The organism is Streptomyces sp. NPDC021224, assembly GCF_044332905.1.
Lineage (GTDB): Bacteria > Actinomycetota > Actinomycetes > Streptomycetales > Streptomycetaceae > Actinacidiphila.
Map to the genome: position 1 here is coordinate 58266 of NZ_JBIRPW010000014.1, position 113464 is coordinate 171729.

Sequence of the window (113464 nt, forward strand, 5' to 3'; positions counted from 1 at the left end):
GGCGTCGCAGCCGCGGCAGACCACGCAGATCCCGCGCGACCAGGACGCCATGGAGCGCTGGCTGCGCCCCCGCCCGCTGACCGCGCTGCCCGGCGTCGGCCAGGCCACCGCCGCCGCCCTCGGGCGCTACGGCCTGCACACCGTCGGCCAGGTCGCCGACCTCCCCCCGGCGACCCTCCAGCGCATCCTGGGCGCGGGCCCGGCCCGGCTGCTGGCCGAACGCGCCCGCGGCCGCGACCCCCGCCCGGTCACCCCCCGGGCGCCCGCGGCCCAGCTGGCCGCCGACCTCCACTACGCGCGGGACTGCCTGGACCCCGGCCGGCACCACCAGGGCGTCCTCGGGCTCGCCGAACAGCTCGGCCGCCGGCTGCGGGCCGAACACCAGGTCACCGGCGGCCTCACCCTCACCGTCCGCTACGCCGACCGCAGTTCCACCACCCGGACCCGCGCCCTGCCCGAACCCACCGACCACTCGCCCGACCTGGCGGCCGCGGCCCTCGGCATCCTCGCCTCGCTGGGACTGCAACGCGCCCGGGTACGGTCCCTCACCCTGCGCGCCGACCGGCTCGCCCCGCGCGAGGCCGCCCACCGCCAGCTCAGCATGGACCCCGCCGAGGACCGCGCCCGCGCCCTGGAGGCGGCCGCCGACCGCGCCCGCCACCGCTTCGGCCCCACCGCCGTCCTCCCGGCCACACTCGCGGTCCCGGAACCGCCGGGAGCGGGTCCCGTGCCCGCCGGTGAGGGGTAGCAGCCGGGGCCGGGCGGGCTGTGCCAGGATCCCCGGTATGACGCTGGAGATCACCATCGACGCGGCCTCGGCCGTGCCGCCGTACGAGCAGGTGCGCGGGCAGATCGCGGACGAGGCGCGGGCCGGGAGGCTGCCGGTGGGGTACAAGCTGCCCACCGTGCGGGGGCTGGCCGAGCAGTCGGGGCTGGCGGCCAACACGGTCGCCAAGGCCTACCGGGCGCTGGAGGCCGACGGGGTGATCGAGACCCGGGGACGGCACGGCACCTATGTGGCCGCGGCCGACGCCCTGGCCCGCGAGGTCGCCGCCGCGGCCGCCTCGTACGTCGACCGGGCCCGCCGTCTCGGCCTGGACCGCGCGGCCTCGCTCGCCGCCGTGCACGAGGCGCTGCGCGCGGCCTACGGGGACGCCGGGGAGTGACCCGCTACAGGTAGAGCCCGTCGGCGGCCTGCGGGGCCGGGCGCAGTGCCGGGTTGGTGCCGCGGCGCAGCGCGTACAGCTCGGCGAGTGTCGCGCCGTCGCGGCCGATGCCCTCGGAGGTGCCGAGCCAGCCGGTCGCCTCCTCGCGGGAGAGCGGGCCGACCTCGATCCTGGCCAGGCAGCGGCCGGGGCGGACGACCGCGGGGTGCAGGCGTTCCAGGTCCTCGTTGGTGGTGATGCCCACCAGGACGTTGCGGCCCTGGCCGAGCAGCCCGTCGGTGAGGTTGAGCAGCCGGGAGAGGGCCTGGCCCGCGGCGTGCTTGGCCTGGCCGCGGATCAGCTCGTCGCAGTCCTCCAGCAGCAGCAGGCGCCAGCGGCCGCCGGAGGCGCCCTCGTCCTCGCCGATCGCGATGTCCATCAGGTAGCCGATGTCGTTGAACAGCCGCTCGGGGTCCAGCACGCAGTCGACCTGGCACCAGTCGCGCCACGAGCGGGCCAGTGTGCGCAGCGCCGACGTCTTGCCCGTGCCGGGCGGGCCGTGGAGCAGCAGCAGCCGGCCGGTGATGTCGTCGGCGCCGGTCTTCATCAGCCCGTCCATCGCCTCGGCGACCTTCGCGGTGTAGTTGCCGCGCAGCTCCTCCCAGGGCGCGGCGGCGATCTGCCGGGTCGTCCGGTGCGGGCCGCGGCGCTGCGAGACGTACCAGAAGCCCATGGTGACGCTCTCCGGCTCCGGTTCGGGCGTGTCCTCGGCGCCTTCCACGGCCGAGCCGAGGACCTGCTCGGCCAGTTCGTCGGTCACGGCGGTCACTGTGACGTCGGCGCCGCGGCTCCAGCGCGAGACCAGGACCGTCCAGCCGTCCCCCTCGGCGAGGGTGGCGCTGCGGTCCTTGGCGCGGGCCTGCCGCAGCACGGTCGCGTCCGGCGGCAGCAGGGTGCGGTCGGGCTTGACGCTGTCCAGCGCGGCGCCGCGCGCGAACGGCTGCTCACCGGCGGCGAAACGGCCCATGAAGAGGGCGTCGACCACGTCGGAGAGCGAATCGCTGTCGTCGAGGCCCACATGGAGGGGCAGGGCGCGGTGCGGCGCGGTCGGGCCCGCGGGCCGCCCGGACTCCGCCGCCGATGCTGCTGGGGCGGCGGGCGGCACATGCCCCCCAGGCTCGCCGGATGTCACGGACATGGGGCCATGATCTGTCAGAACCACCCGATCGGCCCAGCGCTTTTCGGATCCTCGCGACGGGACCCGCCGCCCTCCGGGCGGGCCGCGCGCGCACCCCCGACCGGCGGGTACCGTGGTGGGCGACGGTGCGCGACGCTGCCGAGAAGGCGTCAACACCCTTGAAGCGGTGGTGAATCGGGCATCATGGTCGGACGGGGGATGCACGGGTGACGCGGCGGGGCGATAGGGTTTAGCCTGCCCGTGCCGGGCAGCCCTCGTCAGGGTGGGGAGAGTCATGGAACAGATAGCGATGCGGAGCAGGCCCAGAGTGCCTGCCATCAACGCGGGGACGGGCGCGTCCAGCGCGCGGCTCGACCGGCATCTGTCGATACTGGCCGGTCCCGCCGTCCCCCAGCGCGAGGCCGAGGAGGCGACCGTGCTCATGCGTGAGCTGACGTCGCGTCCCGTGAGCCACGCCACGGCCAACCGCGGGGCCAGGGTCTCGCTCTTCGCCCCGCTGCGCCGGCTGCGCAGGTCGCTGTTCGGCAACCGCCGCTGACCGCCTCCCGCTGCCACTGAGCAGCCGCCGTTCGCGTACGGTGCCGGTCCGCGGACGCGGCTGCCGTGCGCCGGGCTGCCCCGACTCCCGCTGTTCGCGCCCTGTCGTGCCCGCCTCTCCCCGCGGGCCGTCCGGCGCCCCGGGCCGCGCTCTCCCCGCCTCCCCGCCCGCCCGGCGCGCTCACACCAGCGCGAACTGCCCGTCAGGGCCCTCTTCCCGGTGGTCCAGTACGGACGCGGGGCGGCGCCTGGCCGCCGGTACCGGCAGCACGCCCGCCTCCCGCAGCGCCGCCGTACCCACCCCGTCCCGGCCCCGCCCGACCTCGGCCTGCCCCGGCCGCGGGGCGAGACGGCCGGCCAGCTCGCGGCGTTCGGCGTCCAGTTCGGCGAGCAGCGTCAGCACGCTGATCGTCTCCAGCAGCTCCGAGGTGCTCGACCTGGTCCACGGCGGCGGGCGCAGCGCCTCCAGCGAGCCGGGCGCCCCCGGCGCCGTCCGCCGCTCCCACCAGGCCTGAAGGACCCGCACCCCGCCCGCCGTGCGCTGCCACGCGGCGGGGGAGACGGGCGAGACGCGGCCCGCGCCGATCCGCAGCTCGCGCTGCTCGGGGTCGTACTCCAGCTCGTCGGGCCCGGGGGCCGCGGGCAGCGGCGCGCGGACGTAGGGGCGGCTGCCGCCGGGCAGCCGGGGCCCGCCGGGGTCGCGGCCCGCGGCGGGGTCGGCGAAACGGGCGCCGCGGGTGTGCAGCCACACCAGCCGCGCGCCCAGCGCCACCCCTTCCCGCCACGGCCCGGCATCGGCGGGAAGGGGCACCCGGCAGCCCTCGGGCGCCGCGTACCCGGCGGCGGCGACCCAGGCCAGCACGTCGTACGCCGTCACCTCGGTCCCGTAGGCCGCGGACAGCGCTTGCGTCAGGCCCGGTGCGAGATTCGGGTCCCGGCCGCCCGGCTGCCGGAACAGCGGGCGGATCCGGCCCGGACGGCCCGCGGGTGAGCGGCCGTCGGGCAGCAGCGCGGCGAACGACACCGGCGGCTCGGCCACCTCCGGCAGGAACGCCTGCTCCACCGCGAAGACCTGCTGCCCGTCCAGCACCCGCCACAACTCGGGCCGGGCGGCGTCGATGAGCCGGTGATCGGGTATCAGCCACTGCCGGTCGTAGGCCCCGTGCGCGATCGGCACGGGCTCGGGGCAGGGCCCGTCCTCGCGCGCCAGCGCCGTTGTCGCCGTGCGGTGCCCCGGCAGCTGGCCGACCCTGCTGTGCAGCCCGCGCGCCCGGCTGGGATGCAGCAGCTTCTCGCGCTGCTGCTCGCCCGCGGCGGTGAACAGCGCCCAGCGCGCGCGCAGCGTCGCCGCGTCCGGTGCCAGCGGCCAGCCGCGGCCGATGCGCAGCGGCGCCACGGACCAGGGCATCAGGTCGTGCAGCAGGGGCGCGTTGTCGCTCACCGCACGCATGCTACTGACGCCGCTCAGCGCGCCTCCATCGTCACCGTGAAGGAGAAGCGGTCTCCCCGGTAGTGGATCCGTACCACGTCCACAGCCCGCCCCGACTCGTCGTAGGTGACTCCCGTGTAGTGCAGGATCGGACTGAGCAGCGGCACCCGCAGCAGCCGGGCCGTCTCCGGGTCGGCCAGCCGCGCCTCCACCGTGTCGGTGATCCGGCTGATCCGCACCCCCAGCACGTCCTTGAGCACCTTGGTCATCGGCCAGCGCTCCAGGTCGGCCAGGTCGATCGCCGCGGCCGTCTCCGGACGGAGGAAGTTCTCCGCCCAGTTGGTCGGCTCCCCTCGCTCGTCGCAGCGCAGCCGGCGGAAGGCCACCGCTTCGTCCAGCCCGGGGAAGTGCTCGCGCACCTCGGGCGGCAGCGCCGACGGGCCGTGCTGGAAGACCGCGGTGCGCCCGCCGGACTGCTGCGCCACGATCGCGTCGACCGAGCCCAGCAGCCGCACCGGGGCGCCGCGCAGCGCCGTCGGTTCGATGAACGTGCCCCGCTTGCGGTGCCGGGAGATCAGGCCCTCGTCCTCCAGTTCCTTGAGCGCCTGCCGCATGGTGAGCACGCTCACGCCGTAGTGCCCGGCGAGGGCGTCCTCGGTCGGCAGCCGCAGCGGGTCGTCCTGGCGGCGGCCCAGTATCGACGCGCGCAGCGACTGCGAGACCTGGTACCACAGCGGCAGCTTGCGGTTCAGCACCAGGGAATCGGGAGCGAAGGAGGTCACAGCCGGAAGTTTCTCTCAAGGCCCTCCCACACCGCGTCGTAGTCCGGCTGCCGGTGCCCGGCGGACAGGGCGAAGTCGGTGGGCACGACCGGCCAGCGCGTCTCGAACATGAACGCCAGGCCGTCGTCCACCCGCTGCGGTGCCAGCTCGGCGGTGCTGGCCCGGTCGAAGGTGGTCCGGTCCGGGCCGTGCGCGGACATCATGTTGTGCAGCGAGGCGCCGCCGGGCACGAAACCCTCCGCCTTGGCGTCGTAGGCACCCTCGATCAGGCCCATGAACTCCGACATCACATTGCGGTGGAAGTACGGCGGGCGGAAGGTGTCCTCGCCGACCAGCCAGCGCGGCGCGAAGACCACGAAATCCGCACCGGCCAGGCCCGGGGTGTCGGAGGGCGACGTGAGCACCGTGAAGATCGACGGATCCGGGTGGTCGTAGCTGATCGACCCCAGCACGTTGAAACGGCGCAGGTCGTACAGGTACGGCACATGGCTGCCGTGCCAGGCCACCACGTCGAGCGGCGAGTGGTCGTAGCGCGCCGCCCACAGATTGCCGCCGAACTTGTTGACGACGTCGGTCTCCTCGTCCCCGTCCTCGTACGCGGCGACGGGGGCGAGGAAATCCCGTGCGTTGGCGAGGCCGTTGGCGCCGATCGGGCCCAGCTCGGGCAGCTGGAAGGGGCGGCCGTAGTTCTCGCACACGTAGCCGCGGGCGGTGCCGTCCGGCACATCGACCGCGAAGCGGACACCGCGCGGGATCAGCGCGACCTGGCCCGGCTCGGCCCGCAGCCGGCCGAACTCCGTCCGCAGCAGCAGCGCGCACTGCTGCGGCACGATCAGGAACTCGCCGTCCGCACTGGAGAACACCCGCCCGCTCATCGGGCGGTTGGCGCCGTACCAGTGGATGCCGATGCCCTCGCGGCGCAGCACGTCGCCGTTTCCCCCCACGGTGACCAGGCCCTGCACGAAGTCGGTGGGCTCCTCGGGCAGCGGGAGCGGGCCCCAGCGCAGCCGGTTGGGATCGGGCTCGACGTCCTGGAAGGGGCCGCTGCGCAGCGCGCCGTTGGGCACCCGGTGGAAGGGGGGATGCGCGGCGGAGGGCCGGATCCGGTAGAGCCAGCTGCGCCGGTTGTGCGCACGCGGCTCGGTGAAGGCGGTGCCGCTGAGCTGCTCGGCGTACAGCCCGAAGGGGGCGCGCTGCGGGGCGTTCCGCCCCACCGGGAGTGCGCCGGGCACCGCCTCGCTGCTGTGCTCGTTGCCGAAGCCCGGCGAGTAGTCGAGCCCCTTGCCCGCCTCGCCGTCGCTGCCGCCGCTGAAGGCTTCCCTGCCGAAGTCGTCCATGATGCGCTCCCCGCTCGCGTTGCCGTCCTGATTCCTATGCTGAACCATAGGAATCAGGACGGCAACCCTCGCCCGAGCGCCCTGTGGACAACTCGCGACGCCCCCCGTACGCCCGGGTCACGCCCCGTCAGCCGGTCCGGCGCCGGGCCCCTCCGGCTCTCCGGCGCCGGGCGGTTCAGGCTTTCGGACGTCGGGCCCTTCCGGCTGTCAGGCCGGTGTCAGGCCCGCCCTGTCCCGCGCCCGCGGGACCGCCGCGCCCAGCTCCCGCAGCACCGCCGCCGCGATCACCGCGTGGCCGCGGGCGGAGGCGTGGACGAGGTCGGCGCTGTAGAGGTCGCGGTCGCCCGCCGCGGGATGGCCCTCCATCTCGACCACCAGCGCCCCGTGGCGCCGCGCGGCCCCGCGGACGATGCCGTTGAGCACCGCCAGGCCCTCCTCCAGCGGACCGCCGCGCAGCTCGGGCACGGCGGCGGTCACGTCGAGCAGGGAGAAGGTGAGGACGGTGGTGCCGGGAGCGGCGACCCCGGCGAAGAGCAGGTCCATCTCGGCGGCGACCGCGTCGGGGGAGAAGCCCGGCAGCAGCAGGTCGTTGCCCCCGCAGACGACGGCGACCAGATCGGGCGCGAAGTCGGCCGCCGGACCGGACTGCTGGGCCCGTACCTGGGTCGTCGTCAGTCCGCGGGTCCCGAGGTTGAGATACTCCAGGCCCGGCGCCGCGGCCCGCAGCGCCTCGGCGGTGCGGTCGGCCCAGGACGCCGTGCGGTAGCCGGGCAGCGGGTCGCCCAGGCCCTCGGCGAGGCTGTCGCCCAGCACCGCGAAGCGCCGCCAGGGCGCCCCGCGCAGCAGTTCGCCGCTCTCGCCCGCGCCGAGGCAGTACGGGTCGGCGGCCTCGGTGGGGTGGCCGCCCGCGCCGGAGGATCCGGCGTCGGGGTCGCTCGTGCGGGCCACGTCAGGGCTTCTCCCGGCCATGTCAGGACTCCTTCGGCAGGGTGCGGCCCATGGCCAGGCCCACCACGGCGGCGCCCGCGGCCAGTAGCGCGCAGACGAGGAAGACGTCGCGGTAGGCCTGGGGCCCCGCCAGTCCGTGCGCGGCGATCACCGAGGCGGTCGCGGCCACGCCGAGCGATCCGCCCAGCTGCCGGGCCGTGGTCGTCATGCCGACACCGGAGGCGAACTGCTGCGGCGGCAGGGACCGGGCCGCCGCCGTGGACAGGGCGGTCAGGGCGCCGCCGAAGGCGGCACCGCCGACCAGGCCCATCGGCAGCCACAGGGACAGGAAGCGGGCGTCGGACCCCAGGCCGAGGTACATCCACACGCCGACCGCGGTGAACGCCGCCATCGACACCGCGACCACGGCGGGCAGTTGGTGCGGCCTGGCCCGTTTGCCGACCGCGACGGCGGCGACCGCCGACGTCAGGGCGCCCGGCGTGACGGCGAAACCGGCCTTGAGCACCGAGTAGTGCCACACCGTGGTGAGGAACAGCGGGCTGCTGAGCAGCCAGGCGAAGAGCGCCGCCCCGGTGAAGGCCGCGGCGCCCGACGACACCGCGAAGGCCGGGCTGCGGAAGAGCGAGATCTCCACGGCCGGCGCCTGGTGGCGGGCCGAGCGCAGCAGCGCGAGCGCGATCAGTGCCGCGCCGCCCGCGACGCTCGCCACGGTGGCGGCCTCGCCCCAGCCCCAGTCGCTGCCCTTGGTCAGTCCCAGCACCAGCAGCGCGATGCCCGCGGTCACCGCGGCCGTGCCCAGCGGGTCGGGCAGCCGCCGCTGCGCGCCGGTCCGTTCGGGCAGGCCGCGCAGGCCCGCCAGGACGAGGGCGGCGCCGACGGGGACGTTGATCAGGAAGACCGCGCGCCAGCCGAAGGCGTCGACCAGCACGCCGCCGAGCGCGGGCCCCGCCGCGGTGGCCATGGACCCGGCCGCGCCCCAGGCGCCTATGGCCGCGGGAAGGCGCTGCGGCGGGGTGGTGGCGAGCAGCAGGCCGAGCGCGGCCGGGATCATGCCGGCCGCCGTGGCGCCCTGGAGGGCGCGGGCGGTGATGAGCAGCGGCAGGTTCTGCGCGGCGGCGCACAGCGCGGAGGTGAGGGTGAAGCCGGTGAGCGAGATGAGGAAGAGCTTCCTGCGGCCGAAGGTGTCGGCGATGCGCCCCGCCGGGGTCAGGAGCGCCGCGAAGAGCACGGCGTAGCTGCTGACCACCCACGACAGGTCGGAGACCTTGTCCTGGGGGAAGCTCGCGGCCAGGTCGGGAAAGGCGACGTTGACGACGGTGGTGTCGAGGAACGCGATGAAGGTCGCCCCGGCGCTGAGCAGCAGCACGGTGCCCGGTTTCGCCGGGGAGCCGCCGTCCGGGGGCGTGGTTGCGGCGCCCTCCCGGCCGGCGGAAGCGGCGGTGGCGGGGGCGGAGGGACCTGAGGAACCGGCGGGAGGAGACATGGTCGTCCTTGGTCTCGACAAAGGAAACATACCTGCGGTACGCAACATACATACCGTAGGTATGTGACTGTCAAGCAGTGCCGTTGGCTAGGGTGGGGGGACGGATCAGAGACGGACGGGGGCGGCGTCGCGCCGACACGCGCGGCAAGGCGGGCAGGACAGGAGGACGGCCGTGACGACAGCGCGTACGGCGACCGGACACGGCGCGGGGCAGGCCCGGGTGCGCCCGACGCAGCAGGAGCGCTCGGACGCGACGGTCGAGGACCTGCTGGCCGCGGCCCGCGCGCTCTTCGCGACCGCCGGATACGCCGCCACCTCCCTGGACGCGGTCTGCGACCGCGCCGGGGTGACCAAAGGCGCCCTTTACCACCACTTCTCCGGCAAGAAACAGCTCTTCGCCGCCGTCTACGCCCGAGAGCAGGAACGCCTCAACGAGCGCATCACCGCCGCCTACCGCACCGTCACCGACCCGTGGGGGGCCGTCTTCGAGAGCTGCCGCGCCTACCTGGAGGCCTCGCTCGACCCCGGCGTGCAGCGCATCACCCTCCTCGACGCGCCCGGCGCCCTCGGCTGGGAGTCGATGCGCGAACTCGACGACAACTGCCGCGAGCTGACCCGCCGGGGAGTCGCCCGCGCCGTCCGCAAGGGGGCCCTGCCCGACCGCCCGGCCGACCCGCTCACCTCCCTGCTCTACGGCGGCCTCAGCGAGAGCGCGATGGCCATCGCACGCGCCGCCGACCCGCAGACCGCACTGGACGACGCGCTCACCGACCTGCGCCGGCTCTTCGACGCCCTCGCGGCCGCCGGGAGCTGACCCGATGACGGGCGACGGCGGCCGACCGGGTGCGGACGGCGGCCTGCTGCGCCGCACGCCCGTCCAGCAGCGCAGCACCGAGCGGCTGGAGCGCATCCTCGACGCCTGCGCGCGGCTCCTCGACGAGGGCGGCTACGAGCGGCTCAGCACCAGGGCCGTCGCCGCCCGCGCGGGGGTGCCGATCGGCTCGGTCTACCGCTTCTTCGCCGACAAGCGCGCGATGGCCGACGCCCTCGCGCACCGCAACCTCGACGAGTTCCTGGCCAGGACCGCTGCCCGGCTCGACGCGCCCGGCGCCCCGAGCGGCTGGCGCTCCGCCGTCGAGGTGCTGGTCGACGAGTACACCGCCATGAAGCGCACCGCCCCCGGCTTCGCGCTGCTGGACTTCGGGGTGCCGGGCGAGACCAACCACGACCTCGCCGAACGGCTCCCCGCACTGCTCGGCGACCGCCTCACCGCCGACCCCGCCGACCCGCGGCTGCGGATGGCGCTCACCGTCGCCGTGGAGGCGGCGGACGCCGCACTGCAACTGGCCTTCCGCACCGACCCGGAGGGTGATCCGCAGCTCGTCGCCGAGACGAAGGCGCTGCTGCTGGCCTACCTGGCGACGGTCCTGGACTGACGGGGGGCGGCCCGCTCGCCGCCCGACAGGCGCCCGCCCGCCCGGATCCCGGCGGGAGCCGGAGGAGACCGCCAACGCCCCACCGCCCACCGGCCCGAAACCGTCCGCGACCCCGCGGGGCGGTGCCGTTGTCAGTACCGGTGGGTAGTGTCGAGGACGACACTCGCCGACGTCGCCGAGGAGAGGAAGGGGGCACCGATGTCCCGGACCGCCCTGCGCATCTGCCCGCTCTGCGAGGCCACCTGCGGCCTCGTCCTGACCGTCGAGGACGGCCGGGTCACGCACGCCCGTGGCGACCGTGAGGACGTCTTCAGCGCCGGGTTCGTCTGCCCCAAGGGCGCCTCCTTCGGCGCGCTGGACGCCGACCCCGACCGGCTCACCCGCCCGCTCGTCCGCCGTGACGGCGTGCTGGAACAGGCCACATGGGCGGAGGCCTTCGCGGCGGTCGCCGCCGGGCTCGGCGCCGTCACCGGTCCGCACGGCGGCGAGGCGGTCGGTGTCGTCCTGGGCAACCCCAACGTCCACACGATGGCCGGCGGCCTCTACCCGGCGCAGTTGCCGGCCGCGCTGCGCACCCGCTCCGTCTTCACCGCCAGCACGCTCGACCAGATGCCCAAGCACGTCAGCTGCGGCTACCTCTTCGGCGACTCCAACGCCATCCCGGTGCCGGACCTGGACCGCACGGGGCACCTGCTGCTGATCGGCGCCAATCCGCTGGTCTCCAACGGCAGTCTGGCCACCGCCGCCGACTTCCCCGGCAAGCTCCGGGCGCTGCGGCGGCGCGGCGGACGGCTCACGGTGATCGACCCGCACCGCACCAGAACCGCCCGGATCGCCGACCGGCACATCGCCCCGCGGCCCGGCACGGACGCAGGCCTGCTGTTCGCCCTGGTGCAGGTGATCCTCGCCGAAGGACTCGCCGACCCGGGCGACCTGACACCGTATCTGTCGGGCCTGGACGAACTGCGCGCCCTCGCCGCGGATTTCCCGCCCGAGCAGGTCGCCGCCTACTGCGACGTGCCCGCCGCCGACATCCGCGCCCTCGCCCGGGAGCTGGCCGCGGCGGAGAGGGCCGTGGTGTACGGGCGGCTCGGCAGCACCGCCGTCGAGTTCGGCACCCTCACCAGCTGGCTGGTGGACGTGCTCAACGTCCTGACCGGCAATCTGGACCGGCCCGGCGGTGCGATGTTCCCGCTGTCGGCGACCGCGCGGGCGCCCCGGCCGCCGCGCCCCGGCAAGGGCTTCCGGACCGGCCGCTGGCACAGCCGGGTCGCCGGCCACCCGGAGACCAGGGGCGAGCTGCCCGCCGCGGCCCTGGCCGAGGAGATCGACACACCGGGGGAGGGACGGCTGCGCGCCCTCGTCGTGGTCGCGGCCAACCCCGTGCTGTCCGCGCCCGACGGGCTGCGCCTGGACCGCGCCCTGGCCGGGCTGGACTTCATGGTCAGCGTCGACCCGTATCTCAACGAGACCTCGCGGCACGCCCATGTCGTCCTGCCGCCCCCGCCGCCCGCGCAGAGCGCGCACTACGACTTCGCCTTCAGTACCCTCGCGGTGCGCAACACCGTCCGCTACAGCCGGCCCGCGGTGCCGCTCGCCGAAGGCGCCATGGACGAGCCGGAGATCCTGGCCCGGCTGATCCTCGCCGTCCTCGGCCAGGGCGGGCCGGACGCCGACCCCGCCGCCGTGGACGCCCAGGCGGTCGAGCGCAGGCTGACCGCCGAGACCGCCGACCCGCACTCGCCGGTGCACGGCCGCGCCCCGGCCGAGCTGGCCGCGCGGCTGGAGGGGCGCACCGGCTACGAGCGGCGGCTCGACATGATGCTGCGGCTCGGACCCTACGGCGACGGCTTCGGCGCGGCGCCGGAGGGGCTGACGCTCGCCCGGGTCCTGGACCGCCCGCACGGCATCGACCTCGGGGCGCTGCGGCCCCGGCTGCCCGAGGTGCTGCGCACCGCCTCCGGCACGCTGGAGCTGGTGGCGCCGCCGCTGGCGGCCGACGTGCCGCGGCTGCGCGCCGCCGTGGCACGCGGCGGCGACGCGGCGAGCCTGGTCCTCATCGGGCGCCGCCACCTGCGGTCCAACAACAGCTGGATGCACAACGTGCCGGCGCTGACCGGCGGCAGCAACCGCTGCACCGCGCAGCTCCACCCCGACGACGCCGCCCGGCTCGGTCTCGCCGACGGCGCGCTCGCCCGGATCAAGGGCGACGGCGGCGAGATCACCGCCCGGGTCGAGATCACCGACACGCTGCGACCCGGCGTGCTGAGCCTGCCGCACGGCTGGGGCCACGACCGCACCGGCACCCGGCTGACCGTCGCCTCCCGCGACCCCGGGGCGAACGTCAACCAGCTCCTCGACGGCACCCGCCTCGACCCGCTCTCCGGCACCGCGGTGCTCAACGGCTTCCCGATACGCGTGGAGGCGGCGGACTGACCCGGCCGCCGCCGTCCCCCTCGGCCCCGCGGGCGTACGCCCCCGGGCGCGCAGGGCGGCACGGGCACCCGGTGGGCCCTGGCACCGTAAAACTATCGGCGCTAGTTTGGGCATCGGACACAGAGACCCGGACATCGGCACCTAGGCACCGGCGCACGGACGCAGGCGCACGGACGCAGGCGCACGGACGCAGGCGCACGGACCAGGACGCGCGGACGCGAGCACTCGGAAGGCGGCAGGTGGAGCATGACTGACGGTGGGCGGACGGACGGCGTGGCGGACGGGGCAGGCGCGGGCCGCCCCGCGGCGCAGGGAGCGGGCGGCGGCAGCGGACGGCCCACCGGGGTCTTCCCCGGGCGGGAAGCGCTGTTCGTCGGCGGCGAGTGGCGGCCCGCCGCCGGGGAAGGCCTCATCGAGGTGCTCGACCCGGCCACCGAGCAGGTCGTCGGCCGTGTCCCGGCCGGGGACGGGCAGGACGTGGACGCCGCCGTACGGGCCGCCCGCGCCGCGCTGCCCGGCTGGGCCGCCACCCCGCCCGCCGGGCGGGCGGCCGTCCTCGCGGCCGCCCGCGACCTGCTGGCCGCGCGCCGGGAGGAGATCGCCGCGACCGTCTCCGCCGAACTGGGCGCGCCGCCCGCCTTCGCCGCCGCCGTGCACGCCGACCTGCCCACCGCCGTGATGGCCGGCTACGCCGACCTGGCCGCCGCGCATCCCTTCGAGGAGCGCATCGGCAATTCCCGGGTGCTGCACGAACCGGTCGGCGTCGTGGGCGCGATCACCCCGTGGAACTACCCGCTGCACCAGATCGTCGCCAAGGTCGCCCCCGCGCTCGCCGCGGGCTGCACGGTGGTGCTCAAGCCCGCCGAGGACACCCCGCTCGTGGCGCAGCTCTTCGCGGAGATCCTGGCCGCGGCCGGGCTGCCCGCCGGGGTCTTCAACCTGGTCACCGGCCTCGGCCCGGTCGCGGGCCAGGCGCTCGCCGAGCACCCGGACGTCGACCTGGTGTCCTTCACCGGCTCCACCGCCGTCGGACGGCGGATCGGCGCCGCCGCCGGATCCGCGGTCAAGCGTGTCGCGCTCGAACTCGGCGGCAAGTCCGCCAACGTCATCCTCCCCGGCGCCGACCTGGCCCGGGCGGTGAACGTCGGCCTGGCCAACGTCTTCGCCAACTCCGGTCAGACGTGCAGCGCCTGGACGCGCATGCTGGTGGACGCCGAGCGCTACGACGAGGCCGTGGCGATCGCCGCGGCCGCCACCGCCAAGTACGTGCCCGGCGAGCGCCTCGGCCCCGTGGTCAACGCCAGACAGCGCGAGCGGGTCCGCGGCTACATCCGGCGCGGTGTCGAGGAGGGCGCCCGCGTCGTGGCGGGCGGCCCGGAGGCACCGGAGGGACTGGAGCGCGGCTACTACGTCCGGCCCACCGTCTTCGCGGACGTCGAGCCCGGCATGGCGATCGCGCAGGAGGAGATCTTCGGCCCGGTCGTGGTCCTGATCCGCTACCAGGACGAGGAGGACGCGCTGCGGATCGCCAACGGCACGGTCTACGGCCTCGCCGGGGCGGTGTGGGGCGCCGACGAGGACGCCGCGGTCGCCTTCGCCCGCCGCATGGAGACCGGCCAGGTCGACATCAACGGCGGCCGGTTCAACCCGCAGGCCCCCTTCGGCGGCTACAAGCAGTCCGGTGTGGGCCGCGAGCTGGGCCCGCACGGTCTCGCCGAATACCTCCAGACCAAGTCGCTCCAGTTCTGACGCGGCCCGGGCCGCCGTCCCCGTACCCGGACGGCGGCCCGGCACGTACGCCCCGGCGGGACGGTATGTCGACACATCGACAAGCCGCCCCCGCCGCACACCCCGGTACGCTCACCGTCCGCCCAGCCCCCGTCCCGCCCCGTCCCGTCCCGTCCTCACCGATCAGGAGACAGCCGTGGTCCGCGCCGCCGTCCTGCCCGCCGTCAACGCACCTCTGGTCGTCACCGACATCGACCTGCCCGACCCCGGCCCCGGCCAGGTGCGGGTGCGGCTCGCGGCCGCGGGTGTGTGCCACTCCGACATGTCGCTGTCCAACGGCACGCTGCGCCAGCCCGTCCCGGCGGTGCTCGGCCACGAGGGCGCCGGGACGGTCGTCGCCGTCGGCGAGGGCGTCACCCATGTCGCCCCCGGCGCCCCGGTGGTGCTCAACTGGGCGCCCGCCTGCGGCAGCTGCCACTTCTGCGGGCTCGGCGAGCCGTGGCTGTGCGCCAACGCGGGCGCCGCCGCCGCGAAGCCGTACGCGACGCTCGCCGCCGACGGCAGCCCGCTCCACCCGGGCCTGGGCACCGCCGTGTTCGCCGAGGAGACCGTGGTGTCCGCGGGCGCCGTGCTGCCGCTGCCCCCGGGCGTGCCGCTCACGGACGCCGCGCTGCTCGGCTGCGCGGTACTGACCGGATACGGCGCCGTGCACCACGCGGCGGCCGTCCGGGCGGGCGAGTCGGTCGCCGTCCACGGCATCGGCGGCGTCGGCCTCGCGGTGCTCCAGGCCGCGCGCATCGCGGGCGCCGGGCGGATCGTCGCCGTCGACGTGGCGCCCGGCAAGGAGGAGCTGGCGCGCGCCGCGGGCGCCACCGACTTCCTCCTCGCCGGCGAGGACACCGCCCGCGCCGTCCGCGCCCTGACCGGCGGATACGGCGCCGACGTCGCCGTCGAGTGCGCGGGGCGCGCGGAGACCGTCCGCGCCGCCTGGTCCTGCACGCGGCGCGGCGGGCGGACGATCGTGGTGGGCATCGGCGGCCAGGACCAGAAGGTCACCTTCAGCGCGCTGGAGCTGTTCTACTTCGGCCGGACGCTGTCGGGCTGCGTGTACGGCAACTGCGACCCGGCCGTCGATCTGCCCGTCCTGGCCGAGCACGTACGCGAGGGCCGCTTCGACCTGTCCGGCATGGTCACCGACCGGATCGGCCTGGACGGCATCCCGGCGGCGTTCGAGGCGATGACGGCGGGCCGCGGCGGCCGCGCGCTCGTCGTCTTCTGAACCCGCCGCCCCTCGTACGCCGCCGGGCCCGGTTGCCCGCGTACGCCGCCGGGCCACCCGGTCACGTCACCGGGCCCGCTTCCGTCACACCACCGGGTCCACCATCGCCAGCCACGGCTCGTGCGCGCCGCCGAAGGGGCCCGCACCGCGCGTCACCGCGTCCATCAGCCACTGCGCGGAGGCCTGCGCCGAGGCGATGACGTCGGCCGGGTAGCCGTACCGCACCTGGTGCTCGGCGAACTCGTCCTCGTCGACGAGTATCGGCCCGGCCGCGTCACGCTTGCGCAGCACGTCCAGGTCGAGGTCCACCATCGTCACCTCGTCGCGCGAGGGCCACTGCGGCGGGGTGGTGATGTCGCAGTAGATCTCGGTGCTGCGCGGCGCCGCGTTGAAGACGGCCGTCCACCACGCGTCGCGCGGGAAGAGCAGGACGTGGGCCTCGGCGACGGTGATGCCGGGGTTGTGGCCCTTGCGCATCACGCCGTTCGGCGGCAGCCCGAGCCACACCCCGTGCTCGTCCTCGCCGAGCCGGTGCATCCGCAGATTCCAGTGCAGAGTGCCGTCGTATTTGTGGTAGTTGACCTGGACGAGGCCGTGTGCGCCCGCCGCCGCTGCTGGATCCGGAGTCGACATGGCGCCATCCTGTCAGCCGCCGTGCGCCTGCCGGGGGCCGTTTTCCGGCGGGAGACCCCGGGCGTCCCCCGCGTCCTCCGCGTCCGCCGCCCCGGCCACCTCGGCCGCGTACCGGAGGGCGAGGCCGTCGATGAGTGCCCGCAGGCCGGTGTCGAAGGCGCTCTCGTCGATCCGTTCGCGGTGCCTGGCCAGCAGGTGGGCCTGGCCGAGGTGCGGGTAGTCGGCCGGGTCGTACGCGGTGGCGTCGCCGACGAAGCCGCCCGCGAAGGAGCCGAGCGCGGAGCCCGTCACGAAGTAGCGCATCGCGGCGCCGATCCTGGTGGCCTGGGCGGGCGGCCAGCCCGCCTCGACCATGCCGCCGAAGACGGCGTCGGCCATCCGCAGCCCGGCGGGGCGCAGTCCGGGGCCGACCGCGAGGAAGGGCACGATGTTGGGGTGCGCGCTGAGGGCCGCGCGGTAGGAGCGGCCCCACGCCAGCAGCGCCTGCCGCCAGTCGCTCCCGCCCGCCGGGCCGCCGCCGTCGAACATCGACACGTCGACCTGCCCGATCACGGTGTCGGCGACGGCGTCGAGGATCGCCTCCTTGGTGGCGAAGTGGTTGTAGAGCGAGGGGCCGCTCACGCCCAGTTCGGCCGCGAGCCGCCGGGTGGAGAGCGCGGCCAGGCCCTCGGCGTCGACGAGCGCGAGCGCGGTCGTGACGATGCGGTCGCGGCTCAGCAGAGGCTTGCGGGGACGGGCCATGCGGCACATAGTAGAGGCTGCCGACAGAAAACTAGCGATGGTAGTTTCTGCCTCCAGCCGGACGGGTCCGGCAGGCATCGGACGGGTCCGGCACGCGCCGGACGGATCCGACACCACCGGACGGGGGCGGGCGCCGCACCGGACGGAAGGGCGGGTGGGGAGATGGCCGTGACGTTCGTGCTGTCCGCCGAGCAGGCCGACATGAAGGCCCTGGCCAGGGACTTCGCCGAGCGCGAGATCGTCCCGTACGCGGCCGCGTGGGACCGCGCCGAGGCGGTGGACCGCGCGATCGTCAAGAAGCTCGGGGCGGTCGGCTTCCTGGGCCTGACCATCGGCGAGGAGTACGGCGGCTCGGGCACCGACCACCTGGCGTACTGCCTGGTCACCGAGGAGCTGGGCCGCGCCGACTCCTCCGTGCGCGGCATCGTGTCGGTCTCCCTCGGGCTGGTCGCCAAGTCGGTCGCGCACTGGGGGAGTGAGGCGCAGAAGCGCCACTGGCTGCCCCGGCTCACCTCGGGTGACGCCATCGGCTGCTTCGGCCTCACCGAACCCGGCACCGGCTCCGACGCGGCGAACCTGACCACGCGCGCGGTCCGGGACGGCGACGGCTACGTCATCACCGGCGGCAAGACCTTCATCACCAACGGCACCTGGGCCGACGTCGTCCTGCTCTTCGCCCGCACCGGCACCGCCGCCGACGGCCACCGCGGGGTCAGCGCCTTCCTGGTCCCCGCCGACACCCCCGGGCTGACCCGGCGGGAGATCCACGGCAAGCTCGGGCTGCGCGGCCAGGCGACCGCCGAGCTGACCCTCGACGCCGTCCGCGTCCCCGCGGACGCGCTGCTCGGGCCCGAGGGCAAGGGCTTCTCGGTCGCGATGTCGGCGCTGGCCAAGGGGCGGATGTCGGTCGCGGCGGGCTGCGTCGGCATCGCCCAGGCGTGCCTGGACGCCGCGGTCGGCTACGCGGGGCAGCGCGAGCAGTTCGGCGCGCCGATCGCCGGGCGCCAGCTCGTACAGGAACTGCTCGCCGACATCGCCGTGGACGTGGCGGCGGCCCGCCTGCTCACCTGGCAGGTCGCCGACCTCATCGACCGCGGGCAGCCCTTCGCGACCGAGTCGTCGCTCGCCAAGCTGCACGCGAGCGAGGCCGCGGTGCGCTGCGCGAACAACGCGCTCCAGGTCTTCGGCGGCTACGGCTACATCGACGACTACCCGGTGGGCAAGCTGCTGCGGGACGCCCGCGTCATGACGCTGTACGAGGGCACGAGCCAGATCCACAAGCTGCTGATAGGACGTTCCCTCACCGGGGTGTCCGCCTTCTGAGACCCGCCGCCGCAGCTAAGCGCTTGCTCACCCGCCCAGGTAGGGTGTGACCCTGACAACCGTGCGGCCGGTTCGACCGGTCGGCGGCCCACGGCGACCGGCCGTGCCGACGGGTCCAAGGAGCGTGCGAGCGATGAGTGCGGAGGCGGCAACCGGCGAGGCGTGGGCGGACGTCACCCCCGACGCCGCCAGGCGGCTGGTGATCGCCGCGGTGGAGGCGTTCGCCGAGCGCGGTTACCACGCCACGACCACCCGGGACATCGCCGGGCGGGCCGGGATGAGCCCCGCGGCGCTCTACATCCACTACAAGACCAAGGAAGAGCTGCTCTACCAGATCAGCAGGGTCGGCCATCTGCGCTCGCTGGCGATGCTGGGCGAGGCGCGCGACGGTGGCGGCAGCGCCGCCGACCGGCTGGGCTCGGCGGTGAGCGCCTTCGTGCGCTGGCACGCCGAGCACCACACCACCGGCCGGGTCGTGCAGTACGAGCTGGGCGCGCTCGCCGAGGACCACTACGCCGAGATCGTGGTGCTGCGGCGGCAGAGCGAGGACGCGATCCGTACGATCATCGCCGACGGTGTGGCCGCCGGGGAGTTCGACGTTCCCGAGGTGGCGGGCACCACGCTGGCCGTGCTGTCGCTGTGCATCGACGTGGCCCGCTGGTTCAACCCCGCCGGGCGCCGTACGCCCGACGAGGTCGGCGCGCTGTACGCCGACCTCGTGCTGCGGATGGTGGGGGTGGAGGGCCGGGTCTGACCGGCAGGTGCCGGGCGGCTGCCGGGTACGGCGCCGCTGTCGGGTACGGCGCGGCTGTCGGGTACGGCGCGGCTGTCGGGTACGGCGCGGCTGTCGGGTACGGCGCGGCTGTCGGGTACGGCGCCGCTGTCGGGTACGGCGCGGCTCACAGGTAGAAGCGCGCCACCGTCTCCGCGACGCACACCGGCTTCTCCTCGCCCTCGCGCTCGATCGTCACCGTGGTGACGACCTGGAAGCCGCCCTTCGCCTCCGCCACGTCGGCGACCACCGCCGTCGCGCGCAGCCGCGAGCCGACCGGCACGGGGGCGGGGAAACGCACCTTGTTGACGCCGTAGTTGACGCCCATCCGCACGCCCTCGACCCGGAAGAGCTGCGGCGTCAGCGACGGGATGAGCGACAGCGTCAGGAAGCCGTGCGCGATGGTGCCGCCGAAGGGGCCCTGCGCCGCCCGCTCCGGATCGACATGGATCCACTGGCGGTCGCCGGTCGCCTCCGCGAAGGCGTCGACGCGCTTCTGCTCGATCTCCAGCCAGTCCGTCCAGCCGAGCTGTTCACCGACGGCGGCCCGCAGCTCGTCGGGCGAGGCGAAGACGCGGGGCTGCTGGGACATGGGCGGGGCCTCCGGGCGGTGACGGGTTCGCGGACCGGCGCGCCGGGCCGGTCCCGGGGGTTTCCAAGCGCTTGCTCAGCATGGTTCCGGTGCCCCTGGCTGTCAACGCCGCCCGGCGCCCGGCGCGTCCGGCACGGTCCGGGTGAGCCGCGTGTCCGGCACTGCGCGGCCGAGCAGCGCGTCGAGTGCGGGCCGCAGCGCGACGAGCCGGTCGAGCTGCCCGAGCTGCCCGGCGATGTCCGGCACCGCCATGCGCAGCACCAGATGCCGCGCGCCCTGCGCCACGTAGCGGCCGAGCTTGTCCACGACGGCCTCGGGCGTGCCCGCCGCGAGGGCCTGGATCTTCGCCATCTCCGTGAGCGGCAGCCCGTAGTTGGCCCGCGCGTACGCCTCCAGGGCCGCCTGCCCGCCGTCCGCCGCGTCGGTGAGCAGGACGTTCACGAAGAGGGCGGGGGTGAAGGGCGCCGCCCCGCGCCCCTCCCCGGCCGCGGCGGTACGGATGGCGGCGAGGCCCGTGCCGTAGTCCGCGGGGTCGGGCGGGTAGGGCATCCAGCCGTCGTAGAGGCGCCCGGCGCGGGCCAGCGCGGCGGGGGTGGCGCCGCCCAGCCAGACCGGCGGGCCGCCCGGCCGGAAGCTGCGGATGCCGGGCGCGACGTCGTCGAAGCGCAGCACCTCACCGTGGTAGGTGACCGGGCCCTCACCCGTCCACAGCCGCCGCCACAGCTCCACCGTCTCGTCCAGCCGCCGGAAGCGGCGCGGCCACGGCGTGCCCGCCATCGCGTAGACGGGCTGCCCGAAGCGCCCGGGGAAGCCCGCGCCCACCCCCAGCACCAGCCGCCCGCCGGACAGCAGGTCGACCGAGGCGATCGTCTGCGCGGCCTGCACGGGTGTGCGCAGCGCGGGCAGCAGGGCCCCCGTGCCGAGCGTGACGCGCTCCGTCACGGCGGCGAGCGCGGCGAGCGTGCTGAGGGCTTCGAGCCGCGGGGTGAGCAGCGAGTCGGTGACCCAGAGGGAGTCGAAGCCGGTCCGCTCGGCCCGTACGCCGAAGGCGACGGCCTCTCGCGGATCCGTCCCGGCGTTCCACTGCGCGGCGGTGCTGGGCACGAAGACCCCGAGGCGGACGCGGTCGGTCCCCGCCCAGGGGCCGGATCCGTAGTCCGGGTCCGGGACCGGGGCCGGGACGGTGAGCGCGGTGTGCTGATCGGTGAGTACGCGTGTCATACCGCCGATCGTCGGGAGCCGCGGGCATGCCCTCAATTCCCGGCAGGGAATGGCCGGTGCGACCCGGCCCGGCTAGAAAGGACCCGTGGACGCCCCTCGCAACACCCTTCCCCCGTCTGCCCGGCCCCCCGGTGAGCCGCCGCGCGCCGCCCGCGGAGCCGCTCAAGGCGCCCGCGCCGGGCGGCATCCCTCGGCCCGGACCGGCGGAGGCCCGGCCGCCGCGGGCGCCACCCCAGGGCGCCCCTCCGCCGGCCTGACCTTCTCCGAGGCGCTGCGCGCCAGCCGCACCCGGCGGCGGCTGAGCCAGCTGGAGCTGGCGCTGCGCGCCGGGACCACCCAGCGGCACATCAGCTTCATCGAGAACGGCCGCTCCACCCCCGGCCGCGCCCTCGTCGCGCGCATCGCCGACTCGCTCGCGCTGCCGCTGCGGGAGCGCAACGGGCTGCTGCTGGCGGCCGGTTACGCGCCCGTCCACCCGCAGCGCGACCTCGCCGACCCCGCGCTGGCCCCGGCCCTGGAGGCGCTCGACCACATCCTGACCGGCCATCTGCCCTACCCGGCGATCGTCGTCGACCGTTACGGGGACCTGGTCGGCGCCAACTCCGCCTTCGGTGTGATGACGGAGGGCTCGGACCCCGGACTGCTCGGCCCACGGGCCAACATCCTGCGGCTGGCGCTGCACCCGGCGGGCATGGCCCCGCGTATCCGCAACTTCCCGCAGTGGGCCCGGCACGTCATCGAGGCGCTGCGCGAGGAGCAGCGGCGCAACCCCGACGACCGGCTCGCGGCGCTGTACGACGAGCTGGCGGGGTACGTGCCCGCGCCCGGCGAGGGCGCCGACGCCGCGCTGGGCTTCACCGTGCCCATGGAGCTGGACTCCGTCTCGCGCGGTCCGCTGCGCCTGATGACGACCGTCGCCGTCTTCGCCACCGCGGCCGACGTCACGATCGCGGAGCTGAAACTGGAGGCCTTCCTGCCGGCCGACCGCGCCACCGCCGACGCCTTGCGGCAGGATTCCTGACACAGCCGAGTACCAACCCGAGCAGCAACCTGAGCACGAGCACGAGCACGAGCCCGAAGGCCGAGGAACCGCATGAGCCTGCGCCACCACGAGATCGCCGAGTCCCGGCACCGCATCCTGAACCCCTTCAACGAGGAGAAGCTGATGCTGCTCGGTGACATCTGCGGGCTCGGCAAGGGGCAGCGGCACCTCGATCTGGCCTGCGGCAAGGGCGAGATGCTGGTCCGGTGGGCGGAGCGGTACGGCACGACCGGCACCGGCGTCGACCTCAGCGAGGTCTTCCTGGCCGCGGCGCGCGAGCGGGCCGCGGAACTCGGGGTCGGCGACGCGGTGGAGTTCGTCCGCGGCGACGCGGGCGCGTACGAGGCGGAGCCCGGGGCGTACGACGTCGTGTCGTGCGTCGGCGCGACCTGGATCGGCGGCGGCCTGACCGGCACGATCGAGCTGCTGCGCCCGGCGCTGCGGCCCGGCGGGCTGATGCTGATCGGCGAGCCGTACTGGAACGAGCCCGCGCCCGAGGGCGCCCTGGAGGCGAACGGGGTGGCGGCCGACGACTTCACGTCACTGGTCGGCACGCTGGACCGGTTCGAGGCGGCGGGCACGGAACTGCTGGAGATGGTGCTCGCCGACGGCGACAGCTGGGACCGTTACGCCGCCGGGCAGTGGTTCGCGATCTCCGACTGGCTGCGCGACCACCCGGCCGACCACCGCGACGCCGCCGACATGCGCGCCTTCCTCGCCCACGCCCGCCGTACCCACCTGGAGTGGAACCGCCGCTATCTGGGCTGGGGCGTCTTCGTGCTGCGCGCGGCGGGCTGAGTCCGGCACCGCACGGCCCGCCGCGGCGAGTTGTGGGGATGTCGAAAAGCTGACGCATGTTCATCTTCCGGGCTGGGATAACCGGCGGTAACCTCCGCGCACCGGCTTCCGGAAGGAGCAGACATGCCGCTACGGACCCCACGACGGATCGGCAGAATCGGCGTGCTCAGAACGGCCGCCGCGAGCGCCCTCCTCGCGCTCGCGGCGACCCTTGTGGCCCCCACGTCACCGGCCGCGCACGCCGCCGACACCAACGACTACTGCGCGGGCCAGTGCGCCGACATCCTGCCGCCCGGCGAGAACGGCAACGCCACCCTTGCCGACATCCTCGCCAACAAGGCGCTCGGCACCCGCCCCGCGCACACCGCCGACCAGCTCGGCCCCTACGCCGCGCTCGCCGACGGCTACCCCACCCTCACCGACGCGACGATCACCAAGTTCTTCAACGACGCCTCCTTCGGCGTCCCCGCGGGCCAGGTGGCCTCGGTCAGCAGCCCGCGCTCCGACGTCACCATCACCCGCGACAAGGCCACCGGCGTCCCGCACATCAAGGGCACCACGCGGTCCGGCACCGAGTTCGGCGCCGGATACGCGGCCGCGCAGGACCGGCTGTGGCTCATGGACCTCTTCCGGCACGTCGGACGCGGCGAGCTGTCGTCCTTCGCCGGCGGGGCCGCCGCCAACCGCGGCCTGGAGCAGGAGTTCTGGCGCCAGGCACCGTACACCGAGGCCGACCTCCAGGCGCAGGTCGACTGGCTCGCCAACAACTCCGGCACGCGCGGCCAGCAGGCACTCGCCGACGCGCAGGCCTACGTGGACGGCATCAACGCCTACATCACCGCCTCGAAGAACGGCCGCTACTTCCCCGGTGAGTACGTGCTGACCGGCCACGTCGACGCCATCACCAACGCCGGCACCATCGAGCCCTTCCAGCTCACCGACCTGATCGCGCTCGCCTCCGTGGTCGGCGCGCTGTTCGGCACCGGGGGCGGCGGCGAGGTGCAGTCGGCGCTGTCGCTGCTGGCCGCGCAGCAGAAGTACGGCGTCGCGCAGGGCACGAACGTCTGGGAGTCCTTCCGCGAGCGGGACGACCCCGAGGCGACCTCCACCGTCCACGACGGCACCAGCTTCCCGTACGCGGGCAAGCCCGCCACCGCGCAGGGCGAGGCGCTGCCCGACCCCGGCTCCGTCACCGCCGAACCGCTCGTCTACGACGCGACCGGCGGCGCCACCCTGGCCACCACCAAGAGCCCGGGCGTGCTGCCCGGCAACCTGTTCTCCACCAAGAAGGGCATGTCCAACGCCCTCGTGGTGAGCGGAGCGCACACCGCCAGCGGCCACCCGGTCGCCGTCTTCGGCCCGCAGACCGGCTACTTCGCGCCACAGCTGCTGATGCTCCAGGAGCTCCAGGGCCCCGGCATCAGCGCCCGCGGCGCCTCCTTCGCGGGCCTGGGCATGTACGTCGAGCTGGGCCGCGGCCAGGACTACGCCTGGAGCGCGACCTCGGCGTCCCAGGACGTCACCGACACCTACGCCGTCGAGCTGTGCCAGGACGCCACGCACTACCTCTTCCACGGCCAGTGCACCGCCATGGAGAAGCTGGAGCGCACCAACTCCTGGAAGCCCACGCTCGCCGACTCCACGGCGGCGGGCTCCTACCGTATGCAGATCTGGCGCACCGCCTACGGCCCGGTCGAATACCGCGCCACGGTGGGCGGCAAGGCGGTCGCCTACACCCAGCTGCGCAGCTCCTACCGGCACGAGGCCGACTCGATCATCGGCTTCCAGGAGCTGAACGACCCCGGGTTCGTCCACGACCCGGCGTCCTTCCAGGCCGCCGCGCAGGACATCAACTACACCTTCAACTGGTTCTACGCCGACTCGCAGCACACCGCCTACTACAACAGCGGCACCAACCCGGTACGGGCGGCCGGTGTGGACGCGTCCTTCCCGGTGTGGGCGCAGGCCGCCTACGACTGGCGCGGCTGGGACCCGGCGGTCAACACCGCCTCCTACACCCCGCCCGCCCAGCACCCGCAGTCCGTCGACCAGGACTACTACATCTCCTGGAACAACAAGCAGGCCCCGGGATACACCTCCGCGGGCTTCGGCAACGGCTCGGTGCACCGCGCCGACCTGCTGGCGGACCGCGTCAAGGTGCTCGTCCAGCACGGCGGGGTGACCAGGTCCGCGCTGGCCAAGGCGATGGACGACGCGGCGCTCACCGACCTGCGCGGCGAGGACGTACTGCCCGACCTGCTCCAGGTCGTCAACAGCGCGCCCGTCACCGACCCGCAGGAGGCCGCGGCCGTGCAGCAGCTGACGGCCTGGCAGGCGGCGGGCACCAAGCGGCACGAGACCTCGCCGGGCTCGCACACGTACGCGAACGCGGACGCGATACGGGTCATGGACGCGTGGTGGCCGCTGCTCGTGCAGGGCGAGTTCCAGCCCGGCCTCGGCGGCGACCTGTACACGGCGCTCACCGACGACCTCACCGTCGACGAGTCGCCCTCCGCCGGGCACGGGCCGACGGGCTCGCACGCCGGAAGCTCCTTCCAGTACGGCTGGTGGAGCTATGTCGACAAGGATCTGCGCAAGGTGCTGGGGCAGCCGGTCGCCGGACCGCTGGCGCAGACCTACTGCGGCGGCGGGCAGCTCGCCGCCTGCCGCGACATGCTGCTGAGCACGCTCAAGCAGGCCGCCGCGGTGCCGGCCACCACCGTCTACCCGGGTGACGACGGCGGTTGCTCGGCGGGCGACCAGTGGTGCGCGGACTCCATCGTCCAGCGGCCGCTCGGCGGTGTCACCGACGACCGCATCAGCTGGCAGAACCGCCCGACCTACCAGCAGGTCGTGGAATTCCCCGCACACCGCTGAACCGCGCCTGAACCGGGCCTGATCTGCGCCTGACCCGCGACCGAGTCGCGGTGGAAGCGCGGCTGAACCGGTGGGCCGGCCTTCCGGGGCCGGCCCACCCCGCGTGCCCCGGCTACGCGATGAGCGCGCCCGCCCGCAGTGTCAGACGGGCCAGGTCCGGATGGCAGATGTCGCTGTGGGCGCCCGACGGCGGGCCGCCGTGGCAGACCGTCGCCGAGGCGTCGACGCCCACGCAGCCCGCGGGCGGGAAGCCCGTGCCGAGAGCGGCGGCCAGGGCCAGCGCGGGGGCGGCCGGCAGGCCGTGGAAGCCGTCGTGGCCCAGCGCGCCCCAGCGGTTGTCGCCCAGCAGGGAGCGGTCGTCGCCGGAGAGACGGGAGACCAGCGGGTAGAGGACGCCCAGCGCGGTGTCATGGCGGGAGTACCCGGCCACGACCGGCCCGTGCACCCGGTGCTGCACCCCGTCGAGCGCGCCGCCGGGGGAGAAGGCGGAGTGCGAGAAGGCCCCCTGGAGCAGGGTGACCGACGCGACGTTGTGCGCCGCGGGCGGCAGACCGGCCAGGGCGAAGGAGACCAGCCGGGCGCCGAAGCTGTGCCCGACCAGATGCACCCTCGTCCACGGCGCACGCTCCGCCAACTGGCCCAGGAACGGGCCGAGACCCGCCTTGCCTACCTTTCCCGCGCGGCCCTTCATCGTGAAATACGCCGCCTGGCGCAGCAGTTCGCGCGCCCCCGCCCAGATCCTGCCGCCCAGCCCGCCGAGCAGCGCCTCCGCGTCGCCCGCCGCGTCGTCCGCCCCGCCCACCGTCACGGCCAGCGCGTCGGCCAGTTCGCGGCACACCGCCTCCGGCTTGGCGGTGAGGAACGCGGGCAGCGCGGCCCCCGTCCCCTCCTCCGCGCCCTCGGCGGTGTCCTGCGCCAGGGCGGCGGACGCGGGCCCCGCGCCGGTCAGCTTCCGCACCAGACCGGCGAACTCCTCCAGCGCCTCCGGCCCGTCCGGCCGCTCCCGCAGCAGCTCCGCGATCCGGTCGGCCTCCGCGTCGTGGCCGGGCAGCACCCGTTTGAGGACGGCGATGTCCGCGAGGCCGGTGTCGCCGCCGGGCCCGGCGACCGCTCCGGTGTGCGGGAAGTCGGCGATCGGCTCGTCCGAGAAGCGCATGGACGGCCAGTGCACCCCCACGTACCCCGGGCGTACGGCGGGGAAGGCGGCCAGCAGCCCGGGGAAGGGCGCGTAGAAGCGGTCGTAGAGGCGGCAGGCGCTGGACAGGTCGTTGTTCCAGCCGTGGGAGAAGAGCACCAGGTCGGTGTGCCCGGCGGCCTGCGCGAGGAGCGCGTCGCGCTGCTCCGGGTCGGGATCGCCGTCGGCGTCGAAGGTCAGATCCCAGTACGGCCGCACGCTTTTCACGGTCATGGCTCCCCCTCGCCTGTCCCGGATCAGGGAAAGATCCGAGATTGTCCGCTCTGTTCCCAGCATCCCCACCTCCGGTCACCGCGTCCATCCCTCGGTCGGGTGAAACCTGGTCAATTTGCCGTTCCCGCGCAGGTCGTGGGCCCGCGGCGGTGCCGGATGGGGTACGGCGGCCGGGGCCCGGGCGTCCGCTCCCGCTCTCCCGCCGCCTCCGTCGCCCTCCCGTCCGGCCCTTCCGCATTGGGTGACCGACCGCTTAGTATGCGAACGGGGGAGAGGCCGGACGTCGAGTCGAGGGAGACACGATGGTGGTGGAAGCACTGCGCGGAGCGCGGGTGGTCGTCACGGGCGCGGGCGGCGGCATCGGCGCCGCGCTGGCGCGCGCCTTCGCGGCCGAGGGCGCGCGCGTGGCCGTCAACGACCTCGACGCGGCCGCCGCGCGCAAGGTCGCCGACGAGATCGGCGCCGCCGTCGTCGCCGGGGACGCCTCCGGGATCGTGCCCGCCGCCCGCACCGCGCTCGGCGGCGGCATCGACGTCTTCTGCGCCAACGCCGGTGTCGCGACCGGCGGCGGCCCCGAGGCCGACGACGCCGCCTGGGAGCTGGCCTGGGACGTCAACGTCATGAGCCATGTGCGCGCCGCCCGCGCCCTGCTGCCCGAGTGGCTGGAGCGCGGCGGCGGGCGCTTCGTGTCGACCGTGTCGGCCGCCGGGCTGCTCACGATGGTCGGCGCGGCGCCGTACTCGGTGACCAAGCACGGCGCCCTGGCCTTCGCCGAGTGGCTCTCGCTCACCTACCGCCACCGCGGTGTCCGGGTGCACGCGGTCTGCCCGCAGGGCGTGCGCACCGCGATGCTGGACGCCGCCGGACCGGCCGGCGAGCTGGTGCTCGCGCCCACCGCGATCGAGCCCGAGGACGTGGCCGGGGCGGTGCTGGCCGGGATCGCCGAGGAGCGGTTCCTGATCCTGCCGCACCCCGAGGTCGCCGGCTACTACGCGGCCCGCGCCGCCGAACCGGAACGCTGGCTCGGCGGGATGAACAAGCTCCAGCGCGCCTACGAGCAGGCGGCGGCGGGCCGCACCGGGAAGGGGCAGGACGCATGACCGGATACGCCGACCAGCCGTGGCTGCGGTTCTTCACCGAGGAGCAGCGCGAGGACCGCGACGTCCCGCCCTCCGTGCTGCACGGCTTCCTCGCCCGCGCCGCCGAGCACCCCGAGCGCCGCGCGCTCGCGTACTTCGACGGCGCCCTGACCTACGGCGAGCTGGACGACCTCTCCGACGGCCTGGCCCGCCACCTCGCCGACCGCGGCTTCGCCCCCGGCGACCGGCTCGCCGTCATGCTGCAGAACGTGCCGCAGTTCGTCGTGGCGCTGCTCGCGGTGTGGAAGGCGGGCGGCGCGGCGATCCCCGTCAACCCGATGTACAAGCGCGCGGAACTGGAGCACATCCTCACCGACGCGGGCGCCGCCGCCCTGGTCTGCTCCGAGAGCGCCTGGGCGGAATACGTGCGCGAGACGGTCGCGACGACGTCCGTGCGCATCGCGCTCACCGCGTGCGAGCGCGATCTGCAGACGCGGGACGACCCGCGTGTGATCACCGCGCCGCGGATGCCCGCCGACGACGCCCGGGACGTGCTCGCCGCCGCCCGCGCCGCCACCGGGCCGCGCCCGCACCTGCCCCTTCCGACGGCCGGTGACACCGCCCTGATCAGCTACACCTCGGGCACCAGCGGCCGCCCCAAGGGAGCGCTCAACACCCACGGCAACATCTCCTTCAACGCCCACCGCCAGGTGCGCGTCCAGGCGTTGCCCGCCGATTCCGCGGTCTTCGCCCTGGCGCCGCTCTTCCACATCACCGGCATGGTGTGCGAGCTGTCCGCGGCGCTGACCGGCGGCCACACCCTGGTGCTGGCCCACCGCTTCGAGCCCGGGGTCGTCCTCGACGCCTTCCGCGAGCACCGCCCGGCCTACACCGTCGGCCCCGCGACCGCCTACATGGCGCTGCTGGCCCGCCCCGACGCCACCCCCGAGGACTTCGCGTCCTTCCGGCTCATCTCCTCCGGCGGCGCCCCGCTGCCGCCCGCCGTCGTCGAGGCCTTCCGCGCGCGGGCCGGCGGCCTGTACCTGGCCAACGGCTACGGCCTGACCGAGTGCGCCGCGCCCTGCGCCAGCGTCCCGCCCGGCTACGAGGCGCCGGTGGACGCCGCGTCCGGCACCCTCGCGGTCGGCGTGCCCGGACCCGGCACCATGGTGCGGATCATCGACGACGAGGGCGCCGAGGTGCCCTTCGGCGAGACGGGCGAGATCGTGGTCAGCGGCCCCATGGTCGTCCCCGGCTACTGGAACCGGCCGGAGGCCTCGCGCGCCGCCCTCCCCGGCGGCGAACTGCGCACCGGAGACATCGGCTTCATGGACGCCGAGGGCTGGCTCTACGTCGTGGACCGCAAGAAGGACATGATCAACGCCTCCGGCTTCAAGGTGTGGCCGCGCGAGGTCGAGGACGTCCTCTACACGCACCCGGCGGTGCGCGAGGCCGCGGTCGTCGGCGTCCCCGACTCCTACCGCGGGGAGAGCGTGAAGGCGTATGTGAGCCTGCGCCCCGGCACCACGGCCGAGCCGTCCGACCTCGTGGCCTACTGCCGCGAGCGGCTGGCCGCGTACAAGTACCCGCGCGAGGTGGAAGTGCTGCCCGAACTGCCCAAGACCGCCACCGGCAAGATCCTGCGCCGCGAGCTGAAGGCCGCGGCCGGATGACGCGCTGACGGCCGGATAAGGTCCATAGCGGCCGCAACGGCTGAACGGGGAGCACGAGGAAGGGGCAGGCGGATGGCACGCGGGACGACGGGGGAAGGCGGCGGCACGGGGCGCACCGAGGGCGGCGGCCAGGCCGCGGCGGTGCCCGAGCGGCTGCTCGCCGAGGCCACCCGGCTCTTCGCCGAACGCGGCTACGACCGCACCTCCGTGCAGGAGATCGTCGAGGCCGCGGGCGTCACCAAGGGCGCGCTTTACCACTACTTCGGCTCCAAGGACGACCTGCTGCACGAGATCTACGCCCGCGTGCTGCGGCTCCAGACCGAGCGGCTCGACGCCATCGCCTCCCGCGGCACCCCGGTGCCCGAGCGGCTCGCGGAGGCCGCGGCCGACGTCGTCGTCACCAGCATCCAGAACCTGGACGACACCAAGATCTTCTTCCGGTCGATGCACCAGCTCAGCCCGGAGAAGCAGAAGGCGGTACGCGCCGAGCGCCGCCGCTACCACGAACGTTTCCGCTCGCTCGTCGAAGAGGGCCAGCGCGACGGCCACTTCCGGCCCGACCTGCGGCCGGACCTCGTCGTCGACTTCTTCTTCGGCTCCGTGCACCACCTCGGCACCTGGTACCACGCGGACGGACCGCTGTCCGCGCAGCAGGTGGCCGGCGAATTCTCCGACCTGCTGCTGCACTCGGTGCGGCGGTCCTGACCCTGACGGGAGCACCCGCGTGAAGGCATGGCGCGTCCACAGCAACGGCGAACCGCGCGAGGTGATGCGCCTCGACGACGTCCCGGAGCCCGAGCCCGGCCCCGGCGAGGTGCTGCTGCGGGTGCGCGCCGCAGGGGTCAACTTCCCCGACGCGCTGCTGTGCCGGGGCGAGTACCAGATCCGCCCGCCGCTGCCCTTCACCCCCGGCGTCGAGCTGTGCGGCGAGATCGCCGCGCTCGGCCCCGGCGTCACGGGTCTCGCCGAGGGCGACCGCGTCATCAGCACCGCCGCCCTGCCCGGCGGCGCCTTCGCCGCATACGCCGTCGTGCCCGCCGCGGGCGTGCTGCCCGCACCGGAGGCGCTGGACGACCCGGCCGCCGCGGTGCTGCACATCGGCTACCAGACCGGCTGGTTCGGCCTGCACCGCCGCGCCGCCCTGCGCCCCGGCGAGACCCTGCTCGTGCACGCCGCGGCCGGCGGCGTCGGCAGCGCCGCCGTCCAGCTCGGCAAGGCCGCGGGCGCGTACGTCATCGGCGTCGTCGGCGGCGAGGAGAAGGCGGCGGCCGCCCGCGCGATCGGCGCCGACCTGGTGGTCGACCGGCACACCGAGGACTTCGTCGCCGCCGTCAAGGAAGCCACCGGCGGCCGCGGCGCCGACGTCGTCTACGACCCGGTCGGCGGCGACGCCTACACCCGCTCCACCAAATGCGTCGCCTTCGAGGGCCGCATCGTGGTGGTCGGCTTCGCCGGCGGCACCGTCCAGACCCCCGCACTCAGCCACGCCCTGGTCAAGAACTACTCGATCCTGGGCCTCCACTGGGGCCTCTACGCCACCCGCGACCCGGAGTCCGTCCGCGCCGCCCACACCGAACTGACCGCCCTGGCCGCAGCCGGCACGGTCCGGCCCCTCGTCGCCTCCCGCCCGCTGTCCGACGCCCCGTCCGCCGTCCAGTCGGTCGCGGACGGCCGCACGGTGGGCCGGCTGGCCCTGGTGCCGTAGCCGCGCGTGCGGGCCCCGGTGTCGGCCGGGGCCCGCACGGACCGCGTCAGGAGCTGTGGCGGGCCAGTTCGCGACGCGCGAGGGAGCGGCGGTGGACCTCGTCGGGCCCGTCGGCGAGGCGGAGGCTGCGGGCGCCGGACCAGAGACGGGCGAGCGGGGAGTCCTGGGAGACCCCGGCGGCGCCGTGGGCCTGGATCGCGCGGTCGACGATGCGCTGGACGGTGGCGGGGGTGGCGATCTTGATGGCCTGGATCTCGGTGTGGGCGCCCTTGTTGCCGACGGTGTCCATCAGCCAGGCGGTCTTGAGGACCAGCAGCCGGAGCTGCTCGATCTCCACGCGCGAGTCGGCGATCCACTCCTGCACCACGCCCTGCGCGGCCAGCGGCTTGCCGAAGGCGACCCGCGCGGCGGCGCGGCGGCACATCAGCTCCAGCGCGCGCTCGGCCATGCCGATCAGCCGCATGCAGTGGTGGATGCGGCCGGGGCCCAGACGGGCCTGGGCGATGGCGAAGCCGCCGCCCTCCTCGCCGACGAGGTTCGCGGCGGGCACCCGTACGTCGTGGAAGACGACCTCGGCGTGGCCGCCGTGGTCGGCGTCGTCGTAGCCGAACAGCCGCATGCCGCGGCGTACCTCCACGCCGGGGGTGTCGCGCGGGACGAGGATCTGGCTCTGCTGGCGGTGCCGTTCGGCGGCCGGGTCGGTCTTGCCCATGACGATGAGGACGGCGCAGTCCGGGTTCATCGCCCCGGAGATGTACCACTTGCGGCCGTTGATGACGTAGCTGTCGCCGTCCCGTTCGATGCGGGTCTCGATGTTGGTCGCGTCGGACGAGGCGACGTCCGGCTCGGTCATGGCGAAGGCGGAGCGGATGTCGCCGGACAGCAGCGGCTCCAGCCACTCCTTGCGCTGCTCGGGAGTGCCGAACTCGGCGAGCACCTCCATGTTGCCGGTGTCCGGCGCGGCGCAGTTGAGGGCGGCGGGCGCCAGGAAGGGGCTGCGGCCGGTGAGTTCGGCCAGCGGCGCGTACTGCAGGTTGGTCAGGCCCGCGCCCAGCTCGCCGGGCAGGAAGAGATTCCACAGCCCCTGCCGTCTGGCCTCGGCCTTCAGCTCCGCCACGACCGGCGGCACGGTCCAGTGCGCGTCCGCCCCGGCCTGCTCGTGCTGGGCGGCGAAGACGGCCTCGGCCGGGTACACGTGCTCGTCGAGAAAGGCGCCGAGCTTCGCGCGCAGCTCCTCGGTGCGGGCGTCGAAGGCGAAGTCCATCGTGCTCAGTCCTCCTGGTGCGGGGCGGTGGTCTGCGTCGCGGCGCGGGGGCGGCGGCGGACGGTGCGCAGCCCCCGGTCGATGAAGAGCGGGACGACGGCGCCTATGCGGTCGAATCCGGCGCCGAGGGTCTGGCCGAGGGTCCAGCGGTAGTGGATGCCTTCGAGGATCACGGCGAGCTTGAAGTACGCGAACGCGGTGTACCAGTCGACGTCCGCTACGTCCCGTCCGGAGCGGCGGGCGTAGCGCTCCACGACCTCGGCGGCGTCCGGGTGGCCCGGGGCGCCGGAGGCGGTGGGGACGGGGAAGCCGGGGATGTCGTGCTGCTCGCCGTACATCACCAGCAGCCCGAGGTCGGTGAGCGGGTCGCCGAGGGTGGACATCTCCCAGTCCAGGACGGCGGTGAGGCGGTCGTCGGCGTCGAACAGCACGTTGTCGAGGCGGTAGTCGCCGTGCACGACGGCGGGCGCGGGGGAGGCGGGCAGGGCCCGGCCGAGCGCGGCGTGCAGCTCGTCGATGCCGGCTAGCTCGCGGCTGCGCGAGGCGTCCAGCTGCTTGCCCCAGCGGCGCAGCTGCCTGTCGAGGAAGCCCTCGGGCCGCCCGAAGCCGGCCAGGCCCACCGCGCCGGGCTCCACCGCGTGCAGATCGACCAGGGTGTCGACGAGGGTGAGGGCGACGGCCCTGGTGCGCTCGGGGCCGAGCGCGGTGAGCTGGTCCTCGGTGCGGTAGGGGGTGCCGGGGACGAAGTCCATGACGTAGAAGGGCGCGCCGACGACCTCGGTGTCCTCGCACAGCAGCACCGTGCCGGGCACCGGGACCGGGGTCGGGGCGAGCGCGCTGATCACCCGGTGCTCGCGGGCCATGTCGTGCGCCGTGGCCAGGACATGGCCGAGCGGCGGGCGCCGGACGACCCAGGTGCCGGCGCCGTCGGTGACCCGGTAGGTGAGGTTGGAGCGGCCGCCCTGCACCAGCTCGGCCCGCAGCTCCCCGGTCACGAGGCCGGGGCGGTGCTCGTCGAGGTGGCGGCGCAGCCGTTCGAGGTCCAGTCCCGGGGGGTGCTCGGTGTCGGTCATACGGGTCATGGGCTGATCGTACCGACTGGTCGGTATGGGGTCCAGTTCCCCGCGGCGACGGGCACGCGGCCGGTCCGCGGTAAGGACTCGCGTCCGGCCCGTACGCTGCGTTGACGACCTGCGCGGGCCCGCATAAGCTCCGGACCTATGGGTGAACGTGATTCATATATACAGACAGCTGGCCTCACCGGCCCCTCCACCGCGTTCACGATCGCCGAGGTGCGCCTGACCCCCATCCTCATCGCCGATCCGCCGCTGCTCAACACCCACGGCGTCCACCAGCCCCACACGCCCCGGCTCGTCGTCGAGATCGTCACCGCCGACGGTACGTCCGGCGTCGGCGAGACCTACGGCGACACCCGCTACCTGGACCTCGCCGCCCGGCTCGCCGCCGCCCTCCCGGGTCACCGGATCACCGATCTGAACGGCCTGTTCACGCTCGCCGAGCGGGTCTGCGGCCACGTCACCGGCACCTCCGACTCCGTCGCCGCGGGCGGTCTGCGCGGCGTCCAGACCGCCGACAAACTGCGCCTGTCGGTCATCTCCGGCTTCGAGGTCGCCTGCCTCGACGCGCTCGGCAAGACCCTCGGCCTGCCCGTGCACGCCCTGCTCGGCGGCAAGGTCCGCGACACCGTCGACTACAGCGCCTACCTCTTCTACAAGCTCGACGGCCACCCCCAGGGCCAGGGCGAGCCCGACGACTGGGGCGCCGCCCTCGACCCGGCCGGAGTCGTCGCCCAGGCCCGCCGCTTCGCCGACACCCACGGCTTCGGCTCCTTCAAGCTCAAGGGCGGCGTCTTCCCGCCCGAGCAGGAGATCGCCGCGATCCGCGCCCTGGCCGAGGCCTTCCCCGGCAAGCCGCTGCGGCTCGACCCCAACGGCGCCTGGTCGGCCGAGACCTCGCTGCACGTCGCCCGCGAACTGGCCGACGTACTGGAGTACCTGGAGGACCCGGCCGGCAGCACCGCCGAGATGGCCGAGGTCGCGGCGGGCACGGACGTGCCGCTCGCCACCAACATGTGCGTGACGACCTTCCCGGAGATCAAGGAGGCCTTCGCGCGCGACGCCGTCCAGGTGGTGCTGTCCGACCACCACTACTGGGGCGGCCTGCGCAACACCCAGCAGCTCGCCGCGGTCTGCCGCACCTTCGGCGTCGGCCTGTCCATGCACTCCAACACCCACCTGGGCATCAGCCTCGCCGCCATGACGCACGTCGCGGCCACCGTGCCCAACCTCGACTACGCGTGCGACTCGCACTACCCGTGGCAGACCGAGGACGTCATCACCGAGCGCCATGTCTTCACCGGCGGCGCCCTGACCGTCTCCGACCGGCCCGGCCTCGGCGTCGAACTGGACCGCGACGCCCTCAAGACGCTGCACCAGCGGTGGCTGGACGACGACGGCACGATGCGCGACCGCGACGACGTCGCCGCGATGCGCAAGGCCGACCCCGCGTGGCGCGCCCCGAGCGTGCCGCGCTGGTGACGCCGCAGCCCGCCGCCGTACGCCGTAAACGCTGCCGGGCTGCCGGGCTGCCGGGCTGCCGGACGGCGGGCTGCGCGGGTCAGCGCGGCAGCACGGCCAGCGCGCGCTCGGCGATCTCCGCGGGCCCGCCGTCCAGCGGTACGGCAGCCCCGGGCTCGTCCGCGTCCAGCGGCTCCAGCGCCTCGAACTGCGAGCCGAGCAGCCCCGCGGGCATGAAGTGCTCCGTGCGCGCCGCCAGCCGGGCACCGATCAGCTCCGGCGTACCGTCCAGGTGCAGGAAGAAGACCCCGGCCCCGGCGCCCCGCAGCCGGTCCCGGTAGCGGCGCCGCAGCGCCGAGCAGCTCACGACGCCGCCGCGCTCGCCGCGCCCGGCGATCCACCCGGCTATCGCGTCCAGCCACGGCGCCCGGTCGGTGTCGTCCAGCGGCTGCCCGGCCGCCATCTTGGCGATGTTCCCCGCCGGGTGGAAGTCGTCGGCCTCCGCGTACTCCACGCCCAGCCGCTCCGCGAGCAGCCCCCCGACGGTCGACTTCCCGGAGCCCGACACGCCCATCACCACGACCACCGCGCGCGCCGCCGGTCCAGCCGTCATCGCCCGTGCCTCCCTCGGTCACCGATCCGCCCGCGCAGCCGTACCGTCCGCGCGGCCCCTGCCCGGCGGCGTACTGCCCGCCCGGCCAATCACGGATACTACGCACCCTCCCGGGCAGGGCTCACCACACCACCGCGGCGCCGAAGACGGCGAGGGCGAGCATGCAGACCGCGACCGCGAGGGCGGCGGTGTGCGGGAGCAGACGCGGGCGGGGGGCGCCCAGCTGCTGGATGCGGTGGTGGGCGAGCCACAGGAAGGCCAGGAAGACCAGGGCCGCCAGCCCGACGGCGAGGGTGACGTACGCCGCGTCGCCGTGCAGCGCCTGGCGCCCGGCCAGGACCGCGACGACCGCGCAGCTCAGCGTGGTGCGCCGCCACGCCAGGCGGGTGCGCTCCGGCTGGAGCCCGGGGTCGCGGTCGGTCTCGACCGGCAGCCGCCGGGACGTCATCCGGCCCAGCCCGCGACCACCACACCGACCATGACCAGCGCGATCACCCCTATCAGCACCGCCAGCGCGGCGGGGAAGCGAGAGACCGGCAGGTTGGCGCCGCGCCGCATGGCCCGCTCGCACCGCACCCAGTGGTTGACCGCCCGCAGCGTACAGGCGACACCCCCGGCGAGCAGTGCGAGGGCGAAGGTCACCCGGGCCCAGTGCGTCAGGTGGTCGGTGAGGAACTGGTCGACGGCGAAACCGCCGCCGATGAGCGCGAGCGCGGTGCGGATCCAGGCCAGGAAGGTCCGCTCGTTGGCGAGCGAGAAACGGTAGTCCGGGGTCTCGCCCTCCTCCTGGACCCGGGCCGGCGCGAACCACAGCCGGACCGCGTCACGTGCGCCGCCCAGCCGGTCGAATACGCTCACCCGTCCACACTAAGCGGTGCCGCCCCGGCCCACCCGCGGGCCCCGCCCCCGGCCGCCCGCCACCGCTTTCACCTGCGACGACGCTGTATCGCCGCGTACACCAGCACGATCAGGGCGACGACCAGGACGACGGAGACCACGACGACGGCGGTGTGGTCGCCGCCGCCCGAATCCCGGCGCGGGGCGATGTCGGCGAGCAGGACGGCGGCGGTGCTGGTCGTGGTCATGGGGTGCCTCCGGCGGCAGCGGTGGTCGGGGTCGTCGGGGTCGTCGGGGCGGGGGCGGTGGGGGCGGCTTTCGGGCCCATGCCGAGGACGAGCATCAGCAGGACGGGGAATTCCAGGTAGGCGTGATAGCTGGCGAGCGCCGCGTAGACCGAGGTGCCCTGGTCGTAGTCGCTCACGAACAGCGCGGCGAGCGCGGCGCCCGCGCCCAGGCCCAGCGCCCACGCCCGGCGGGCGTTCAGCACCGGCACCCGCCGTTCGAAGGCCGCGGTCGCGTCGGGCGCGTAGCGCGGCATGAACCACACCCACACCAGGTAGTGCATGAGCGCCATGAACGCGAAGACGGTGACGAAGCGCAGTTCGGCGCCGCCGTGCAGCCACGCGGGCGGGGTGTACGTCGCCGACAACCGCCGGGTCCAGCCCGAACCCGCGCCCATCAGCGGATCGAACGCGCCCGCCAGGATCAGCACCGGGATCACCAGCACCCAGCAGGCCTGCACCGCCCGGAAGAGCCGGCGGCCCCGGCCCATGCCGCGCGACCACTCCCACAGGAAGAGCAGCGGCACCACGTTGTGCAGATGCGTGAGCACCACGAAGTGGTAGGCGGGGAAACTCAGCGAGGCCGTCGTCGCCGCCGCGATCACCGCGCCCGCCGCCGCCAGCACCCACGGGCGGTGCCGCAGCGCGTGCCCGCACGCCACCGCGAGCAGCCCGTACGCCAGCAGGATCTCGCCGTCGCGGGTCGCCGCCGAGGCGGGCAGCACCCGGCACAGCACGATGCCGGTGATCAGCGCGGCCAGCAGCCGCAGGAAGGCGCCGTGCAGCACCTGCTCGAAACGGCCCGCCATGTAGCGCAGCTCCAGCACGTTGTGCAGGATGCCCAGGCTCGCCAGCCCCACCACCGCGGTGCCCGCGGGCATCCGCAGCGACACCGCCAGCACCGCCACCGTCAGCAGCGCGAACCCGGCGACCGGCCCGACGCCCACCGCGCCCGCGCCCCGCGCCCCGCCGCCGCGGACCAGACTCCGGGCGTGCGGACCGCCCGCCGCGACCCCCGCTCCGACCGCACTGGCCATGGCTTCCCTCCCCGTGACACGATCCCGCCGTGTCCTATCCCGCGGCCCTCGCGCTCACCGTGGCGACCGAGGTGCCCGTCTGGACGGCCGCACTGACCGCCGCGTCCCGGACCCCGACAGGACGTACGGCGGCCGCCGCCGTGATCGTCAACTGTGTGACGCACCCGCTCCTGTGGTGGTTCCTCCGCCAGGTGCCGCTCGCCGCCTACTGGCCCGCCCTCGCCGCCGCCGAGGCCGCGGTGGTGCTGGCCGAGGGGTGGATGACGGCACGTCTGCTGCGGCTGCGCGGCCCCGCACCGTACGCGGCCTCGACCGCGGCCAACGCGGTGTCGGTGCTCGCGGGCCTGCTGCTGCTCTGAGGGCCCCCGGGGGATCAGCCCTGCTCTTGCTGCTCCGCGCGCCAGGCCAGCAGCCGGCGGTAGGCCTCCAGGCCGTCCGGCACCCACGGCCACTCGGTCAGCCGCCGGTCCAGCTCCTCCTGCGTCAGGAAGCCGTGCCAGGCGACCTCTTCCGGCTGCGGCGCCACCGGCAGGGCGCAGCGCACCTGGTAGACGGCCGACCACCAGCGGTGGTCGCCCTCCTCGTACAGGAACCGGAAGAGCGGCTCGGGCCGCGGCAGCCCGCTGACCCCCAGCTCCTCCTCGGCCTCGCGGAGTGCGGCCTCGTCGTAGGACTCGCCCGTGCCCAGCACACCGCCCACGAACAGGTCGTACATCGACGGGAAGACGAGCTTGCCCGCGGTACGCCGGTGGACGAAGACCCGCCCTTCGGCGTCCGTCACGAGCACGAACGCGGCGCGGTGGCGCAGACCGCGGGCGTACGCGTCGGCGCGCCGCGCCCGGCCCACGACCACGTCGTGCTCGTCGACGATGTCGATGACCTCGTCCGCGGAGAGCCCGCCCGCCGCCCCGTCCCCCTGAATGCCTTCGCTCATACGGCGATTCAACCACCCGCTCGCGCGCCCCGGCGGGCGGCCCGGTGCATGATCGACACATGAGCAACCTCGATGCGAAGCCCGCCGCCACCGTCTGCGGCGGCCGCCAGGACGTCTCCGCCGCCCCCGTCCACGAACTGCTCACCGCTCGCACCGTGCCGCTCGGCGAGAGCACGCAGGTGCGCAGGCTGCTGCCGAACCTCGGCCGGCGCATGGTCGGCGCCTGGTGCTTCGTCGACCACTACGGCCCCGACGACATCGCCCAGGAACCCGGCATGCAGGTGCCGCCGCACCCGCACACCGGCCTCCAGACCGTCAGCTGGCTGCACGAGGGCGAGGTGCTGCACCGCGACAGCCTCGGCAGCAAGCAGACGGTACGCCCGCGCGAGCTGGGCCTGATGACCTCCGGCCGCGGCATCTCGCACTCCGAGGAGTCCCCCCGCGACCACGCCCGCTACCTGCACGGGGTGCAGCTGTGGGTCGCCCTGCCCGGCACCGCGCTGGACATCCCGCCCGCCTTCGAGCACCACCCGCAGCTGCCCACCGTCACCGGCGGCGGCCTGCACGCCACCGTCATCCTCGGCGACCTCGACGGCACCGCCTCACCCGGCACCACCCACACCCCCCTGGTCGGCGCCGACCTCACCCTCCCCGAGGGCACCCGCGCCCGCCTCCCCCTCCAGCCCGACTTCGAGTACGCGGTCCTGGCGATGTCCGGCTCCGCCGATGTCGACGGCGTCCGCGTCACCCCCGGCTCGATGCTCTACCTCGGCGCCGGCCGCACCGAACTCCCGCTCCACGCCGACACCGACAGCTCCCTGATGCTGCTGGGCGGCGAGCCCTTCGCCGAACGCATCGTCATGTTCTGGAACTTCGTCGGCAGGTCAGGTGAGGACATCGTAGAGGCCCGCGAGGCCTGGCGCACCGGCACCCGCTTCGGCGAGGTCCACGGCTACGCGGGCCCCCGCCTGGAGGCCCCGGCCCTGCCCCCGACCCGGCTGAAGCCGCGGGGGCGGGTGCGGTGAGCTGGGGTTTTCGGGCTGTCGGCGCGATCCCCGACGTGCTCCGCCGCGGCGGGCACCGCGGCCCCGGGAGGGTACGCCGAAGCCGTGGCGGGGCCGTCGCGGACCCTGTCCGGAGGACCTTGGCGATTCCCTTGTGGGACCGGCTTTGACCTGGCATTCCAGGACTGATGCTGACCCGATGCTGAGTTTACTGACGTGTCATCAGATGACTCTGAGCTGTGGATGGGCGCCCAAATCTCGTCTTCGGCCGGACCGGCGTCCGGAACGACCATGAGTTCACGCGAACGGGCGAAGCTCCGCCCTGGGCGGGCCCTGTCGAGGGGGCGCTGGTCGGGTGCCCGGCTCGTCGCAGCAGGAGCGCGCCGCCCCGGCGCCGCTCGGGGAGGCTTCGCCGGGCGACCACCTCTGTCGACGCGGAAGACGACAGTGGGCGCTCACTTCCGGTGGCCTAGCTGTTCGCCGTCTTCGGCGCGCCGTGCCGGCCGTGGTCGGCGCAGCCGGATCGGTGTTCGGTCCCCTCTGGAGGGGTTGCTTGCCTGCCCTGAGGTAAGTTCGCGCCATCGTCACGTTTGGACTGCATGATCGCGGTGAAGTTTCGTGCCGAGCCGAGAGGGCCGACGGTCTGTTGGTTCGGAACCTCAAGTGCACACGCGACACGTGGTTCGCACCGAAGAATAATGTCGGATATTGACCCACTTGACCCCCGCGTGCTCCTGTCAGCAAGACCCCATCGGGCAGGACTACGCTGGTCAAGTACCGTGGCCGTCGCCCTCCGGACGGCGGAGGATCGCAACGGCGACGCGGCGAAGCGGCTGGCGCACCCCGGCGTGGTGGCCGTCGTCCTCCGGGACGACGGAGGATCGCAACAGACCCTCCTCGGAGATTTGGGCTGCGTCCCACTCGGTGGCCGTCGCCCTTCGGGACGACGGAGGATCGCAACCACGCCCACATCACCCCGGGGGAGTGGCACAAGTAGTGGGCCCCCGTCCTCCGGGGCGGCGGAGGACCGCCAGGAACAGCCGGCAACTCCTTTCGGTGCAAGCCGCTCTGCTGGAGCGTTGCCCGGGGTCCGGATGGTCACGCAGGGGGCTCGATGCCCCGTTGGGGGTGGTAGGGACCGACCCACTGGTGCAGGTCACCGGTGATGTGGATTGCGTGGTCGGCGTCGATGGCCAGTTCCAGTTCCCGCTGGGGGATGGATGCCATGTGTTGCTGCAGGGTGCGGTAGGTCCCTGGTGCTGGAAGGCCGTGGAGGAGTTGGTCCACCGCCTTCTCGGCGGCCTGTCGGATTTCTGCTTTGAGATGGGGGCGAATGACGATCACCGCCACGGAGTGTTCGTTGTCAATGATCCGCATTCTTCGCGCGACCTCCGGGTAGTCCAGTTTTGCTCGCACTGCTTCGATGGCTTCTCCGGTGGCTCCGTTGGGGTCTTTGGAGTGTTGTCCTGCCTGAAGGCGGTAGCGGTGCTTGTAGTACGAGCGGAGGGTGTCCAGGTGGTCGGGAGCGGCCAGCCCATCGCCGAAGCGGCGGGAGGCTGCTGCGAGGGCGCAGGGGTTGTAAATCACTTCCGGGTTGAGGCCGTCTCGGGGGTCGAAGATGGTCATGACGCTGTCCTTCGTGGCGTGCTTGCCCTCGCGGTTGATCCGTCCTGCGGCCTGTTGTTCGGACTCGGGCGTTGATCTGGCGCGGTATCCGCGTGGGAAGTCGAGATTGACGCCGGCTTCGATGAGCGAGGTGGACACGAGGAGGGTGCCCAGGCCGTTCTCCAGGCGTTCCTTGGCCGCTTGGATGGTCTCTCGACGGTGGCCGCCGGTCATGCGGGTCGACAGGTGCAGGACGCTTGGGTCCTCTTCGCGAGTCGTGCCGAGCCAATTGCGGTGAATCTGATTGGCATCTTTGGTCCCGTTGACTACGACGAGGGCCTGCTCGTGCTCGGCCGCTTCGGCGGCGATACTTGCGAGGGTCACGTCCGGGCCGGTTCGCCACTTGTACGTGACGCGGCGCAGTCGCTCGAAGAGCGGAGCGGGATTCGCGATGATGTCACGTTGCGGGAGACCGGAGCGCCAGGGGTTCAGCGCGGCGAGTTCCGGCTGGGTTGCCGACGAGAGGACGAGGGTGACTCCGTAATGCTCAACGAGTTCGCGTAGGCTCGAGAGGATCGGGGTCAGGAGCCTGTCGGGGAGAGCCTGCACCTCGTCGAGGACGATCACGGAGTTGGCGAGCCGGTGGAGTCGGCGGGTGGCCCAGGGCGTGTTTCCGAAGATCGTTTCGATCAGGCGGACGGTGGTGGTCACGATGAAGGGGGAGTCCCAGTTCTCGGTGGCCAGTTTCGCCCACCGGTTGGGTCGGTCGCGTTGTCCGTCGCGGCGCACGTTCGTCGGGCTGCCGGCGGAGCGCGGCGGGCGTTGCTGGGGAACTTCGACGTTCACGGCCGAGTGGTGTTCCAGCACCACGGGCGGTCCTTGCTCCGGGTCCAGGAGGCCTCGGTACTCCGCTGCGTTCTGCTCGGTGATCGAGATGAAGGGGACTGCGACGATCACGCGTCGCAGCCCGTGCAGTGCGGCGTGGCGCAGGGCGAAGCCTCCGCCGGTGAAGGTCTTTCCAGCGCCGGTCGGAAGATGGAGCCGGTACACGCCCGGATTGCCGGCGGCGGCTGCGAGTGCCTCCTGGTAGACCTCCTCGCGGAGTTCGTCCAACCAGGAGGTGCCCTTGGAGCGCTGGCGTTCCGCGAGGGACTCCTGGCGACGGGCCTCGTACCGCTCCCATAGTTCCGCCATGTCGACGTGCGGCCGGATGTGTGTGCCAGGTCTGAAGTGGGCGGCCGTGTCGAGACGGTCGGCGTCGACCACGGCCGAATAGGTCATGCGGACCAGCATCTCCACTGCGATCTTGTCTCGGGGGTCGAGCCACTCCGGGGCGGCCGGGCATGAACCGTCCAGGATTTCCGGCACGACCGCGGCGACCCGGTGGATGGCTTCGTCCACCTCGCCGGAATCGGCCATCAGGGCCTTCAGCCGGAGGCGGACTTCCGACCACGCGGACAGACCAGTGTGGTGTCCCTCGATCACGCCGGCGCAGGGCAGCAAGGCAGGGAAGGGTTCGGCTGCCCGGGCGAACAGGAGGGTTCCGGCGTCGTTGTGCGGTGGCCGTCTGGTCTTGCGACCGGTGGTGGCCTCCTCGATTAGCCCCTCCTGCCATGCACAGGCTCCTTTACCCGTGTCGTGGTCACGCCCAAGCCGGTAGGCGAGGTCACCGGCCCCCCATGACTGCGCGAACAGACGGGCCAGCTCACCCGTACCGCGGGCGTGGTCTTGGTACCAGTGCCAGGTCCCTTGGTAGCCCGGCGAGTGGGCAACGAGCTTGCCCTCCGGAACCGGCGTAATCCCATCTACTCGATCAACTGGTCTGTTTACAGGAAGAATTGACTTTTCGTCAGTAACGCGCTGAGATGCCATCAGACCACCACATTTCGCTACCGGTCCGACCCGAGACATATGAGTCGCGGATCGGGCAGCTCCTGCCCGGGGCGCCGCTGCGACGTTTGGGTGGCTGCAGATGAACCGGGCCGATCGCCAGTGTCGCGACAGTAGCGGTCGGCACTGACAACCGGCCGAGCCGCATATGGAGGGGGAAGTTTGTATGGCCAGAGAGCAGATCCGGCGGCGCGGTGAGCGCCCGGATCGGCCGCTGCACGTCGAGGTTGAGGCCTGGGGACTGTTGGCCTGCTTCACGCGTCCGGAGCTCAAAGTCGAGCGCGTCTCGTACCCGACCATGACCCCCTCGGCGGCGAGGGGACTGCTTGAGGCCATCTTCTGGAAGCCGGAGATGACCTACCGGATCGAGCGGATCGAACAGCTCAAGCCCGTGAGGTGGACCCGCTTCCGACGCAACGAGGTCAACAACTCGATCATCACCAAGAACGCCTACGAGAGCCTGCGAGCCAACAGTGGCTACCGCTACGACGTGGCTGAAGACCGCGGTCAGCGGGTTACCGTGGCCCTGCGCGACGTCGCTTACCGCATCCATGCGACCATCCGCGCCACCGACCGGTGCACCGCGCCCCTGCCGAAGTACCGCGACCAGTTCGACCGCCGACTCGCACGAGGCGCCTGCTACGAGCAGCCCCACCTCGGCTGCCGCGAGTTCGCGGCCTTCTTCGGGCCCCGCGGGTCTGCGGAGGAGGCCGGCGAGGTCACCGCCGCCGACAAGGCGGGCATTCCGCCCATCGACGAGCTTGGGCTGATGCTCCACCACATCGAATACCTCCCGAAGGGCAAGGAGCGTTACCACTGGTTCCGGGCCAGCCTGGAGTACGGCGTTCTTCAAGTGCCCGACCGCCCGCTCGCCCTTTCCCTGGCCGGCGGGATGCCTGGAGCCGAGGGACGCGCCTCTGCGGAGGAGGTGGACTGACGTGCTGCTGCAGAGCCTCGTCCAGCAAGCCGACCGCTTACAGGGCGACGCCCCCGACTATTACCTCGCTCGCCGCGTCATGTGGCAGATCGATCTCTCCTGTACGGCTACGGGACACGCTGAACCGCTGATCATCGACCTCCGACAGGAACAGCGGACGATCACTGCTCCATACACCGGACGCTCCGGGTCGAAGCCGGCGCCGATCCTGTTCGCCGACACCGCGCAGTTCGCACTCGCCCATCCCGGCCTGGTGAAAGGACCGGATGGCGAGAAGGCCCTCTCGGCCAACTCCGCGGACGTCACCAAGGCGAGGACCCGGCATGCTGCCTACCGCGCGTTGGTCACTTCCTGGTGCAACGAGCATTCCCACCTTGCTCAGGCACAGGCAGTGTCCGCCTGGCTGAACAGTCAACCGATCGCCTGGCCCGTGGAGATGGACAAGGACCACCTCGTCGCCATCAGTGTGGAGGGGGAGTGGATTCACGACCTGCCGGAAGCTAGGAGCTGGTGGGCCGGCAAGGTCAAGGAAGCGAAGAGCGGGAAGGCGGCCAAGGGGAACCAGGGCCACTGCCTTGTCTGCGGACAGCTCATGCCCTTGCTGTCCACGCTCCCCGTGCCGATCAAGGGCATCCCCAACTCCGGCATGAACACCCAGCTGGTCAGCCTCAACCAGCCCGCCCATTACCGGGCCGGCACCAAGCAACTGGGTGCCACCCCGATCTGCGTCGATTGCGGCACCAAGTCCGCCACCGCCTTGAACGCGCTGCTCGCCGACCCCGAGCACCGTGCCTACGCCGATGACTCCGCCATCGTCTGGTGGACCCGCGACCCGGACACCGACACGGCCATGTGGACCCTGCGCGACCCCCAGCCCGAGGAGGTGGCCCAACTCGTCGCCGGACTCCGCCATCCCCGGCAGGGACGAGACGCGCTGGCCGTCCTCGACGAGGACGCCTTCCACGCGCTCACTCTGCGGGTGAACGTCAACAGGGTCATCGTCGCTGACTGGATCACCATCCCTGTCCCCGAACTGAAACGCAGACTCGGGACCTGGTTCGCCGACCAGCAGACCTGGGACGGCTGGAACAACACCTACAGCTACTGGTCGGTCTGGCGACTCGCCCTCGCCTGCGCCCGTTGGGACAAACGCAAGAGCAAATACGTGGACACCACCGTCCCCAAGCACCTGCAGGCCGACCTCACCAAGGCCGCCCTCCACGGCGCCGCGCCTCCGGCCCATCTCCTGCCGGTCCTCCTGCAGCGCATCCGCGCCGATCACCGTCTTGACCGCCCCCGCATCGCTCTGCTGCGGCTCGCTCTGATCCGTACGACCACCCGCCACAAGGAGCTGTGTGTGCCCCAGTTGAACCCTCAGTCGACCGAGCCCGGCTACGTGTGCGGCCGGATCATGGCGATGCTCGAATCGATCCAGCGCAAAGCCATGCCCAAGGTCAACACCACCATCACCGACAAGTACCTGAGCACCGCTGTCGTCTCACCCCGAGCCGTCCTCACCCGCCTCCGTATCGGAGCGCGACCCCACCTGCGCACCATCGCCCGCACCCACGAGCCGGCAGCCAAGGCCATGGACAACAGACTGCGAGACACCTTCGACCTGCTCGACACCATCCCGGCCCATCTGAACACCGAGCAGCAGGCACTGTTCATCCTTGGCTACGACCACCAGCGAGCCCACTCCGCACGTGCTGCTGCGGAAGCCATCAAGGCACGGGAAGCCGGCAAGGAACTCGCCGCGGGGCAAGAAGCGGACGCCCTTCCCGAAGCCCCCGACGGGGACGCCGACTCCTCGGACTACACCATCGGGTAACAACCCCGCCACCAGGTCACCACGACGCCACAGCCTCGGAAGGACACCGAGCTCCACCATGACCGACGCACACCTGGACCCCACTCACAAGCACGACTACGTCTTCCTCGTCGACGTCAAGGACGGCAACCCCAACGGTGACCCCGACGCCGGCGGCATGCCCCGAACCGACCCCATCACCAGCCAGGGCCTGATCACCGACGTCGCCCTGAAGCGCAAGATCCGCAACGCCATCACTCTCGTCCACCAGGGCCAGCCCGGCTTCGAGATGTACGTCGAAGAGGGCGTCGCTCTCAATCCGCAGATCCAGCGCGCCTATCTCGAAGGAGGTGCCAAGGAAGGCGAGACCGCCACCGCGCAGGAGTGGATGATCCGCAATTTTTGGGACGTGCGCCTGTTCGGAGCCGTGATGTCTGTGGGCGACCAGAAAAAACACGCGGGCAAGGCCCGCGGGCCCATGCAGCTCACCTTTTCCCGCTCCATCGACCCTGTCACCCCGCTTGAAGCCGGCATCACCCGTGTCGCCCCAAACAAGCCCGAGGACCTGGCCAAGGGGAAGGTCACCGAGATGGGCAACAAGCACTACATTCCCTACGGGCTCTACCGAGGCCACGGCTTCTACTCCGGAGCCCTCGGCACCAAGGCCGGAGTCACCCCGGAAGACCTCGCCGCCTACTGGCAGGCCTTGACCATGATGTTCGACCACGACCGAGCATCCGCGCGTGGCGAAATGGCCATCCGCGGCCTGTACGTCTTCTCCCACGCCGACGCCTACGGACGAGCCCCCGCACACAAGCTCTTCGACCTCATCCGCATCAAGCCGCTCGGGCACAGTGAGGCCCGTTCCTGGGACGACTACGCCGACCGGATCACCATCGACGAGGACAAGGTCCCTGTCGGGGTGACATTGACCCGGCTCATCGACTGAGCCCGCCCTTCGGGACGTCGAGGATCGCAACACCACGGCGTAGGCCCGGTCACGGTCCAGCGGCAGGCGAGTGGCCGCCGTCCTTCAGGACGGCGGGGGATCGCAACAGCGCGTCCTGGAGCGGGACGACGTTCACCAGGTCCGTCGCCGCTGCCCTTCGGGGCGGGGGAGGATCGCAACAGCACGAAGCGGGTGCTCGGCGAGATGCTGGGGCCGCGTGGCCAACCGCCCTCCGGGACGGCGGATCGCAACTTGAGGAGGATCGCCTTCCGGTCCGGGCTCAGCAGCGTGGCCGCCACCCGCCAGAGGGAGGGATCGCATCACCGGTTCAACGGCAGGGCCCCGGCGAGTGCCTGGCTCGTCCGGGTTGATCATGTGATGCCGTAGAAGGTGAGGATGCGGGGCGGTCGGTGTGGGCTCGTCGTCCGGCGGCGGTGTTGACGTAGCCGGCGAGCTTGAGCGCGCTGCGGATCAGGTCGCGGAGGGCAGCGAGTACGGCGGGCGCATTGTGGGTCCTGACCTGGGACTTGTCCTCGTTGAAGGTGACATCTCGGCACCAGTGGACGGTGTTCTCCACGGTCCAGTGGCCGCGAGCCCAGGATGCGATCTCGGCTGCGTTCGCTTCCTCGGCGGGCAGGTCGGTGACGGCGTAGACGGTCTCGCTGGATCATTTCTTCGCCCCGTAGAGACGACGACGGCGCTGGATGCGCAGGACCTGGGCCGCGTGCGGGAAGAGCAGGCCGTCGACGGTGACGACCTGTACGAGCCGCTGCTCGTGGCGGCCGTGTCCCCGGGCGTCGTCGCGGTGGATCACGGGGATGGCCTTCCAGGGCAGGGCGTGGAGTTGACGGGCCTGGCCGCGCTGGTTGTTCTTGATGGTCAGCAGGTAGTGGGCGCCGCGTTCGCGCAGGTAGGTGGCGTGGCCGTGTTGGGCGTGGAGGGCGTCGGCGGTGACGACCGCCCCCGCGAGATCCGCGTCGTCGATCTGGTCGAGCAGGGGTGCGAACTCGGGGATCTCGTTGGTCTTCGCGCCGATCTAGCGGGAGGCGGGCGTGACACCGTCGCCGTGCCGGACGGCGGACAGGACGAAGACGCGGCTGCCGTCGGGGCGTCTGGCGCCGCGCAGGCACTTACCGTCCACCGCGATCGCCCGCCGCCGGGGGCGTACCGGCTCGGCGCGGGCGGCCGCCCGGTGGGCCCGACGCTGTTCACGCTCGGTGCCGCCGTCGGGCATCACTGGCTCCGGACGGCGGGACCGTGCGGACAGCAGGGGCCGCAGGTAGTCGTGCCCGGCCGCGCTGATCTCGCCGGGATCGAGCCGCCCCAGGACGCTGCGCAGGGTTTTCTCACTCGGGATCCGGTAGCGGCCAAGGAGCGGGTGGTAGGGCAGGCCGCCAGGACAGAGGAGAGCCGGTAGCGCACTCCGCGGGCCCCTCGCGGATCGGTGACCGACTCGAACTCGGCAACCAGGCCACGGACTTGGTCCTTCGCCACACCCTCGCGGAGAGCTTCCAGGCAGGGCGCATGAGGCGCACGGGCAGCGACAGGAGATGATGGAGGAACGAACACGGCACCTTCGTGGATCTTGCAGCGTAGAGAACTGCATGATCCACAGGTGCCGTGTTCATCTGCTTCTGGGGCTCGCCATCGAGATCAATCACCCCAGGGTGGGGCGATCCAGGTACTCGCCGGGGCCATGCCCGGAGCCCCGGGCCCATCCGGTGTCCGTCAGAGCCCGACGGGCTCGCCGTCGATCCACTGGACGCGCCTATTGCGGCACAGGCAGAAGGGGTGGCCGACCAGGTCGGTGTAGACGCGCCAGCCGTAGCCCTCCTCGCCGACGAAGGCCTTGCGGAGGGTGGCGCCGAGGGCGGTGAGGCGCTGTTCCTCGGGTTCGAACTCATCGACTTCGAAGTCGAGGTGGAACTGCTTGGGGTGCTCGTCGTCGGGCCAGTTCGGGGCGCGGAAGTAGTCGACGCGCTGGAACGCGAGCTCGATCTTGCCGAACTTGATGCCGGCCCAGTTGTCGTCGCTGTCGGGCTTGACGGGTTCGCCGGTGACCTCGGCGTAGAACGCCGCGAGCTTCATGGGCTCGGGGCAGTCGATGATGAAATCGGTGAGCTTCAGCATCCGGCGATCTTGCCACGCGGACCGCGAGGGTGGCAGGGGTGAAGCCAGGCCCCCGCCGGGGCCCTGGCTTCAACGGCGGGACCCGCTACTCCACCAGGGTGGCAAACCGATCACGCACATGCCACCGGTCCCCTGTTCTCGATAGCGTTCCGGTAATCGATGCTTGGGAGGGCTCCCCACACGGACCCGCATCCAACCGCATGTCACGAGTAGTCGCGGAAACGAGAGAGAACGTCGGATTCATGCACGACAGTCAGGTGCGCGAATCGCATGAACGGCACATCAACCGTCTGGGTCTGCCCTACCGGTTCACGACTCGTGAACTCTGCGACGCCATCGCGATGCAGCGCGGAAAGCCCATCACCGTGAGGCCGCTGGACACGAGAGGAAAGGCCAACGTTCCCTGCGGGGTCCGTGTAGAGACTCCCACCGGTGACCTTGTCTTCTATGAGAAGAGCGCATCTGTCCACCACCAGCGCCACATCCTCACACATGAGTTGATGCACGTGTACATGGATCACCCGGGGAGCTTGGAAGTGGACACGGCTACTGCCCGTCTCATCGGTGTGAATCCGATTCTCGTCCTGCGGATGTCGGGCCGCACGAGCTACTCCTCGGAGGAAGAAAGGGAAGCTGAGATGTTCGCCAGCCTGGTCCGGCACAGGATGTATCGGGAACGGGAAGCACCAGCGAGGGATCCTGCGAGAGGTTCCGAGAGCTGGGAAGCACTGTTCGCACAGCCCTCCATGAGGAGCCGTCGCCGTTGCTTGTAAACGCCTTGTTCTTCGGGATGGCCTTCCTGCTGGCCGCTGTCGCCGCGTACTGGCTGGCCGGCCGTGAAGGGTCGCGGCCGGCGGGCAGCTTTGCCATCGGCTCGCTCCTGGCCTCCTGCGCGTTTGCCTTCCTCGCTTACACGCCCGTGGTCATCAGTGCGACAGGCAGCGTCGTCCCGCACTTGTCCCGCCTGATGAGCAACTCCGCGTCCGTCGGAGCCGCCACCTCGGTCGTGGCCGTCTCGTTCCAGATGAACCTGGCTCCCGACGAGGCGAGCCGGCGTATCCGGCGGCGACTGGTCTTTGCCGTCGTTCTGCTCGCTGGAATGGCAGGGCTCTTCCTGTCAGAAGGACTCATCGCCCCCTCAGGGAAGCGATACGCCCTGTACCTGGGGCTTTTCATCTCCTACTTGAGTCTGGCCCTCGTCGATTTCATGAGGCAGGCCTTGCGCCAGTCGCGGTCGACGCGCCGGGGCAGCGTCCGCATCGGTCTGCGCCTGGCGGTGGCGGGGTGCGCCTTCGGGCTGGTCTATGCCGGCTACAAGACGTCTGTACTGGCTTCACTCGCCCTGGGGCTGCGCCTCGTCAGCAGGGACGAGCCGAAGTGCTCCTCTCTGATCGCTCCGCCGTGCCTGTTCAGCGTGAGCGCCCCGGCGCTCGCCGTGCTGCTCATCGGTGTCGGCTTGACGCTGCCAGCCCTCGTCTACCCGATCAGCCAATCCAAGCGTCGGCGTTGGGAAATTCGTTCGTTCGTCGCACTTGAACCTCTGTGGAGGGACCTGGCGGACGCCATGCCGCACATCGTGCTCCGGGCGCCCGAGGATGATGGCGATATGGACCACGACCCGGGCTTTCTCCTTCAGCGGCGCGTCGTCGAGATCAGCGACGGTTTGCTGGAGCTGCGACCGTACCGTCCGCGAAAGGTCCTGGAGGCCGCTCGGCGGCGCGTCGACACAGAGACACGGCCCGGTGCCGCGTTCGCGGAAGCGGCACTCGCGAAGGCAGCGCTTGCCGGGCTGCAATCGGGTCGGCAGCCGGTCGATGTGGTCAGTGCGGAGATCTTCCCGCGCGGCGGCGACCTGCGAGCCGAGGCTGACTGGCTGGTTGCCGTCGCGGATGCCTACGCGCGAGGTGACACGTTCGGGCTTGATCTCGCCGGCGATGAAACGCCTCGAGCATTCCGGGACGTGACGGCGTGACCCCGACTTCCCCGGCTTCCCAAGGACCAGGCAACCCTGTCCTCGCCGTAGCGGCCGAGCCGCCCCGCCCTGTGCGGGAGATGGTGGTAGGAGCGGGCGGGAACCCCAGCTTCCTGGTCAGCGGGTACGCCGAGGCCCGCCAGGCGCTGGCCGACCCCCGCCTGTCGAAGGACACGGCGGCCTTCTTCGCCGACAAGGCGTCGAAGCGCCGACTGCACCCGGCTGTCGCGCACACCATGCTGGCCTGCGACCCGCCTCAGCACACACGCCTGCGTGCCCTGGTCACCAAGGCGTTCACCACCGGGCCCGTTGCCAAGTTGCAGGGCTTCATCGCCCGCACCGCGGACGCGCTGCTGGACAAGTGGCCCGCCGACGGGGAAATCGACGCCATTGCGGAGCTGGCCGTACCGCTGCCGGTCATCGTCATCTGCGAGCTGCTCGGCGTCCCCGAGGCCGAGCGGGCGCAGGTGAGGCTGTGGTCGGCCGACCTGTTCGCCGACGGCCGGCCGGACCGTATCGACGCGGCCTCGCACGACCTGGCCGGATACATGGCCGACCTGATTGCCCGCCGACGGCAGCACCCCGGCGACGCCCTCCTGGACCGCCTCATCCACGCGCGCGACGGGGATGATCAGCTCACCGAGGCCGAACTGGTGTCCCTCGCCTGCCTCCTGCTCGTCGCCGGCCACGAGACGACCGCTAACTTCATCGGCACCGCCCTGCTGACCCTCCTCCGGCACCCTGCGGAGCTGACACGACTACGCGCCCACCCCGGCGATATCCCCGCGGTGCTGGACGAATTGCTGCGGTACGACTCCCCGGTGAGCACCGCCACCTTCCGGTACGCCACACAGCCCCTCACCCTCGGCGGTACGCACATCCCGGCGGGCGCACCGGTCCAGGTGGCAATCGGCGACGCCAACCGCGACCCGGCCCGTTTCCCGGAGCCTCAAAACCTGGAGGCAGGGCGCGACGCGGCCGGCCATCTGGCGTTCGGCCACGGCATCCACCGCTGCCTCGGCGCCCCCTTGGCCAAGGCCGAGGCCGGCATCGCCCTCAGCGCCGTCCTGACCCGGTTCCCCCACCTCCGTCTTGCCGTTCGACCGGACGAACTCGTCTGGCGCCGCACCCGGCTGGTACACGGCCTCGCCGCACTCCCTGTCCTGCCCCGGTGAAAGGGCCCGCCGAAGCCGAGGGGAGGCGCGCTTGCGGCGCGGTTGCCGCCCGCGCGAACTTCTGCGGCCGAGCGCCTTCCCCGACCACGAAGCTCACGTTTCAGACAGCGCCGGACGGGGAGCTCGGGAAACGCAGCCCGAGCCCCCGAAACCCCTCGGCACGGGAAGGGGCGTCCGACCGCAGCCGGGGCCCTACTCGCGTGGCTTGCGTTTGGCCCGGGCGATGGCATCGCCGGCCCGGTTCGGGTCGTCCGGCGCGGGCGGCGGATGTCCGTCAGCGCCGTAGCAGGATCCGCACCTTCCGCAGGTCCAGTCGTCGCCGTCTCGACGCATCGGTGTCCGGCAGCAGAACGGCAGGTCGAGCGGGCTTCTCGGTGCCGGGATGACTGGGATGACGCGGTCGTTCGCGTCGTCGCCCCACATCAGCGGTCACCTTCGGCGTCCTGCCGGGGAAGCGGCCCGGTGACCGCAGCCATGCCGCGGAAGCCGCGGGACGGGTGTCGGAGGCGGGCGCACAGCGGGCACGACCGCGGGTCGTGCCCAGCGCCCTTCGCCGGGCCCGCGCCCCTCACCGCGCCCGCCGGGCAGGTACGAAGCGGACACCGGCCTCGCTCACAGTGGCGGTGATGGTGCGCCCGTCGGCAGTACGGCGTACCGATCCGACCGCCAGGACGCGCCGTGCGGGCATCTGAGGAAGCGGAATGGGAGGATTCGTCATTGGTCAGACTCCTGTCGTGAGCAGGGACTGGCTGGCCCGGCCCGGTGTGTCAGCACAGGCCGGGGTTGTCCGGGCCCGGTGTGTCACCGCCGGGCCCGGTTACTGGCAACAACCCCGACCAGGCGTCAGGCCTGCGGATCAGGGCTGCTATTGGCAATTGCGGACATTTGCCACCGTATGGGCACCCATACACGTAGGCAAGTCGACCCGCCCGCGGACGAGGAACGGGATGGTTGAGGACGAGGAAGCCGACATCGCGGTGCGGCGAGCGCTCAGCGCTCTGGATGCCGTCGAGGCCATTCCGGACCCGATCGCCCAGGTCCGCGCCATCGGTCAGCTGCTGAAGGACCAAACCGAGCGCAACAGGCGCTTTTACGACAGGCGAAGAGAGCTCGTCCTCGCGCTGCGCGCGGAGAACGTGTCGTACCGGAAGATCGCCACCGAGCTCGGCGTGTCCCTCGGGACCGTCCAGGACATCGAGCGGGGAGCCGGTCGGTGGGTGGATCGGGAGAAGAGGCAGCCGGGCCGTTCGTAAGGCGGGTGTGCGGGGCGACGCTTCCTCGGCTCGGCACGGGTGGCTTGCCCGGATAGGCGAGACCGGTCGGCGCTACTCGTCGTCCAGCAGTGCGGCGTCGGGTTCGTCGCCCGGGAGTCCCTCAAGGCGCCGCGCCTGCTCGATGACCGTGCTGAGCATCTGCAGGCTCGAAGGGCTCAATCCGTTGGCGCGCAGTGCGACGCGCCGCACCTTCTGGTCGCGCATGGCCGCCACGAGCTGGATCTCGGCGCGCGTGCGTTCGGCCACGCCCTCGTCGAAGAAGTAGCCGGCGGGCACGCCGAAGAAGCCTGCGAGGGCCCTGATCGTCTGGAGTTTGGGATTCGCCTTCGTGCCGGTTCTCAGCTGCTGGATGGCGCTCGGGGAGATGGTGACGCCCGCTGTGTTCCGGATGCCGTGCGCGACCTCGGCGTAGGTGTAGGGACCGCGGCCGGGTGGGTGTACCTCCTGGAAGAGGTAGTCGAGTAGTTCGGCGAACGCTCGTTCTCGGTTCGCGGCCATCACCAGTCCTTCGTCGTCCACGGGATTCTATCCACTTTGGTGGTGATTTCGTGTCTTACGTGGCTGAATGACGACACTGCGGTTAACGTGATCAACGAGACTGCGGTGCGTGCACCACTCTTTGTCATCGCCACTGGAGTGTTCCGCTCCTGGTGAGGCCGGTTGAAGGTGGAGCCGCTCGCGTCGATGTCGCAGGTGCTCACCCCCGCAGTGGGATGACCCGGCGTTGCTCGCCCCGAGAAGGGAGAGGCAGTGCGTCAGCGCGGACCGTAGAGAAGCCGCCGGTGCAAGAGAACGGCGCCCGGGAGTTCCAGCTCCCAGGCGCCGAGGTCGGCACCACGAAGGCGCCCAATCACGTCATGCGAGCGGCAGGACCTTTGGACGAGCACCCGCCGCGCGCCGTACTCACCATGGAGTTTCGCATGTCCGCAACGTGCAGCGGAAGTCCGGCATGCCCGGACAAGAGCCGACAGCGTCGCCTCGTCGCCCGATTGGCGGCGGCCGTCCCCGGCGCCGCCACGATCCAGGTGAGCCTCACCGACCCGAAAGCCGTCTGGCCGCACCCCCACGCGGTCGCCCGGGGAGCGACCGGTCAGCCCGTCGAGCTGACCCGTACCGGCAGTACCGTCATGGCCCGCTGGATCCTGCGGGCTTGGCCAGACGTCGACTGGTCCCGCCCGCACACTCTCGACCTGGGTTCCGCGCGCATCTGCGCCGACCCCAGCACGCATCGAGGCGAGGGGCGTTGATATGCCGCGGATCCGCACCATCAAACCCGAGGCCTTCGTCTCCGAGTCCCTCGCCGAGGTCACCGTCGAGGCCGAGCGGACCTTCGTCGGCCTGCTCACTCAGGCCGACGACCATGGTCGGCACCGCGACAACGCGGCGATCATCGCCGGGCTGCTGTGGCCGCTCAGGGCGGAGCACACCTCCGTCCACGTCGAGGACGACCTCACGCAGCTCGCGCAGGCCGGTCTGATCTGCCGGTACACCGGATGCGACGGCCGTCGTTATCTGCACGTCGTCGCCTGGTACGACCACCAGAAGATCGACCGGCCGAGCCAGTCCCGGATGCCGGCCTGCCCTCACCACCACGCCGACGGGCGGTGCGGGAACTGTAAGGGGGTCTGCACCCGCGTGGCCGGCACCTCGGTGGATGGTCGGGTTCGGTTCGTCGAGGGATCGGCAAGCGAGCCTCGCGACCGGGTTCAGGACGCTCGTACAGCTGACGCCGACTCCCACAGCCCGCTGCCGCATACCGCCCCGGAACCGTCCCACAAGCCCGGGAGGAGCGAGCCAACCCCGGCGCCCGATGACGCGGGTGCGGCTCGGACCAGCCTCGACGAGTCCTCGTCGAATGTTCGTCGAGCGTTCGGCGAGGACTCGGCGTCCGGATCCAGGATCTTGGATCCTGGATCATCTGTTCCTTCGGGTCGCGACGCGCCCGACGTACCGCCCCAGGCTGGTCGGCTCGTCGCGGAGTACGTCTCGGCGTGCGGTCGTCGACCGCCCAACGATGTCGTCGCCCACGTCGGCCGGGTGGTCAAGAAGCTGCTCGGCGAGGGCATCGGGCAGGATCACGTACGAGCGGGGCTGCAGCGGTACGCCGAGATCCAGGGGCATCCTTCTCGCTTGGCGAGCCTGGTCAACGACGTGATGAACGTGCCCGGGAGCCGCGCAGCCCCTGGCAACCGGCTTGGCGCGCCCGCTCACCACGCGTGGACGAATCCCGCTGACCCAGCCGCCTACGCCGAGGAGCTGTGATGCGCACGCGTGAGCCGCAACCCCTCGGCCAGGGCGGGGCGTTGGAACGGATCTCCCGCATTCTGGCCGCCCGAGGGATCGCCCCGGGCTCCGCTCCGTCGTTTGCGCCGGACGATTCGGGGCCGCACGCAGCGCTGGCTGCTCTGTCCGCCGGCCTGCCGCCGCGTTACCGCGACGCCGAGGCCTCCCAAGCCCAAGTGCTGGAATGGGTTCAGGAGGTCGTCCGACTGGCCTCACCGCCAGGCCCCGGGGCGCGCCCGCAGGTGACTACCGGCCCGAGTCTCCTGCTGGCGGGCGTCACAGGGTCGGGCAAGACCTACGAGGCGTACGGAGCGATCCGTGCCCTGGCCCGCGCGGGGCTCGGAGTTCGATGGCGAGCGATGACCGCGGCCGACATGTACGCGAGTCTGCGTCCCCGCGCGGGCGCCGACAGCGAGGCCGAACTGGCCGGCCTCGCGCGCTCCCCGTTGTTGCTCCTCGACGACCTCGGCGCTGCGAAGACCAGCGAATGGGTCGAGGAGATCACGTACCGGCTGGTCAACCGCCGCTACAACCTGATGCTCCCCACACTCGTCACCACGAACCTGCCCATCGCCGACCTTCGTGCCCACCTCGGCGACCGGGTTACCTCGCGCCTGGCCCAGATGACCACCCGCATCTCCTTCGCGCCCGTCGACCGCCGACGTGCGCGGGCCTGAGCCGGAAGCCTTCTCCTCCGTGTGCCCGCTGCCGTCGGCCGCGGTCCGCCCGACCTTCTCCGACCCGCGCGAGCGGCTGCCGGAGAGCAACCGGAGCCTGTACATGACCACAGTTCAAACACCAGGGGTGACCGTCCGCTACCGCCTCCGCGGAGACCACAGCTGGCAGAACGATGCCGTGTGCCGCGCCACCGACTACAACCCGATCGATCCGGAGTGGTTCTTCCCCGGGCCGGAGGAAACCGAGAAGATCCGCGCCGCGAGAGCGCTGTGCGCGCAATGCCCGGTGCGACGGCTCTGCCTGGAGGTCGCCCTTGAGACCGGCGACACCTACGGCATCCGGGGCGGCATGACCGAAGAAGAGCGCGAACCGCTCCACGCCGAAGCCGCCCGTCGGCTCGACGAGGGGAGGGTCACCGCCGTCCTGGCCGGGCATGATGTCCACCTCAACAGGGCCGAACGCCGCGCGGTGGTCGCGATCGCCTACGAGCAAGGCGTGAGCGAGGAGCATCTCTCCCGGCTGCTGAAGGTCAGCGAAGAGCATGTCCAGAAGCTGTATCGCAAAGCCCGCCGTGCTTCGCGGAGCCGGGCGGCGAAGGTGGTCACGGAGGTGGCGCGACTCGCCTACGAGCCTTCCGACCGTCGCGACTTCGGGCCCGTCGCATGAGTCGCATCCTGCCCTCCCCGCACGTCACGGGGTGGGACCGCGCTGCCGTCGTCGCCCTGGGCTCAGCCGGGTGCTCGTTGTCCTACAGCGCTTTGCAGCAGACCGCCATCGCCGTCCACGTGCGCCCGGGACTGCGCTGGCTCTTCCCGCTCGCGATCGACGGCTTCATTGCCTACTGGGTACGCGCCCTGCTCGTCCTGCGCACAGCTCCCATGAGGGCACGCCTTTACGTCTGGACGCTCTTCGGCACAGCTACCGGCGTCAGCGTCTGGGCCAATGCTCTCCACGCCGTCCGGCTCAACCGGACCGACTCTTCGGCCGGCGCACTTCGCCTTGGCGATCAGGCGGTCGCCGCACTGTCCACGGTCGCCCCGCTCGCCCTGGCCGGAGCGGTCCATCTGTACATCCTCGTCGCCCGGAGTTCGGGCCGCCCGGAGGCCGCGCACGACGCGGCTTCTCACGGTGACGCCTCCGGACCGCGGCAAGCTCCTGTAACCGTCCAGGACACGTTGCCCGCGGAACTGCGGACAGCGGTCGGACCGTCCAGGACAGCCGGTGAGGTCGGTGACCCGGAGCGGACGCCTCCTCCGTCCAGGCGTCCGGCAAGGGCACTGTCCGGCGACGGAGAAGCCGGGAGACCAGCTGACCGGTTCCACCGGCCTGACACCGACGGGCTTCTCGCCGTCGCTCGCAAGGCCGCCCTGGCCGAGGGGAAGCTGACCCGGAAAGTGATCGCTCAGGCGATCCGCGGTCAGGGCATCCCGCTGTCCAACGACGCGCTCACCAGGGTCATGGCTCATCTGCGGCAGGAGGCCGGGCACCAGGGCCGGGAGGCCGTGGACGCCCCATCGCCACCCGTGTAGCGACCGTGGTCAGAAGCATCCGTGTGCCCGCCCGACACTCCATCCGCCGGAGAAGCTCATGCGTACGCGCCCCGCAACCGCCACCGAAGTGGAAACCTGGCTGGCCGTCCTGTGCGGCCACGGCTATCTCCACCGGGCCGAGACAGCTCCTGATGCCTGCTGGGTCGTGCAGCACCGACCGCAGGACCGGCCCTGGACGCTGCACCATCCCGTGTTGGCCATGGACTGGATCGAGAATTTCCTCCGCACCATCCGCCGGAACGACGGACGGAGTGGCTGATGCCCCACGGAGGCCCGGACGCCGCTCACCCCGCAATCGTGCCCGAACCGACCACGGCCCCAGGCGGAGCAAGTTGTCGCCTACGACGGTCCTACGGCCCGTCGCACGCTTCAGAAGACCCGACCGGTTCCCGAGCGAGGGCGCTCGGGAACCGGTCGGACGCCCGCAGCCAGGGGGCCGCGGACACCGGGGGAGTGGCCGACGACCAGCCGCACGAACGAACGCCCCCTTTCCCCGACCGCAAGCCCCGCCGCCGCGCCCGCAACCCGACCGAGCGCGCCTACAAGCTGACGGTCCGCCTGTCCGACACTGAGCGCACCGAGATCGCCGCCGCCGCGCGGCTGCACGCCCTCACCCCGGCCGGCTTCCTCGCCACCGCCGGGATGGCAGCCGCCCGCGGCCAGGTCTCCGTCCGGCCTGACCGGCAGCTGGCCGCGGCGGTCGACGAGCTTGCCGCACTGCGGACCGCGATCTCCCGGGTGGGCAACAACGTCAACCAGATCGCCCACGTTCACAACGCCGTCGGGCAGCCTCTGCCCGTACGGCTGGACCGCGCTCTGCGCACTCTGCTCGACGTCCTCGCCCGGATCGACGCCGCAGCTGACGCGCTGGTCAGCAGGCGCTCGTAGTGGTGCCGAAGATCCGCCGTGGCTCCCGCACGTACGGGCTGCTCGCTTATTTGTACGGGCCCGGCCGCCGCGACGAGCACGCCGATCCCCACCTCGTCGGCTCCTGGGACGGTTTCGCACCTGACCCCGGCCGTACTGCTGACGCCAAGGCAGCGATGTCCCGGCTTGCGGCCGCTCTGGACCTGCGGGTGAAGCAGGCCGGTGCCGCCGCACCCGCCCAGCACGTCTGGCACTGCTCCGTCCGCACCGACCCCGGCGACCGGGGCCTGAGCGACGCCGAGTGGAATGACGTGGCCTGCCGCCTGGTCACTGCCGTCGGCCTCACACCGGAAGGAGACCCGGACGGTTGCCGCTGGGTCGCCGTACGCCACGCTGAGGACCACATCCACATCCTCGCCACCATGGTCCGCGGTGACCTGCGCCGGCCCCGGGTGAACTACGACTTCAAGAAGGCCCAGGCCGAGTGCCGCCGCATCGAGTCGGAGCTGGGGCTGCGGCAGCTCAAGCCGGGCGACGGCACCGCGGCGAAGAACCCCACCAGCGCCGAACGCTTCAAGGCCGAGCGGATCGGCCGCGTTGCCACTCCGCGCGAGATGCTGCGCGAAGCCGTGCGCAACGCCGTGGCCGGCACGGCGACGGAGGAGGAGTTCTTCACCCGGCTGCGCGAGGCGGGACTGCGCACCAAGCTGCGCCGGGCGCCCTCCGGGGACGTCCTCGGCTACAGCGTCGCCGTCCCCGGCGACCGCAACGGTCAGGGCACGCCCGTATGGTTCGCGGGTTCGACCCTGGCCCCGGACTTGTCGCTGCCCAAGATCCGCCGCCGACTTGACCAGACCGCTCTTGCCGATGGCGGCGTGGAGTCGGCAGTGGCGGGCCCCTACGGTTCGGGTCCCGCGGGTCAGCGGCGCGGAGCTGTCGCTGTTGCCGAACAAGCCGTCGCCGAGCTGGAGGGCTGTGATGACGAAGCAGCCGCACATCTTTCCGGCATCAGCGAACTCCTCGACGCCGCCGCCCAGACTTCTGCGGCCCCTACCCGTACCGAGCTGCGCGAAGCTGCCCGGGCCTTCGAACGCGCTACCCGGAGCCACGTGCGAGCCGAGCAGGCTGACACCCACGCCCTGCGGGCCGCGGCACGGGGCATCGTGCAGGCCGGGGGTGCGCTCGGTCGAGGTGAAGACGGCGCGGCCACGGCGATGCTGCTGTCCACCCTGGTCCTGGCCACGATCGCCACGGCACGCTGGCACGACGCCCGCGGCCACGCCCAGCAAGCGGAAGCCGCTCGCCAGGCTGCCACCCGACTACGCGCCGCCTACCATCAGGCCGCCGCCGCGCCCCTCGACCTTCTCCGACACCAGGCCCGCTCCCTCCCGGCAGCCCAACGCCAGAGGTACGAAGCCGCCGTCCGGGACGCCTTGCCCGCCGCCGTGCACCCCGAGGCCGACCACTCGGTGCTGGCTGCCACGCTTGCCCAGGCCGAACAGGCTGGCTACGACCCCGGCATGCTTCTGCGCCAAGCGGTGGGGCTTCGTGAACTGGACACCGCCGAGGACATCAACGACGTCCTGGTGTGGCGTCTCCGCCGGCTGGCCGACCTCCCCGCGCACCCCGGGACCGGCCAGGATCCACTGGCTTCACCGCGACAGACCTCCGGTTACGCAGCTATCGCCGTGACCCAGCACGCCCAGGACCGGCGCCCACCACGACGCTGAGCGACAGATCGCCGAAGCCGTGGCCCCACCTCGACGGCGACCGCAGGTGTCTGTTACAGATGGAAAAGTCAGCCTTTCGAGGAGGAGGGATATCGTGCCCAGCACGACCAGCTATCCCGCGGAACCGGTCCTCGCACCCCCGTCCACCCTCCCGGCGGCGAAGCGCCAGCCCGAAGCGCCCACGGATCCGCTCGCCGTTCGAGGGCTCAGTCACCCTCGCGAGCTGACCCTGCGGGGCATCCCCGTGATGTGCTCCGCCTGCGGCGCCCGCCGTGACTGGCTGCTGATCAACCAGGCCCGCGACGTCTGGATCCGCTGCCGCTGCGCTCACCAGTGGCTGGAACCCGAGATCACCCGTGCCGACTACGAGGCCCTCATCTCCGTCCCCGCAGGCACCAGCTATCCGACGACGAAGGTGGCCATGCTCGCCCTCGGATTCGACGGCTCCTTCTACGGCGCCTACCTGGCGTAGGGCTTTGAAGGGGCGAGGCCAGGCGTCAGCTACTCCGCAGCTCCGCCGCTCTGCGACCCCGGAGGCAGCAGCAGCCGGTGGTTCGGCCGGCGGGCATCAGTGGTGCAGGCGGCAAACGGTCCGTCAGGGGCGCGGAGCTGGAGCATGGCGATGTCGAGGTGGTCACGGTGCCAAACGCTCGGTCCGGTCAGCCCCGCGGCCGCGCCGGTGAGTTCCCTCCAGGCCAGCCACAGCGCGTGCAGCCGGGCGACCGCCTCCGGGTGCTCATGCCACTGCTCACACCAGGGCCGCGCGGTGCTGACCTCACGGCCGTAGTTCGGCAGGAGCACACCATGCACCCAGTTGCGTAGAGCCGCCAATTCGGCCTCGTAGGCCTCGTCTGCCACGGTGAGAATGAACACCGAGTGCGGTGCGCTGCCTTGCGGTCGCGGTTCACCGCCTTCCTGGGCGGACCGCAGGCGGTCGAGAACGACACCGTGCCGACGGACCTCTGCCACGGTCGCGGCCAGAGCGCTGGCGAGATCCCCGAGATCCTCGTCGGCTACGCAGCCGGGGTCCATGTCGGCGGCGTCATGGACGGGCGCTGTGGCGTCTGTCATCGCGACTCCAAGTAAGAGAAGGGGACCGGGGGGCCAGCGACTTCGACGAGGAGCAACAGATTTCTGGTGCCTGCAATATTGATGGTGCCGCAGTCCGTGAAGCTGCGGACAGCGCCGCGGTTGCTGTCACCGGGGGTGCGATGGTTGGGGCTGCGATGCTGCCGCAGCCGGTGAAACCGCGGTGACAGCAACCGAACTATTCGGGCGGCAGGGTCGAGGTCGTCCAGCCGCAGCATGGCTGTGTAACTTCGACCGGATGTCACTCCGAGGCGGTTTCGGGAGCCGCTCAGGGCGCTCGTCCATGATCGATGTCAGTGGGAAGTGATGTCAGTTGTCGGCCGTGCTGAGACGAGATCTGTGCCCGGCGGATCGCCGACGTCAGCTCTGGCCGCAGCGCTGGAGCATCAACCGGTAGTCATCGGGGTTTGCCAGGATGATTTCCTTGGCCCGTTGATGATCGCTCTGAAGGGCGTCGGGGTAGGTGGAGGTCTTCAGCGAGATCCACAGCGATAGATCTTGACGTGTCTCAAGGTCTTCGCAGGCCAAGAAGGCAGCCAAGACCGCGTTCCTGTAGTCGGCCCGGAGGTCGGAGAGCGCGTCCAGGACGGCTTTGCTCTCGGGAGTGGGCGTCTGGTTCGCCAAGTCCTCCCTGGATGCGTATTTGAGCCCTGGGCGGGAGAAGTACCAGGCCATGGTCGCTCCGACCTTTTGTGCGTTCGTGCCAGAGCGGAGGTATTCGATGATCTGTTCCTGCGTCCAACGGTGACCTAGAGACTCGACCAGGGGGCGGATCAGTTGGTTGATCCCGCTTCGGCACTGATCATGCATGGCCGCGTCGATCAATCGATCGGCGTACTGGCGGGTGAGGTCAGGGTCTTCCTCAGCTGCCCGCCCGACTTCCCAGCGTTTGACCGCGCAGCGGTGATGCGGATGCTGGTCCGCCATCCGCTCGGGAAGAACCCAGGCCGGGCTGAAGACTTCCAATAGGCCGTCAAGGAGCGGCTCGAACGCGGCTTCCCGCCCAGGACGATCCGGGATCATCTCAAGAGCCATGCCCACCTCCTGGCCAACGCTCGCTGACGCCGACCGGCAGCGAATCAGGGTAACCCTTCGCGGCGGCTGGGACGCCCGGGGCGTCCCAGCACGCGGCCGCGGCGGTCTGTCAGCTGGCGCGTTCCGCTTGTGCTCGGGTGTGGGCGAGGCGGTAGGACTCGGTGACGGTCCGGATGATCGCGCCGTTGAAGGTGAGGCGAGGTCGACGATGGCCGCGCAGAGGCGGGGGCCGGTGAAGGACTTGGTCCAGCCGCTGAAGGATTCGTTGCTCGCGATGGCCACACTGTTCTTTTCCTCGCGCTCCGTCAGAACCTGGAACAGGACGGAGTCGACGGGGACCACCTTCACCTTCCGGGCCGGGGCCGACTCCGAGCCCCTTCTGGACAGTGCCTGCCACTGGATCAGCACCCACGAGTGCGCCCCCCGGAAGCCGACGACCGGACGATGGCTTCGGTGCGTAATCGCAATCCAGCCGGCACAACCGACAAGCAGCCGCCTGCTGACTGGAGCACGCGCGTCTGTACCCACCGGAGCACTCAGAGGAGTACGCCGACAGGGCTCTCAGCGAGACACCAACGGAGGTGGACACGCACTTCGCCGCGTTAACCCAGTGGTCGGCCACTGACCGCGGCTAATCGGCCAACGGCACCGTCGCAGGCCAGCGGCTGGCGGTCACTGGGGGTGCACTGTCCGCGGCCGTTCGGCCGGCGGCACCATCGCAGGAGGTCGGGGCGCGGGGTGTGATTGGCCTGCCCCCCCGAGAAGTGATGTGCCCCGAGCCGGGGTGCAGCGTGCTGGACGATGTGAACGTGTCGTTGCCCGTACTCGCAGGCATGGACACGACCTGTCGCCGATGAACGACCATGTCAAACGTCTGAGTCGCTCTCTCCGACAGCGCCAGTTGAACCTGTTCAGAGGGTGTTCTCGCAGGCATCCGGAGCGACCTCGGTATTGGCCTTCTGGGCGATCGACGAGGTTGTCGCTCGGGACGCGAGGCTGACGAGCTTGGCGGCGGCGGGGTCTTTGTACCAGGGGGTGAGGTCAAGGAGGGCTGGGCGGATGCCCGTGGGGAGCAGCAGCGCCGTGCCCTTCGGGAGGGCGCGGATGGCGTCCGGAGGGAGTACGCGTTGGGTGCGGGTGCTGGTTGAGGTGGAACGGCCGGTTGGTGAGGTGGTGACGGAGGTGGTCTCCACGTCGTGGTCGCCGACGAGGCGGGAGAGGCGGTCGGCGAAGTCGGCGTCGTCGATTCCGGAGCCGATGAGTTTGATGGTCGCAGCGGACCAGAGGGCATCCATGCCGGCTTCGCCCCAGCAGCGCTGGCCCTGGCGATAGGACTGCAGGATCGTGACGGGGATGACGCCGCGGCTGCCCAGGTGGGAGTAGAGGTCGGGCAGGTCGGCGATGCGGCAGACGTTGGCGGCTTCGTCGAGGACGCAAAGAGCGGGCGGGTCGAGGCGTCCGCCGGTGCGTTCGGCGACTGCCACCGCAGCGCGCATGACGGCGTCGGCTGCGGCGGCGACGATCGCCTTCGCGGCGGCCCCGCCGTCCTTGCTGAGCAGGTAGAGGGTGTCGCGTGAGGTGGCGAACGCTGCGGGGCGGAACTCGGGCAGCGTGTTGTCGGGGGTGACCCAGGCTGCGATCCCGGAGTCGAGCAGGCAGGTGGCGTACTGGCGGGCAGTCTCGTAAATGCCGTCCCGCGTCTCGGTTGCGCCGGAAACGGTGCCTCGGAGTTGGGCCGCGACCGCGTGGTGGCCCGCATCGGCCAGGACGTCGAGCGGGGTGCGGTCGGCGGGGGAGGCGAGCCAGGCCAGGATGTCGGTCACCGGGCGGTGGTGGGAGGCGGCGGCCAGGAACAGCGCCGCGAGGGTGTTGGTGGCGGCGGTGGACCAGAAGTCGGAGCCCTTGGCGTCTTCAACGCCGGCGGACGCGAAGTGGCCGGCCAAGCGTTTGGCTCCGGCGAGGTCGCGGGCGTCGGCGAGGATGTCCCACCACATCTGCCGGGGCCGGTGGGCGATGTGCTGCGGGTCGAGGGTCCATACGCGGCCCAGCTTCGCGCGGGCGTCGACGGTCACGGCGAAGGCGTCGTTGGCCGCCTTGTTCGAGGTGAGCAGGACGGGCCCGGGGGCGGCCAGGATCATGGGGATCGCGAGGGCGGACGTCTTGCCGGAGCGCGGGGCCATGATGGCGAGGAGGACGTCCTCCCAGGAAGCGCGGACTTCCTGCTGCCCAGGGGACCGTTTGCCGAGCCGCAGTCCTCGGTCATTCGGGGAGATGTCCTTGCGGCGGCGTCCGGCCAGACTGGGGCGAAGGGCCTGCGCTCGCGCGCTGCATCCCTTGGCGAGCAGTGGGGCCAGATCGGATCGACGGGCCAGGCCGTTCGCCGGACTGCGTAGGCGGAGCCACGCGGCGACGGCGGCCGCGGTGAGGGCCAAGCAGACGACGCCGGGGATCAGTCGCGCGCCGACCAGCAGGAGGACCGGCCCCAGCCGCGGCCACAGTGCGTGAGGCCGAAGAAGCGCGTCTCCGATGCGGAACGGTGTCCATGAGCCCTGGCCGGCACACGCGTTGGTGAAGTTACCGAAGAGCCAGGCCAGGGAACCGAAGGTGACGGAAGCACCGAAAGTGACGCCGAGGAGGCAGAGGAACGCGTCGGTCCCTCTGCTTGAGCGAGGTGAGGTCGTCCATTTCACCATTGCAAGTGATCGATTTCGACGAAGGAAGCAGGAGGAGCCGCGCTCGGGCGTGGGGCTAGAAGAAGCGGAAGCGGGTCGGGTCGGTGAGTTCGGGGAGGATTTGGCGCATCCAGGTGGTGCGGGCGGCGGGGAGCCGGACGAGGGTGCGGCGGAAGGTGTGCCAGTCGATCCACAGGGGGTGGTTGGGGGGCGGTGGGAGCGGGTCCTCGTCGGCCAGGAGGTGGCGGGTGCGCGGTCCGATGCGGTGGCGGGTGGGTTCGGGCGGGGGGAAGGCCAGCCAGTGCCACACGCCGAAGGGCAGGGGCGCGAGGTGCGCGGCGCCGGGCGGTGTCCAGGTCCGTCCGGTCTGGGGGTGGGTCGGGACGAGGAAGATGCCGGCGTCGGTGCCGGGCAGACCGGGGCCCGCCAAGCGGGCGCGGCGTGGCGATGGGCCCGGTGGGAGCAGGGTGTCGAGGGCGCGCTGGAACATCTCGGTGGCCAGGCCGCCGGGGACGGTCACGGGCCGGCCGTGGGAGGCGGCCAGCAGGTGTGCGAGGGCGTGGCCGGCCGCTGCTTCCCAGCGGGGGCTCCAGGACCACTGGCAGTGCGGTCCGGGGCGTGAGCCCCATCTGATGAGAGGTTCGTACGGGGGTGTGCCCGCGCCCTGCGTCAGCAGCTGGCCCCAGGACAGTGGTTCGGGGTCGTCGCCGTCGACGGCGAGGTGGCGGACTGTGGCGGGGTCGAGCCACACCGCCTCCCACAGGGAGCAGTCGTCGATTCGTGTGGCGACGGGCAGGCCGCAGGTCTCGCAGGTCATGTTGGGGCCGTCGCCCCCGGCAAGGCCGCAGCAGGCGCCGCCCCGCCGGTCGGGGTTCAGGACCGTCGCTCGGACGTCCCCCGGCGCGACGGCCACCGCTCCGGCCGGGCCGTAGGACAGGGAGCGGACGGGTGCGTAGATGCCGCGAGTCGCCGCCTCGTCCGGATCGATCTCTTCCCACGTGCGGTAGGGCGGGCCGTACGGCTCCGGATCGACGGCGAAGGTGCCCGGTTCCATGAGCACCGGGAGCTGGAGCCCGTTCCCGAAGGACTGGTGGGCGTGGACCGGCAGGGCGACCTGCGAGAGCGGCGCGGTCAGCTCTTCGCCGCATCCCGCGCACAGGAAAACGTACAAGCATCCTCCGTACGGGAGATCGGCACATCGTCACATCCCGCGCGCGGCCGGCCAACGGGATATTCGGCCGCCGAGCAGCCTGGAGCAGCGTGGATGATCAAGGCGAGGCATCCGCAGCGCGGTTCCGAGGGAACGGGCAGGCAGCCACTGCCGGACGCCCCGACCGGAAGACGGATCGGTCGCTTCCCGCCGTCATCCGGGCGTCCGTGTCGAACAGTTGCCGCTCGACCGGGTGCAGGAGGTGCTGGGTGACGAAGGAGCGGCCCGCCACCTTCCACAGCCCGCGGCCCTTGGTGAGCGCGGCGACGGCCTGGGCCTCGACGCCGGTCATGCCGAGGAGCGAGGCGGCCGTGGCGAGCTGGTCGGATTCCTGGCGGTAGATGATGCGGGTGGAGCAGTCGGCCAGCAGGCCCTCTGCCAGGGCTCGGCCGCGGGAGCCGGCGTCGCCCGCCGAGAGCAGGTCGGAGAGGCGGTGGATCACCATGAGGTTGGCGATCCCGAGGCCACGGGAGAGCTTCCACTGGGACTGCATGCGTTCGAGCAGGCCGAGGTGACGCATCAGGCGCCAGGCCTCGTCGTAGATCACCCAGCGGCGACCGCCGTCCGGGTCGGCGAGGGCGGACTCCATCCAGGCGCTCGCGCAGGTCATGGCGAGGACCAGGGCGGTGTCGTCGCCCGTGCCGCCGAGGCGTGAGAGGTCGATGGACAGGATCGGCGCGCGGGGGTCGAAGACGACGGTGGAGGGGGCGTCGAACATTCCGCTGAGGTCGCCGTGCACGAGGCGTCGCAGGGCGTGGGCGAGTTCCTCCGCTGCCGGGGCGAGGCGTCCGGCACTGCCGCTGAACGCGGAGTCGAGGTGGGACGGGGAGCTGAGGACGTGGGCGATTTTTCCCAGCAGCGGCACCGAGCCCGACGCGGCGCAGTCAGCGGCGACGAGGTCCAGTGCAAGGTCGAGGGCCGTGTGTTCGACGGGAAGCAGGTCCCGTTTCAGCACGGTGCGGGCAAGGCCGGCGAGGAGGAGCAGGCGGCGTTTGCGTACCTCGGCCGTCCAGTCCGCCGCGGGTACGGACGCGGGCCGCGCGGGCGCGTCGAGCGGATTGAGCCGTCCGGGAAGGCCCGGGCCGAGCGCGATGGCCGCACCGCCGAGTGCCTCGGCGACGGGCGTCCACTCGCCCTTCGGGTCGCAGGGGACGTAGACGCGATAGCCGTGGGCGATCGACCGGGTGGCGAGGGATTTCGCCAGGGCGGACTTGCCCATGCCGATGATTCCGGCGAGGACGGCGTTCGGGTTGGTGAAGCCGTCCACGCGTCCGCTGGCGTAGAGGGTGAACGGGTCGTAGCAGAAGGCGCCTTCCGCATGAACGTCGCGGCCGACGAAGATGCCCTCCGCGCCCAGGCCGCCCTCGGCGAGGAAGGGGTACGCGCCGGAGGCTGTCGCCGTGGTCATGCGGTGGGTCGGCAGCGCGAGCGCTCCGCCGCGTGCTGAGGCGGGACCGGGGCGCCCGGCGGCAGGGTAGGCGGGGCGTTCCTCGATGCCGGTGCGGGCGCGAGGGTGTGCTGCCGGTGCGGTCGCCGCGCGGGCCTGACGCCTGGCCTCGGCGTAGCCGGTGCGTGCGGCCCGTTGCCCGGTGCGGGAGGGCCGGTGGGGAACGAACAGCGTGGTGACGGTGGCGCGCGGTCGGGCGCTTGTCATGGGAGGCGGCTCCTGGGTGTGGTGTTCAGGGGCGGGCGACGTCGGTGGGCGTCATACGGCGACGGGCGAGGCGGATGGCGCGCTGGTGCCGTTGGCAGATACTCAGCAGAGGAGCGCCGTCCGGCAGGCCGCGCCTGCGTGCGGCATCGGCACGGACGCCGTCTCGCGAAGCGGCGTGGTACGCCGCGTGCAGGACGTCTGCGGCCTGCCAGATGCGGTGGGCGGCGGTGACGAGGTCGGGACGGGCCGGGGGCAGTGCGCTCGTGCGCCGGGCGTGAGCGTCCAGCAGGGCGTGCAGCGACACGAGGTGAGCGTGCAGTGCGTCGAGTTCGCCGCGGGTCGAGGGAGGAAGGTCGGCGAAGGAACCGGAGGAGAGGTTCAGTTCGCGGTGGAGATCGAGGGCGGCGGTGGCATAGGGCACGAAGTCCTGCGCCGGTGGGATAGGTGAACGGGGCACGGGCGCCCTTTCGGGAGATGCGGTACGGCGACGTCAGAGGGCGAGTGGGAGGGCAGCGGCCGTGAAGGCTTCCGCCTGCTGCCACGTCAGCAGGCGCAGGTCGAGCTGAGCACCGACGGCCGCCGTTTCGACCACCGCGCACGCGGCGCGCAGCTCCGCCTCCGAATCGGCGGTGACTGTCAGCAGCCCGGTGAGGGCGATGTCTGCGTGGCCGGCGATGAGCTGGCGCTCGCGGATCTTGATGTCGGCGTACTCGACCGCGTCCGCCTCGGACTCCACCTGGCCGCGGCGGGCGCGTTCGGAGGCGTCGGCGACTACGGAGGCCTTCTTGCGCTGGACGTCGCGCAGGGCGGCGTCCAGCCCCCTGGGCTCGTAGGACAACGAGAGTGTGCGGCGTACGCCGGCGGAGAAGAGCAGCTGGTGCAGGAAGCCTGCCGAGACCTCGACCCGCGGCCAGTTCTCGATCCAGTAGGTCGAGTGCACGGCGGAGTCGGTGGTGATGTGGTCGGCCTTCTCGACGACGACGACAGGGCCCGCGGCGGCCGGATCCGCCTGCGGTGGCCCGGTTGAGGACCACGCGTCCAGTGCGGGCAGCGACCTCGGGTCGTACGCGGTACGGACGACGGCCGCGATCTCCGTGGCGCCGAGCCAGCCGCCGAGCGTGAGCCCGGCTGCGCGGGCCGCGTGCTCGAAGGTCGACACGAGCTGGGTCAGGACGCCGAAGCACCCGGTGAGCCCGCCGCCGGCCTGATGGATCAGGCGCCGGGCTGCTTTCTGATCGAGTGCGAGGGCGACGTACGCCTCGTGCGGCGCCGCGGCCGGGCCCGCGGAGGCGATCAGCTCCTCGTAGATCCGTCCGGCCAGTGGGGCGTTCCGGTTGCCGTGCTCGGCCCAGTGGCGGCGCAGCGCGTCGCCGGAGTGCGGGACCGTACGTTCCAGCACCTGGATTCTGGCCACATGGTTCGTACGGGCGAGAGCCGCGAGGACCCGGCCCCATCCGGCGACGTTCGCCTGCTGCGTGGCCGGATCGAGCAGGGCGTATGCGCGGGCCGACACCCGGACCACTGCGGTGAGCGTGCCGGCGTGGGGGTTGTGCACGGCCCCGTAACGGTCTCCGGGCGCCGTGACGACGCGCAGGGAGGCCGCCGTGCCGGGAAGGTGCAACAGCCCCTCGCGCGCGGGTCGCCCGGATGGGCGGGCCAGCCACAGGAGCTGACCGCGCAGAGCGCGAAGGGCGTACCGGACGACGATCGGGGTCCAGTCGGCCAGGGAGCGGCCGCGGTGGCGCACGAGGACGACCAGCGCGAAGAGGGCCCAAAGGGGCAGCAGTTCCAGGGCGCCGGGGATGCCGCGGGCGATGACGACGGCCAGGAGGAGCAGCCCGCCGACCGCGCACGCGAGCAACTGCGACGCGGTCAGGCCCAGGAGCAGGCCTCGCCGTGAGCGGTGGGGGAATTTGACGGTGGCTTCCGCCGGTGATGTGTCTGACACGAGACGTCCAGTGAGGTGACGGCCGTCGGCGTACGCGACGGCTCTGCTGGCAACGGATGGGCGCGTCAGGCCGGAGGCTGCTCCGGCGGACCGCTGGGGGGAGGAGCGGAAGCGGGCGGAGGGAGCGGCTGGTCACCGTCCGGCGCCGGGCTGGTGGGTAGAGCGGCTCCCGAGTAGAGGAAGGGGGCATCAGGTGCGGGCGCGTCCGCCGTACGACGGTCGCTCGCGCTGTCCGGAGTCGTCGTGCCCGGACGGGTGATCAGCGGCGGAAGTCCCGGCCTGCGGATGAGCGGGAGGCCGCGGTCGCCGGGCGCGGTGGGGTCCTCGCCGTAGCGGAAGCGGATCTGCCGTGCCGGCGTGCCGTCGATGCCCTCCTTGCTCAGGTGGCCGCCGGAGGGATCGATGCCGGTGACGACGCTGTCGGGGCCCACGCCGGGCAACTGGCCGGAGCCCTGTGGTGCAGGAGCACCTGCGCGAGCCTGGAGCGCGAGCGTGGCCGTTGTCCTGGCCGTACCGGCTGCCGCGGCGAACCCAGCAGTGCCGGCCCGGTGGACGTCGTCGTTGCCGCCGCCGTCTCCGGCCCAGCGGACGAACCGGTACAGCGCGTACGGGCACAGCAGGACCAGCACCAGGATGACGAGACCCGCGAGGGCATCGGACAGCGCCGACAGGCCGTCGCGGGTGTCGGACTTGCCCATCGCCGACACGCCGATCATGAAGACGACCGTCATCAGCAGCTTCGAGGCCACGAGGGTCGTGGTCGCCTCGATCCAGCCGCGCCGCCAGCGCTTGGCCGCGTCCCAGCCGCCTCCGGCGCCGGCGAACACCGCGAGCGCCACCAGGAGCAGCACGCCCACCTTCCGGGCGAGCATCACACCCCAGTAGACGAACGAGCCGACCGCCATTCCGAGCGCGACGAGGGCCGGGACCCCCCACCCCAGGCCGAAGAGCGCTCCGAGCTGCCTGACCTCCACCACCCGCCGGATCGTTGCGCTCACGGAGCTGCCGCTGACCTGGAACAAGCCGTCGGAGAGGGCGTCGACGACGGTGATCGCCACGGACGTGAAGGCGACCGCGCAGAAGGAGAAGAGGACGCCCGTCATGGTGCCGACCGCGGCGCGAGCGAGTGCGCGTTCGTCCCGCCGCCAAGCGGCCAGGAGCAGTTGCAGGCAGAAGGTGCCCACCGTCACGGTCAGGCCGATCGGCAGCAGCAGCTCGTAGTTGTGACGGAACCACGGGGCGCTGAGGTCGATGGCGGTGGTCTCGTCGACCGCTTTGGCGGCGAGATCGGCCGCACTCGCCGCGAGGTCGCCGGCCGACTTGGCCAGCCAGGCCCCGATGCCGTCGGTCACGGCCTTGCCGGTACCGGACACGACGCCGCCGACGGCGTCGCAGACCTTGTCCATCAAGGGCAGATCGCAGGTTCCCATCAGTGCTTACCTCCTTTTCGGCACGGTGGTGGTCACGGGGCGACGTTCGGCAGGGCTCCGACGAGCCCGCAGCGGCCTTCCGGCCGGCACTGGACGGCGAGGGTGACGGACCGGGGTTCGGCGCCTCCGCGGGGCACGCCTTTCCAGCCGATGGACTGCTCGCCGGTGACGGTGACCGCGTAGACGTACGCGTCGGCGAGAGCCCCTGGGTCTTCCTGCAACGCCTGCGTGAAGGAGGCGGGGAAGTGTCCTTCGGCGACCGTGGCCGTGGCGTACTGCTGGTCCTCCGCCATCTCCCGCCACAGCACGGGCGACGGCACGAGGCCTTCCACGGAGGGGGCATCCGCGTACCGCTTCTCGCCGGTCAGCCAGCTCCGGAGCGCGGCCAGCCACTCGTCCCGGGAGCCGGTCCGCGTGTCGTAGGACCACAGAGCCGCGGCCGCGGCCTTGGCGAAGGAGATCGGGTCACTGGTGGAGGGAGGGTGGAACCGTGCGGCGGGTGGTGGGGTCGTGGCCCGGCGCGGTGTCGGGGTGGCGGGGGTGTGTGTCGGGGGCTGGGTTGCTGGGCGATCCGGTCGGTCGTCCCGAGCGACGAGGGCGACCACGGCGGCGACGCCGAGCAGGACGAGGAGCACCCCTGTGCCCAGCACTGCGCGACGGATGCGGGGACTTCGCCAAGGCATGGGCGGCAGGGGCATCACTTGACCTGCGTTCCCAGCGTCGAGAAGAAGGCGACGATGCCGTTGGCGCCGCCCAGCAGGATGGCGGCACCCGCGCAGACGAGGACCCCCTTCTTGCCGCTGGCCTCGGCTTGGTGCCCGCCGGAGTGGTGGCCCCACGCCCACACGCCCGCGCTCACGGCGAGAGCACCGACGACGGCGATGATGCCGAAGAGGTTGACGGAGCCCATGACCTGCTTGAGGACCGCAAGGCCCGGCAGACCACCGTCGTTGGGAGTGATGCCGGGGTCGTAGGAGAGGAGGGCGAACTGGCGCATCAGACTCATGGCGCACTTCCTTGTGAAGGGGATTGCGGGTCAGAGGACGCGGCGGGCCGCGAGGAGCCGGGGCGCCCAGGAGGCGAGGGCATCGACGCAGACGGTGGCGCCGGTGTGCGGGGCGTGGACGACCAGCCCGGAGCCGACGTACATCCCGACGTGCTCCGGTCTGTTGGCGCTGCCCTCGGTGAAGAGCAGGTCGCCGGGGCTCAGCCCCCGCAGTGACGCCGGACTGCCGCTGCCGACCTGCTCGTACGTCGTGCGCGGCAGCGCGATACCCGCTCGGCCGTAGGCCTGCTGGACGAGGCTCGAGCAGTCGCAGCGCCCCATCGGATCCGGCCCGTGCGGGTCGGTGCAGTGCCCGCCCCACTGGTACGGCGTGCCGAGCTGGTTCAGCGCCCAGCGAATCGCGGCCTGTGCCTGTGCGGGGGCGTCGACTGGAACGACGTATCCGGCGGGCAGGCCCCCGCCTGGTGCCGGACCGGGGGAGCCCTTGGTGCAGGTGCTGCCGGCCCCGGTCAGCGAGGCGGTGCCGCCGCCCGACCCGGCTGGAATCTTGCCGCCAGTTGCCAGCAGCGGCTCGACGGCCCTTTGCAGGGCCGTCGCCAGCGGCTCCCACTTCGCGTACGAGTCCGGATATGCGGACCTCTGCACTTCCTGAGCGGCCTGGGCGACGGACAGCGACTCCCAGCCGGGCACCTGCCTCAACGCGGCGTAGAACTTCGCCGACGCATGTACGGGGTCCAGGATCTCCGCCGCCGTGCCCCAGCCCTCCGACGGCCGCTGCTGGAAGAGACCCAGCGAATCGCGGTCTCCGTGGGCGAGGTTCCGCAGCCCGCTTTCCTGCAACGCGGTCGCCAGCGCCACCACCTGCCCGCGCGCCGGGACGTGCAGGGCGAGTCCGGTGGCCGTGACGACCTTCGCGTTGGGCATTTGCTCTGCCGGATTCTCCAACCCGGCCACCTTTACCGTGGCGGCTGCATCGCCGCTGAGCGCCGCCCTGGCCTGCTTGACGACGGCGCCCGTGTCGTCGGCCGCGAAGTTTCCGGAACAGGCCGCCGAGGCCGTCGCCGCGGTGATGCCGAGCAGCGGCACGAGGGGGAGCAGCACGACGGTTGCCAGAGTGCAGAAGATGCCAACGATCTTTTTCACTGGTCACGCCGACGAGCAGCGCGGACTTGTACGTTTGGCCGTGCCGGGTACGGCCGGTTGACTCTGCGCTGCAACGAGCATCTCCTTGCGGTACGTCGCGAGTGGTGTCGTGTCGGCTCATCGTGGGGCGATACGTCACTGGGCAAGCGAGCTGGCGGGCGATCTTGAGGGCTCACGGGGGTGTTCCTTCGGCTTGCGGCTCGATGTCGAGGACTCAGTCCGTTCGCGGCCAGGGAGATCCGTGCGCGAACAGCGCAGGTCAGGGGGCGGGGAATCCTGCGTCCCGAGGCCGTGGCCAGACGGTAGAGGTGGGTTCCGGCCTCACCAAGCGACCATCACCTGGATGCCTGCACGGAGGTGGGGGTTCAGCGGTATTTGCGGAGGGGTCGTCAGGCTGGTCGACATGCGCTGCTTGCGGCGGGGAGCGCCGCTAAAGTCGAGCAGGTGCCGTTTGGGCGGCGGTCACGGGCGGGTGCCTTCGCGAAGGACGCCAGCGCTGCTCCGGCGGCCGTCAGTTCCCGCGATGGTGGGTTGCCGCCGGGTGCTGGTTCAGCCGCCGCAGCAGCGTGTTTTACCCCGGCCGGCGCCCGCGATTCGCCGCAGCGGTGAGATGGAGAATTTGGTGCTTCGGAACCTCAAGTGCGCACACGACACGCGGGTCGCACCGAAGCAAAATTCCCGTTGTGTGCCGAATTGGTCGCCTCGCTCTTCCGTAGATGCCCGTTGGCAGGGCAAGCTTGTGCTGGTCAAGTACCGTGGCCGCCGCCCTCCGGGACGGCGGAGGATCGCAACGCGCTGTACTCGTCCACGGGGAACGGGCCGAGACCCACGTGGCCGCCGCCCTCCGGGACGGCGGAGGATCGCAACGCGCGGGCGAGGTCGGTGGCGCGGATCGGGAGTGGCCGCCGCCCTCCGGGACGGCGGAGGATCGCAACTCCAGGTCGAACCGGCTGGGGATGATGTCGATGCGGGTGGCCGCCGCCCTCCGGGACGGCGGAGGATCGCAACTTCTCGCCCGCGCTGGTGACGGTGAGCCAGTCGCGGTGGTGGCCGCCGCTCTCCGGGACGGCGGAGGATCGCAACATCCCCGTGCCCGGGCTGGAGGAACTCGTCGCCGAGTGTGGCCGCCGCCCTCCGGGACGGCGGAGGATCGCAACTGCCGGAGATCGTGTCGACGATCACTCACCTCACGTGGCCGCCGCCCTCCGGGACGGCGGAGGATCGCAACGTCAGAGGAACGACTCTGTCAACGAGCGTGCCGAAGTGGCCGCCGCCCTCCGGGACGGCGGAGGATCGCAACCCGTTCGATGTGCGGATCGCGGGCGAGGTCGTCACCGGTGGCCGCCGCCCTCCGGGACGGCGGAGGATCGCAACGCCCGGATCCCGGACGACGACCTGTCGCCGATCATGTGGCCGCCGCCCTCCGGGACGGCGGAGGATCGCAACTCGACGTCGACCGCGGCGCGCACCGCGAGGCGCCCGGTGGTCGCCGCCCTCCGGGACGGCGGAGGATCGCAACCGGGTGGAGTCCCCGCCCGGCGAGGACGGCCTGAGGGTGGCCGCCGGCCTCCGGGACGGCGGGGGGTCGCAACGCCGTCAGCGTTTTCGACGAGTGCTGGTGGCTCACGGGGGCCGTCGTCCTCCGGGAGGGCGGAGGATCGCAACTCGTTCTGCACCTCGCGGATCACCGGCGTCAACCAGTGGCCGTCGTCATCCGGGACGGCGGAGGATCGCAACCTCGGCGGCGACAAGCGGGTGTAGATCACCCACGACCGATGGAGTTACGGGATAGCCGCCGCCCGTCGGCGGCGGCTATCAACGCTGGCCCCTGCTGGGTGGGAAGCTTTCGACCGTGAAGTCTCAGACCGTCAACCGCGCCCCAGGAGGCCCCACGTGTCGTAGGCGTCGTAGGTGTGCGCGCCGGGGTGGCCGGCGAATTCGCAGCAGGGCTGGGAGCCGCGTTCCGGCGGGCTGACCGCCTGGCAGTCGCCGCGCACTTCCACGCGCGCCGGAGGGCTATCCGTCCAGCTCGTCCAGACGGCCCCACCCTCCGGGCCGTCGAGCTGCAGCACGAAGGCGTGGTGCTCACCGCCCACGTGAGTCTGGAGAGCGCAGCGGAGGTCGATTTCCACGTCCTCCAACCCGGCGTCAGGGTGATCGGCGAGGGAGAGAGCTGAGGTCAGGAGGGCCTGCGGGAGTGCGGTTGTCCGACCGCAGACGGGGACGCGGCGGGGTGTGTCGGTGTCGGCACTACGGGGGTGGTGAGGCTGCGGCATGTCGGTGGGGAATTCCTTTGTCTGATGGTCATATGTTGTGCGTACGGGCCGCCTCGGCTCGCCGCGAAGGTGCGCGGAGCTGATGTGCCCCTTCGGCGGAAAGAGCGAGTGCGGCCACGATTCGGTGCGGCGGCACGAGGGCGAAACGGGTTGCCGGGCTGGGACGTGACGAGCGTTGGGTCCGAGGTCAGGAACGGCGGCGGTGTCTCCCCCGGGGCGGGCCGTGCGTGCCACCGCCGAGCCAGATGTCATCGAGCCCGTCGGTGATGTCTCCCGCCATGTGCGTGGCGACGATCTGGTCAGCCAGTACCTGGACGCAGCGCTTGCACGCGTAGACGCCGGCCGTCACGCCGTTCACCGAGGCGGGTCCGATCTGCAGCACAGGGGTCGACTCTCGGCTGCACCAAAGCCAGCACCGGCCGGTCGTCCAGGCATTGCCGTCGCCCTGCTCAGCAGCACCGGAGGCCCGTTTCACGAGCGGCATCCCGGCGCGGACAATGAAGATCAACCTGCCCCTCGGCGGGCGGCTCATCCGCTTCGCCTGCTGCTCGCCCAGCGCGGGCATGCTCGTCGTACTCACGACGACGCTTCCAGCTCCGCCCACACGGCCTTGCCGCCATGCAGCAAATGGACACCCCACTTGCATGACATCGCCTCGATGAGCAGTAGACCGCGTCCACGCTCCCGCTCGACGTCGAAGGGCCGAGGCTGCGGGCGGGTACGGTCTGCGTCGATCACGCTGACACGCACCCGCCGGGCGTCCACGCGTACGACACTGACCCGCATGTCGGCTCCGGAAGCGTGAGCGACGGCGTTCGACACCAGCTCCGTCACGATCAGCACCGCATCGTCGGTGAGATGTCGGAGATCCCAGGACGCCAGTGTGTCGGTTACCAGGGTCCGCGCGGTGAGGGCCGACTCCGGGATCCGCTTCAGGGATCTGGCGCACGGCAACGCGTCCCCGTGCGGTACCTGTTCTGCCGTACGCGTCGGTGACGGCTCGTCCGACGTGGTCGCGAGCCGGCATGCGGCAGCCAGCGCTTGCTCGCGCCTGGCGACAGTGGGCTCGGCTGTCATGGCGTCTCCAGCGATAGGAAATGAGGGCCTTAACAGTCCCTCTTTCGCACGTGTTTCGTCACGGGCGGTGATGACCAGGAAATCTGGACGGACAACGCACCCTGTGACCTGCGAAAACGCCTTCCCTCGCGGCAGGTTTTGGACAGCGGTGAACCCCGAAACATGGACATTTCCCAAGCCGGTCAGCTGACCGAGCGCTACCGTGAAAACACATCACCACGTCTGGGGGATCTCATGGCCCAGTCTCCGAAGTCCGGTAGCAAGGCCCAGCGTGACAATTTGCGCAGGGAAATGCTTGCGGTCGGCTGTTCGGCATCGGACATTGTGAACGAAATGCGGGCCCGCTGGGGTTTTCGCCCTCGTGAGGCGTGGCGGCACGCGCACGGTCTGAGCTTGCAGGAGGCCGCTGACCGCATCAACGAGGAGGGTGTCACCCGTGGTGACGCCACGGCAGCCGACGCCAGCCTTCTGGGCAAGTGGGAGAAGTGGCCGCTGACCGACCGCCGGCCGTCGCAGGCCGTTCTCGACCTCATGGCCGAGGTGTACGGCTGCGAGGCGGAGCAACTGCTCGACATCGAGGACCGGCGAGCCATGCCTCGCGTGGAGGCGCCCGCACCGCGCCAGACGGTGCGTGTACGGGAGACGCCCGACCCGTTTCGTACGCCCGACGAGCCCCCGCCGACGCTCGCCGCCGAGGTGCGGCAGGCGGCGGAGGAGTCGGTCGCGTGGGCTGCATGGGCCGAGACCAGCACGATCGGCGACATCGCGTTGGAGCAGATCCAGTCCGACGTCCGCCGCCTCGCCAAGGACTACCTCGGCGGAGACGCCGTCGAGATCTTCACCCGCACTCGGCGCCTGCGCGACACCACCTTCCGCCTCCTGGAGGGGCACACCTCACCGCGGCAAGCGTCGGACCTGTACGTCGCCGCCGGTTACCTGTGCGCTCTTCTGGCCTGGATGAGCAGCGATCTGGGCCACCTGGACGACGCCGAGGCCCACGGCCGTACCGCCTGGCTGTGCGGCAAGAAGGCCGAACACCAGGGGCTGCTCGCCTGGACCGCGAGCACCCGCAGCAAGGTCGCCTTCTGGGACGGACGGCTCAGGGACGCGGTCCAGCACGCTCGCCGCGGAGCGATGTACGCGGCGGGCGGCACCGTCGGAGCGCTGCTGGCCTGCCAGGAAGCGGACGCTTGGTCGAAGCTCGGCGCCGCCGAGGAGACCCAGGAGGCTCTGCGCCGCGCCCAGGTCGCGCGTGACCAGAGCACCGGGGACGACGAGATCGGCGGCTTGTTCTCCTGCAGCACCGGCAGGCAGGAGCAGTACGCCGCGAGCTCCCATCTGCGCGTCGCGGCCTACGGCGAAGCTCTGGAGGAAGCCGAGTCGGCGCTCGCCCACCTCCAGGCGCAGCCGGTACGCGCGTACGGCACCGAGGCGCAGACCTCGATCAGCCGCGCCATGGGGTACGTCGGCGTCGGTCAGCCGGACGCCGTGATGGAGGTACTGCTGCCGGTCCTCCAGCTTCGGCCGGAGCAGCGCTACGGCACGGTCGTCGGCCGGATGCGCGACCTGACCACGCAGATGACGCAAGCACCGGGCGCGCGGGGCGCCGCAAGTGTCCAGGCGCGGGCTGCGCTGCTCGACTGGTGCCAGGACTCGGCCCCGCGGAGGCTCGCCCTCTCGCCAGGTGCAGGCACGAGCTGACAGGATCGGTGGTTATGACCCCTCAGGCCATGCGCAACCACTGGTGGTGGCGACCCGGTTGGGACGTGGGCCGCCGCTTCTACACCTGGCATCTCACCTGGGAGGGGCAGCCCGACGTCCACCGATTCGCCGCTGGTTACCGCCGGGCGCTGGCGGGCCTTCCGGGGCTGGACCTGATCCCCGACCGCTGGCTGCACCTGACGATGCAGGGTGTCGGATTCACCGACGACGTCTCCGAGGCGACGGCTACGGCAATCGCCGCTGCGGCCCGCTCCCGGCTGGCGGCCCTGCACTCGTTCGACGTCTCGCTGGCGGCTCCGATCGTCGATCCGGAAGCGATCCTTGTGCCTGTGGTCCCGGCGGAGCCCATCCGCCGGCTCCGACAGGAACTGCGCTCAGCGATTGCCGACGTGCTGCCGGAGGTGCCCGAACCCGCAGGCGGCTTCAACCCGCACGTCAGCATCGGGTACAGCAGTGCCGAGGGCCCGGCCGAGCCCTACGCCGGGGCGATCGAGGCCGCGGCCGTACCTCCGGCGAAGGCTGTGGTCACGCACGCAGACCTCATCGTGATCCACCGCGACCACCAGATGTACGAATGGACCACGCTCGCCGAGGTCCCTCTCGGGTAACTTACGAGCTGCTTCGTCAGCGGTGGCCGGACGGGGCGCCGGATGACGTCGGGTCCCGCGGCGCGGCAGTCCGCGACCGCTAACGGGCTCATTCGATGCCAGCCCGGCAGGCGACGAGTCGGAGGGCCGGTTGCTTCGGAACCTCAAGCATGCACGCGACACGCGGGTCGCACCGAAGCAGAATGCCCGTTGTGTAGTCAATTGACTGCCCTGCCCTTCCGTAGATGCCCGTCGGTAGGCCAAGCTTGTGCTGGTCAAGTACCGTGGCCGCCGCCCTTCGGGACGGCGGAGGATCGCAACCGGAGGAGACCCGTGACCGTAGCCACTCCACGTCACAGTGGCCGCCGCCCTTCGGGACGGCGGAGGATCGCAACGACAGCATGCCCGAGACGAATCCGCCGATCAGAGCCGTGGCCGCCGCCCTCTGGGACGGCGGAGGATCGCAACACCGACAGCCAGTCGGCGGTGTACCGGCACGTGGCGTGGCCGCCGCCCTCCGGGACGGTGGAGGATCGCAACGCCGGCTGGTACATGGACACCGAGATCGGAGCCCGGGCGGCCGCCGCCCTTCGGGACGGCGGAGGATCGCAACTCGGAACCGGTCGGCGTCGTGCTCCACAACCTGACCGTGGCCGCCGCCCTCCGGGACGGTGGAGGATCGCAACTTGCAGCACATGAGAGGAGCCCCCATGCTCGCCGAAGTGGCCGCCGTCCTCCGGGACGGTGGAGGATCGCAACACGCCCTCCCGCGACAGGTAGGGCACGCCCGTGTCCCGGGTGGCCGCCGCCCTTCGATACGGCGGAGGATCGCAACAACCGCACCCCGCCGGTAATGGTGGAACGGTCACAGTTGTGGCCCCCGCTTCCCAGGACAGCAGAGGACCACAGCACTGCCTGACCTCGGCGCTACGTAACTAGCCCGGAGAGCGGCTGTCGCTCTCCGGGCCGGTGAGGGTTGTGCTGAGCCCCGGGCCGAGCTCCCGGAGTGCAGCAGAAAGCCGCATGGCACCGTAGTTTCGCCTGGGCCCGCTGGCCAGCCTTCGCCTCACTTCGCTGAACTCAGCGGACCCCGACCCGCTCGGCCAGGGCGACCACCTGCTTGCGATACGTCGGGCGTGCCCGTTTCCGGAGGGCCGTCACCATCTGGATGGCCATCGGGTTGCGGGTGAAGTCCTCCGGCGCCACGGCTGCCAGGTCGGTCAGATGGACCAGGACCGCCGCGTCCTCGCGCAGCAGGTCCCAGCAGCGGGCGACGTCGAGCTGGAACGTGAATCGGCGCTCCAGGGGGAGACGCGACGTGTCGATCCGGTCCGCGAGGGCCAGGGCAGCCCGTGAGTTGCCGGCCTCCGTGTCGAGGGAGACGGCGTGGAGTTGGACGTTCGTGGGGCCGAAGACGGTGTGGTGGGCGTTGCCGTCGCCGACGGCTGTCGCCAGCGGGGTGGCCGACTTGGCGAGTCGCTCGCGCGCTGCCCAGTACCTTTTCCTGCGTCCGTCGGCGACCACCGCCACGAGCTGCAGCGCGCCCGCCATGGCCGCTGCCTCGCCCTGCGGATCCGCGCCCAGTTGTTCGACGGCCCGCACGGCGACGTCCGCGGCGGCGTCCGGATCGCCGGTACCGAGGAGGATGTGGCCGAGATTCCACCGGGCTGCCGCGATGCGGATCGGGTCGTCCGCTTCCTCGGCCGCCCACAGGCCGCGGTCGGCCACCATCATCGACAGGTCGGCTCTGCCGGTTCTGCGGCAGTAGGAGCGGAGCATGAAGTACATGTCCGCTGCGCACCGCTGGATCTCCCGGCGCGCGTGGGTGTCCGCGTCGGAGCGATGACGGCGCAGCGCGGCGTTCACGTCGTGGATCAGACCGGGAAGGGCATCGGCCGCCGCGGAGAAGCGTTCGGGGTAGGTCTCCCATGTGCGCCAGGTGCTGTCGACGGCCGCGCGCAGCTCCGCCGGCGAGCACGGGGGTCGGCCCGGATCCTCCACGTGGCCGAGGAGAGCGTTGGCGACACGTCGGTCGGCGCACGCCTTCTCGGTGCGAGGGCGCGGGTCGGACGGTTCGTCCAGCAGCACGGCCACGGGGATCCGTAACTCGCGTGCGATGCTCATCAGGACGGGCAGCGTGGGCGTCTTCTTGCCGCGCTCGATACGGGAGAGGTAGTCCTCCGTGATCCGGCAGAGGCCGGCGACGACCGCCTGGCTCTTGCCCTGCCGCTCGCGATGCTCGCGAATACGCTGGCCGACAGGGAGTTCCGGCTCCATCGTGGCGGCCCCCATGGTCGGTGGTTCCAGCGGCAATTGACGAAAAAGGACGTGGCGCATGGCACGGCGGCAGGTCGTCCTGTGGGACATCGACCATACGCTGGTGGACACCCGGGGTGTGGGAAGGGAGCTGTCGACCCAGGCCTTCCGGGCGGTCACCGGGCAGGAGATGCTCCGTCAGGCGACGGTGGACGGTATCACCGAGGCGGTCATCTTCCGGGAGACGGCGAAGCTGCACGGGCTGGAAACGGACAGGGCCGACTTCGAGCGGTTCGCGGCGGCGCTCGCCGACGCCCACGTGGCCGCCGCGGCGGAGCTGCGCGCCCGGGGCCGGGCCCTTGCCGGGGCGGAAGCCGTCCTGGACAGGCTGGCTACGACTCCCGGAATCGTCCAGACGGTGGTGACGGGGAACGTCCGGCGCGTCGCCGAGATCAAGTTGGGCACCTTCGGGCTGGACCGTCACATCGCCTGGGACCTCGGTGCCTACGGAGAGGACGCGGACGAGCGCGCCGACCTGGTGCGGACCGCCCTGCGAAGGGCTGCGGCGCACCTCGGTATCCCGCTGACGCCACGCGATGCCGTGGTCGTCGGCGACACGTCCGCCGACGTCGGGGCCGGCCGATCCGCAGGGGTTCCGGTCATCGCTGTCGCCACCGGCCGGACGTCCGAGGCCGATCTGCGTGCCGCGGGGGCCGCGTACGTGGTTCCCGACCTCACCGACCATGAGCAGCTCGCGCACATGGTCGCGTCCCTCTCGGCGAACGACGCGACCTGAAGTCGTCTCGGGGACCCGGACGGCTGGGCTACCCGGACCGAGAGTCCGGGTAGCCCAGCCGAATCTCTCGTAGCGTCAGCAACCACCGTGCGAGGGAAGGAACCCGTCTTCATGAGCAACACGGCCGTCGAGCCCGACGAGGCCAGCCGCTTGAGGAACAGCGTCGTGGACACCCTTCGGAAGGCGGGGTGGATCAGCTCGCCCGAGGTCGAAGCCGTCATGCGCGCGGTGCCCCGTCACGAGTTCGCGCCGGGGGCCACGCTGGAGGAGGCCTACCAGCCGTACGCCGCTGTGATCACGAAGACCGACGAGCACGGGATCCAGCTCAGCTCGGTGTCGGCCCCGCAGATCCAGGCCCTCATGCTGGAGCAGGCCCGGGTCGGCCGGGGTATGCGGGTGCTGGAGATCGGGTCGGGCGGGCTGAACGCTGCCTACCTCGCCGAACTCGTCGGCCCTGGAGGCCACGTCACCACGGTGGACATCGACCCGAGCGTGACGGACAGGGCCAGGCGTCTGCTGGACGACCACGGATACGGCCGGGTCACGGTGGTGACGGCGGACGCCGCCGAGCCGATTCCCGGCCTCGGACAGGTCGACGTCGTCATGGTGACCGCCGGGGCTTGGGACATCCCGCCGGCCTGGACCGACCAGCTCGTTCCCGGCGGGCGGCTGGTGCTGCCGCTCCGGATGCGCGGGCTGACGCGCTCGATCGCCTTCGTCCGCGTGGACGACCGTCTGGAGAGCGAGTCCGCGAAGATCTGCGGCTTCGTCCCGATGCAGGGAGCCGCCGCCCACCGGGAGGATCTGCTCCTGGTCGCCGGCACGGCCGAGATCGGGCTGCGCTTCGACGACGGTCTGCCCTCGGACCCGGGCCTGCTCGACAACGCCGTCGCCTTCCCCCGGGTCGAGATCTGGACCGGAGTGGCCATCGGCGTCAGCGAGCCGCTGGACACCCTGCAGATGCACCTCGCCATCACGCTGCCCGGCTTCTGCACCATGGCCGTGGACCCGGACCTGGACTCCGGGATCGTCGCCCCCGCCAACAAGGGCTTCTCCCTGGCCGCCGTGGACGAAGGCGGGCGTAGCTTCGCCTACCTCACCCACCGCCGTACGGAGGACAACGGGCACGTCGAGTTCGGCGTCCACTCCCTCGGCCCGGACGCCGCCGCCTTCGCGGAGGCCGTCGCCGACCACGTACGCGGTTGGGCCCTCGCCCACCGCGGCGGTCCCGGCCCGATCATCCGGGCCTACCCGGCCGGTACCCCCGACGACCGGATCTCCGGCGACCGGGTCATCGACAAGGTCCACAGCCGGATCGCACTCTCCTGGCCCGCCACCGCGTAATCGTCGGCCAGGCTTCCGCACCACCCACAACGGAAGGAAGGGCACCACCATGAGCATCTCCGCCCTCGCCCCGGCCCCCGTGCCGACGGCCACCGACGACGAGGACTTCGCCCCGCTGGATGTCCGGGTCGTCCTCGCCGCCCACCCCCACGGCAAGCTCCAGTGCTCGACCGGCGACGGCTGCGGCTCCACCTGTTCCAACGGTGCTTCCGCCTGCGCGTCCTCGGTGGACGACCCCGCCTGATCCCCGGCCCGCAGAGCCGTCGGGCCGGGCCCGGCCGGGGTCCGGCCCGACGGTCACCTCGCACCCCGTACGGGAAGGGAGCAGCCCATGACGCGATCCGCCCTCCGCTACAGCTGGCAGGGCCCGGCGATCGTGCGGGCCACCACCAGGTCCGGCGTCGCGGACGTGCCGACCACGCTCGACCTGGAAGACCCGGCGGTGGTCCGGCCCTGGCTACGTCGGAACTGGGAACAGCCGATCTTCCGGAACGCCCTGAGCGCAGCCGCCCCCGGGCTGGCCGACGCAGTGGAGGGGATCCTCGACGGACGCGAGGAGCGTCCCCGCCAGGTCCGGCGTGTGGCGCTGTCCGTCGCGTCCTATTTGCTGCGGTGGCAGAACCGTGCCACTCCCTTCGGGCTGTTCGCCGGGACGGCGGCCGTGACGGTCGGGACCACCGCGGGCGCCCACTGGCGCGAGAAGCACCGGGTGCTGCTGCGGGCGGACGCCGAATGGGTCACCGATCTCGTCCTGCGCCTTCAGGAGAATCCGGAGCTGCTGAGAAGACTCCCCGTCGTGGCCAACAACACCGCACGCCCGCGCGGAGACCGACTGGTCGTCATGGGACCACCGTCGGACGCCCGCGCCCAGCTCATGGCGCCGATCGAGGTCTCCGTACGCAACGCGCGCCCCGTCGCCGCCGCCGTCGAAGCCGCCCGCGAACCGATCAACTACGCCGACCTGCACACCCATCTGCAGGCACTCATCCCACAGGTGGCAGCCGACCGCATCGACGCGCTGCTCACCGGCCTGATCGGCCAGCAGATCCTGCTCACCAGCCTCTGGGCGCCGACGACCACGGTGGACGCCTTCGGCCACCTCTGCGCCGAACTCGAACGGGTGTCGGCGGACGCGATCCCCTCCCTCCGTGACCTGGTCACCACGCTGTACGACATCCGCGACGAGATCGCCGTCCAACCCCCGTCCGTCGCACCGGACGCGGCCCAGCGGGTCACGGCGAAGATGCGCGCCCTCTCCGATGCCACGCCGACGCCCCTGGCGGCCGACACCGCCCTGGACTGCGAGGTGCGGATACCCAGCGCGGTGATGGAGGAGGCGCAGGCCGCGGTCACCGCGCTCTACCGGACCACCCCGCAGCCGTACGGCCACCCGCACTGGCGGGACTACCACCGCCGCTTCCGTGCCCGGTACGGCGTCGGCGCGCGCGTGCCGGTGCTGGAGCTGGTCGCGGACAGCGGCCTCGGGCTACCGGCCGGATACCTCGGCGCGGAACGCATCCGGCCGCCCGGATTCCGTACGGCGCGGGACGAGCTGCTGCTCGCACTGCTGCAACCCGTGCTGACGGGCGCGGCCCGCGAACTGGTCCTCACCGACCAGCTGGTCGCCGACCTCTCCGATGCCGCCGGCACCGAGCCGCACTTCCTTCCGCGCGTCGAGACCGCCTTCGAGATCCACGCCCCCACGGCCGACGCGGTCACACGAGGAGCCTTCGGCCTCGTCCTCACCGCCGCTCCACGGGCGGCCAGCAGCATGGCAGGCAGGTTCGCGCACATCCTGCCCCCCGACCAGCAGGAGGCGCTGGCGGCCGGCTACCGCACCGATTCCGACACGCTCACGGTGCAGCTGAGCTTTCCCCCTCGCAAGCGGCGCAACGAGAATGTCGTCCGCACCCTGCCGCTGCTGCCGAAGGTCCTCGCCGTGGGCGAGACCCCGGCAGGCGATGACCGGGCGGTCCGGCTCGACGACGTGGCGATCACCGCCGACGCCCGGCACTTCTTCGTCGTCCAGCAGTCCACCGGCCGCCGCCTCGACATCCGGGTCCTGCACGCCCTCGAAGCAGGGACCCAGACGCCCGCCCTGGCCCGTTTCCTCGGCGAGGTGGCAGGCGCGCGCCATGCCGTCTACCGGGACTTCGACTTCGGTGTCGCCGCCCACCTGCCGTACCTGCCGCGTATCCGCTACCGCCGCACCGTGCTCGCCCCCGCCCGTTGGCTGGTCGCAGCCGACGAACTCCCCGGACACGACGCACCCCGGACGGCATGGGACGCGGCCTTCGAAGCGTGGCGTACCCGGCTTCGCGTGCCGGACGACGTCAGCCTGGTCGAGCACGACCAACGCCTCCCCGTCAGCCTCGGACATCCGGTGCACCGCCGCCTGCTGCGCTCCGAACTCGACAAGCACCGGAGGCTGGAGCTACGCGAAGCACCCGGCGCCGACGCCTACGGCTGGATCGGACGCGCGCACGAGATCTGGGTCTCCTTCCGCCGCGCCGGCACCACGCCTCCGTCCGACGGACTCACCGCCCCGGTCGCCGCACCTGAACCTGCGCCGCTCCACCTTCCGGGGGCGGGAAACGTGCTGTACGCACGGCTGCACGCTCACCCCGCCCGCTACGACGAGATCCTGACCCGCCACCTCCCCGCGCTGCTCACGGCATGCGAAGACCGCCTCTCCTCGTGGTGGTTCACCCGGCACCGCGAGACCGCCCGCCCGGACGCCGACCAGTACCTGGACCTCGTGCTTCACCTCACGCCGGGCTCCTACGCGAGGGCTGCCGAGGCCCTGCACGACTGGGCCGGTGCTCTCCACCGCTATGGGCTCGCGGCCGGGCTGACCCTGACCGGCTATCGCCCGCAGACCGGCCGGTTCGGACACGGTGAGGCCATGGAGGCCGCGCACCGCGTGTTCGCCGCCGACTCCGCCGCCGCACTTGCGCAGATCCGCCTCGCCGAGCAGCCCGGTTCTCCCGGAGGGCAGGCCCTTGCCGCGGCTGCCGTCCTGGACCTCGCCCAGCACCTCGCGCCCTCCCGTGTCGAGGGGCGGGAGTGGGTCGTCCAGCAGTTGCCGCGAGCGACGGGGCGTCTCGACCGCCGATTACGGGACGAGGCGCTCGACCTCGCCTCCCCGGCCGGCAGGGGCGCCCTGGCCGGGCAGGCCGGGGGAGACGCGGTGTTCCGAGCGTGGTCGGACCGAGCGGCGGCCCTGGCGGCGTACCGGGCCTGCCTCGGGGACGCAGATCCGCTGCGCGCCGCCCGTTCCCTGGCACACCAGCACCACGTCCGGGCGCTCGGCGCCGATCCCGCTGCCGAGGCGGTCACCCTGCGGCTGGCTCGTGCGGCGGCGCTGTCCCGGCGAGGGGCGACACGATGAGCGCTGCCGCCGTCGACGCCCTGGACGGCCTGCTGCGGACCGCTCGCCGCCTGGACCGGCCCGCGCCCGCGGACCAGCCCTGGGCCGAGCAGTCCCTCGCCGACGGCGCCGCCGGAACAGCCCTCCTCCACGTGGAGGCCACCCGTTGCCACGCGCGGCCGTGGCACGCGGCCCACCGCTGGATCACCGCCGCGGCCGCGGGACAGATCAGCGCCGCGGACACCGCCGGGCTCTTCGTCGGCGCACCCGCCGTCGCCTACCTCCTCGGCACCGTCCCACCCGAGTTCGACCATCTCTACGCCCGAGCGCGCCGCACCCTCGACCAGCACGTCCTGGCGCTCGCCCAGCGCCGTACCGACGCCGCCCTCGCCCGCATCCGACGCGGAGACCTGGCGACCTTCGCGGAGTACGACCTCTTCTACGGCCTGACCGGCATAGGCGCGTACCTCCTGCGAGGCGCTCCCGGCAGCGGGGCGCTCGACCGCATCCTCCGCTACCTCGTCCTCCTCACCCGCCCCCTCACCTCCGAAGGCCTGGAACTCCCAGGTTGGTGGGTCGGGCACGATCCGCAACGCGGCCACTCCCCGCACTTTCCCGGCGGGCACGCCAACCTGGGCGCAGCACACGGCATCACCGGTCCACTCCTCCTGCTCGCCCAGGCGCTGCGGCGGGGCGTCGAGGTCGAGGGGCACCGTGAGGCCGTACGCACGATCTGCGCCCACCTCGACGCCTGGCGGCAGGAGAGCGAAGCCGGTCCCTGGTGGCCCGAGCACCTCTCCCGCCAAGGCTTTGAACGCGGGGTGCCGCACCGGCACCGGAGCGCCCGCCCGAGCTGGTGCTACGGGACCACGGGCATCGCCCGCGCCGGGCAGCTCGCCGGCATGGCCCTGCACGTCGCCGGACTCCAGCGCAGCTACGAGGACGCCCTCTACCGGGCTCTGAGCGATCCCGCCCAACTGGCCAACGTCACCGACGCCGGGCTCTGCCACGGCTGGGCCGGCATCTACCAGACCGCGACCCGCGCCGCGGCGGATGCGCTCGACGAGCGCCTGCGCGGGTTGCTGTCGCCGCTCGGGGACGCACTTCTCGCCCATGCGGGGCGGGGAGCGGCCGGTCCGGGGCTGCTCAACGGAGTTGCCGGGACCGCGCTCGCCCTGTCCACCCTGGCCACCCACCAACCCCCGAGCACCGGATGGGACGCATGTCTGCTGATCGACTGACCGGCATCGAGCGCGGTCCGGACGTGGAGGACGGCGTCGCGGTCGCGTCCGGTCCGCTTGTCCAAGGCTCCGCAGCCGCTGGCGACGGGAGTCGAACCGAGTGGCACCAGGTCTACCTGCACTTCACCGACTGGACGGCAGCCGACAGCACCTTCACCGAACACGTCCTCCCGCTCCTGCGTGCCGCGGAGGCCGAGGACGCGATCGGCGGCTGGTGGTACACGCGGAAACATCCCTGCTGGCGGCTGCGCTTCCGTGAACGGCGTCAGTTCGCCTCGCAGCTGTACGTCCGCGCGGGCCTCGACCGCTTGGTCGACGAAGGCCATCTGCACCGCTGGTGGCCGGGGATCTACGAGCCGGAGACGACCGCGTTCGGTGGCTCCACCGGCATGGCAGCGGCCCATACCCTGTTCGTGGCCGACAGCCGCGAGATCCAACGTCCACCGCGGGGCGGCACGCTGGCGCTCGGCCGCCGCGAACTGTCCGTTCTGCTGTGCACGATCCTGATGCGGTCGGCCGGCCTCGAATGGTACGAGCAGGGCGACGTCTGGCACCGCGTCATCACCGTCGACCACCGTTCCAGCCTCGCTGACGTCCCGCAGGAAGTGCTCGACGCGCGCGCTTCCGAGATCCGCAGCTTGCTCCTGGCGGACACCGCTGCTCTGTTTGCTCGCGGTGGCCCCCTCCATTCGACGGCGGGGTGGGCGGCAGCATTCCGCGACACGGGCCGAGTTCTCGCCGAGTCCGTCCAACGGGGGACCCTGGAACGCGGCCTGCGCGAGGTGCTCAGCTACCACGTGCTCTTCCACTGGAACCGCCTCGGCTTGTCGCTCCGGGCTCAAAGCGCACTCGCATGGTCTGCCCGAGCTGCCATCCTGGGCCCGATAGCCTCCTGAGTATGGGCGTCGCGCCGGTGTCGCCATCCATCGCGGACGGGGGCGATGCGCTGCTGTGCGTGGACTACCCGCTCGTGTCGGTGCGAGACGTCGTTCGGTGAGACCCTGGTCCCTCCGAGGCATCTACGGTTGCGGGGGCCAACAGCTTGCTTCGGAACCTCAAGCATGCACGCGACACGCGGATCGCACCTAAGCAGAATGTTCGGTATCAGTCGAATTGACCACCCCGCCCTTCCGTAGAAGCCCGCCGACAGGGCAAGCTTGTGCTGGTCAAGTACCGTGGCTGCCGCCCTCCGGGGCGGCAGAGGATCGCAACATCAAGGCAGCGGCCGCGTACTACGACACGCTGCCCGGTGGCTGCCGCCCTCCGGGGCGGCAGAGGATCGCAACACCGGGTACGTGCGCGGGTATGTGCGGCCCGCGGACGTGGCTGCCGCCCTCCGGGGCGGCAGAGGATCGCAACGACGACGGCCACGGTGCCTGCGCCGACGGACAGCAGGTGGCTGCCGCCCTCCGGGGCGGCAGAGGATCGCAACACCGACCGGAGCGCCACGAGGGCCACAAGGCAGCGGTGGCTGCCGCCCTGCGGGGCGGCAGAGGATCGCAACGCCGGGTACGCGACGTTCCGCCGCACGAAGGCGCTCGTGGCTGCCGCCCTCCGGGGCGGCAGAGGATCGCAACTTGGCCTGCCCGTACCGCTGGAGCAGGCCGGTGGCGGGTGGCTGCCGTCCTCCGGGGCGGCAGTGGATCGCAACGGGTTGAGCGGGCGCACGACGTCGGCGAGCGGCTCGGGTGGCTGCCGCCCTCCGGGACGGCAAAGGATCGCAACCATCGCGCTCCGGACATCCCGCCGCGCCGGACTCACGGTGGCTGCCGCCCTCCGGGACGGCAGAGGATCGCAACGCCGCGCTGTACCGCGCACCGGGCCGCGCCGACCAGCAGTGGCTGCCGCCCTCCGGGACGGCGGAGGATCGCAACGACGGTGTCTACTCCGACCGCGTCGTCAAGCAGGTCGTGGCCGCCGTCCTCCGGTACGGCGGAGGATCGCAACATGCAGGCCGCGTGCGGCCTGATCTGGGGCGTGATGTGGCCGCCGCTCTCCGGGACGGCGAAGGATTGCAACCTCGACGACAAGCCCGGCGAGCCCCTGCGGATCCTCGTGGCTGCCGCCCTCCGGGACGGCGGAGGATCGCAACTCCGTGGAACTGGAGCAGTCCTGGAACGCGACGCGGTGGCCGCCGCCCGTCGGGACGGCGGGAGATCACAACAGCTTCACCTGCGGGGGCGTCCGGTGAGCGCCCAGCAGTGGCCGCCACCCTCCGGGATGGCGGAGGATCGCAACATCACCGACCACGGTCTCAAGGCAGGCAGCGAGGACGTGGCCGCCGCCCTCCAGGACGGCGGAGGATCGCAACATCCCCGAGGTCTGAACCGCACAGCTCTTCCAGGAGCGTCCGTTGCCTTCGGCCCCTGCTTCAACGGGGGCACGGATTCGCCGGCCGCACGACAGCCCCTTGTGCGGCCCCTTATCAAAAAGAACCAGCGCCACCAAGCCGCCGAAAGCGGACACGCTGCCCAATCGGGACCTCTTTCGAGGTAATGCAATCACCGCACCGGGGTGACGATGGCGGCTCAGTTCATGGACGTCAAGGAAACGGCCGAGTACCTGAATATGTCCGTGCAGTGGGTGTACCGCGAGGCGCCGAGGGCCGGGCTGGTGCCGTACAAGTTCGGGAGGGGGGTGAACGCGAAGATCCAGTTCAGGATTGCCGACGTCCAGAATTGGGTGAGGCAGCGGCGGATGGTCGGCTGACCATCCGGTTCGGCGTGCGCTGCTACCACGGAGCAGAGGCGGCAGCGCACGTCAACGTCAGACCGCCAGGCCGACGTCGAGGATTTTGGCGGCCTTGCTGATGGAGCCCGGCATCAGGTGGCGGTAGATCCGGAAGGTGATGTCGAGGCTCTTGTGGCCCATCCATTCGGCGACGTCGGTGATGGGGATGCCGTGGGAGAGGCAGTTCGAGGCGAAGAAGTGGCGGAAGCCGTAGACGGTCATGCCGTCGGGGATGTCGACGGTGTCGGACTTCTTGATGCGTTGCCACTGGTTGGAGAGGCAGTAGTAGGGATAGGGCTGTTCGGCGTTCCGGGGGTTGCGGAGGAGGTAGCCGTCCACGGTGCCGTGCGTCTTCGCGTAGGACTCGATGGCCTCGCGGGTCCGCGTCGGCAGGGGGACGTCCCGGTACTCGCCCGGCTTGCGGTGCTTGAGGCGGGCGTAGGCGTTGGTGGTCTGGTTGACCTGTTCGTGGACGCGGTAGGTGTCGCTCGCGACGATGTTGTCGAGGTTGACCGCTGCCGCCTCGCCGTTGCGCAGGCCGCAGCCGCTCATCAGCTCGGCGACGAGGCGGAAGGCGTCGTCGCCCGCGGAGCGGAGGAGGCTCAGCTGGGTGGGGGAGGGGATGACGGTGCGCGCGGGGTCGTACTGCGGTGGCTTGACGCCGTCCAGGGGGTTGTCCTCGTAGAGGCCGAGGCGGTGGGCGTCCAGGAGGATCGCCTTCAGCTTGTCGTAGACGTTGGACTGCGTGGCCAGGCCGACGCCGTTGCGCTCCATGGACTGGATGAAGGTGTCCACGACCTTGTGGTCGAAGCTGCTCATCCGGCGGCTCTCGAAGGCGGGGAGCAGGTGGTGCGCGAGGAGGGAGTCGAGGTGCCGGCGGGAGGAGTCGGCCAGGTGGCGCTGGCCCGCGCGCCATTCGGCCGTGAAGGTGCCGAACGGCATGGCGCCGTACTTGCGGATGCGGTCGGCCCTGCTCTTGCTGTGTGCCTTGGACTTCTTGTCGCGGTAGACGTCGGTGAGCCGCTCCATGGCGGCGTCCTGGCTGGTGAAGCCGGACTCCTCGGTCTGCCGCCCCGCGCTGTCGCGGTACCTGATCGTGTAGGCGTGCGGGCACTTGGTCCACCTGGCGGGCGGATGTTCGCATGTCTTGAAGAAGGTGCCCATCCCACGGGGCAGGGTTCTGGCGGCCATGGTCCGGCGGCCTCCTCGGCGTCCGGTGCTGGGGTTTTGCTGACCTCCGAGGGTGGATCATGCCCTTGAGCTGCTGAAACACCGTTTGTGCGTGCTATGTTCTGGAACTTCGTCGGCAGGTCAGCCGAGGACATCGTAGAGGCCCGCGAGGCCTGGCGCACCGGCACCCGCTTCGGCGAGGTCCACGGCTACGCGGGCCCCCGACTGGAGGCCCCCGCCCTGCCCCCGACGCCGCTGAAGCCACGGGGGCGGGTGCGGTGAGCTGGGGTTTTCCCCGAGGTGCTCCGCCGCGGCGGGCACCGCGGCCCCGGGAGGGTACGCCGAAGCCGTGCGGGTGCGCGCGCAGATGTCGTCTGCGGCCGGACCGGCGTATGGCCTCAGCTGCTCCGGGGAATCCGGTGCACCCTCGGCCGGGCTACACGGTTGTCCCGCCTGAGACGTCCAGGCGGTGGCCGGTCATGTAGCGGCTGTCGTCGGAGGCCAGGAACGCCACCGTGCCGGCGACGTCTGCCGGGGTGCCCAACCGGCCCAGTGGCGACAGGGATTCCAGCCACGTCAGGGCCTGACCGATCAGTCGTCCCTGGTGCATGTCGGTGTCGATCACCCCCGGTGCCACGGTGTTGACCGTGATGCCGCGCGGGCCCAGCTGCTTGGCGAGCGTCGAGGTGAGCACATCGAGGGCCGCTTTGGACATGGCGTAGTCGATCGCCTGGGCCATGGCCGGGCCGCGGGTCAGCATGGTGCCCACCGTGATGATCCGGCCACCGTCGCGAAGCCGTGGCAGGGCGAGTTGGGTGATGAAGAACGGGGCTGTGGTGTTGACGGCGAACAGACGCTCGAAGCCGTCCCTCGTCACACCGGCGATCTCGCCCTGGTCGCCGAGGATCCCGGCGTTGTTGACCAGGATGTCCAGGCCGTCGGCTTGGGCGTCGAATGCGGCCCACAGCGTTTCGGCGTCTCCTGGTGCGCCCAGTTCGGCGTGGACGGCGAAGGCGTGCCCGCCCGCCGCCTCGATGGCCGCCACGGTGTCCTCAGCGGCGGTGTGATGGGTGCCGTAGTGCACGGCGACCCGGGCCCCTTCCTGTGCGAGCCGGGTGGCGATGGCTCGGCCGATGCCCCTGCTCGCACCGGTCACCAGTGCCGTTCTGCCGGTCAGTGACGTCATGTTCATTCTTTCTGTCAGGCGGTGTAGGGGGTGGTGGACTTCGCGTCGCGGAGCGCGACGGCCCACCAGGCGAGCTGGTCGAGCACGGTTTTGGCCGCGCCGCCGCATTCGTCCGGGTCGTGGGGGTGGCCGTCGGCGTCGAAGCGGGTCCAGGCTCCGTGGAAGCTGACGGTGTCGCGGACGGTGACGGCGTGCAGTTCGGCGAAGACCTGCCGCAGTTGCTGGACCGCGTGCAGGCCGCCGGCAATGCCGCCGTAGGAGACGAACCCGACCGGCTTGGCGTGCCACTGCTGGTTGTGCCAGTCGATCAGGTTCTTCAGCGACGCGGGGAAGCTGCGGTTGTACTCCGGTGTCACCACGGCGAACGCGTCGGCGTCCGCCAGGCGTGTGCTCACTGCCGCGAGCGCCTCGGCGTCTTTGGGCGCGAGGCTGCCGCCGAAGGCGGGCAACACCACGGGCAGCGGGTGCTCGGCCAGATCGATGACGTCGACGTCCATGTCGTCGCGTTGCCGGGCCTGGCCGGTGAACCAGTTCGCGACGACGGGTGCGAACCGGCCCTCGCGCGTGCTTCCCACGATGACGGCGAGTTTGATGGGAGGAGTGGACATGGCGGATCCTTCTCTCGAGGTGGTCGGCGGGGCCTGACGGGCTCCCGCGGACGAGGTCAGCCGGCTGAGCCGGGGACTGGGACGGTGGCCGGCTCCGGGGACTGTTCGGGTTCCGGTGTCTGGCGCGTGCGCAGCGGGACCTCGCGGATCGCCCAGGCCGCGGCGAACGCGAACACGGCCAGGAGCGCACTCACGGCGGCGACGTCGTGCACGCCAGCGGTGACGGCGGCCTTGAAGGCGTCACGCTGCGGAGCGGGCAGCTCGTGGAGGAGCGCCGGGGTCAGGTGGCCGCCGCCGGAGGCGATCTTGTGTCCGGTCCCGGCGCCGAGACGGCCGGCGAGAGTGTCGTTGACGCGCCCTGCGTAGAGCGCGCCGAGCAGGGCCACGCCGAGCGACCCACCGATCGTGCGGAACAGCGTCACCGATCCGCTGGCCGCGCCCATGTCGCGCAGGTCCGCGCTGTTCATCGTGATGAGCACGGTGCTCTGCATCAGCAGGCCGGTGCCTACGCCCGCCGCGAGCGTGAGCGCGGAAGCGGTGGCGGTGGCGGTGCCGACCTGGAGCCGCAGCAGTGACAGCATCCCGATCGTGAACACCGCACCGCCCAGGATCGGATAGATCCGGTACCGGCCGTTGCGGTTGATGAGCCGTCCCGTCGTGAGCTGCGCGGTGAGCATCCCGAACATGAACGGCAGCAGCAGCATGCCGCTGACCGTCGGTGTGGCGCCGCGAACGTACTGCATGTACAGCGGAAGGAAGCTCATCACACCGAACATCGCGGCGCCGACGAGCAGGCTCAGGATCTGGACGACGGTGAAGTTGCGGTCGCGGAACAGGCGCGGTGGAAGGATGGGCTCCGGCACCCGGCCCTCGACATACCCGAACCCGGCGAGGCTGAGGAGCCCGACCACCGCGAGCGCGAGGATCGGCGCGGAGGCCCAGCCGTACCGCGTACCGCCCCAGGTCGCCAGCAGTGTCAGCGCCAGGACGCCTATCGTGAGCAGCACCGCCCCGGCGAAGTCGATCCGCGCCTTGACCGGCTTCCTCCGCACCCTGATGTTCGTGCCGATGACCAGGAGGGCGACCGCTCCGACCGGCAGGTTGACGTAGAACGCCCAGCGCCAGCTCAGGTGGTCGGTGAGGAAGCCGCCCAGCAGGGGGCCGCCGACGAAGGCGACCGGCATCATCGCCCCGATCATGCCCTGCACCCTGCCGCTCTCACGCGGCGGTACCAGTTCGCCGACGAGTGCGAGGGCGCCGACCATCAGGCCGCCCGCCCCGAGTCCCTGGAGTGCGCGGAACCCGATGAGCTGCGTCATGTCGCGCGACAGCCCCGCCAGCACCGACCCTGCCAGGAAGACCCCGATCGAGGTCATGAACGTGCCCTTGCGGCCGTACAGGTCACCGAGCTTTCCCCAGATCGGTGTCGCCGCAGCGGTGGCGAGCGTGTACGCGGTGACCACCCACGCCAGGTGGCTGAGTCCGCCCAGGTCACCGACGATCGTCGGCAGCGCGGTGCCGACGATCAGGTTGTCGAGCATGGCCAGGAACATGCCGAGCATCAGCCCGAACAGACCGAGGTAGGTCGAGCGCGGCCGTCGTGCCCCGGGCGCCGGGGCTGTGCCGTCGTTCATGATCCCCCCAATTGGGTACACCGTACTCGATTGATGTCCGCATGCAGCCTAAGCATCTGAGTACGATGTACGCAACTAGTCCGGAGAGAGGTGGGACCGATGCCCGGCGACGAGTACGTGAGCATCTGGATGCGGCCCGAACGCCCCCAGCGGTCGACCCCGGGGCCCCGCCCCGCCTACAGCCGCGCACAGATCACCGCGACCGCCGTCGCCATCGCGGACGCGGAAGGACTTGACGCCGCATCGATGCGCCGGATCGCGGCCGACCTCGGCACGGGTGCGATGTCGCTCTACCGGTACACACCCCGCCGGGAGGACCTGATCGAGCTGATGGTCGACGCTGTCGCCGGCGAGATGAACCTGCCCGACCGCCCGACCGGCGACTGGCGCGCCGACCTGTCCCTGCTGGCCCACGAAAGACGGGCGCTGTGGCGACGCCACCCGTGGCTGGCATCGCTGACCGAGGGCCACCCGGTCTGGGGGCCCAACTCCTTGCGGGTGCTGGAGTTCACCTACGGGGCACTCGACGGGTTCGGACTGGCCATCGACGAGGTCACCAGCCTCGTCGGCCTGATCAGCGGATACGTCGCCGGCGTCGTACGCACCGAGGTCGGCTGGGAGGAGGAGGCGCGCCGCACGAACGTGGACATGCGGCAGTGGATGAGCGACATCGGCCCGTACGTGCAAAGACTCATGGCCAGCGGGAAATATCCGATGTTCGCCCGAGTCATCCGTGAGACGCAGACCCCGTGGATGGAACCCGACGCGCGCTTCCGGTACGGCCTCGACCGCGTCCTGGACAGCATCGCCGCCACCCTGCCGGGCAAAGCCGGACCGGCGCGGCGATCGAGCGCGACGGACGAGCCGAAACCGCCGTCCTGTCAGCCGGCCGCTCCCGATCAAGTCGACCCCGGGCTGGCCTGACGGCCGGTTCTGCCGTGCGGCCGGGCCTTCCACGACATGAAGGCGGGTGCGGGCCACGGGTCAGAGGAAGCGGTAGCGGTCCGGGTCGGTGAGTTCGGGGACGAGGGCGCGCATCCAGGGGGTGCGGGCTGCGGGGAGCCGGACGAGGGTGTGGCGGAAGGTGTGCCAGTCGATCCACAGAGGGTGGTTGGGGGGTGGCGGGGGCGGGTCCTCGGTGTCGAGGAGGTGGCGGGTGCGCGGTCCGATGCGGTGGTGGGCGGGTTCGGGCGGGGGGTGGGCCAGGTGGTGCCACACGCCGAAGGGCAGTGGGACGGGAGTGGCCGGGCCGGGTGGGGTCCAGGTGCGGCCGGTGTGCGGGTGGGTCGGGACGAGGAGGACGTCGGCGTCGGGCACGGGAAGGCCGGGTCCGGCGAGGCGGGCGCGCAGCGGCGCCGGTCCGGGGGGCAGGAGCTTGCCGAGCGGGCCTTGGAACATCTCCGCGGCCAGGCCGTCGGGGACGGTCACGGGCTGGCCGTGGGAGGCGGCCAGCAGGTGTGCGAGGGCGTGGCCGGCCGCTGCTTCCCAGCGGGGGCTCCAGGACCACTGGCAGTGCGGTCCGGGGCGTGAGCCCCATCTGATGAGAGGTTCGTACGGGGGTGTGCCCGCGCCCTGCGTCAGCAGCTGGCCCCAGGACGGCGGTTCGGGGTCGTCGCCGTCGAGCGCGTGGCGGTGGACTGTGGCGGGGTCGAGCCATACCGCCTCCCACCGGGAGCAGTCGTCGATGCGCGTGGCGACGGGCAGGCCGCAGGTCTCGCAGGTCATGTTGGGGCCGTCGCCCCCGGCGAGGCCGCAGCAGGCGCCGCCGCGCCGGTCGGGGTTCAGGATCGTCGCGCGGACGTCGCCCGGCGCGACGACCACCGCTCCGGCCGGGCCGTACGACAGCGAGCGGACCGGCGCGTAGATGCCGCGGGCCGCCGCCTCGTCCGGATCGACCTCGTCCCCACTGCGGTAGGGCGGTCCGGAGGGCTCCGGGTCGACGGCGAATGTGCCCGGCTCCATGAGCACCGGGAGCTGGAGCCCGTTCCCGAAGGACTGGTGGGCGTGGACCGGCAGGGCGACCTGCGAGAGCGGCGCGGTCAGCTCTTCGCCGCATCCCGCGCACAGGAAAACGTACAAGCATCCTCCGTACGGGATATCGGCACATCCTCACATCCCGCGCGTGGCCGGCCAACGGGATATTCGTCCGCCGAGCAGTCGGAGCAATGCCGACGGTCAAGGGCGGGAGGCCGGAGGCCTGCGGCACGGCGCTGCGGGGCTCAGCGCGGCCGTCACCCGTCCGGCCGCTCCCGGGGCGGGAACGGCCGGACGGGGCTGGGGCCGCCGCGCGGGCGAAATCGCGTCAGCGGGGTGCCGGCCCGGTGCTCAGTGCACGGCGTGCGCGCCGGGTGCGCGGCCGACAGCCGCCGGGACGGTCGCGTTCGCGGTGCCCGGCGCGGCGCCGCACTGCTTGCCGTTGAGGGTGAAGGTCTGCGGGGCCGGGTTGGCGCCGCTGTAGGAGCCGTTGAAGCCGATGGTGGTGGACGCGCCGGTGGCCAGTGCCGCGTTCCAGCCGGCGTCCTTGACGGTGACTGCGGCGCCGGACTGGGACCAGGTGCCGTTCCAGCCCTGGGTGACCTTCTGGTTGCCGGCGAAGGAGAAGCCGAGCTGCCAGCCGTTGAGCGGGGCGGCCTTGTTCGTCAGGGTGACGCTGCCGCCGAAGCCGCTTCCCCAGTCGGTCGTGACGGAGTAGGCGACGGTGCAGGTGGCGGCCGGGCCCGCGGCGGTGGTGACGGTCAGCGGGGGCGAGGGCGGGGAGCTGCGGCCCGCGGTGTCCTCGGCGACGACCCGGAAGGTGTAGGCGGTGGACGGGCTCAGCCCGGTGATCGTCGTACTCGTGGTCGCCGCGTCGACGGTCGCGACCGCGGGGGTGGTCGCGGGGTCGCCGGAGTAGACCCGGTAGGAGGCCACCGGTGCGGAGCCGGCGGCGGCCGGGGCCCAGGTCAGGGTCGCCCGGTCGGAGCCGACCGCGGAGGCGGCCGGGGTGCCGGGCGCGGACGGCGGGGTGGCGGTGGTGGATCCGGCCGGGATGACGTATTCGGTGATCGAGTACGCGGGGAAGGTCGCGCTGAAATGCCCGCCGGACAGCGGCTGGTCGGCGGGGTGCTGGATGGCGGTGGGGTCGTCCTGGCCGTAGCGGTAGACCTGCGCGGCGGCGGGCAGCGCGCTGCCGGAGGTCAGCGAGACCGGGGCGGTCAGGTCGCCGGTGGTCTTGTTGATCACGACGACGGTCGTCGCGTGGTCGCTGCCGCGCTCGGCGGCGTAGACCGACAGCTGGTCCTGGTCGGCGCTGCCGGAGGTGACGGCGGTGTCGCCGAAGGCACCGCCGGCGCCGTCGTAGTCGCGGAACATCCGGAAGGCGTACGCACCGGGGTCGGTGGCCTTCGGCGGCGACCACAGCGTGGCCAGGTCGAGGCCCTCGCGGCCGAAGATCCCGAGGACGTCCGCCTCGGCCAGGGCGCCGTCGACGTGGTCGAGCGCACCCCAGTTGTACTCGGATATGGCGACCTTCGTGCCGGGGTAGTTCTGGTCGACCAGCGAGCGCATCCGCGGGATGAACTGGATGGGCTGGTTGATCCAGCTCTCGTCGACGTACGACGGATCCCACAACTGCCGGGTGGAGCGCAGCCGCAGCGCCTGGGTGGCCGCGTCGTCGGTGCTGCCCAGCGCCACGCCCGTCTGCTGCGGGTAGATGTGCTCGTCGAAGTAGTCGAGGATGCGGGTGCCGTGGGCCTGCTGGTAGGCCTGCATCTGCTGGAGGTACCAGGTCGCGAAGGGCACCCCGCCGTGCGCCGCCTGGTCGGGCGGGTTGGACCAGCAGCTGCCGCCCTCCCGGTTGCAGACGTCCTGGTCGAGGCCGGAGTAGGTGAGGGAGTTGAAGCCCCAGCCGACCGGGCCGAGGGTCTGCGCGCCGGGGTCGGCGGCCTTGACGGCGGCCGCGGTGGCGTAGGTGCTGTCGCGCAGCTCGTCGTCGCTCGCCCCGGTGGGATGGACGTCCCGGTGGGTGGTGTGCCACAGGTCGGGTTCGTTGTCGAGGTCGTAGAAGCGCACCCCGCCCTGCCCGGCCGCGCCGTACGCGCTGTCCAGGTACTGCACCCAGCCCTTGGTGAAGTCGGCGCCGATGGGGACGCTGGTGTCGGCGGGGTCGTTGCCGGTGACCGGTGTGCCGTCGGTCCTGGTCCCGTTGCCGCAGTCGGGGCGCCACTGGGAGTCGCTGCCCTGCTGAGGGCCGTACGCGGCGATGCTGAAGCCGCAGGAACTGTCGCGTGCCGCGGGGGTCCAGCCGATCATCGGCACGGTCAGCAGGGTGTCGCTGCCGGTGCGCAGGTTCTGGTCGACGAACTGGTCCGCCTCGGAGCCGTCCGGCAGCGCGGCGGGGTCGTTGCCGGAGGCGACGTTCTCGAAGTACCAGTCGGAGCCGGTGTTGTGGGTGTCGAGTTTGTAGTTGTAGCGCGTGGTGGCGTTGCCGCCCCAGCGGTTCACCGGCAGCCGCAGCTCCTTGGCCAGGGCTTCGTCGGCGAAGTTCATGCCGTAGATGTGGGGGTCGATGGCGTGCCGGCCCGTGGTGGTGTCGATGCTGATCGCCGGGCCGGCTGCCGCGGCCGGTGCCGAACGCGGCGCGGCCGCCGCGCGGGCGGCGGGACCGGCGGGCACGGTGGCGACCACGGTGAGGACCAGCGCCGCGAGGGCGCTCTTGGATGCCGTACGCATTGTCTCCTTCTCCTGGCGTGGGGGGAACCGGCGCGCGTGGGGGAGCGCGGCCGGGTGAGCAGGGGCTGAAGGGACCGGTTTTTCGGGCCAGAGTATATGGGAGCGCTCCCATCACTGAAAGGGCGTCAGGCGGTCGCGGATGTCCGCCGTTCGGATGGTGGCGCGCCGCCCGGGGCGGGCGGCGCCGGGGGCGTACGGCCGCGGAGCGTGAGGATGGCCGCATGGAGATCGGCTACAAGCTCGCCGCGGAGGCCTTCGGCCCGCAGGAACTCGTCCGGCAGGCGGTGCGCGCGGAGGCCGCCGGGTTCGACTTCGTCGAGATGAGCGACCACTTCCACCCGTGGCTCGACGCGCAGGGGCACTCGCCCTTCGCCTGGACGGTGCTCGGGACGATCGCGGCCAGGACCGAGCGGATCGGGCTCGCGACCGGCGTGACCTGCCCGACCGTGCGCTACCACCCGGCGGTGATCGCGCAGGCCGCCGCCACGCTCGCGCTGCTGTGCGACGGCCGCTTCGTCCTCGGTGTCGGCGCGGGCGAGCGGCTCAACGAGCACGTCGTCGGGCCGGGTTTCCCCGAGTCGACGCAGGAGCGGCACGAGCGGCTGCGGGAGGCCCTGGAGATCATCCGGCTGCTCTGGCAGGGCGGCTACCGCTCCTACCAGGGGGCCCATCTGCGGCTGGAGGACGCGCGGATCTTCGACCTGCCGGAACGGCCGCCGCTCATCGCCGTGGCCGCCGGGGGCCCGCAGGCGGCGCGGCTCGCCGCCGAACTGGGCGACGGGCTGTTCGCCACCGACGAGGACCCCTCGCTCGTCGAGCACTACCGCGCCGCGGGCGGGTCCGGGCCCCGCTACGCCGAGGTGCCCGTCGCCTGGGCGCCGGACGAGCAGACCGCCGCGGAGGCGGCCCACGCGTCGTCCCGGTGGGCGCTGGCCGGATGGAAGGTGATGAGCGAACTGCCCAACCCGGTCAACTTCGAGGCCGCCACCACGACCGTGCGCACCGACGACATCCGCCGCACGTTCACCTGCGGCACCGACCCCGAACGCTACGCCGGGGCCGTCCGGCGCCACCTCGACGCCGGCTTCGACCGGATCGTCCTCCAGAACGCCGGACCCGACCCGGACGGCTTCCTCGACTTCTACGCCCGCGAACTCGACGGCCCGCTGCGCCGGTTGCGCCCGAACGGCTGAGCCCGTGCGCCTGCTGCTCATGTCCGACACGCACGTGCCCGCCCGGGCCCGGCGGCTCCCGGACGGACTCCTGGCCGCGGTCGACACCGCGGACGTCGTCCTGCACGCCGGGGACTGGGTGGACGAGGCCACCCTCGACGTCCTGGCGGACCGGGCCCGGCGGCTGGTGGCGGTGTACGGCAACAACGACGGACCCGGCCTGCGGGCGCGGCTGCCCGAGGTGGCCCGCGCGGACGTGGGCGGGGTGCGGTTCGCCGTGGTCCACGAGACGGGGGCCGCGCGGGGCCGCGAGGAGCGCTGCGCCCGCCGCTTCCCCGACACCGACGTGCTGGTCTTCGGCCACAGCCACATCCCCTGGGACACCACCGCGCCGGGCGGCCTGCGGCTGCTCAACCCGGGTTCCCCGACCGACCGCCGCCGCCAGCCCCACCGTACGTACCTGACCGCCCTCGCGACGGACGGCGAGCTGTCGGAGGTGACCCTCCACCGCCTGTGAAGGCGGCCCCGGACCGCCGCCCGCGCGGCGGCCGACGGTGGCCGGCCGCCGTGCGGGCCGGGCTCAGCCGTCGACCTCGTACTGGCCGACCGTGCGGAACTGGCGCAGGGCCTCGGGGCTGCCGTCGTCGAGGACCGCCTGGATCGCGGCGACCATGGCGTCGCTGATGTTCGGGTCGTTGAGCATGCGGACGATGTACAGCGCGTCGTCCTGGGCCTGGGCGAGACGGTAACCCGTCCAGCGGAAGTCGCTCAGGGCCTCGGCGGTGCCGGCGTCGAGGGCGTCGTCGGCGGCCTGCGCCACGTGCTTGTCGCCGTTCTGCCGGGCCACGGAAAGGATGCGGGCGATGGTGAAGGAGTCGTCCTCGGCCTGGGCGGTGCGGCAGCCCGTCAGGAAGAAGGCGCGCATGCCGTCCGCGGTGCCACCCAGGGCCGCACCGGCCTCGCGCAGGACGGCCCGGCCCGCGTTCGGGTCCGCGAGGACGTCCTGGAGTGCCGCCCGGAGCTGGTCCTCCGTCAGCTGGTCGACGGGCGTGCCGTCGGCGGAGGGATCGGCGGGGCAGGCCGTCGCGGGTGTGGGGGTGATGGGGGTGATCGGGGTGGCGGACGTGGCGAGCGGGGCCGGTGCGGGGGTGCCGGCGGCGAACGCCGGGGCGGTGAGGAGGAGAGCGGGCGTCAGTGCGGTCGCGGCGACCAGCAGCGCGGCGCGGGTCGGTCTCATGATGTGCCTCCGGTATTCCGTGGGTCCATCGGTGCGGTGGGTCCCCGAACCCGCCGCCTGCACCAGTGGCGGACGCACGTGCACCGGGTGGCGGTTCCTCACTTGTGCCCATCCCCGCAAGGGGACGCCACCCGTCCGGATCAGGGCGGACGCGGGGTGCGGGCCCGTCTCCGGCCCGAGGTCACTCCGGCCACGGGTTGTCGCGGATCAGGTCGACGAAGTCCGTGCGGTGGAAGGACGGGTCGAAGTGGGCCAGGACGTCGGCGTTCATCGTGCCGAAGGTGGTGTCGGGGCGCGCGGACATGCCGTCGTGGAAGGCCTTCAGGATGCGGTTCTTGAAATCGGGGCGCGGGTGGGCGGCGACGACCTCGGCGCGCTGCCGCTCGGTGATCTCCGCGAGGTCGAGGCCGAGGACGTCCGTCTCGACGCCGAGGGTCACGACGGCGACCTCGGGGGAGAGGTGGAGGGGGACCTCCGGGGTGGTGTGCAGGGCGATGGCCAGCCAGACGTCGCGGGCCTCGCGCGCGGAGCGGCCGTGGTCGAGCAGGAAGGCGCGGGCGGCCTCGGCGCCGTCGAGTTCGAAGCGGCGGTCCGTCGTGGCGTACGACGGGGTCAGGCCGAGATCGTGGAAGAGGCCGCCGACGTAAGCGAGTTCGGGATCGACCTCCAGGCCGCGCGCGGCCGCCTTGAGCGAGCCGAAGAGGTAGACGCGGCGCGAGTGGTGGAAGAGTGTCTCGTCGGCGGCCTCCCGGACGAGGGCGGTGGCCTCGCGGACCAGCTCGGTGTCGGGGACGGTGATCCCCGCGATCGTCTCCGTCGTCGATGGCATGAGCGCTCTCCCGGGTCGGTGCGGTGTGGACTGCCTCCAGCATTCCCGCAGGCCGGCGTGCCGGGCCCCGCCCGAACCGCCGTGCACCCCACAGATCCGGACCTCGCCCGTACCCGGTGTCAGGGCGCCTCGCCCGCGCCCCCGCCGCCCCGGGCGGTGGCGAACCGGGAGCGGTAGCCGCTCGGCGGGACACCCAGACGGGCGACGAAGACCCGGCGCATCGTCTCCGCGCTGCCGAAGCCCGCGGCGCGCGCGGCCTCCGCGACCCCGCGGCCCGCGTCGAGCAGCGCCTTCGCGTGGTCGAGACGCACCTGCTCGACGAACTTCGCCGGGGTCGTGTCCAGCTCCGCGGCGAACATCCGCGCCAGATGCCGCGTACTGACCCCGGCGCGGGCGGCCAGCGACGCCGCGGTGTGCTCCAGGCCGGGCTCCGCCGCGACGAGATCGACGACGGAGCGCAGCGCCGGTGTGCGCGGCGGGCGCACCTCCAGCGGCGCCGAGAACTGCGACTGGCCGCCGGGCCGCTGCATGAACACCACCAGGCCGCGGGCGACGCCCCGCGCCACGTCGGCGCCGTGGTCCTGCTCCACCAGCGCCAGGGCGAGGTCGATCCCGGCGGAGACACCCGCCGAGGTGACGACGCCGCCGTCCTCGACGAACAGCGCGTCGGGGCGGACCTCGACCCCGGGGTACGCGCGGGCGAGCAGCGCCGCGTGCCGCCAGTGGGTGGTGGCCCGCCGCCCGTCCAGGACACCGGCGGCCGCGAGGGCGAACGAGCCGGTGCAGATGGACACCAGGCGCCGGGCGCGGGGGTGCAGCGCGCGGATCGCCGCGGTCAGCCCCTCGGGCACGGGCCGGGTGACCAGCGCGTCGCCGCCCGCGACGACGACGGTGTCCGCCTCCGCGACGTCCGCCGCCGCTCCGTCGACGGGCAGGCGCAGCCCGACGGACGTCGTGACCGCCGCCCCGGACGGCGACGCGTAGCCGAGCGTGTAGCGGGCGCCGGACAGGTTGGCCTCGGCGAACACCTCGGCGGGGCCCGCCACGTCGAGCATCTTGACGCCGTCGAAGACGACGAACACGATGTGCCGCCTGCGTTCCATGACCCCGCTCGTCCTCTCCCGCACCCCGCACCCCGCACCCCGCGCTCGCCCGCCCGCGGCACCGGGCAAGCCTCCCACCCTCAGCGCCCCGCGGCCGTCACCGTGGCGCCGGTGTCCGCGGGGGCGGTCCCCGGTACGGGGCGGGGCTCCGGCAGCCGGGTCAGCAGGGCGACGGCGAGCAGGACGGGGAGCAGCGCGGCCAGGGTGCGGGTCAGACCGCCCAGTTCGGCGGCCCAGCCCACGGCCGCCGGGCCGAGCAGGACGCCCGCGTAGGTGAAGGTCGTGAAGCGGGAGACGGCGGTCGCCGCGCTCACCCCCTCCGTCCGGCCCACCGCGCTGAACGCCAGCGGCAGCAGCACCGACATCCCCGCGCCCATCACCGCGAACCCGGCGACGGCGGTGACGGGCTCGGCGGTCAGCACGGCGACGCCGAGCCCCGCGACGGCGACCAGCCCGCCGGTGCGGAAGACCGGCGCGGCGCCGTAGCGGGTGGCCAGCCGGTCGCCGACCACGCGGACGGCGGTCTGCCCCGCGGCGTACGCGGTGACGGCCGTCGCGGCGAGGCCGACCGGGACACCGCGGGCGTCGTGCAGGAAGATCGGCCCCCACCCGAGCGCGGCGCCCTCGCAGACCATCAGGGCCGTTCCGGTCAGCCCGAGCACGACGAATGCCGCGCTCCACCGCCCCGCGCGGCCCGCGTCCGGCCGGGCGACGTCCCCGCCCGGCCGGGCACGGTCGGCCGCGGCGGGCAGCAGCAGCCGGCCGAGCACGAGCCCGGCGGCGGCCAGTACCGCCGCCGCGCCCACGAAGTGCGCGGTCAGGCTCACCCCGGCCCGGGACAGCCCCGCCGTCGCCAGCGAGGCCACGACCGCGCTGACACTCCACGCGGCATGGCAGCCGCTCAGGATCCGCCGCCCGGTGCGCTGCTCCACGGCGGCGGCGTGCGCGTTCATGGCCGCGTCCGTCGTACCGTGCACGGCGCCGAGCGCGGTGTTCGCGGCCGCGAGCGCACCGAAGCCGCCCGACAGGCCGACCAGGGCCAGCAGCAGCGGCATGACGACGAGCGACACGCGCAGCACCGGCCTGCTCCCCACCCGGGCGACCAGCGGCCCGACGAACTGCATGGCCACGATCGCCGCCACCGCGAACAGCAGCCCCAGCACCCCCACCTGGCCGTCGCTCAGGTGGCGCTCGCTCTTCAGCGAGGCCTGCCGCGCGATCGACGTCGACAGCGTCAGCCCGTTGAGGAGGAACACGGCCGTCGCCGGCCACCTCCCGCTCCCGCCCGTCCCTGCCCCCTGCACGCGCCCCGCCATCCCGCGACCTCCGTCCGTCCCGCACCGACGACCCGGAAACCCGGGCCCGCAGCAACGACGAACGGGACGGCCGCACATCGACACCCGCGGGCGACGGGATGCCCCGGGCGGGGCCTCGCCCGCCGCCCGTCAGCCGGACGGCCGGGGACCGCCGGGCCGGTCCGGGGACGGGGGCGGAAGCGGGAGGCGGTGGAGGGCGAAGCGGGCGCCGGCCTGGAAGCGGGTGCGGGCGCCGAGGGTGTCCAGCAGGGCGGCGACCCGGCGCTGCACGGTGCGCTGGCTCACGCCGAGCTGCCGGGCGCTCGCCTTGTCCGTCAGACCCGCGAGCAGCAGTGACAGCAGCCTGGCGTCCTCCGCGACCGAGGCGGCGGGCGACGGTGTCCCGGGGGTCTCGCGTGGTTCGCCGGCCGCGAGAGGCAGCGGCAGGGCGCGGTCCCAGAGGCTCTCGAACAGCCCCGACAACGCGTCCAGCAGCATCGAGGGGTGCACGATGACGACGGCGTCCAGACCGCCGGGGCCCCCGCCGCTCTCCGGGTGGTGCAGCGGCACCACCGCGACCTGCGTGTCCACCAGGTACAGCCGCATCGGTACGGCGGGCAGCACGCGGATCCGCTGCCCCGCGGCGGCCAGCCGCTCGACGCCGCTCAGGGCGTCGGCCCGCTCCATCGCCGAACTCCCGTAGATCGCCCGGGAGACGACGCCGGGGCCGAGCAGCCGCAGATCCTCGGAGAGGGGGCCGGGGGGCCGCGGCGCGTCGTCCAGACAGCGGATCTGCTCGGCCGCCCGCCACTGCACCTGGGCCGTCCGCTGGAACACGGCGTCGCGCCCCGTGACGACCTCGACCACCACGTCGGGATCCGGTGCGACGGCCTGCTGCCGGTGGTAGCGGTCCGTCAGCTCGGCCAGGTGGTCGCGCGCCGCGCGCAACCGCGCCTCGTGCTCGGCGACGAGCCCGCCCAGGGCGAGCGCCGGGGGCACGGGCCGGTGGCGGGGGGAGGGCCCGGGGAGCCGGGTGGCCAGGCCCAGCGGCTCCAGCGCCACCAGCGTCGCGCCGAGGTCCTCGGGGCGGTCCCAGAAGGCGGTGAGCTCGGCGGCGGAGGCGGCCGGGTGGACGAGCAGCAGTTCGTACGCCGCCTCCTCGGCCGCACCGACACCCAGCGCCCGCAGTTGTCCTCCGGCCCCGTCGCCGGTGCCGCCGTCACCGGGGGAGGGGCGGCCGCCGGACCCGTAGCGGTCGTCAGCGGCCGGCACGGGCGGCACCTCCGGGAGTGGCGCCGTGCGGGCGGACGCCGGCGGCGCCGCGCGGTCCGCCGGGAGCGGTCGCGGGCGCGCCGAGGGCGGCGGCTTCCGCGGACGGGTGCGCCTCGTCGTCCGGTCGCAGCCAGCCGCGGCGCACCGCCTGGTAGCCGGCCTGGAAGCGCGAGGTCGCGTCCAGGCGGCGCATCAGGTCGGTCAGGTGGCGGCGCACCGTCTGCTTGTGCCAGCCGAGGTGCTCGGCGATGGCGTCCTCGGTGTGGCCGGCCGTGAGCAGTGTCAGCAGGGCGCGGTCCAGGAGGGAGGGCCCGTCGCGCGGCCCGTCCCCGCGGCCGGAGGCGAAGCGGAGCGGGAGCGCGCGCTCCCAGTAGGTCTCGAACAGCGCGGAGAGCCCGTCGTAGAGCACGGAGCCGTGCACGATCAGCCAGGCACCGCGCGCCGCCGCCTCACGCAGCGGCAGCATCGCCAGCGGCTCGTCGCTCAGCACCAGCTTGATGGGCACGTCGTCGACGACCCGGGCGATCTCGCCCGCGGCGGTGAAGTCGTCGAGGAAGGCGACCCCGCCGGGCAGGCCGAGGGCGCGCCGGTCGTAGATCGCGCGGTAGCGGATGCCGCGCCGCAGCTGCTCCAGCTCCAGTGGGTTGGCGTGGTGGTCGTTGATGTACGGCGGCGAGTCGAAGGCCCTGATCTCCTTGCGCGCGCCGCGCTGGAGACGGTCGTGCCAGCGGGTCACCGCCTCCGGGCCGTGGGCGATCTCGACCAGGTCGAGCGGGTCGGTGACGGTCGGGGGGCGGGCGGCCCGCGCGGTGAGCTCGGCCACCCGGCGCCGGGCGGCGGCCAGTTCGCGGTCCCGCGCGATGAGCGCCTCGTCCAGGGCCTCGCCCGGCGGGGCCACGACGTAGCGCGGCGGGTCCTCGGGGAGCCGGGCGAGCAGGCCCAGTTGTTCCAGCCGCCGCAGCCTGGCCCGTACGGCGGTGCCCGGTGCGGAACCGGCCCAGGGCGCCGCACCCGGCGCGGCGCCCGTGCCCGGGTCCTCCGTCCGCGCTGCCGTAGCCCCTTGCGTACCGGCGCCCGTGCCGGGGCCCGCCTGCGCCCGCGCGGCTTCCAGCAGCGGTCCCAGCTCGGCCTCGGTGACCGAGGGGCGGGCCAACAGCAGCTCGTAAAGAGCCTGTTCGGCGTCGGTCAGGCCGAGGACGGTGAGCATCCGCCGAGTCTGGCAGCAAATCCCGCTGTCGCAATAGCACTTTACGACAGTGGCGTAGAGCGCTCTTGACCTGCGTGATCACCGGCGAGAAGCATCGCTGCCGCGAGTCGACTCCGACTGCCCGGTTTCACACACCACAAGGATCCGACCGGCGGCGACCCCGGCCGCCCCGACCACATTGGTGGCAAGGTGCGCATTCCCTCCCCCTTCCGCGGCACGGCCGGTCCACCCGGCGGACGGCCCCGCCGGCGCCGCGCCGCAGGCGCCCTCGGCGTCCTCCTCGCGGCCGCACTCGCCGCGGCCGGCGCCGGCCCCCTCGGCACAGCCGAGGCCGTGGCGCAGCGGCCGGCGACCGCCGCGGGGACAGCCCCGGCGACGCCCCCCGCCCCCGACAGCGCGGGCAGGCCCTCCGGCACGACCGTCCACTCGTCCGCCGCCCCCGGTTCGCGTGCCCCCCGGCCCACCGGCGCGGTCACGTCCTCCTGCGCTGCCCCCCGGACGGCGGGTGTTGCCCGCTGCTTCGCCAAGCGCGTCGCCGGCACCGCCGCGGGCACGGGCGTCAAGGCGGCGGCCGCCGCCCCGAACGGCTACGGCCCCGCCGATCTGCTCAGCGCCTACGATCTCCCGGCGGGCGGCGGGCGCGGCGCGACCGTCGCGATCGTGGACGCCTTCGACGCCCCCACCGCGGAGGCCGATCTCGCCGTCTACCGGGCGCAGTTCGGTCTGCCCGCGCTCCAGCCGGGCCAGTTCACCAAGGTGGACCAGCGCGGTTCGCGCAACCACTACCCGGCCCCCGACGCGGGCTGGGCCACCGAGATCGCGCTCGACCTGGACATGGTGTCGGCGATCGCCCCCGAGGCGGACATCCTCCTGGTCGAGGCCGACTCCGCCGCCTTCGGGGACCTGGCCGCGGCCGTGGACGAGGCGGCGGCGCTCGGCGCCACGTACATCTCCAACAGCTACGGCGGCCCGGAGAACTCCACCGAGGCCGACCTCGCCACGGCCCACTACGACCACCCGGGCGTAGCCGTCGTCGCCAGCACCGGCGACGACGGCTACGGCGTGCAGTTCCCGGCAGCGGCACCCGCGGTCACCGCGGTGGGCGGCACCGCGCTCATCCGGGACGCCGGCTCCGCGCGCGGCTGGTCGGAGAAGGCCTGGTCGGGCGCGGGCTCCGGCTGCTCCGCGTACGTGCCCAAGCCGTCCTTCCAGACGGACGGCGGCTGCCCCCGGCGGGCCGTCGCGGACATCTCCGCCGTCGCCGACCCGCACACCGGCGTGGCGGTCTACGACACGTACGGCAGCAGCGGTGACGGCTGGGCGCAGTACGGCGGCACCAGCGTGGCGGCGCCCGTCGTCGCGGCCGTCTACGCGCTGGCCGGGCCGATAGCCAGCAACGCCCGGCCCAACACCTTCCCCTACGCGCGGACCGGCGACCTCAACGACGTCGTCTCCGGCTCCAACGGCTCGTGCACCACCGCCTACCTGTGCACGGCGGGCCCCGGCTACGACGGCCCCACCGGCCTCGGCACCCCGAACGGCACCGGCGCGCTCACCGGGAGCGCCTTCGGCACACTCGCGGGTACGGTCACCGACGCGGCTGGCACCCCGCTCGGCGGCGTGCGGGTGTCCGCGGCCGGCGCGGGCGCCGGCCGCACCACCACCCGGGGCGACGGGACGTACAGCCTCCCGCTGCCGGCCGGCGACTACACCGTCACCGCGACCGACTTCGGATGGACGTCCGCCTCGTACACCGCCACCGTGACCGAGGGAGTGACCACGACCGGCGACTTCACGCTCGCCCGCCGGACGATGGTCACGCTCCACGGCAAGGTCACGGACGCCTCGGGGCACGGCTGGCCGCTCGGCTCCACCATCGCCCTGGACGACGGGTCCGAGACGGCGCCCTTCGCCGGTGACTTCTACACCGGCGCCTACTCCGTGCGGGTCCCGGCGGACGGCAGCTACACACTGCACGTCAGCGCGGCGCTTCCCGGCTACGCCCCGCGCGACGTGCGGGTGGACGTCGGCTCCGGCGACACGGTGCGCGACATCGGACTCGACGCGCAGCTGCTCGCCTCCGACGGCTCCGCGCCCGGTTACACGCAGCGGACCCTGACCACCGCAACGGAGAAGTTCACCACCGACAGCGCCCCGGCCGGATGGAGCACCACCGGCGCACAGGGCGGGCCCTGGACCTTCCACCCGGCCGGCGGCCCGTCCACCTGGACGAACGACCCCACGCTCGGCTTCGCGTCCGCGATCTCCCGCGGCGACCGCGACGCCGTACTGCTGACCCCCGTGACCACGCAACCCGCGGACCGGGCCGTGCTGCTGTCCTTCCGCACCAACCAGGCGGGCGGCCGCGCGACCGTCGACTGGACCGCCGACGGCGGCGCGACCTGGCAGACCGTCTGGTCGGACGACGGGGAGGCCGCCGGGGAGCAGCACACCGTGATTCCCGCCGCCGGGCACGAGCGGCCGGTACAGATCCGATTCCGCTACACCAACACCGTCGTGGGCTGGTGGGACGTCGCCGACGTCTCCTTCGCCCAGGCGTGGCTGCGCCTCGACAAGGGCGGGCTGGTCGCCGGTGACGTGACCGGACAGCGGACCGGGCAGCCGCTCGCCGGGGTGGCCGTCGCCGTAGAAGGCACCACCGCGGGTGCGACCGCGGCCACCGGGACGCCCGCCGCGAGCGGCTCCAGCGCCTCCTACTGGCTGTTCTCCCCGGCCACCGGCCGCCGCACCGTCACCGGCTCGCTCACCTACTACGACCCGGCGCGCGTCACGGTGAAGCTCGCGCAGGACACGGTCACCCGGGTCGATCTCGCCCTGGCCAACGGCGACATCACCGTCCGCGGCGACCTGGACGCGACCGTGGGCCCGCACGGCACGGCCACCCGCAAGCTCACCCTCAGCAACACCGGGGACGGCCCCGCGACCGTCCGCATCGGCCAGTTCGCGGCGGACGGCCCCGCCGCGACCGCCGTGGCCGCCACCCGCGCCACCGGCGGGGCGGTGCCGCTGCGGCAGGGCACGGCGCAACTGCCCGCCCTGACCCTCGCGGCGGCGGTGAAGGCCGGCCACGGTGTCGGTACCACGCCGGTCGCCGCGCCCTACGGCAGCCGGGTGAGCCGGACGGCCACGCCCACCGCGACAGCGGCCACCGCACCGGCCTGGACCGGCGTGCCCGACCTCCCGGGCCCGTCCGTGCTGGGCGTCGCGGGCGCGTACCGGGGCGTCGTCTACGCGGGCCTCGGAGCCGGAGCGGAGGACGTCACCAACACCTTCTACGCCTACGACCCGGCCGCGGGCGCGTGGCAGCGGAAGGCCGACGCACCCCACCCCGTCGCCGAGGCGGGTTCGGGCTTCGTCGGCGGGAAGCTCTACGTCACCGGCGGCGTCGGACCGCTGCTCACCATCCAGCCCGCGACCCAGGTCTACGACCCGGCCACCGACACCTGGACGGAGGCGGCCCCCAGCCCGTACACCATCCTGGGCGCCACGGCGGTGCTGGGCAGCAGGATCTACACCGTGGGCGGCCTCACCACCGACGGACTCCATACGGCGACCGTCGCCGTCTACGACCCGGCGACCGACACCTGGAGCAAGGCCGCCGACTACCCCGAACCCGTCGTGGGCGTCCAGTGCGGCGCCGTCGGCGACCGGTTGTACTGCGCGGGCGGCGTCACCGCGGACTCCGCCACCACCGACGCCTTCGCCTACGACCCGGCGGCGAACCGCTGGCACCGGATCGCCGCGCTCCCCGTCGACGCCCAGGCCGCGGCGGTGGCCACGGCCAACGGAGAACTGGTCGTCGCCGGCGGCGTCGTCGACAACGGCCAGGACGCCGGCACCCGCGTCTTCGCCTACAACCCGGCCGCCGACTGGTGGGCCCAGCTGCCCGACCTGCCCTCGGCGCAGTACTACGCCGCCGGTGCCACCGGCTTCTACACGGTCGGCGGGGTCAGCGGGGACGGCTCCCCAGGCGGCTCCTCCCGTCTGACCGGCTACGACCGGCCCGCCCCCGTCCACCTGCCGTGGCTCGGGCTGAGCCGCAGCACCGTCACCGTCCCGGCGGGCCGCTCCGTCACGGTGACCGTCCGGCTCACCGGCGAGCGCCCCGGCACCTACGCGGGGTCGCTCGGCTTCGAGACCGACGCGCTCCACGGCGTCGCACCGCTGCCCGTCGCACTGACGGTCCGGGCTCCGCACGCCGGACACCCGGCCGGCCGCTGAGAAAACGGCCCGAGAACGTCTGCGGCCCGCTCCCGTACCCGGGGGCGGGCCGCAGCCGTACGCGCTCAGCTGTACGTCAGGCCGCTGACGGAGCAGTAGCGGACGAACGGGCCCGGGTACACGTACTCGTCCAGGCAGTAGCCGTTCGCGCTGATGGTGGAGGTGCCCGGGGTGATGGTGTAGCGGTTGCCCTCCCACATCGGGGTCTGCGGGTCGGTCTCGCAGAAACCGGTGTTGATCGCGAGGGAGCT

Annotated in this window: 98 protein-coding genes, 3 pseudogenes and 2 CRISPR repeat arrays (2 of these 103 only partly in view); of the genes and pseudogenes, 49 read left to right on the forward strand and 52 right to left on the reverse strand. The window is 72.5% G+C overall.

The window, feature by feature from the left end; all coding sequences use genetic code 11:
* Positions 1-748 carry the 3' portion of a DNA polymerase thumb domain-containing protein gene (locus ACH4PY_RS28140; RefSeq protein ID WP_398189116.1) on the forward strand. Its footprint begins 257 nt before the window's first position, so only the last 748 of its 1005 coding nucleotides appear in the window; the start codon falls outside the window, past its left edge; the stop codon is at positions 746-748.
* A 37-nt stretch (positions 749-785) separates the two neighbouring features.
* Entirely contained in the window at positions 786-1166 is a 381-nt protein-coding gene (locus ACH4PY_RS28145; protein ID WP_398188763.1) for a GntR family transcriptional regulator, read from the forward strand.
* A gap of 4 nt (positions 1167-1170) precedes the next feature.
* On the opposite strand, the gene ACH4PY_RS28150 is transcribed toward ACH4PY_RS28145, so the two are convergent.
* Entirely contained in the window at positions 1171-2343 is a 1173-nt protein-coding gene (locus ACH4PY_RS28150; RefSeq protein WP_398188766.1) for a DUF5925 domain-containing protein, read from the reverse strand.
* 274 nt (positions 2344-2617) lie between these two features.
* On the opposite strand from ACH4PY_RS28150, the gene ACH4PY_RS28155 reads away from it, so the two are divergent.
* Positions 2618-2881 (forward strand): hypothetical protein, encoded by a 264-nt coding sequence (locus ACH4PY_RS28155; RefSeq protein ID WP_398188769.1) that lies wholly within the window; start codon positions 2618-2620, stop codon positions 2879-2881.
* Positions 2882-3061: 180 nt separating this feature from the next.
* Here ACH4PY_RS28155 and ACH4PY_RS28160 read toward each other — a convergent pair whose 3' ends face one another.
* The 5 genes from ACH4PY_RS28160 to ACH4PY_RS28180 all read right to left on the reverse strand — a co-directional run bounded on the left by ACH4PY_RS28160 (position 3062) and on the right by ACH4PY_RS28180 (position 8859).
* Positions 3062-4330 (reverse strand): type ISP restriction/modification enzyme, encoded by a 1269-nt coding sequence (locus ACH4PY_RS28160; protein ID WP_398188772.1) that lies wholly within the window; start codon positions 4328-4330, stop codon positions 3062-3064.
* 14 nt (positions 4331-4344) lie between these two features.
* On the reverse strand, positions 4345-5091 hold the full coding sequence (locus ACH4PY_RS28165) for a GntR family transcriptional regulator (protein WP_398188774.1): 747 nt from the start codon (positions 5089-5091) through the stop codon (positions 4345-4347).
* Positions 5088-6428 (reverse strand): homogentisate 1,2-dioxygenase, encoded by a 1341-nt coding sequence (gene hmgA / locus ACH4PY_RS28170; protein ID WP_398188777.1) that lies wholly within the window; start codon positions 6426-6428, stop codon positions 5088-5090. Before hmgA ends, ACH4PY_RS28165 begins: the two co-directional genes overlap by 4 nt.
* Positions 6429-6635: 207 nt before the next feature.
* Entirely contained in the window at positions 6636-7397 is a 762-nt protein-coding gene (locus ACH4PY_RS28175; protein ID WP_398188780.1) for an SGNH/GDSL hydrolase family protein, read from the reverse strand.
* A 1-nt stretch (position 7398) separates the two neighbouring features.
* The gene (locus ACH4PY_RS28180) at positions 7399-8859 is read right to left on the reverse strand and encodes a DHA2 family efflux MFS transporter permease subunit (RefSeq protein WP_398188784.1); all 1461 of its coding nucleotides are present in this window, start codon (positions 8857-8859) and stop codon (positions 7399-7401) included.
* A gap of 172 nt (positions 8860-9031) precedes the next feature.
* Between ACH4PY_RS28180 and ACH4PY_RS28185 the strand changes: the two genes are divergently transcribed.
* The 5 genes from ACH4PY_RS28185 (at position 9032) to ACH4PY_RS28205 (ending at position 15738) form a co-directional block, all read left to right on the forward strand.
* The gene (locus tag ACH4PY_RS28185; protein WP_398188788.1) at positions 9032-9673 is read left to right on the forward strand and encodes a TetR/AcrR family transcriptional regulator; all 642 of its coding nucleotides are present in this window, start codon (positions 9032-9034) and stop codon (positions 9671-9673) included.
* 4 nt (positions 9674-9677) lie between these two features.
* Positions 9678-10295, forward strand: coding sequence for a TetR/AcrR family transcriptional regulator (locus tag ACH4PY_RS28190; RefSeq protein WP_398188791.1), 618 nt, complete (start codon positions 9678-9680; stop codon positions 10293-10295).
* A gap of 198 nt (positions 10296-10493) precedes the next feature.
* Entirely contained in the window at positions 10494-12731 is a 2238-nt protein-coding gene (locus tag ACH4PY_RS28195) for a molybdopterin-dependent oxidoreductase (RefSeq protein WP_398188793.1), read from the forward strand.
* Positions 12732-12977: 246 nt separating this feature from the next.
* Complete coding sequence (locus tag ACH4PY_RS28200) at positions 12978-14480, forward strand: aldehyde dehydrogenase family protein (RefSeq protein ID WP_398188796.1); 1503 nt, start codon at positions 12978-12980, stop codon at positions 14478-14480.
* A 175-nt stretch (positions 14481-14655) separates the two neighbouring features.
* Positions 14656-15738, forward strand: coding sequence for a Zn-dependent alcohol dehydrogenase (locus ACH4PY_RS28205; protein ID WP_398188799.1), 1083 nt, complete (start codon positions 14656-14658; stop codon positions 15736-15738).
* Positions 15739-15822: 84 nt separating this feature from the next.
* Here ACH4PY_RS28205 and ACH4PY_RS28210 read toward each other — a convergent pair whose 3' ends face one another.
* Positions 15823-16371 (reverse strand): DUF402 domain-containing protein, encoded by a 549-nt coding sequence (locus ACH4PY_RS28210; RefSeq protein WP_398188802.1) that lies wholly within the window; start codon positions 16369-16371, stop codon positions 15823-15825.
* Positions 16372-16383: 12 nt separating this feature from the next.
* Entirely contained in the window at positions 16384-17112 is a 729-nt protein-coding gene (locus ACH4PY_RS28215) for a TetR/AcrR family transcriptional regulator (protein ID WP_398188804.1), read from the reverse strand.
* A gap of 162 nt (positions 17113-17274) precedes the next feature.
* Between ACH4PY_RS28215 and ACH4PY_RS28220 the strand changes: the two genes are divergently transcribed.
* Together ACH4PY_RS28220 and ACH4PY_RS28225 are read left to right on the forward strand one after the other, a co-directional pair.
* Positions 17275-18435 carry an acyl-CoA dehydrogenase family protein gene (locus tag ACH4PY_RS28220; protein ID WP_398188807.1) on the forward strand — a complete coding sequence of 387 codons (1161 nt, stop codon included), beginning with the start codon at positions 17275-17277 and terminating at the stop codon, positions 18433-18435.
* A 133-nt stretch (positions 18436-18568) separates the two neighbouring features.
* Positions 18569-19189, forward strand: a complete 621-nt coding sequence (locus tag ACH4PY_RS28225; RefSeq protein WP_398188809.1) for a TetR/AcrR family transcriptional regulator — start codon at positions 18569-18571, stop codon at positions 19187-19189.
* A 145-nt stretch (positions 19190-19334) separates the two neighbouring features.
* Here the strand turns inward: ACH4PY_RS28225 and ACH4PY_RS28230 are convergent, their stop codons facing one another.
* The gene (locus ACH4PY_RS28230; protein WP_398188812.1) at positions 19335-19799 is read right to left on the reverse strand and encodes a MaoC family dehydratase; all 465 of its coding nucleotides are present in this window, start codon (positions 19797-19799) and stop codon (positions 19335-19337) included.
* Between the two features lie 102 nt (positions 19800-19901).
* Positions 19902-21020 carry an LLM class flavin-dependent oxidoreductase gene (locus ACH4PY_RS28235; protein WP_398188815.1) on the reverse strand — a complete coding sequence of 373 codons (1119 nt, stop codon included), beginning with the start codon at positions 21018-21020 and terminating at the stop codon, positions 19902-19904.
* Between the two features lie 253 nt (positions 21021-21273).
* Between ACH4PY_RS28235 and ACH4PY_RS28240 the strand changes: the two genes are divergently transcribed.
* From ACH4PY_RS28240 to ACH4PY_RS28250, 3 genes are all read left to right on the forward strand, one after another.
* Positions 21274-22041 carry a helix-turn-helix domain-containing protein gene (locus ACH4PY_RS28240; protein ID WP_398189119.1) on the forward strand — a complete coding sequence of 256 codons (768 nt, stop codon included), beginning with the start codon at positions 21274-21276 and terminating at the stop codon, positions 22039-22041.
* 72 nt (positions 22042-22113) lie between these two features.
* A complete protein-coding gene (locus ACH4PY_RS28245; RefSeq protein ID WP_398188818.1) occupies positions 22114-22860 on the forward strand; it encodes an SAM-dependent methyltransferase in 747 nt (248 codons plus the stop codon).
* Positions 22861-22983: 123 nt separating this feature from the next.
* Entirely contained in the window at positions 22984-25737 is a 2754-nt protein-coding gene (locus ACH4PY_RS28250) for a penicillin acylase family protein (RefSeq protein ID WP_398188822.1), read from the forward strand.
* A gap of 112 nt (positions 25738-25849) precedes the next feature.
* On the opposite strand, the gene ACH4PY_RS28255 is transcribed toward ACH4PY_RS28250, so the two are convergent.
* Positions 25850-27145, reverse strand: coding sequence for a serine-threonine protein kinase (locus ACH4PY_RS28255; RefSeq protein ID WP_398188825.1), 1296 nt, complete (start codon positions 27143-27145; stop codon positions 25850-25852).
* Positions 27146-27447: 302 nt separating this feature from the next.
* On the opposite strand from ACH4PY_RS28255, the gene ACH4PY_RS28260 reads away from it, so the two are divergent.
* From ACH4PY_RS28260 to ACH4PY_RS28275, 4 genes are all read left to right on the forward strand, one after another.
* Positions 27448-28245, forward strand: a complete 798-nt coding sequence (locus ACH4PY_RS28260) for an SDR family oxidoreductase (protein ID WP_398188829.1) — start codon at positions 27448-27450, stop codon at positions 28243-28245.
* Complete coding sequence (locus ACH4PY_RS28265; protein ID WP_398188832.1) at positions 28242-29897, forward strand: AMP-binding protein; 1656 nt, start codon at positions 28242-28244, stop codon at positions 29895-29897. The genes ACH4PY_RS28260 and ACH4PY_RS28265 overlap by 4 nt, the downstream gene beginning before the upstream one ends.
* A 72-nt stretch (positions 29898-29969) precedes the next feature.
* On the forward strand, positions 29970-30602 hold the full coding sequence (locus tag ACH4PY_RS28270) for a TetR/AcrR family transcriptional regulator (protein WP_398188834.1): 633 nt from the start codon (positions 29970-29972) through the stop codon (positions 30600-30602).
* A 19-nt stretch (positions 30603-30621) separates the two neighbouring features.
* On the forward strand, positions 30622-31602 hold the full coding sequence (locus ACH4PY_RS28275) for an NADPH:quinone oxidoreductase family protein (RefSeq protein WP_398188837.1): 981 nt from the start codon (positions 30622-30624) through the stop codon (positions 31600-31602).
* Positions 31603-31648: 46 nt separating this feature from the next.
* On the opposite strand, the gene ACH4PY_RS28280 is transcribed toward ACH4PY_RS28275, so the two are convergent.
* Positions 31649-32866, reverse strand: a complete 1218-nt coding sequence (locus tag ACH4PY_RS28280) for an acyl-CoA dehydrogenase family protein (RefSeq protein WP_398188840.1) — start codon at positions 32864-32866, stop codon at positions 31649-31651.
* Positions 32867-32871: 5 nt separating this feature from the next.
* The gene (locus ACH4PY_RS28285) at positions 32872-33939 is read right to left on the reverse strand and encodes a phosphotransferase family protein (protein ID WP_398189122.1); all 1068 of its coding nucleotides are present in this window, start codon (positions 33937-33939) and stop codon (positions 32872-32874) included.
* A gap of 147 nt (positions 33940-34086) precedes the next feature.
* Here ACH4PY_RS28285 and ACH4PY_RS28290 point away from each other — a divergent pair, with 147 nt between their 5' ends.
* A complete protein-coding gene (locus ACH4PY_RS28290; protein ID WP_398188843.1) occupies positions 34087-35424 on the forward strand; it encodes a glucarate dehydratase family protein in 1338 nt (445 codons plus the stop codon).
* 79 nt (positions 35425-35503) lie between these two features.
* On the opposite strand, the gene ACH4PY_RS28295 is transcribed toward ACH4PY_RS28290, so the two are convergent.
* The 5 genes from ACH4PY_RS28295 to ACH4PY_RS28315 all read right to left on the reverse strand — a co-directional run bounded on the left by ACH4PY_RS28295 (position 35504) and on the right by ACH4PY_RS28315 (position 38174).
* Positions 35504-36016, reverse strand: a complete 513-nt coding sequence (locus ACH4PY_RS28295) for a gluconokinase (RefSeq protein WP_398188845.1) — start codon at positions 36014-36016, stop codon at positions 35504-35506.
* A 121-nt stretch (positions 36017-36137) separates the two neighbouring features.
* Positions 36138-36464: a DUF202 domain-containing protein gene (locus ACH4PY_RS28300; RefSeq protein WP_398188848.1), complete on the reverse strand. Its 327-nt coding sequence runs from the start codon at positions 36462-36464 to the stop codon at positions 36138-36140.
* Positions 36461-36856 carry a YidH family protein gene (locus tag ACH4PY_RS28305; RefSeq protein ID WP_398189125.1) on the reverse strand — a complete coding sequence of 132 codons (396 nt, stop codon included), beginning with the start codon at positions 36854-36856 and terminating at the stop codon, positions 36461-36463. Before ACH4PY_RS28305 ends, ACH4PY_RS28300 begins: the two co-directional genes overlap by 4 nt.
* Positions 36857-36942: 86 nt before the next feature.
* Complete coding sequence (locus tag ACH4PY_RS28310) at positions 36943-37101, reverse strand: hypothetical protein (RefSeq protein WP_398188853.1); 159 nt, start codon at positions 37099-37101, stop codon at positions 36943-36945.
* Positions 37098-38174 carry a hypothetical protein gene (locus tag ACH4PY_RS28315; RefSeq protein ID WP_398188855.1) on the reverse strand — a complete coding sequence of 359 codons (1077 nt, stop codon included), beginning with the start codon at positions 38172-38174 and terminating at the stop codon, positions 37098-37100. Before ACH4PY_RS28315 ends, ACH4PY_RS28310 begins: the two co-directional genes overlap by 4 nt.
* A gap of 29 nt (positions 38175-38203) precedes the next feature.
* Between ACH4PY_RS28315 and ACH4PY_RS28320 the strand changes: the two genes are divergently transcribed.
* Entirely contained in the window at positions 38204-38533 is a 330-nt protein-coding gene (locus tag ACH4PY_RS28320) for a hypothetical protein (RefSeq protein WP_398188858.1), read from the forward strand.
* Positions 38534-38547: 14 nt separating this feature from the next.
* Here ACH4PY_RS28320 and ACH4PY_RS28325 read toward each other — a convergent pair whose 3' ends face one another.
* Entirely contained in the window at positions 38548-39108 is a 561-nt protein-coding gene (locus tag ACH4PY_RS28325) for an NUDIX domain-containing protein (RefSeq protein WP_398188861.1), read from the reverse strand.
* Between the two features lie 59 nt (positions 39109-39167).
* Here ACH4PY_RS28325 and ACH4PY_RS28330 point away from each other — a divergent pair, with 59 nt between their 5' ends.
* Positions 39168-40133: a pirin family protein gene (locus ACH4PY_RS28330; protein WP_398188864.1), complete on the forward strand. Its 966-nt coding sequence runs from the start codon at positions 39168-39170 to the stop codon at positions 40131-40133.
* A gap of 1077 nt (positions 40134-41210) precedes the next feature.
* Here ACH4PY_RS28330 and ACH4PY_RS28335 read toward each other — a convergent pair.
* Positions 41211-43589 (reverse strand): CRISPR-associated endonuclease Cas3'', encoded by a 2379-nt coding sequence (locus ACH4PY_RS28335; RefSeq protein ID WP_398188867.1) that lies wholly within the window; start codon positions 43587-43589, stop codon positions 41211-41213.
* Between the two features lie 184 nt (positions 43590-43773).
* Here ACH4PY_RS28335 and cas5c point away from each other — a divergent pair, with 184 nt between their 5' ends.
* The 3 genes from cas5c to cas7c are packed head-to-tail and all read left to right on the forward strand — an operon-like array spanning position 43774 to position 47303.
* A complete protein-coding gene (gene cas5c / locus ACH4PY_RS28340) occupies positions 43774-44544 on the forward strand; it encodes a type I-C CRISPR-associated protein Cas5c (RefSeq protein WP_398188871.1) in 771 nt (256 codons plus the stop codon).
* Position 44545: 1 nt separating this feature from the next.
* The gene (gene cas8c / locus ACH4PY_RS28345) at positions 44546-46375 is read left to right on the forward strand and encodes a type I-C CRISPR-associated protein Cas8c/Csd1 (RefSeq protein WP_398188874.1); all 1830 of its coding nucleotides are present in this window, start codon (positions 44546-44548) and stop codon (positions 46373-46375) included.
* Between the two features lie 58 nt (positions 46376-46433).
* Complete coding sequence (gene cas7c, locus ACH4PY_RS28350; protein ID WP_398188877.1) at positions 46434-47303, forward strand: type I-C CRISPR-associated protein Cas7/Csd2; 870 nt, start codon at positions 46434-46436, stop codon at positions 47301-47303.
* A 371-nt stretch (positions 47304-47674) separates the two neighbouring features.
* Here the strand turns inward: cas7c and ACH4PY_RS28355 are convergent.
* Both ACH4PY_RS28355 and ACH4PY_RS28360 read right to left on the reverse strand, forming a co-directional pair.
* Positions 47675-48872 (reverse strand): annotated as a pseudogene (locus ACH4PY_RS28355) (ISAs1 family transposase).
* A 159-nt stretch (positions 48873-49031) separates the two neighbouring features.
* Positions 49032-49433, reverse strand: coding sequence for a VOC family protein (locus ACH4PY_RS28360; RefSeq protein WP_398188880.1), 402 nt, complete (start codon positions 49431-49433; stop codon positions 49032-49034).
* A 242-nt stretch (positions 49434-49675) separates the two neighbouring features.
* On the opposite strand from ACH4PY_RS28360, the gene ACH4PY_RS28365 reads away from it, so the two are divergent.
* From ACH4PY_RS28365 to ACH4PY_RS28380, 4 genes are all read left to right on the forward strand, one after another.
* On the forward strand, positions 49676-50206 hold the full coding sequence (locus tag ACH4PY_RS28365; protein WP_398188883.1) for a regulator component: 531 nt from the start codon (positions 49676-49678) through the stop codon (positions 50204-50206).
* Complete coding sequence (locus ACH4PY_RS28370) at positions 50197-51405, forward strand: MAB_1171c family putative transporter (RefSeq protein ID WP_398188886.1); 1209 nt, start codon at positions 50197-50199, stop codon at positions 51403-51405. The genes ACH4PY_RS28365 and ACH4PY_RS28370 overlap by 10 nt, the downstream gene beginning before the upstream one ends.
* A gap of 80 nt (positions 51406-51485) precedes the next feature.
* Positions 51486-52580, forward strand: a complete 1095-nt coding sequence (locus ACH4PY_RS28375; protein ID WP_398188888.1) for a cytochrome P450 — start codon at positions 51486-51488, stop codon at positions 52578-52580.
* Between the two features lie 947 nt (positions 52581-53527).
* Positions 53528-53833 carry a helix-turn-helix domain-containing protein gene (locus tag ACH4PY_RS28380; RefSeq protein ID WP_398188891.1) on the forward strand — a complete coding sequence of 102 codons (306 nt, stop codon included), beginning with the start codon at positions 53528-53530 and terminating at the stop codon, positions 53831-53833.
* Between the two features lie 72 nt (positions 53834-53905).
* Here the strand turns inward: ACH4PY_RS28380 and ACH4PY_RS28385 are convergent, their stop codons facing one another.
* Complete coding sequence (locus ACH4PY_RS28385) at positions 53906-54352, reverse strand: Secondary metabolite protein (RefSeq protein WP_398189127.1); 447 nt, start codon at positions 54350-54352, stop codon at positions 53906-53908.
* Between the two features lie 422 nt (positions 54353-54774).
* Between ACH4PY_RS28385 and ACH4PY_RS28390 the strand changes: the two genes are divergently transcribed.
* From ACH4PY_RS28390 to ACH4PY_RS28425, 8 genes are all read left to right on the forward strand, one after another.
* A complete protein-coding gene (locus tag ACH4PY_RS28390) occupies positions 54775-55101 on the forward strand; it encodes a transcriptional regulator (protein ID WP_398188894.1) in 327 nt (108 codons plus the stop codon).
* A 1-nt stretch (position 55102) separates the two neighbouring features.
* The gene (locus ACH4PY_RS28395) at positions 55103-56116 is read left to right on the forward strand and encodes a hypothetical protein (protein ID WP_398188897.1); all 1014 of its coding nucleotides are present in this window, start codon (positions 55103-55105) and stop codon (positions 56114-56116) included.
* Positions 56116-56814, forward strand: coding sequence for an ATP-binding protein (locus ACH4PY_RS28400; RefSeq protein WP_398188900.1), 699 nt, complete (start codon positions 56116-56118; stop codon positions 56812-56814). The genes ACH4PY_RS28395 and ACH4PY_RS28400 overlap by 1 nt, the downstream gene beginning before the upstream one ends.
* Positions 56815-56917: 103 nt before the next feature.
* A complete protein-coding gene (locus tag ACH4PY_RS28405; protein ID WP_398189131.1) occupies positions 56918-57481 on the forward strand; it encodes a WhiB family transcriptional regulator in 564 nt (187 codons plus the stop codon).
* A gap of 92 nt (positions 57482-57573) precedes the next feature.
* Positions 57574-58344, forward strand: coding sequence for a hypothetical protein (locus tag ACH4PY_RS28410; protein ID WP_398188903.1), 771 nt, complete (start codon positions 57574-57576; stop codon positions 58342-58344).
* A 474-nt stretch (positions 58345-58818) separates the two neighbouring features.
* The gene (locus tag ACH4PY_RS28415; protein WP_398188906.1) at positions 58819-59253 is read left to right on the forward strand and encodes a plasmid mobilization protein; all 435 of its coding nucleotides are present in this window, start codon (positions 58819-58821) and stop codon (positions 59251-59253) included.
* Positions 59253-60962 (forward strand): relaxase/mobilization nuclease domain-containing protein, encoded by a 1710-nt coding sequence (locus ACH4PY_RS28420; protein ID WP_398188909.1) that lies wholly within the window; start codon positions 59253-59255, stop codon positions 60960-60962. Before ACH4PY_RS28415 ends, ACH4PY_RS28420 begins: the two co-directional genes overlap by 1 nt.
* A 94-nt stretch (positions 60963-61056) precedes the next feature.
* The gene (locus ACH4PY_RS28425) at positions 61057-61434 is read left to right on the forward strand and encodes a hypothetical protein (RefSeq protein WP_398188912.1); all 378 of its coding nucleotides are present in this window, start codon (positions 61057-61059) and stop codon (positions 61432-61434) included.
* 29 nt (positions 61435-61463) lie between these two features.
* Here ACH4PY_RS28425 and ACH4PY_RS28430 read toward each other — a convergent pair whose 3' ends face one another.
* The 15 genes and pseudogenes from ACH4PY_RS28430 to ACH4PY_RS28500 all read right to left on the reverse strand — a co-directional run bounded on the left by ACH4PY_RS28430 (position 61464) and on the right by ACH4PY_RS28500 (position 77502).
* Positions 61464-62033, reverse strand: coding sequence for a DUF4913 domain-containing protein (locus tag ACH4PY_RS28430; protein WP_398188915.1), 570 nt, complete (start codon positions 62031-62033; stop codon positions 61464-61466).
* Positions 62034-62411: 378 nt separating this feature from the next.
* Positions 62412-63086 (reverse strand): hypothetical protein, encoded by a 675-nt coding sequence (locus ACH4PY_RS28435; protein ID WP_398188918.1) that lies wholly within the window; start codon positions 63084-63086, stop codon positions 62412-62414.
* Positions 63087-63195: 109 nt separating this feature from the next.
* Positions 63196-63482 (reverse strand): annotated as a pseudogene (locus ACH4PY_RS28440) (ATP-binding protein); the annotation flags it as partial.
* 515 nt (positions 63483-63997) lie between these two features.
* Positions 63998-65779 (reverse strand): type IV secretory system conjugative DNA transfer family protein, encoded by a 1782-nt coding sequence (locus ACH4PY_RS28445; protein WP_398188921.1) that lies wholly within the window; start codon positions 65777-65779, stop codon positions 63998-64000.
* A 55-nt stretch (positions 65780-65834) separates the two neighbouring features.
* Positions 65835-66929, reverse strand: coding sequence for a hypothetical protein (locus tag ACH4PY_RS28450; RefSeq protein WP_398188924.1), 1095 nt, complete (start codon positions 66927-66929; stop codon positions 65835-65837).
* 97 nt (positions 66930-67026) lie between these two features.
* Positions 67027-68622: an ATP-binding protein gene (locus ACH4PY_RS28455; RefSeq protein WP_398188927.1), complete on the reverse strand. Its 1596-nt coding sequence runs from the start codon at positions 68620-68622 to the stop codon at positions 67027-67029.
* A 25-nt stretch (positions 68623-68647) separates the two neighbouring features.
* Positions 68648-69079, reverse strand: coding sequence for a DUF6238 family protein (locus tag ACH4PY_RS28460; protein ID WP_398188930.1), 432 nt, complete (start codon positions 69077-69079; stop codon positions 68648-68650).
* A gap of 33 nt (positions 69080-69112) precedes the next feature.
* Positions 69113-70570, reverse strand: a complete 1458-nt coding sequence (locus ACH4PY_RS28465) for an SCO6880 family protein (RefSeq protein ID WP_398188933.1) — start codon at positions 70568-70570, stop codon at positions 69113-69115.
* A gap of 65 nt (positions 70571-70635) precedes the next feature.
* Positions 70636-72000 carry an ATP-binding protein gene (locus tag ACH4PY_RS28470; RefSeq protein ID WP_398188936.1) on the reverse strand — a complete coding sequence of 455 codons (1365 nt, stop codon included), beginning with the start codon at positions 71998-72000 and terminating at the stop codon, positions 70636-70638.
* A 32-nt stretch (positions 72001-72032) separates the two neighbouring features.
* The gene (locus ACH4PY_RS28475) at positions 72033-72698 is read right to left on the reverse strand and encodes a hypothetical protein (RefSeq protein ID WP_398188939.1); all 666 of its coding nucleotides are present in this window, start codon (positions 72696-72698) and stop codon (positions 72033-72035) included.
* The gene (locus ACH4PY_RS28480; protein ID WP_398188941.1) at positions 72698-73006 is read right to left on the reverse strand and encodes a DUF6112 family protein; all 309 of its coding nucleotides are present in this window, start codon (positions 73004-73006) and stop codon (positions 72698-72700) included. Before ACH4PY_RS28480 ends, ACH4PY_RS28475 begins: the two co-directional genes overlap by 1 nt.
* A 30-nt stretch (positions 73007-73036) precedes the next feature.
* Positions 73037-74149 (reverse strand): C40 family peptidase, encoded by a 1113-nt coding sequence (locus ACH4PY_RS28485; protein ID WP_398188944.1) that lies wholly within the window; start codon positions 74147-74149, stop codon positions 73037-73039.
* Positions 74150-74904: 755 nt separating this feature from the next.
* A CRISPR array of direct repeats spans positions 74905-75886; the repeat unit is 37 nt; unit sequence GTGGCCGCCGCCCTCCGGGACGGCGGAGGATCGCAAC.
* Positions 75887-76017: 131 nt separating this feature from the next.
* The gene (locus ACH4PY_RS28490) at positions 76018-76281 is read right to left on the reverse strand and encodes a hypothetical protein (RefSeq protein ID WP_398188947.1); all 264 of its coding nucleotides are present in this window, start codon (positions 76279-76281) and stop codon (positions 76018-76020) included.
* 331 nt (positions 76282-76612) lie between these two features.
* Positions 76613-77005 carry a hypothetical protein gene (locus ACH4PY_RS28495; protein ID WP_398188950.1) on the reverse strand — a complete coding sequence of 131 codons (393 nt, stop codon included), beginning with the start codon at positions 77003-77005 and terminating at the stop codon, positions 76613-76615.
* Positions 77002-77502: an ATP-binding protein gene (locus ACH4PY_RS28500; RefSeq protein ID WP_398188953.1), complete on the reverse strand. Its 501-nt coding sequence runs from the start codon at positions 77500-77502 to the stop codon at positions 77002-77004. The genes ACH4PY_RS28495 and ACH4PY_RS28500 overlap by 4 nt, the downstream gene beginning before the upstream one ends.
* 393 nt (positions 77503-77895) lie before the next feature.
* On the opposite strand from ACH4PY_RS28500, the gene ACH4PY_RS28505 reads away from it, so the two are divergent.
* Together ACH4PY_RS28505 and ACH4PY_RS28510 are read left to right on the forward strand one after the other, a co-directional pair.
* On the forward strand, positions 77896-79203 hold the full coding sequence (locus ACH4PY_RS28505; protein WP_398188956.1) for an XRE family transcriptional regulator: 1308 nt from the start codon (positions 77896-77898) through the stop codon (positions 79201-79203).
* A gap of 14 nt (positions 79204-79217) precedes the next feature.
* The gene (locus tag ACH4PY_RS28510; protein WP_398188959.1) at positions 79218-79832 is read left to right on the forward strand and encodes a 2'-5' RNA ligase family protein; all 615 of its coding nucleotides are present in this window, start codon (positions 79218-79220) and stop codon (positions 79830-79832) included.
* A gap of 1059 nt (positions 79833-80891) precedes the next feature.
* Here the strand turns inward: ACH4PY_RS28510 and ACH4PY_RS28515 are convergent.
* Positions 80892-82103, reverse strand: a complete 1212-nt coding sequence (locus tag ACH4PY_RS28515; protein WP_398188962.1) for a helix-turn-helix domain-containing protein — start codon at positions 82101-82103, stop codon at positions 80892-80894.
* A 43-nt stretch (positions 82104-82146) separates the two neighbouring features.
* On the opposite strand from ACH4PY_RS28515, the gene ACH4PY_RS28520 reads away from it, so the two are divergent.
* From ACH4PY_RS28520 to ACH4PY_RS28550, 7 genes are all read left to right on the forward strand, one after another.
* Complete coding sequence (locus ACH4PY_RS28520; RefSeq protein WP_398188965.1) at positions 82147-82863, forward strand: HAD family hydrolase; 717 nt, start codon at positions 82147-82149, stop codon at positions 82861-82863.
* Positions 82864-82974: 111 nt separating this feature from the next.
* A complete protein-coding gene (gene fxlM, locus ACH4PY_RS28525) occupies positions 82975-84207 on the forward strand; it encodes a methyltransferase, FxLD system (RefSeq protein ID WP_398188968.1) in 1233 nt (410 codons plus the stop codon).
* A gap of 49 nt (positions 84208-84256) precedes the next feature.
* The gene (locus tag ACH4PY_RS28530; RefSeq protein WP_398188971.1) at positions 84257-84451 is read left to right on the forward strand and encodes an FxLD family lanthipeptide; all 195 of its coding nucleotides are present in this window, start codon (positions 84257-84259) and stop codon (positions 84449-84451) included.
* Positions 84452-84538: 87 nt separating this feature from the next.
* The gene (locus ACH4PY_RS28535) at positions 84539-87598 is read left to right on the forward strand and encodes a lantibiotic dehydratase (RefSeq protein WP_398188973.1); all 3060 of its coding nucleotides are present in this window, start codon (positions 84539-84541) and stop codon (positions 87596-87598) included.
* Positions 87595-88818 carry a lanthionine synthetase C family protein gene (locus ACH4PY_RS28540; protein ID WP_398188976.1) on the forward strand — a complete coding sequence of 408 codons (1224 nt, stop codon included), beginning with the start codon at positions 87595-87597 and terminating at the stop codon, positions 88816-88818. The genes ACH4PY_RS28535 and ACH4PY_RS28540 overlap by 4 nt, the downstream gene beginning before the upstream one ends.
* Positions 88800-89714: a thiopeptide-type bacteriocin biosynthesis protein gene (locus tag ACH4PY_RS28545; protein WP_398188978.1), complete on the forward strand. Its 915-nt coding sequence runs from the start codon at positions 88800-88802 to the stop codon at positions 89712-89714. Before ACH4PY_RS28540 ends, ACH4PY_RS28545 begins: the two co-directional genes overlap by 19 nt.
* 279 nt (positions 89715-89993) lie before the next feature.
* Positions 89994-91129: a CRISPR direct-repeat array (repeat unit 37 nt; unit sequence GTGGCTGCCGCCCTCCGGGGCGGCAGAGGATCGCAAC).
* 224 nt (positions 91130-91353) lie between these two features.
* Positions 91354-91527, forward strand: coding sequence for a helix-turn-helix domain-containing protein (locus tag ACH4PY_RS28550; RefSeq protein ID WP_398188981.1), 174 nt, complete (start codon positions 91354-91356; stop codon positions 91525-91527).
* 57 nt (positions 91528-91584) lie between these two features.
* Here the strand turns inward: ACH4PY_RS28550 and ACH4PY_RS28555 are convergent, their stop codons facing one another.
* Positions 91585-92739, reverse strand: coding sequence for a tyrosine-type recombinase/integrase (locus ACH4PY_RS28555; RefSeq protein ID WP_398188984.1), 1155 nt, complete (start codon positions 92737-92739; stop codon positions 91585-91587).
* 96 nt (positions 92740-92835) lie between these two features.
* Here ACH4PY_RS28555 and ACH4PY_RS28560 point away from each other — a divergent pair.
* A pseudogene (locus ACH4PY_RS28560) lies at positions 92836-93000 on the forward strand (pirin family protein); the annotation flags it as partial.
* Positions 93001-93154: 154 nt separating this feature from the next.
* Here ACH4PY_RS28560 and ACH4PY_RS28565 read toward each other — a convergent pair.
* The 3 genes from ACH4PY_RS28565 to ACH4PY_RS28575 are packed head-to-tail and all read right to left on the reverse strand — an operon-like array spanning position 93155 to position 96146.
* Complete coding sequence (locus ACH4PY_RS28565; RefSeq protein WP_398188986.1) at positions 93155-93904, reverse strand: SDR family NAD(P)-dependent oxidoreductase; 750 nt, start codon at positions 93902-93904, stop codon at positions 93155-93157.
* Between the two features lie 14 nt (positions 93905-93918).
* Positions 93919-94512 (reverse strand): NADPH-dependent FMN reductase, encoded by a 594-nt coding sequence (locus ACH4PY_RS28570; RefSeq protein ID WP_398188990.1) that lies wholly within the window; start codon positions 94510-94512, stop codon positions 93919-93921.
* A 56-nt stretch (positions 94513-94568) separates the two neighbouring features.
* Entirely contained in the window at positions 94569-96146 is a 1578-nt protein-coding gene (locus ACH4PY_RS28575) for an MDR family MFS transporter (RefSeq protein ID WP_398188993.1), read from the reverse strand.
* A 99-nt stretch (positions 96147-96245) separates the two neighbouring features.
* Between ACH4PY_RS28575 and ACH4PY_RS28580 the strand changes: the two genes are divergently transcribed.
* The gene (locus ACH4PY_RS28580) at positions 96246-97070 is read left to right on the forward strand and encodes a TetR/AcrR family transcriptional regulator (RefSeq protein ID WP_398188996.1); all 825 of its coding nucleotides are present in this window, start codon (positions 96246-96248) and stop codon (positions 97068-97070) included.
* Between the two features lie 60 nt (positions 97071-97130).
* On the opposite strand, the gene ACH4PY_RS28585 is transcribed toward ACH4PY_RS28580, so the two are convergent.
* Together ACH4PY_RS28585 and ACH4PY_RS28590 are read right to left on the reverse strand one after the other, a co-directional pair.
* Positions 97131-98225, reverse strand: coding sequence for a hypothetical protein (locus ACH4PY_RS28585; protein WP_398188999.1), 1095 nt, complete (start codon positions 98223-98225; stop codon positions 97131-97133).
* Positions 98226-98471: 246 nt separating this feature from the next.
* On the reverse strand, positions 98472-100856 hold the full coding sequence (locus ACH4PY_RS28590; RefSeq protein ID WP_398189002.1) for a glycoside hydrolase family 44 protein: 2385 nt from the start codon (positions 100854-100856) through the stop codon (positions 98472-98474).
* Between the two features lie 221 nt (positions 100857-101077).
* On the opposite strand from ACH4PY_RS28590, the gene ACH4PY_RS28595 reads away from it, so the two are divergent.
* Both ACH4PY_RS28595 and ACH4PY_RS28600 read left to right on the forward strand, forming a co-directional pair.
* Entirely contained in the window at positions 101078-102049 is a 972-nt protein-coding gene (locus tag ACH4PY_RS28595; protein ID WP_398189005.1) for a TIGR03557 family F420-dependent LLM class oxidoreductase, read from the forward strand.
* 4 nt (positions 102050-102053) lie between these two features.
* Positions 102054-102545: a metallophosphoesterase family protein gene (locus ACH4PY_RS28600; RefSeq protein ID WP_398189008.1), complete on the forward strand. Its 492-nt coding sequence runs from the start codon at positions 102054-102056 to the stop codon at positions 102543-102545.
* Between the two features lie 63 nt (positions 102546-102608).
* On the opposite strand, the gene ACH4PY_RS28605 is transcribed toward ACH4PY_RS28600, so the two are convergent.
* The 6 genes from ACH4PY_RS28605 to ACH4PY_RS28630 form a co-directional block, all read right to left on the reverse strand.
* Entirely contained in the window at positions 102609-103265 is a 657-nt protein-coding gene (locus ACH4PY_RS28605) for a hypothetical protein (protein ID WP_398189011.1), read from the reverse strand.
* Between the two features lie 181 nt (positions 103266-103446).
* The gene (locus ACH4PY_RS28610; RefSeq protein ID WP_398189014.1) at positions 103447-104094 is read right to left on the reverse strand and encodes an HD domain-containing protein; all 648 of its coding nucleotides are present in this window, start codon (positions 104092-104094) and stop codon (positions 103447-103449) included.
* Between the two features lie 119 nt (positions 104095-104213).
* Positions 104214-105197: a GlxA family transcriptional regulator gene (locus tag ACH4PY_RS28615; protein WP_398189017.1), complete on the reverse strand. Its 984-nt coding sequence runs from the start codon at positions 105195-105197 to the stop codon at positions 104214-104216.
* Between the two features lie 80 nt (positions 105198-105277).
* On the reverse strand, positions 105278-106453 hold the full coding sequence (locus ACH4PY_RS28620; protein WP_398189020.1) for an MFS transporter: 1176 nt from the start codon (positions 106451-106453) through the stop codon (positions 105278-105280).
* 189 nt (positions 106454-106642) lie between these two features.
* Positions 106643-107764 carry a hypothetical protein gene (locus tag ACH4PY_RS28625; protein WP_398189023.1) on the reverse strand — a complete coding sequence of 374 codons (1122 nt, stop codon included), beginning with the start codon at positions 107762-107764 and terminating at the stop codon, positions 106643-106645.
* Positions 107751-108971 carry a LuxR C-terminal-related transcriptional regulator gene (locus ACH4PY_RS28630; protein WP_398189026.1) on the reverse strand — a complete coding sequence of 407 codons (1221 nt, stop codon included), beginning with the start codon at positions 108969-108971 and terminating at the stop codon, positions 107751-107753. The genes ACH4PY_RS28625 and ACH4PY_RS28630 overlap by 14 nt, the downstream gene beginning before the upstream one ends.
* A gap of 189 nt (positions 108972-109160) precedes the next feature.
* On the opposite strand from ACH4PY_RS28630, the gene ACH4PY_RS28635 reads away from it, so the two are divergent.
* On the forward strand, positions 109161-113213 hold the full coding sequence (locus tag ACH4PY_RS28635; RefSeq protein WP_398189028.1) for a carboxypeptidase regulatory-like domain-containing protein: 4053 nt from the start codon (positions 109161-109163) through the stop codon (positions 113211-113213).
* A 65-nt stretch (positions 113214-113278) separates the two neighbouring features.
* Here the strand turns inward: ACH4PY_RS28635 and ACH4PY_RS28640 are convergent, their stop codons facing one another.
* Positions 113279-113464, reverse strand: the end of a protein-coding gene (locus ACH4PY_RS28640) for a hypothetical protein (RefSeq protein ID WP_398189031.1). It continues 255 nt past the right edge of the window; the window shows 186 of its 441 coding nt (coding positions 256-441); the start codon falls outside the window, past its right edge; its stop codon occupies positions 113279-113281.

Excerpts from the sequence above, each read along its gene's own strand:
- ACH4PY_RS28145 (WP_398188763.1), top strand. The coding sequence starts at position 786 with ATGACGCTGGAGATCACCATCGACGCGGCCTCGGCCGTGCCGCCGTAC.
- ACH4PY_RS28150 (WP_398188766.1), bottom strand. The coding sequence starts at position 2,343 with ATGTCCGTGACATCCGGCGAGCCTGGGGGGCATGTGCCGCCCGCCGCC.
- ACH4PY_RS28155 (WP_398188769.1), top strand. The coding sequence starts at position 2,618 with ATGGAACAGATAGCGATGCGGAGCAGGCCCAGAGTGCCTGCCATCAAC.
- ACH4PY_RS28160 (WP_398188772.1), bottom strand. The coding sequence starts at position 4,330 with ATGCGTGCGGTGAGCGACAACGCGCCCCTGCTGCACGACCTGATGCCC.
- hmgA (WP_398188777.1), bottom strand. The coding sequence starts at position 6,428 with ATGGACGACTTCGGCAGGGAAGCCTTCAGCGGCGGCAGCGACGGCGAG.
- ACH4PY_RS28175 (WP_398188780.1), bottom strand. The coding sequence starts at position 7,397 with ATGGCCGGGAGAAGCCCTGACGTGGCCCGCACGAGCGACCCCGACGCC.
- ACH4PY_RS28180 (WP_398188784.1), bottom strand. The coding sequence starts at position 8,859 with ATGTCTCCTCCCGCCGGTTCCTCAGGTCCCTCCGCCCCCGCCACCGCC.
- ACH4PY_RS28190 (WP_398188791.1), top strand. The coding sequence starts at position 9,678 with ATGACGGGCGACGGCGGCCGACCGGGTGCGGACGGCGGCCTGCTGCGC.
- ACH4PY_RS28195 (WP_398188793.1), top strand. The coding sequence starts at position 10,494 with ATGTCCCGGACCGCCCTGCGCATCTGCCCGCTCTGCGAGGCCACCTGC.
- ACH4PY_RS28200 (WP_398188796.1), top strand. The coding sequence starts at position 12,978 with ATGACTGACGGTGGGCGGACGGACGGCGTGGCGGACGGGGCAGGCGCG.
- ACH4PY_RS28210 (WP_398188802.1), bottom strand. The coding sequence starts at position 16,371 with ATGTCGACTCCGGATCCAGCAGCGGCGGCGGGCGCACACGGCCTCGTC.
- ACH4PY_RS28215 (WP_398188804.1), bottom strand. The coding sequence starts at position 17,112 with ATGGCCCGTCCCCGCAAGCCTCTGCTGAGCCGCGACCGCATCGTCACG.
- ACH4PY_RS28220 (WP_398188807.1), top strand. The coding sequence starts at position 17,275 with ATGGCCGTGACGTTCGTGCTGTCCGCCGAGCAGGCCGACATGAAGGCC.
- ACH4PY_RS28225 (WP_398188809.1), top strand. The coding sequence starts at position 18,569 with ATGAGTGCGGAGGCGGCAACCGGCGAGGCGTGGGCGGACGTCACCCCC.
- ACH4PY_RS28230 (WP_398188812.1), bottom strand. The coding sequence starts at position 19,799 with ATGTCCCAGCAGCCCCGCGTCTTCGCCTCGCCCGACGAGCTGCGGGCC.
- ACH4PY_RS28235 (WP_398188815.1), bottom strand. The coding sequence starts at position 21,020 with ATGACACGCGTACTCACCGATCAGCACACCGCGCTCACCGTCCCGGCC.
- ACH4PY_RS28245 (WP_398188818.1), top strand. The coding sequence starts at position 22,114 with ATGAGCCTGCGCCACCACGAGATCGCCGAGTCCCGGCACCGCATCCTG.
- ACH4PY_RS28250 (WP_398188822.1), top strand. The coding sequence starts at position 22,984 with ATGCCGCTACGGACCCCACGACGGATCGGCAGAATCGGCGTGCTCAGA.
- ACH4PY_RS28255 (WP_398188825.1), bottom strand. The coding sequence starts at position 27,145 with ATGACCGTGAAAAGCGTGCGGCCGTACTGGGATCTGACCTTCGACGCC.
- ACH4PY_RS28260 (WP_398188829.1), top strand. The coding sequence starts at position 27,448 with ATGGTGGTGGAAGCACTGCGCGGAGCGCGGGTGGTCGTCACGGGCGCG.
- ACH4PY_RS28265 (WP_398188832.1), top strand. The coding sequence starts at position 28,242 with ATGACCGGATACGCCGACCAGCCGTGGCTGCGGTTCTTCACCGAGGAG.
- ACH4PY_RS28270 (WP_398188834.1), top strand. The coding sequence starts at position 29,970 with ATGGCACGCGGGACGACGGGGGAAGGCGGCGGCACGGGGCGCACCGAG.
- ACH4PY_RS28280 (WP_398188840.1), bottom strand. The coding sequence starts at position 32,866 with ATGGACTTCGCCTTCGACGCCCGCACCGAGGAGCTGCGCGCGAAGCTC.
- ACH4PY_RS28285 (WP_398189122.1), bottom strand. The coding sequence starts at position 33,939 with ATGACCGACACCGAGCACCCCCCGGGACTGGACCTCGAACGGCTGCGC.
- ACH4PY_RS28290 (WP_398188843.1), top strand. The coding sequence starts at position 34,087 with ATGGGTGAACGTGATTCATATATACAGACAGCTGGCCTCACCGGCCCC.
- ACH4PY_RS28295 (WP_398188845.1), bottom strand. The coding sequence starts at position 36,016 with ATGACGGCTGGACCGGCGGCGCGCGCGGTGGTCGTGGTGATGGGCGTG.
- ACH4PY_RS28300 (WP_398188848.1), bottom strand. The coding sequence starts at position 36,464 with ATGACGTCCCGGCGGCTGCCGGTCGAGACCGACCGCGACCCCGGGCTC.
- ACH4PY_RS28310 (WP_398188853.1), bottom strand. The coding sequence starts at position 37,101 with ATGACCACGACCAGCACCGCCGCCGTCCTGCTCGCCGACATCGCCCCG.
- ACH4PY_RS28315 (WP_398188855.1), bottom strand. The coding sequence starts at position 38,174 with ATGGCCAGTGCGGTCGGAGCGGGGGTCGCGGCGGGCGGTCCGCACGCC.
- ACH4PY_RS28325 (WP_398188861.1), bottom strand. The coding sequence starts at position 39,108 with ATGAGCGAAGGCATTCAGGGGGACGGGGCGGCGGGCGGGCTCTCCGCG.
- ACH4PY_RS28330 (WP_398188864.1), top strand. The coding sequence starts at position 39,168 with ATGAGCAACCTCGATGCGAAGCCCGCCGCCACCGTCTGCGGCGGCCGC.
- ACH4PY_RS28335 (WP_398188867.1), bottom strand. The coding sequence starts at position 43,589 with ATGGCATCTCAGCGCGTTACTGACGAAAAGTCAATTCTTCCTGTAAAC.
- cas5c (WP_398188871.1), top strand. The coding sequence starts at position 43,774 with ATGGCCAGAGAGCAGATCCGGCGGCGCGGTGAGCGCCCGGATCGGCCG.
- cas7c (WP_398188877.1), top strand. The coding sequence starts at position 46,434 with ATGACCGACGCACACCTGGACCCCACTCACAAGCACGACTACGTCTTC.
- ACH4PY_RS28360 (WP_398188880.1), bottom strand. The coding sequence starts at position 49,433 with ATGCTGAAGCTCACCGATTTCATCATCGACTGCCCCGAGCCCATGAAG.
- ACH4PY_RS28365 (WP_398188883.1), top strand. The coding sequence starts at position 49,676 with ATGCACGACAGTCAGGTGCGCGAATCGCATGAACGGCACATCAACCGT.
- ACH4PY_RS28375 (WP_398188888.1), top strand. The coding sequence starts at position 51,486 with ATGGTGGTAGGAGCGGGCGGGAACCCCAGCTTCCTGGTCAGCGGGTAC.
- ACH4PY_RS28380 (WP_398188891.1), top strand. The coding sequence starts at position 53,528 with ATGGTTGAGGACGAGGAAGCCGACATCGCGGTGCGGCGAGCGCTCAGC.
- ACH4PY_RS28385 (WP_398189127.1), bottom strand. The coding sequence starts at position 54,352 with ATGGCCGCGAACCGAGAACGAGCGTTCGCCGAACTACTCGACTACCTC.
- ACH4PY_RS28390 (WP_398188894.1), top strand. The coding sequence starts at position 54,775 with ATGTCCGCAACGTGCAGCGGAAGTCCGGCATGCCCGGACAAGAGCCGA.
- ACH4PY_RS28395 (WP_398188897.1), top strand. The coding sequence starts at position 55,103 with ATGCCGCGGATCCGCACCATCAAACCCGAGGCCTTCGTCTCCGAGTCC.
- ACH4PY_RS28400 (WP_398188900.1), top strand. The coding sequence starts at position 56,116 with ATGCGCACGCGTGAGCCGCAACCCCTCGGCCAGGGCGGGGCGTTGGAA.
- ACH4PY_RS28405 (WP_398189131.1), top strand. The coding sequence starts at position 56,918 with ATGACCACAGTTCAAACACCAGGGGTGACCGTCCGCTACCGCCTCCGC.
- ACH4PY_RS28430 (WP_398188915.1), bottom strand. The coding sequence starts at position 62,033 with ATGACAGACGCCACAGCGCCCGTCCATGACGCCGCCGACATGGACCCC.
- ACH4PY_RS28435 (WP_398188918.1), bottom strand. The coding sequence starts at position 63,086 with ATGGCTCTTGAGATGATCCCGGATCGTCCTGGGCGGGAAGCCGCGTTC.
- ACH4PY_RS28445 (WP_398188921.1), bottom strand. The coding sequence starts at position 65,779 with ATGGTGAAATGGACGACCTCACCTCGCTCAAGCAGAGGGACCGACGCG.
- ACH4PY_RS28455 (WP_398188927.1), bottom strand. The coding sequence starts at position 68,622 with ATGACAAGCGCCCGACCGCGCGCCACCGTCACCACGCTGTTCGTTCCC.
- ACH4PY_RS28470 (WP_398188936.1), bottom strand. The coding sequence starts at position 72,000 with ATGGGAACCTGCGATCTGCCCTTGATGGACAAGGTCTGCGACGCCGTC.
- ACH4PY_RS28475 (WP_398188939.1), bottom strand. The coding sequence starts at position 72,698 with ATGCCCCTGCCGCCCATGCCTTGGCGAAGTCCCCGCATCCGTCGCGCA.
- ACH4PY_RS28480 (WP_398188941.1), bottom strand. The coding sequence starts at position 73,006 with ATGAGTCTGATGCGCCAGTTCGCCCTCCTCTCCTACGACCCCGGCATC.
- ACH4PY_RS28500 (WP_398188953.1), bottom strand. The coding sequence starts at position 77,502 with ATGACAGCCGAGCCCACTGTCGCCAGGCGCGAGCAAGCGCTGGCTGCC.
- ACH4PY_RS28510 (WP_398188959.1), top strand. The coding sequence starts at position 79,218 with ATGACCCCTCAGGCCATGCGCAACCACTGGTGGTGGCGACCCGGTTGG.
- ACH4PY_RS28515 (WP_398188962.1), bottom strand. The coding sequence starts at position 82,103 with ATGGGGGCCGCCACGATGGAGCCGGAACTCCCTGTCGGCCAGCGTATT.
- ACH4PY_RS28520 (WP_398188965.1), top strand. The coding sequence starts at position 82,147 with ATGGCACGGCGGCAGGTCGTCCTGTGGGACATCGACCATACGCTGGTG.
- fxlM (WP_398188968.1), top strand. The coding sequence starts at position 82,975 with ATGAGCAACACGGCCGTCGAGCCCGACGAGGCCAGCCGCTTGAGGAAC.
- ACH4PY_RS28530 (WP_398188971.1), top strand. The coding sequence starts at position 84,257 with ATGAGCATCTCCGCCCTCGCCCCGGCCCCCGTGCCGACGGCCACCGAC.
- ACH4PY_RS28535 (WP_398188973.1), top strand. The coding sequence starts at position 84,539 with ATGACGCGATCCGCCCTCCGCTACAGCTGGCAGGGCCCGGCGATCGTG.
- ACH4PY_RS28540 (WP_398188976.1), top strand. The coding sequence starts at position 87,595 with ATGAGCGCTGCCGCCGTCGACGCCCTGGACGGCCTGCTGCGGACCGCT.
- ACH4PY_RS28545 (WP_398188978.1), top strand. The coding sequence starts at position 88,800 with ATGTCTGCTGATCGACTGACCGGCATCGAGCGCGGTCCGGACGTGGAG.
- ACH4PY_RS28550 (WP_398188981.1), top strand. The coding sequence starts at position 91,354 with ATGGACGTCAAGGAAACGGCCGAGTACCTGAATATGTCCGTGCAGTGG.
- ACH4PY_RS28555 (WP_398188984.1), bottom strand. The coding sequence starts at position 92,739 with ATGGCCGCCAGAACCCTGCCCCGTGGGATGGGCACCTTCTTCAAGACA.
- ACH4PY_RS28565 (WP_398188986.1), bottom strand. The coding sequence starts at position 93,904 with ATGACGTCACTGACCGGCAGAACGGCACTGGTGACCGGTGCGAGCAGG.
- ACH4PY_RS28570 (WP_398188990.1), bottom strand. The coding sequence starts at position 94,512 with ATGTCCACTCCTCCCATCAAACTCGCCGTCATCGTGGGAAGCACGCGC.
- ACH4PY_RS28575 (WP_398188993.1), bottom strand. The coding sequence starts at position 96,146 with ATGAACGACGGCACAGCCCCGGCGCCCGGGGCACGACGGCCGCGCTCG.
- ACH4PY_RS28580 (WP_398188996.1), top strand. The coding sequence starts at position 96,246 with ATGCCCGGCGACGAGTACGTGAGCATCTGGATGCGGCCCGAACGCCCC.
- ACH4PY_RS28590 (WP_398189002.1), bottom strand. The coding sequence starts at position 100,856 with ATGCGTACGGCATCCAAGAGCGCCCTCGCGGCGCTGGTCCTCACCGTG.
- ACH4PY_RS28595 (WP_398189005.1), top strand. The coding sequence starts at position 101,078 with ATGGAGATCGGCTACAAGCTCGCCGCGGAGGCCTTCGGCCCGCAGGAA.
- ACH4PY_RS28605 (WP_398189011.1), bottom strand. The coding sequence starts at position 103,265 with ATGAGACCGACCCGCGCCGCGCTGCTGGTCGCCGCGACCGCACTGACG.
- ACH4PY_RS28610 (WP_398189014.1), bottom strand. The coding sequence starts at position 104,094 with ATGCCATCGACGACGGAGACGATCGCGGGGATCACCGTCCCCGACACC.
- ACH4PY_RS28615 (WP_398189017.1), bottom strand. The coding sequence starts at position 105,197 with ATGGAACGCAGGCGGCACATCGTGTTCGTCGTCTTCGACGGCGTCAAG.
- ACH4PY_RS28630 (WP_398189026.1), bottom strand. The coding sequence starts at position 108,971 with ATGCTCACCGTCCTCGGCCTGACCGACGCCGAACAGGCTCTTTACGAG.